The organism is Nocardioides ferulae (genome assembly GCF_003660455.1).
GTDB lineage: Bacteria > Actinomycetota > Actinomycetes > Propionibacteriales > Nocardioidaceae > Nocardioides > Nocardioides ferulae.
On sequence record NZ_QZVR01000004.1, the window covers coordinates 227,868 to 340,045 of the forward strand.

The 112,178-nt window shown below is 72.7% G+C and carries 108 protein-coding genes and 2 tRNA genes (1 of these 110 only partly in view); 62 read left to right on the forward strand and 48 right to left on the reverse strand.

The annotated features are described in order from the left end of the window. Positions 1-288: 288 nt before the first annotated feature. The 5 genes from D6B71_RS07360 to D6B71_RS07380 form a co-directional block, all read right to left on the reverse strand. The gene (locus tag D6B71_RS07360; RefSeq protein WP_121253540.1) at positions 289-618 is read right to left on the reverse strand and encodes a hypothetical protein; all 330 of its coding nucleotides are present in this window, start codon (positions 616-618) and stop codon (positions 289-291) included. Continuing rightward, positions 615-998, reverse strand: a complete 384-nt coding sequence (gene fliS, locus D6B71_RS07365; protein WP_121253542.1) for a flagellar export chaperone FliS — start codon at positions 996-998, stop codon at positions 615-617. Before fliS ends, D6B71_RS07360 begins: the two co-directional genes overlap by 4 nt. A gap of 32 nt (positions 999-1,030) precedes the next feature. Continuing rightward, complete coding sequence (gene fliD / locus D6B71_RS07370; protein ID WP_121253544.1) at positions 1,031-2,386, reverse strand: flagellar filament capping protein FliD; 1,356 nt, start codon at positions 2,384-2,386, stop codon at positions 1,031-1,033. 124 nt (positions 2,387-2,510) lie between these two features. Then, on the reverse strand, positions 2,511-3,824 hold the full coding sequence (locus D6B71_RS23755) for a flagellin N-terminal helical domain-containing protein (RefSeq protein ID WP_276310989.1): 1,314 nt from the start codon (positions 3,822-3,824) through the stop codon (positions 2,511-2,513). A gap of 72 nt (positions 3,825-3,896) precedes the next feature. Continuing rightward, a complete protein-coding gene (locus tag D6B71_RS07380) occupies positions 3,897-4,733 on the reverse strand; it encodes a sigma-70 family RNA polymerase sigma factor (RefSeq protein ID WP_240641196.1) in 837 nt (278 codons plus the stop codon). A 539-nt stretch (positions 4,734-5,272) separates the two neighbouring features. On the opposite strand from D6B71_RS07380, the gene D6B71_RS07385 reads away from it, so the two are divergent. The 7 genes from D6B71_RS07385 (at position 5,273) to D6B71_RS07415 (ending at position 11,594) form a co-directional block, all read left to right on the forward strand. Continuing rightward, a complete protein-coding gene (locus tag D6B71_RS07385; protein WP_121253550.1) occupies positions 5,273-5,764 on the forward strand; it encodes a flagellar protein FlgN in 492 nt (163 codons plus the stop codon). Continuing rightward, on the forward strand, positions 5,765-7,156 hold the full coding sequence (gene flgK, locus D6B71_RS07390) for a flagellar hook-associated protein FlgK (protein ID WP_121253552.1): 1,392 nt from the start codon (positions 5,765-5,767) through the stop codon (positions 7,154-7,156). Further along, positions 7,156-8,052 carry a flagellin N-terminal helical domain-containing protein gene (locus D6B71_RS07395; RefSeq protein WP_121253554.1) on the forward strand — a complete coding sequence of 299 codons (897 nt, stop codon included), beginning with the start codon at positions 7,156-7,158 and terminating at the stop codon, positions 8,050-8,052. The genes flgK and D6B71_RS07395 overlap by 1 nt, the downstream gene beginning before the upstream one ends. A gap of 68 nt (positions 8,053-8,120) precedes the next feature. Continuing rightward, a complete protein-coding gene (gene fliW / locus D6B71_RS07400) occupies positions 8,121-8,537 on the forward strand; it encodes a flagellar assembly protein FliW (protein WP_240641197.1) in 417 nt (138 codons plus the stop codon). A gap of 192 nt (positions 8,538-8,729) precedes the next feature. Next, a complete protein-coding gene (gene csrA / locus D6B71_RS07405; RefSeq protein WP_121253558.1) occupies positions 8,730-8,966 on the forward strand; it encodes a carbon storage regulator CsrA in 237 nt (78 codons plus the stop codon). Between the two features lie 568 nt (positions 8,967-9,534). Next, on the forward strand, positions 9,535-11,121 hold the full coding sequence (locus D6B71_RS07410) for an MDR family MFS transporter (protein ID WP_240641198.1): 1,587 nt from the start codon (positions 9,535-9,537) through the stop codon (positions 11,119-11,121). Beyond that, positions 11,118-11,594 carry a MarR family winged helix-turn-helix transcriptional regulator gene (locus D6B71_RS07415; RefSeq protein WP_121253560.1) on the forward strand — a complete coding sequence of 159 codons (477 nt, stop codon included), beginning with the start codon at positions 11,118-11,120 and terminating at the stop codon, positions 11,592-11,594. The genes D6B71_RS07410 and D6B71_RS07415 overlap by 4 nt, the downstream gene beginning before the upstream one ends. A 264-nt stretch (positions 11,595-11,858) precedes the next feature. Here the strand turns inward: D6B71_RS07415 and D6B71_RS07420 are convergent, their stop codons facing one another. From D6B71_RS07420 to D6B71_RS07430, 3 genes are read right to left on the reverse strand one after another with little or no spacing between them, the layout of a single operon-like run. Continuing rightward, the gene (locus tag D6B71_RS07420) at positions 11,859-13,544 is read right to left on the reverse strand and encodes a glycoside hydrolase family 13 protein (RefSeq protein WP_121253562.1); all 1,686 of its coding nucleotides are present in this window, start codon (positions 13,542-13,544) and stop codon (positions 11,859-11,861) included. Positions 13,545-13,592: 48 nt separating this feature from the next. Beyond that, positions 13,593-14,378 (reverse strand): hypothetical protein, encoded by a 786-nt coding sequence (locus tag D6B71_RS07425; protein WP_240641199.1) that lies wholly within the window; start codon positions 14,376-14,378, stop codon positions 13,593-13,595. Beyond that, positions 14,375-15,763, reverse strand: a complete 1,389-nt coding sequence (locus tag D6B71_RS07430; protein WP_240641200.1) for a cryptochrome/photolyase family protein — start codon at positions 15,761-15,763, stop codon at positions 14,375-14,377. Before D6B71_RS07430 ends, D6B71_RS07425 begins: the two co-directional genes overlap by 4 nt. Before the next feature lie 128 nt (positions 15,764-15,891). On the opposite strand from D6B71_RS07430, the gene D6B71_RS07435 reads away from it, so the two are divergent. Next, entirely contained in the window at positions 15,892-16,578 is a 687-nt protein-coding gene (locus tag D6B71_RS07435) for an iron-dependent transcriptional repressor DtxR (protein WP_121253910.1), read from the forward strand. Positions 16,579-16,803: 225 nt separating this feature from the next. Further along, positions 16,804-17,232, forward strand: coding sequence for a hypothetical protein (locus tag D6B71_RS07440; protein ID WP_121253564.1), 429 nt, complete (start codon positions 16,804-16,806; stop codon positions 17,230-17,232). A gap of 30 nt (positions 17,233-17,262) precedes the next feature. Here D6B71_RS07440 and D6B71_RS07445 read toward each other — a convergent pair whose 3' ends face one another. Together D6B71_RS07445 and D6B71_RS07450 are read right to left on the reverse strand one after the other, a co-directional pair. Next, positions 17,263-18,135 carry an NAD-dependent protein deacetylase gene (locus tag D6B71_RS07445; RefSeq protein WP_240641201.1) on the reverse strand — a complete coding sequence of 291 codons (873 nt, stop codon included), beginning with the start codon at positions 18,133-18,135 and terminating at the stop codon, positions 17,263-17,265. A 33-nt stretch (positions 18,136-18,168) separates the two neighbouring features. Beyond that, positions 18,169-18,438, reverse strand: coding sequence for a DUF2277 domain-containing protein (locus D6B71_RS07450; protein WP_121253566.1), 270 nt, complete (start codon positions 18,436-18,438; stop codon positions 18,169-18,171). A 105-nt stretch (positions 18,439-18,543) separates the two neighbouring features. Here D6B71_RS07450 and D6B71_RS07455 point away from each other — a divergent pair, with 105 nt between their 5' ends. The 4 genes from D6B71_RS07455 to D6B71_RS07470 all read left to right on the forward strand — a co-directional run bounded on the left by D6B71_RS07455 (position 18,544) and on the right by D6B71_RS07470 (position 22,426). Beyond that, entirely contained in the window at positions 18,544-19,728 is a 1,185-nt protein-coding gene (locus D6B71_RS07455) for a saccharopine dehydrogenase family protein (protein WP_121253914.1), read from the forward strand. 224 nt (positions 19,729-19,952) lie between these two features. Continuing rightward, positions 19,953-20,297: a hypothetical protein gene (locus D6B71_RS07460; protein ID WP_121253568.1), complete on the forward strand. Its 345-nt coding sequence runs from the start codon at positions 19,953-19,955 to the stop codon at positions 20,295-20,297. 411 nt (positions 20,298-20,708) lie between these two features. Continuing rightward, entirely contained in the window at positions 20,709-21,980 is a 1,272-nt protein-coding gene (locus D6B71_RS07465; protein WP_121253570.1) for an HNH endonuclease signature motif containing protein, read from the forward strand. A 113-nt stretch (positions 21,981-22,093) separates the two neighbouring features. Further along, positions 22,094-22,426: a hypothetical protein gene (locus D6B71_RS07470; RefSeq protein WP_121253572.1), complete on the forward strand. Its 333-nt coding sequence runs from the start codon at positions 22,094-22,096 to the stop codon at positions 22,424-22,426. Positions 22,427-22,449: 23 nt separating this feature from the next. On the opposite strand, the gene D6B71_RS07475 is transcribed toward D6B71_RS07470, so the two are convergent. The 3 genes from D6B71_RS07475 to arfA all read right to left on the reverse strand — a co-directional run bounded on the left by D6B71_RS07475 (position 22,450) and on the right by arfA (position 25,495). Beyond that, positions 22,450-22,525: transfer RNA gene (locus D6B71_RS07475), tRNA-Arg, on the reverse strand. 57 nt (positions 22,526-22,582) lie between these two features. Then, the gene (locus D6B71_RS07480) at positions 22,583-23,956 is read right to left on the reverse strand and encodes a hypothetical protein (RefSeq protein ID WP_126688201.1); all 1,374 of its coding nucleotides are present in this window, start codon (positions 23,954-23,956) and stop codon (positions 22,583-22,585) included. Positions 23,957-23,977: 21 nt separating this feature from the next. Beyond that, positions 23,978-25,495 carry an arabinosylfuranosidase ArfA gene (arfA, locus tag D6B71_RS07485; RefSeq protein WP_121253576.1) on the reverse strand — a complete coding sequence of 506 codons (1,518 nt, stop codon included), beginning with the start codon at positions 25,493-25,495 and terminating at the stop codon, positions 23,978-23,980. Positions 25,496-25,738: 243 nt separating this feature from the next. Here arfA and D6B71_RS07490 point away from each other — a divergent pair, with 243 nt between their 5' ends. Together D6B71_RS07490 and D6B71_RS07495 are read left to right on the forward strand one after the other, a co-directional pair. Beyond that, positions 25,739-26,860 carry an LCP family protein gene (locus D6B71_RS07490; RefSeq protein ID WP_240641202.1) on the forward strand — a complete coding sequence of 374 codons (1,122 nt, stop codon included), beginning with the start codon at positions 25,739-25,741 and terminating at the stop codon, positions 26,858-26,860. After that, on the forward strand, positions 26,857-27,063 hold the full coding sequence (locus D6B71_RS07495) for a hypothetical protein (protein ID WP_121253580.1): 207 nt from the start codon (positions 26,857-26,859) through the stop codon (positions 27,061-27,063). The genes D6B71_RS07490 and D6B71_RS07495 overlap by 4 nt, the downstream gene beginning before the upstream one ends. A gap of 41 nt (positions 27,064-27,104) precedes the next feature. Here the strand turns inward: D6B71_RS07495 and D6B71_RS07500 are convergent, their stop codons facing one another. The 3 genes from D6B71_RS07500 to D6B71_RS07510 form a co-directional block, all read right to left on the reverse strand. Beyond that, on the reverse strand, positions 27,105-27,518 hold the full coding sequence (locus D6B71_RS07500) for an MscL family protein (protein WP_121253583.1): 414 nt from the start codon (positions 27,516-27,518) through the stop codon (positions 27,105-27,107). 46 nt (positions 27,519-27,564) lie between these two features. Beyond that, the gene (locus tag D6B71_RS07505; protein ID WP_240641203.1) at positions 27,565-28,149 is read right to left on the reverse strand and encodes an SAF domain-containing protein; all 585 of its coding nucleotides are present in this window, start codon (positions 28,147-28,149) and stop codon (positions 27,565-27,567) included. Positions 28,150-28,349: 200 nt separating this feature from the next. Further along, positions 28,350-28,643: an FmdB family zinc ribbon protein gene (locus D6B71_RS07510; RefSeq protein WP_121253587.1), complete on the reverse strand. Its 294-nt coding sequence runs from the start codon at positions 28,641-28,643 to the stop codon at positions 28,350-28,352. 97 nt (positions 28,644-28,740) lie between these two features. Between D6B71_RS07510 and D6B71_RS07515 the strand changes: the two genes are divergently transcribed. After that, a complete protein-coding gene (locus D6B71_RS07515) occupies positions 28,741-31,428 on the forward strand; it encodes a penicillin acylase family protein (protein WP_121253589.1) in 2,688 nt (895 codons plus the stop codon). A gap of 24 nt (positions 31,429-31,452) precedes the next feature. Here the strand turns inward: D6B71_RS07515 and D6B71_RS07520 are convergent, their stop codons facing one another. Further along, positions 31,453-32,052, reverse strand: a complete 600-nt coding sequence (locus tag D6B71_RS07520; protein WP_121253591.1) for a 5-formyltetrahydrofolate cyclo-ligase — start codon at positions 32,050-32,052, stop codon at positions 31,453-31,455. Between the two features lie 101 nt (positions 32,053-32,153). Between D6B71_RS07520 and D6B71_RS07525 the strand changes: the two genes are divergently transcribed. The 10 genes from D6B71_RS07525 to D6B71_RS07570 all read left to right on the forward strand — a co-directional run bounded on the left by D6B71_RS07525 (position 32,154) and on the right by D6B71_RS07570 (position 40,466). Further along, entirely contained in the window at positions 32,154-33,551 is a 1,398-nt protein-coding gene (locus D6B71_RS07525) for a UTP--glucose-1-phosphate uridylyltransferase (RefSeq protein ID WP_121253593.1), read from the forward strand. Next, complete coding sequence (glp, locus tag D6B71_RS07530; RefSeq protein WP_121253595.1) at positions 33,544-34,785, forward strand: molybdotransferase-like divisome protein Glp; 1,242 nt, start codon at positions 33,544-33,546, stop codon at positions 34,783-34,785. The genes D6B71_RS07525 and glp overlap by 8 nt, the downstream gene beginning before the upstream one ends. Positions 34,786-34,798: 13 nt before the next feature. Continuing rightward, positions 34,799-35,296, forward strand: a complete 498-nt coding sequence (gene moaC / locus D6B71_RS07535; protein ID WP_121253597.1) for a cyclic pyranopterin monophosphate synthase MoaC — start codon at positions 34,799-34,801, stop codon at positions 35,294-35,296. Continuing rightward, positions 35,293-35,787, forward strand: coding sequence for a MogA/MoaB family molybdenum cofactor biosynthesis protein (locus D6B71_RS07540; RefSeq protein ID WP_121253599.1), 495 nt, complete (start codon positions 35,293-35,295; stop codon positions 35,785-35,787). Before moaC ends, D6B71_RS07540 begins: the two co-directional genes overlap by 4 nt. After that, on the forward strand, positions 35,784-36,425 hold the full coding sequence (locus tag D6B71_RS07545; RefSeq protein WP_240641204.1) for a GNAT family N-acetyltransferase: 642 nt from the start codon (positions 35,784-35,786) through the stop codon (positions 36,423-36,425). The genes D6B71_RS07540 and D6B71_RS07545 overlap by 4 nt, the downstream gene beginning before the upstream one ends. Before the next feature lie 105 nt (positions 36,426-36,530). After that, positions 36,531-37,394 (forward strand): divisome protein SepX/GlpR, encoded by an 864-nt coding sequence (gene sepX / locus D6B71_RS07550; RefSeq protein ID WP_121253601.1) that lies wholly within the window; start codon positions 36,531-36,533, stop codon positions 37,392-37,394. Positions 37,395-37,524: 130 nt separating this feature from the next. Beyond that, positions 37,525-37,600 (forward strand) — tRNA-Ala (locus D6B71_RS07555). A 156-nt stretch (positions 37,601-37,756) separates the two neighbouring features. Continuing rightward, positions 37,757-38,938 (forward strand): WD40 repeat domain-containing protein, encoded by a 1,182-nt coding sequence (locus D6B71_RS07560; RefSeq protein ID WP_121253603.1) that lies wholly within the window; start codon positions 37,757-37,759, stop codon positions 38,936-38,938. A 68-nt stretch (positions 38,939-39,006) separates the two neighbouring features. Then, the gene (locus D6B71_RS07565; protein WP_121253604.1) at positions 39,007-39,675 is read left to right on the forward strand and encodes a PIG-L deacetylase family protein; all 669 of its coding nucleotides are present in this window, start codon (positions 39,007-39,009) and stop codon (positions 39,673-39,675) included. A 143-nt stretch (positions 39,676-39,818) separates the two neighbouring features. Then, complete coding sequence (locus tag D6B71_RS07570) at positions 39,819-40,466, forward strand: hypothetical protein (protein ID WP_121253606.1); 648 nt, start codon at positions 39,819-39,821, stop codon at positions 40,464-40,466. A gap of 27 nt (positions 40,467-40,493) precedes the next feature. Here the strand turns inward: D6B71_RS07570 and D6B71_RS07575 are convergent, their stop codons facing one another. The 4 genes from D6B71_RS07575 to D6B71_RS07590 all read right to left on the reverse strand — a co-directional run bounded on the left by D6B71_RS07575 (position 40,494) and on the right by D6B71_RS07590 (position 46,789). Then, positions 40,494-42,737 (reverse strand): glycoside hydrolase family 3 C-terminal domain-containing protein, encoded by a 2,244-nt coding sequence (locus tag D6B71_RS07575; RefSeq protein WP_206051607.1) that lies wholly within the window; start codon positions 42,735-42,737, stop codon positions 40,494-40,496. Between the two features lie 173 nt (positions 42,738-42,910). After that, a complete protein-coding gene (locus D6B71_RS07580) occupies positions 42,911-43,318 on the reverse strand; it encodes a pyridoxamine 5'-phosphate oxidase family protein (RefSeq protein ID WP_121253919.1) in 408 nt (135 codons plus the stop codon). 19 nt (positions 43,319-43,337) lie between these two features. Then, the gene (locus tag D6B71_RS07585; protein ID WP_164519570.1) at positions 43,338-45,014 is read right to left on the reverse strand and encodes a dolichyl-phosphate-mannose--protein mannosyltransferase; all 1,677 of its coding nucleotides are present in this window, start codon (positions 45,012-45,014) and stop codon (positions 43,338-43,340) included. A gap of 35 nt (positions 45,015-45,049) precedes the next feature. Continuing rightward, complete coding sequence (locus D6B71_RS07590) at positions 45,050-46,789, reverse strand: SulP family inorganic anion transporter (protein WP_240641205.1); 1,740 nt, start codon at positions 46,787-46,789, stop codon at positions 45,050-45,052. A gap of 151 nt (positions 46,790-46,940) precedes the next feature. Between D6B71_RS07590 and rsmI the strand changes: the two genes are divergently transcribed. From rsmI to D6B71_RS07625, 7 genes are all read left to right on the forward strand, one after another. Next, positions 46,941-47,825, forward strand: a complete 885-nt coding sequence (gene rsmI, locus D6B71_RS07595; protein ID WP_121253925.1) for a 16S rRNA (cytidine(1402)-2'-O)-methyltransferase — start codon at positions 46,941-46,943, stop codon at positions 47,823-47,825. Further along, positions 47,822-48,688: an alpha/beta fold hydrolase gene (locus tag D6B71_RS07600; RefSeq protein ID WP_121253608.1), complete on the forward strand. Its 867-nt coding sequence runs from the start codon at positions 47,822-47,824 to the stop codon at positions 48,686-48,688. Before rsmI ends, D6B71_RS07600 begins: the two co-directional genes overlap by 4 nt. Beyond that, positions 48,685-49,545 carry a TatD family hydrolase gene (locus tag D6B71_RS07605; protein ID WP_121253610.1) on the forward strand — a complete coding sequence of 287 codons (861 nt, stop codon included), beginning with the start codon at positions 48,685-48,687 and terminating at the stop codon, positions 49,543-49,545. The genes D6B71_RS07600 and D6B71_RS07605 overlap by 4 nt, the downstream gene beginning before the upstream one ends. Positions 49,546-49,821: 276 nt before the next feature. Then, positions 49,822-50,994: a resuscitation-promoting factor gene (locus D6B71_RS23760; RefSeq protein WP_121253612.1), complete on the forward strand. Its 1,173-nt coding sequence runs from the start codon at positions 49,822-49,824 to the stop codon at positions 50,992-50,994. A gap of 201 nt (positions 50,995-51,195) precedes the next feature. After that, positions 51,196-52,086, forward strand: coding sequence for a 16S rRNA (adenine(1518)-N(6)/adenine(1519)-N(6))-dimethyltransferase RsmA (rsmA, locus tag D6B71_RS07615; RefSeq protein ID WP_121253614.1), 891 nt, complete (start codon positions 51,196-51,198; stop codon positions 52,084-52,086). Beyond that, on the forward strand, positions 52,083-52,988 hold the full coding sequence (locus D6B71_RS07620) for a 4-(cytidine 5'-diphospho)-2-C-methyl-D-erythritol kinase (RefSeq protein WP_121253616.1): 906 nt from the start codon (positions 52,083-52,085) through the stop codon (positions 52,986-52,988). Before rsmA ends, D6B71_RS07620 begins: the two co-directional genes overlap by 4 nt. A gap of 25 nt (positions 52,989-53,013) precedes the next feature. Then, positions 53,014-54,849 (forward strand): ABC-F family ATP-binding cassette domain-containing protein, encoded by a 1,836-nt coding sequence (locus tag D6B71_RS07625; RefSeq protein ID WP_121253618.1) that lies wholly within the window; start codon positions 53,014-53,016, stop codon positions 54,847-54,849. A gap of 66 nt (positions 54,850-54,915) precedes the next feature. Here D6B71_RS07625 and D6B71_RS07630 read toward each other — a convergent pair whose 3' ends face one another. After that, positions 54,916-55,401, reverse strand: a complete 486-nt coding sequence (locus D6B71_RS07630) for a MarR family winged helix-turn-helix transcriptional regulator (RefSeq protein WP_121253620.1) — start codon at positions 55,399-55,401, stop codon at positions 54,916-54,918. 107 nt (positions 55,402-55,508) lie between these two features. On the opposite strand from D6B71_RS07630, the gene D6B71_RS07635 reads away from it, so the two are divergent. Both D6B71_RS07635 and D6B71_RS07640 read left to right on the forward strand, forming a co-directional pair. Beyond that, positions 55,509-56,279, forward strand: a complete 771-nt coding sequence (locus tag D6B71_RS07635; RefSeq protein ID WP_121253622.1) for a trans-aconitate 2-methyltransferase — start codon at positions 55,509-55,511, stop codon at positions 56,277-56,279. Continuing rightward, entirely contained in the window at positions 56,276-56,662 is a 387-nt protein-coding gene (locus D6B71_RS07640) for a VOC family protein (RefSeq protein ID WP_121253624.1), read from the forward strand. Before D6B71_RS07635 ends, D6B71_RS07640 begins: the two co-directional genes overlap by 4 nt. A gap of 229 nt (positions 56,663-56,891) precedes the next feature. On the opposite strand, the gene D6B71_RS07645 is transcribed toward D6B71_RS07640, so the two are convergent. From D6B71_RS07645 to D6B71_RS07660, 4 genes are all read right to left on the reverse strand, one after another. After that, a complete protein-coding gene (locus D6B71_RS07645) occupies positions 56,892-57,767 on the reverse strand; it encodes an amino acid ABC transporter permease (protein ID WP_121253626.1) in 876 nt (291 codons plus the stop codon). Between the two features lies 1 nt (position 57,768). Next, entirely contained in the window at positions 57,769-58,455 is a 687-nt protein-coding gene (locus tag D6B71_RS07650; RefSeq protein WP_121253628.1) for an amino acid ABC transporter permease, read from the reverse strand. A gap of 99 nt (positions 58,456-58,554) precedes the next feature. Next, entirely contained in the window at positions 58,555-59,451 is an 897-nt protein-coding gene (locus D6B71_RS07655; RefSeq protein WP_121253630.1) for a glutamate ABC transporter substrate-binding protein, read from the reverse strand. A gap of 76 nt (positions 59,452-59,527) precedes the next feature. Next, positions 59,528-60,304, reverse strand: a complete 777-nt coding sequence (locus D6B71_RS07660; protein WP_121253632.1) for an amino acid ABC transporter ATP-binding protein — start codon at positions 60,302-60,304, stop codon at positions 59,528-59,530. A gap of 130 nt (positions 60,305-60,434) precedes the next feature. Between D6B71_RS07660 and miaB the strand changes: the two genes are divergently transcribed. Together miaB and D6B71_RS07670 are read left to right on the forward strand one after the other, a co-directional pair. Further along, complete coding sequence (gene miaB / locus D6B71_RS07665; protein WP_121253634.1) at positions 60,435-61,982, forward strand: tRNA (N6-isopentenyl adenosine(37)-C2)-methylthiotransferase MiaB; 1,548 nt, start codon at positions 60,435-60,437, stop codon at positions 61,980-61,982. 136 nt (positions 61,983-62,118) lie between these two features. After that, a complete protein-coding gene (locus D6B71_RS07670; RefSeq protein WP_121253636.1) occupies positions 62,119-63,084 on the forward strand; it encodes a hypothetical protein in 966 nt (321 codons plus the stop codon). Positions 63,085-63,134: 50 nt separating this feature from the next. Here the strand turns inward: D6B71_RS07670 and D6B71_RS07675 are convergent, their stop codons facing one another. From D6B71_RS07675 to D6B71_RS07695, 5 genes are all read right to left on the reverse strand, one after another. Next, positions 63,135-63,557 carry a hypothetical protein gene (locus tag D6B71_RS07675; protein ID WP_121253638.1) on the reverse strand — a complete coding sequence of 141 codons (423 nt, stop codon included), beginning with the start codon at positions 63,555-63,557 and terminating at the stop codon, positions 63,135-63,137. Further along, positions 63,554-63,853, reverse strand: a complete 300-nt coding sequence (locus tag D6B71_RS07680) for a hypothetical protein (protein WP_126688202.1) — start codon at positions 63,851-63,853, stop codon at positions 63,554-63,556. Before D6B71_RS07680 ends, D6B71_RS07675 begins: the two co-directional genes overlap by 4 nt. Before the next feature lie 41 nt (positions 63,854-63,894). Continuing rightward, on the reverse strand, positions 63,895-64,398 hold the full coding sequence (locus tag D6B71_RS07685; protein WP_240641206.1) for an NUDIX domain-containing protein: 504 nt from the start codon (positions 64,396-64,398) through the stop codon (positions 63,895-63,897). Next, entirely contained in the window at positions 64,395-64,598 is a 204-nt protein-coding gene (locus D6B71_RS07690) for a hypothetical protein (RefSeq protein WP_121253642.1), read from the reverse strand. Before D6B71_RS07690 ends, D6B71_RS07685 begins: the two co-directional genes overlap by 4 nt. Positions 64,599-64,676: 78 nt before the next feature. After that, on the reverse strand, positions 64,677-64,973 hold the full coding sequence (locus D6B71_RS07695; protein ID WP_121253644.1) for a hypothetical protein: 297 nt from the start codon (positions 64,971-64,973) through the stop codon (positions 64,677-64,679). A 70-nt stretch (positions 64,974-65,043) separates the two neighbouring features. Here D6B71_RS07695 and miaA point away from each other — a divergent pair, with 70 nt between their 5' ends. From miaA to dapF, 5 genes are all read left to right on the forward strand, one after another. Further along, positions 65,044-65,979, forward strand: a complete 936-nt coding sequence (gene miaA, locus D6B71_RS07700; protein WP_121253646.1) for a tRNA (adenosine(37)-N6)-dimethylallyltransferase MiaA — start codon at positions 65,044-65,046, stop codon at positions 65,977-65,979. Continuing rightward, the gene (locus D6B71_RS07705) at positions 65,976-66,995 is read left to right on the forward strand and encodes a serine hydrolase domain-containing protein (protein ID WP_121253648.1); all 1,020 of its coding nucleotides are present in this window, start codon (positions 65,976-65,978) and stop codon (positions 66,993-66,995) included. The genes miaA and D6B71_RS07705 overlap by 4 nt, the downstream gene beginning before the upstream one ends. 151 nt (positions 66,996-67,146) lie before the next feature. Then, positions 67,147-67,701 (forward strand): dihydrofolate reductase family protein, encoded by a 555-nt coding sequence (locus tag D6B71_RS07710; protein WP_121253650.1) that lies wholly within the window; start codon positions 67,147-67,149, stop codon positions 67,699-67,701. 72 nt (positions 67,702-67,773) lie between these two features. After that, entirely contained in the window at positions 67,774-68,442 is a 669-nt protein-coding gene (locus D6B71_RS07715; protein ID WP_338036786.1) for an MSMEG_1061 family FMN-dependent PPOX-type flavoprotein, read from the forward strand. Further along, the gene (gene dapF / locus D6B71_RS07720) at positions 68,435-69,322 is read left to right on the forward strand and encodes a diaminopimelate epimerase (RefSeq protein ID WP_121253652.1); all 888 of its coding nucleotides are present in this window, start codon (positions 68,435-68,437) and stop codon (positions 69,320-69,322) included. The genes D6B71_RS07715 and dapF overlap by 8 nt, the downstream gene beginning before the upstream one ends. On the opposite strand, the gene D6B71_RS07725 is transcribed toward dapF, so the two are convergent. Continuing rightward, positions 69,291-69,800: a hypothetical protein gene (locus tag D6B71_RS07725; RefSeq protein WP_121253654.1), complete on the reverse strand. Its 510-nt coding sequence runs from the start codon at positions 69,798-69,800 to the stop codon at positions 69,291-69,293. The two genes, dapF and D6B71_RS07725, sit on opposite strands and share 32 nt — an antisense overlap. Before the next feature lie 132 nt (positions 69,801-69,932). Here D6B71_RS07725 and D6B71_RS07730 point away from each other — a divergent pair, with 132 nt between their 5' ends. Beyond that, a complete protein-coding gene (locus D6B71_RS07730) occupies positions 69,933-70,709 on the forward strand; it encodes an SDR family NAD(P)-dependent oxidoreductase (RefSeq protein ID WP_121253931.1) in 777 nt (258 codons plus the stop codon). Positions 70,710-70,718: 9 nt separating this feature from the next. Here D6B71_RS07730 and D6B71_RS07735 read toward each other — a convergent pair whose 3' ends face one another. Further along, complete coding sequence (locus D6B71_RS07735; RefSeq protein WP_121253656.1) at positions 70,719-71,285, reverse strand: maleylpyruvate isomerase family mycothiol-dependent enzyme; 567 nt, start codon at positions 71,283-71,285, stop codon at positions 70,719-70,721. Positions 71,286-71,337: 52 nt separating this feature from the next. Between D6B71_RS07735 and D6B71_RS07740 the strand changes: the two genes are divergently transcribed. Then, on the forward strand, positions 71,338-72,180 hold the full coding sequence (locus D6B71_RS07740) for an AraC family transcriptional regulator (RefSeq protein ID WP_121253657.1): 843 nt from the start codon (positions 71,338-71,340) through the stop codon (positions 72,178-72,180). Between the two features lie 44 nt (positions 72,181-72,224). Next, a complete protein-coding gene (locus D6B71_RS07745) occupies positions 72,225-72,680 on the forward strand; it encodes a hypothetical protein (protein ID WP_121253659.1) in 456 nt (151 codons plus the stop codon). On the opposite strand, the gene D6B71_RS07750 is transcribed toward D6B71_RS07745, so the two are convergent. Continuing rightward, a complete protein-coding gene (locus D6B71_RS07750) occupies positions 72,634-73,338 on the reverse strand; it encodes a nucleoside/nucleotide kinase family protein (protein ID WP_121253661.1) in 705 nt (234 codons plus the stop codon). The two genes, D6B71_RS07745 and D6B71_RS07750, sit on opposite strands and share 47 nt — an antisense overlap. 172 nt (positions 73,339-73,510) lie before the next feature. Here D6B71_RS07750 and hflX point away from each other — a divergent pair, with 172 nt between their 5' ends. From hflX to D6B71_RS07765, 3 genes are all read left to right on the forward strand, one after another. After that, complete coding sequence (hflX, locus tag D6B71_RS07755; protein ID WP_121253663.1) at positions 73,511-75,079, forward strand: GTPase HflX; 1,569 nt, start codon at positions 73,511-73,513, stop codon at positions 75,077-75,079. Between the two features lie 244 nt (positions 75,080-75,323). Next, positions 75,324-76,052: an SGNH/GDSL hydrolase family protein gene (locus D6B71_RS07760; protein ID WP_121253665.1), complete on the forward strand. Its 729-nt coding sequence runs from the start codon at positions 75,324-75,326 to the stop codon at positions 76,050-76,052. 56 nt (positions 76,053-76,108) lie between these two features. Further along, positions 76,109-78,160 carry an ATP-dependent DNA helicase gene (locus D6B71_RS07765; protein ID WP_121253667.1) on the forward strand — a complete coding sequence of 684 codons (2,052 nt, stop codon included), beginning with the start codon at positions 76,109-76,111 and terminating at the stop codon, positions 78,158-78,160. A gap of 9 nt (positions 78,161-78,169) precedes the next feature. Here D6B71_RS07765 and D6B71_RS07770 read toward each other — a convergent pair whose 3' ends face one another. The 7 genes from D6B71_RS07770 to lexA all read right to left on the reverse strand — a co-directional run bounded on the left by D6B71_RS07770 (position 78,170) and on the right by lexA (position 86,942). Further along, complete coding sequence (locus tag D6B71_RS07770; RefSeq protein ID WP_240641207.1) at positions 78,170-78,652, reverse strand: CoA-binding protein; 483 nt, start codon at positions 78,650-78,652, stop codon at positions 78,170-78,172. 97 nt (positions 78,653-78,749) lie between these two features. Then, a complete protein-coding gene (locus D6B71_RS07775) occupies positions 78,750-80,051 on the reverse strand; it encodes an alkaline phosphatase family protein (protein WP_121253669.1) in 1,302 nt (433 codons plus the stop codon). Next, on the reverse strand, positions 80,051-81,784 hold the full coding sequence (locus D6B71_RS07780) for an alkaline phosphatase D family protein (RefSeq protein WP_240641208.1): 1,734 nt from the start codon (positions 81,782-81,784) through the stop codon (positions 80,051-80,053). The genes D6B71_RS07775 and D6B71_RS07780 overlap by 1 nt, the downstream gene beginning before the upstream one ends. A 146-nt stretch (positions 81,785-81,930) precedes the next feature. After that, a complete protein-coding gene (locus D6B71_RS07785; protein WP_121253671.1) occupies positions 81,931-83,538 on the reverse strand; it encodes an MXAN_6640 family putative metalloprotease in 1,608 nt (535 codons plus the stop codon). 82 nt (positions 83,539-83,620) lie between these two features. Beyond that, the gene (locus D6B71_RS07790; protein WP_121253673.1) at positions 83,621-85,249 is read right to left on the reverse strand and encodes an MXAN_6640 family putative metalloprotease; all 1,629 of its coding nucleotides are present in this window, start codon (positions 85,247-85,249) and stop codon (positions 83,621-83,623) included. 32 nt (positions 85,250-85,281) lie between these two features. After that, positions 85,282-86,070, reverse strand: a complete 789-nt coding sequence (locus D6B71_RS07795; protein ID WP_121253675.1) for a phosphatase PAP2 family protein — start codon at positions 86,068-86,070, stop codon at positions 85,282-85,284. 137 nt (positions 86,071-86,207) lie between these two features. Continuing rightward, a complete protein-coding gene (gene lexA, locus D6B71_RS07800) occupies positions 86,208-86,942 on the reverse strand; it encodes a transcriptional repressor LexA (protein WP_121253676.1) in 735 nt (244 codons plus the stop codon). Positions 86,943-87,159: 217 nt separating this feature from the next. Here lexA and D6B71_RS07805 point away from each other — a divergent pair, with 217 nt between their 5' ends. Both D6B71_RS07805 and D6B71_RS22660 read left to right on the forward strand, forming a co-directional pair. Beyond that, positions 87,160-88,008: an SDR family NAD(P)-dependent oxidoreductase gene (locus tag D6B71_RS07805; RefSeq protein ID WP_164519571.1), complete on the forward strand. Its 849-nt coding sequence runs from the start codon at positions 87,160-87,162 to the stop codon at positions 88,006-88,008. 288 nt (positions 88,009-88,296) lie between these two features. Continuing rightward, a complete protein-coding gene (locus tag D6B71_RS22660; protein ID WP_164519572.1) occupies positions 88,297-88,680 on the forward strand; it encodes a LysM peptidoglycan-binding domain-containing protein in 384 nt (127 codons plus the stop codon). A gap of 116 nt (positions 88,681-88,796) precedes the next feature. Here the strand turns inward: D6B71_RS22660 and D6B71_RS07815 are convergent, their stop codons facing one another. Then, positions 88,797-89,162, reverse strand: a complete 366-nt coding sequence (locus tag D6B71_RS07815; protein ID WP_121253682.1) for a hypothetical protein — start codon at positions 89,160-89,162, stop codon at positions 88,797-88,799. 92 nt (positions 89,163-89,254) lie between these two features. Between D6B71_RS07815 and D6B71_RS07820 the strand changes: the two genes are divergently transcribed. Continuing rightward, positions 89,255-90,244 (forward strand): ATP-binding protein, encoded by a 990-nt coding sequence (locus tag D6B71_RS07820; RefSeq protein ID WP_121253684.1) that lies wholly within the window; start codon positions 89,255-89,257, stop codon positions 90,242-90,244. Between the two features lie 34 nt (positions 90,245-90,278). Here the strand turns inward: D6B71_RS07820 and D6B71_RS07825 are convergent, their stop codons facing one another. Further along, complete coding sequence (locus D6B71_RS07825) at positions 90,279-90,809, reverse strand: hypothetical protein (RefSeq protein ID WP_121253686.1); 531 nt, start codon at positions 90,807-90,809, stop codon at positions 90,279-90,281. Positions 90,810-91,256: 447 nt separating this feature from the next. Here D6B71_RS07825 and nrdR point away from each other — a divergent pair, with 447 nt between their 5' ends. Both nrdR and D6B71_RS07835 read left to right on the forward strand, forming a co-directional pair. Beyond that, positions 91,257-91,793, forward strand: coding sequence for a transcriptional regulator NrdR (gene nrdR / locus D6B71_RS07830; protein WP_121253688.1), 537 nt, complete (start codon positions 91,257-91,259; stop codon positions 91,791-91,793). 161 nt (positions 91,794-91,954) lie between these two features. Next, the gene (locus D6B71_RS07835) at positions 91,955-94,825 is read left to right on the forward strand and encodes a vitamin B12-dependent ribonucleotide reductase (RefSeq protein WP_121253690.1); all 2,871 of its coding nucleotides are present in this window, start codon (positions 91,955-91,957) and stop codon (positions 94,823-94,825) included. A gap of 383 nt (positions 94,826-95,208) precedes the next feature. On the opposite strand, the gene D6B71_RS07840 is transcribed toward D6B71_RS07835, so the two are convergent. Both D6B71_RS07840 and D6B71_RS07845 read right to left on the reverse strand, forming a co-directional pair. Then, positions 95,209-95,547: a hypothetical protein gene (locus tag D6B71_RS07840; RefSeq protein WP_121253692.1), complete on the reverse strand. Its 339-nt coding sequence runs from the start codon at positions 95,545-95,547 to the stop codon at positions 95,209-95,211. A 59-nt stretch (positions 95,548-95,606) separates the two neighbouring features. After that, positions 95,607-96,188 carry a nucleotidyltransferase domain-containing protein gene (locus D6B71_RS07845; RefSeq protein ID WP_240641215.1) on the reverse strand — a complete coding sequence of 194 codons (582 nt, stop codon included), beginning with the start codon at positions 96,186-96,188 and terminating at the stop codon, positions 95,607-95,609. A 320-nt stretch (positions 96,189-96,508) separates the two neighbouring features. Here D6B71_RS07845 and D6B71_RS23920 point away from each other — a divergent pair, with 320 nt between their 5' ends. The 3 genes from D6B71_RS23920 to D6B71_RS07865 all read left to right on the forward strand — a co-directional run bounded on the left by D6B71_RS23920 (position 96,509) and on the right by D6B71_RS07865 (position 99,627). Next, complete coding sequence (locus D6B71_RS23920) at positions 96,509-97,444, forward strand: ERCC4 domain-containing protein (RefSeq protein ID WP_420846316.1); 936 nt, start codon at positions 96,509-96,511, stop codon at positions 97,442-97,444. A gap of 567 nt (positions 97,445-98,011) precedes the next feature. Next, positions 98,012-98,728 (forward strand): hypothetical protein, encoded by a 717-nt coding sequence (locus D6B71_RS07860; protein WP_126688203.1) that lies wholly within the window; start codon positions 98,012-98,014, stop codon positions 98,726-98,728. Between the two features lie 476 nt (positions 98,729-99,204). Beyond that, on the forward strand, positions 99,205-99,627 hold the full coding sequence (locus D6B71_RS07865; RefSeq protein WP_126688204.1) for a hypothetical protein: 423 nt from the start codon (positions 99,205-99,207) through the stop codon (positions 99,625-99,627). Positions 99,628-99,696: 69 nt separating this feature from the next. Here D6B71_RS07865 and D6B71_RS07870 read toward each other — a convergent pair whose 3' ends face one another. Beyond that, positions 99,697-102,792 (reverse strand): DEAD/DEAH box helicase, encoded by a 3,096-nt coding sequence (locus tag D6B71_RS07870; RefSeq protein ID WP_121253704.1) that lies wholly within the window; start codon positions 102,790-102,792, stop codon positions 99,697-99,699. An 81-nt stretch (positions 102,793-102,873) separates the two neighbouring features. Then, positions 102,874-103,977, reverse strand: a complete 1,104-nt coding sequence (locus D6B71_RS07875; protein WP_121253706.1) for an NAD(P)/FAD-dependent oxidoreductase — start codon at positions 103,975-103,977, stop codon at positions 102,874-102,876. Between the two features lie 82 nt (positions 103,978-104,059). Here D6B71_RS07875 and D6B71_RS07880 point away from each other — a divergent pair, with 82 nt between their 5' ends. The 6 genes from D6B71_RS07880 to D6B71_RS07905 all read left to right on the forward strand — a co-directional run bounded on the left by D6B71_RS07880 (position 104,060) and on the right by D6B71_RS07905 (position 111,698). Further along, positions 104,060-107,386: a DEAD/DEAH box helicase gene (locus D6B71_RS07880; RefSeq protein WP_164519574.1), complete on the forward strand. Its 3,327-nt coding sequence runs from the start codon at positions 104,060-104,062 to the stop codon at positions 107,384-107,386. A gap of 77 nt (positions 107,387-107,463) precedes the next feature. Then, positions 107,464-107,847 (forward strand): hypothetical protein, encoded by a 384-nt coding sequence (locus D6B71_RS07885; protein WP_121253711.1) that lies wholly within the window; start codon positions 107,464-107,466, stop codon positions 107,845-107,847. A gap of 255 nt (positions 107,848-108,102) precedes the next feature. Then, entirely contained in the window at positions 108,103-109,659 is a 1,557-nt protein-coding gene (locus tag D6B71_RS07890) for a M1 family metallopeptidase (RefSeq protein ID WP_121253713.1), read from the forward strand. 127 nt (positions 109,660-109,786) lie between these two features. Further along, positions 109,787-110,986, forward strand: a complete 1,200-nt coding sequence (locus tag D6B71_RS07895) for a hypothetical protein (protein WP_121253715.1) — start codon at positions 109,787-109,789, stop codon at positions 110,984-110,986. A gap of 51 nt (positions 110,987-111,037) precedes the next feature. Next, on the forward strand, positions 111,038-111,256 hold the full coding sequence (locus D6B71_RS07900) for a type II toxin-antitoxin system CcdA family antitoxin (RefSeq protein WP_121253717.1): 219 nt from the start codon (positions 111,038-111,040) through the stop codon (positions 111,254-111,256). After that, the gene (locus D6B71_RS07905) at positions 111,249-111,698 is read left to right on the forward strand and encodes a type II toxin-antitoxin system VapC family toxin (RefSeq protein ID WP_206051608.1); all 450 of its coding nucleotides are present in this window, start codon (positions 111,249-111,251) and stop codon (positions 111,696-111,698) included. Before D6B71_RS07900 ends, D6B71_RS07905 begins: the two co-directional genes overlap by 8 nt. On the opposite strand, the gene D6B71_RS07910 is transcribed toward D6B71_RS07905, so the two are convergent. Continuing rightward, positions 111,595-112,178, reverse strand: the 3' portion of a protein-coding gene (locus D6B71_RS07910; protein WP_121253719.1) for a glycoside hydrolase family 6 protein. The gene runs 1,108 nt beyond the window's last position; only the last 584 of its 1,692 coding nucleotides appear in the window; the start codon falls outside the window, past its right edge; it ends in the stop codon at positions 111,595-111,597. The genes D6B71_RS07905 and D6B71_RS07910 overlap by 104 nt on opposite strands.

Below are 112,178 nucleotides of genomic sequence, written 5' to 3' on the forward strand. Positions count from 1 at the left end.
GGCGGAAGGGGCACATCGGTGGTCGAGCCTGCCGAGACCCGCCCCGGTGGTCGAGCCATTCCGTCGGTCGAGCTGTCCGCTGGTCGAGCCGCGAGGAGTGCTAGCGACGATGCGAGTCGAGACCCGGTGAGCGACGCAGGGCGGTGACCGCCCCTCCCGGTGGTCGAGCTTGCCGAGGCCCCGCAAGACGCAGCAGGGCGGTGACCACGATGGTCACCGCCCTGCCTCAGCTTCTGGGGTCTCGACTCGGCTCGCTGGCGCTCGCCGGCTCGACCAACGGGCTACCGCCTACGCGCTCACGTCGACGAACCGCGGCACCGCCATCGGCCGCCCCGCAGCCCGCTCGACCTTGAGCGTGAACTGCTGCTGCCCGCGCAGCCCCTCGAGCCGGGTCTCCAGCTGCTCGCGCAGGTGGTCCTGGCGCTCGAGCAGCGCCCGGGCCCGGGGGAGCAGGGAGGACGGCATCGGCTCGCCGGGCTCGTCAGGGGTCCAGGCATCGACCTCGGGCGCTCCGTGCCCGTCGAGCATCGCCTCGGTGCGCACGACGTCCAGCTCCAGCCGGTCCAGGAGACACTCCCAGTTGAGCAGGGAGCGCTCCTCCGGCGTCAGCGCGGTCATGCGCTCGCGGCGGCGTTGGAGAGCGCCGCCTCCCGCCAGCTGTCGCGCAGCTGGTTGACGGTGACCAGGCAGAACTCGACGGCCTCGGCGTCCTTCTCGACGTTGGCGCGCACGAGCCGCTCGTAGAGATAGTCGTAGAGCGAGGCCAGGGCGGGCCCGCCCTCCCACACGTCGACCCGCAGGGTGTGCCGAAGCTCGAGGACGATGTCCTGGGCGTGCGTGAGCTGACCGTGGGCGGCCGCGGCGTCTCCGTCCTGGATGGCCGCGAGGCCGCGCTGCAGGTCGAGGCTGAGCCGCTCGTAGAGCATGATCAGCAGAGCAGCGGGGCTGGCGGTGCTCACCGAGTTGGCCAGGTAGGCCCGCTGGGCGTTGGGGTTCATCGGCGCTGTCCTTCCCTGGTCCGGTCGATGAGTCAGTTGTTGTAGTTCGGCAGGCTGGAGATCTGTCCGGCCAGCCAGTTGCCCTGGCTGTTGAGCCTGGAGAGAGCGGTCTCGAGGGCGGTGTAGGTGCGCTGGAGGGTCTCGCGGCGCAGCTCCAGTCGACGGTCCCAGGCCTCGATGTCCCCGCCGAGCCGCTTGATCGTTGTCTCCCGGCCGGAGATCGCTGTGGTGACGCTGCCGGTGTCGCGGTCGTGCGCAGCCTTGGTCACGCCCTCGACTCGGGCAGCCCAACCAGCCTGTGCTCCCTCGGTGGCCGAGGTGGTGAAGCGGGCAGCGACGCCGGCGGGGTCTTTGGCGTAGGCGTCCTTGAACTTCGCCTCGTCGAAGACCAGCTTGCCCGAGCGATCGGTCTGGATGCCGACCTCGGCCATGGAGGTGTTGTCACCACTGAAGACCGAGCTCGCCAAGGCGCTGCGCAGGCCGCGACTGGCTGCCTCGCCTGCCAGGATCCCCTTGGTGCCGGTGGCGCCGGGGTTGGTCTGGGTGTCCAGGTGCGAGAGCAGGTCGTTGACCTGGGAGACCAGATCCTTGACCTTGCTGGTGATGCCGGAGGAGTCCTGGGCCACGGTGAGTGTGGCCTTGGTGGACTTGCTGGGGTCGAGCGCGTCGGCGACGACCCCGTCGGCGAGGGTGACGGTGACGCCGGGCACCAGGTCGGTGAAGACGTTGGTGGCCGACTCGGCGACGATGCCGCCGACGTCGATCTGGGCGCCGACGCCGGTGCGCGTGGTCGCGGCACCGAGCACGGTCTCGTCGAGGTTGGTGAGCGTGAAGGCCTTCTCGCTGCCGACGGTGTCGGCGGTGATCTGCAGCCGGTAGGCGCCGTCGGCGGTGCGCACCGGGGCGGCGGTGACGCCGGCCTTGGCCTCGTTGATGGCCTTGACCACGCCGGCCAGGCTGCCGTCGGAGCTGAGGCTCTTGGTCTCGCCCCCGACGGTGAGTTCGAAGGCGCCGTCAGCGGAGGTGAGCACCTGGGCATCCATGGCCACGGCGGTGGCGAACGTCTGCTGGTGGGCGACCGCCGGGCGGAGCACGGTGAGGTCGAGCCTGGTGGCGATCGCGCTTCCCGTGGTGGTGACGCTGACCAGGCTGTTGCTGCTGGTGCCCTTGACGGTCTGCCACGTCTCCGGCTTGGCCAGGGTGGCGGCGGCGCTGCCGAGCGTCGAAGCGCGGGTGTTCACCTGACGCAGCGCGGTGAGCACCGAGTTCTGAGTGTTCTGCTGGGTCTTCAGCCGGTTCTGTGACATCGCCTCCAGCTGCATGAGCTGGTCGATGATCGTCGCGGAGTCGAGACCGCTGGCCAGGCCGCTGATGCTGCTGGTCGCCATGGTCACTCCTCACGGGTCTTCGGGCGGGGCAGGTGAAGCTGCACGTCCGGTGGGCCGCGGGTGCGGCCCACCGGACGTGGTGGTCAGCGTGCCGGCGGATGAGCCGGCTCACCGACCGGAGACATCAGCGCAGCAGGGACAGGACGCCCTGCGGGGCCTGGTTGGCCTGCGCCAGCATCGCGGTGCCGGCCTGCGACAGGATCTGGCTGCGAGTGAAGTTCATCATCTCGGAGGCCATGTCGGTGTCGCGGATCCGGCTCTCGGAGGCGGAGAGGTTCTCGACCGCCACGTTGAGGTTGTTCACCGTGTGCTCGAAGCGGTTCTGCAGCGCACCAAGGTCTGCACGGGTGGTGGAGACCGTGGCGATGGCGGCGTCGATCTTGGTGATCGCAGCCTCGGCGCCAGTGGCGGCGTCGAACTTCACCGACGCAGCGGCAACCTGCTCCGCGGTAGCGGCGGCATCGGGAGCGTTGCCGGTGACCACGAGGTTGCCACCGGTGACCGCAGCGGAAGCGATGTCGTCGCCGAACGCGTTGGTGATCGCGGTGGTCAGCTTGGTCGTGCGGGTGGCGACGTCGTCGGCCGCGTCGTACTTCACGGAGGCAAGGTCGAGCGACTTGCTGCCAACGGTGATAACGCCGTCCAGCGACTCGAAGCCCGCGGCGGTGGCGAGGTCCGCACCTGACGTGGTGACGGTTCCCGCCGTGCCCGCGACGGCGTTGACGACGGTGGCGTCCGTCTCTCCGCCGTTGACAACGTCAACGCTGGAGACACCGAGGCCGTTCGCGCTCATCGAGGTGCCGACCGTGACGGTGATGGACTCCCCGTCGTTGGCACCCACCTGGAACTTGCCGCTGTAGCTGCTGTCCAGCAGCTTCTGGCCGCTGAACTTGGTGGTGTCGGCGATCCGGGTCAGCTCGGACTTGAGCTGGCCCATCTCGGACTGGATGTTCTTCTTGGCGTTGTCGTCCAGCCCACCGGTGTTGGAGCCCTGCACGGCGAGGTCACGCATCCGCTGGAGGATCTTGTGGGTCTCGGTGAGCGCACCTTCAGCCGTCTGCACGACGCTGATGCCGTCCTGGGTGTTGCGGACGGCGACCTTGAGTCCGCCGACCTGCGAGCGCAGGCCCTCGGAGATGGCCAGACCAGCAGCGTCATCGGCGGCGCGGTTGATCCGGTAGCCGCTGGACAGCTTCTCCAGCGACTTCGACATCTGGCCCTGGGTGACCGACAGGTTGCGGTAGCTGTTGAGAGCGTCGATGTTCTGGTTGATGCGGAGACTCATGATGGATCCCTCCTGGATGACGTGAGTCGGGGTTTGAGGCCCATCCGTGGGCCCCTTCGCGGTGATGATCGGCGGCGGCTTGGGGCCACCTAAGAGAAAAGCCCCGAAGAATTTCTTCTCGGGGCGAAGGGGGCCAGATCGGCGTGGTGGCATCAATGGCCTCGACCGGCTCGACGGGGTGCGAGCCGGCCGCGGGGCTGTCGTAGGGCGTGGCGGACCACCACCTCAGGCGGTCTCGTCGAGCGAGAGCGGCATCGAACGACGCAGGCCTGCCGCGTGCCGGGCCAGCACCGAGTCGACGTACGCCTCGCGGCGGCGCGCGGCGCAGCCCTCGGGGCGGGGGTGCGGGGCGACGAGCTCGGGCTCGAGCGCGCGATGCATGGCCTCGCGCAGCAGCACGAGTGCCTCGGCGCGGATCTGCGAGATGCGCGACTCCGAGACGCCCAGCTGGGCGGCGGTCTCGGCCATCGGCCGTTCTGCGAGGAAGTACTGCTCGACGACGATGCGCATCCGCTCGGGCAGCTCGGCGATCGCCTCCATCAGATAGGTGAGCTGCTCGCCGTGCAGCGCCATCGCGGCCGGGTCAGGGGTCTTGCTGACCAGGTGGTCGGCGAGGGCGTCCTCGGAGGCCTGCAGCGAGAGCACCTGGGCGCGGGCGACGTCGTCGTCGTTGGCCGCGATCTCGTCGAGGGTCATCCCGGCGGTGCGGGCGACCTCCTCGTCGGTGGGCTTGCGGCCCAGGCTGGTGGCCAGCTGGGAGCGGGTGGCGTCGAGGTCGCGGGCGCGGCGGCGCACGGAGCGGGAGGCCCAGTCGATGCTGCGCAGCTCGTCGAGGACGGCGCCGCGGATGCGGGTGGACGCATAGCGGGGGAACGGCACACCGCGCTCCTCGTCGTAGGCCTGTGCCGCCTGGAAGAGGGCGAACAGGCCGGCCGAGGTGAGGTCGTCACGGTTCACGTACGACGGGACGCGGCCCATCGTCTCCCGGACGATGTGGCCGACGAGGGGGAGGTGCTGGTGGACCAGCGCCTCGACGTCCGTCCGCACTGCTTCTGTGTTCACGAGAGGGATCCTGTCCGATAAACGAGACCGCGGAAGCCCCTCCGGGCCTAATCCGACACGGTTGGTCCGAAGTCCCCCCGGTTCGGCCATGCGAAGCACCCTCCGAGGTGGTCTGGAGTGGCCATTCCAGATAGTCCGGGGGACTAGTCCTCGATGGCCGATCGGCCATTTGTCTGGACCAGTGAACTTGTGCGAGGTCCGGATTATCCTCAGTTCGGTAACAACCGACCCGTCGTGAGCGCTCACGTCGACCACGAGATCCAGCAGGCATGCGGCGTTCTGCGGCCAGTAGCTACTGGGCGCCCACAGAACATCCACAAATCGGTAACAATCGCCGGGAGTCGAAAGGTGCCCGCGTGTCGCCTGGACAACGCCGAGACAACCGCTCGAGACCCGCTCCCTCCCCCTCTCTATGCACTCGCTCCCGCGCGCCATCGCCTGGATCCCTCAGGAACTCCGGGGGGCGACCGATCGGTCCCTCGTAGGTGCCGGGAGGACTCGGCCCCCCCATGCCCCACGAAACGAAACGAGGAGTCGTGATGTCAGAGCACGTCATCGAGCGGCTGTCGCTCGTGCTCTGGAGGGAGCGCGAGCTGCTCGAGTCGCTGCGCTACAAGCTGGAGGTCGAGCAGCTGGTGATGGCCGGCGGACGCAGCCAGTGGCTGGGCCGCGCCGCCACCGAGGTCGAGCAAGTGCTCCAGGTGATCCGGGAGACCGAGGCGCTGCGGGCCACCGCCGCCGACGAGGTTGCCGTCGCGATCGGCCTGCCGGCCAACCCCAGCCTCACCATGCTAGTCGACTCCGTCGACGAGCCCTGGCACACCATGCTGCGCGACCACCGGGACGCCTTCGCCGCGATCACCGACGACATCGTGCGGCTCGCCGACGCCAACCGCGGCCTGATCGCCGCGGGCTTCCGCTCCGCGCGCGAGACCCTGCTCAGCATCGACGCCGGCCTCTCGACCTACACCCCCAGCGGCTCCGCGGTCACCGAGCGGGTCGCCGCCGCACGTCTCGACAGGAGCCTGTGAGTGAGCAGCTTCGGGTCGCTCAACACCGCGCTGACCGCGCTGCGGTTCCAGCAGACGTCGATGGACGTCGCCAGCACCAACGTCGCCAACGTCGCCACCGAGGGCTACGTGCGCCGCCGCGTCGTCGGCCAGACGCTCGGCGCCGCGGCGCAGCCGGCGCTCTGGGCGCACAACACCGACGTCGGGGCGGGCGTCACCTCCAAGGGCGTGCAGCGGATGACCGATGCGCTGCTCGACGCCCGTCAGCGCCGTGAGCACGCCGCCCAGAGCTACCTCGACCTCACTGCCGAGGTGCTGGCCCGGGTCGAGACCGGACTCGGGGAGCCCGGTGAGAACGGCGTCGCCGCCGCGATCGACGGGTTCCGCAGCTCGCTGCACGACCTGGAGAACAACCCCGGCTCCGCCGCCACCCGCAGCCAGGTGCTCTCGGCCGCCGGCACACTCGCCAACGCCATCGGGCTGCAGGCTCGCCACTTCCAGGGTGAAGCCGCCGACCAGGGCGTCCGCCTCCAGGTCGGCCTCAGCGAGGTCAACCGGCTCGCCGGCGACCTGGCCAAGACCAACACCACCATCGCCGCCGGCAAGGGCACCGACACCAGCTCGCTGCTCGACACCCGCGACCGGCTGGCGCTTCGCATCGCCGAGCTCACCGGCGCCGCCGCCACGATCCAGGACGACGGCCAGATGACCGTCACCCTCCAGGGGCAGACCCTGGTCAGCGGCGACCAGGCCCACGAGCTCGTGGTCACCGGAGGGTTCGACGTCGACGGTCAGCTCGACGGCGAGCAGGTCACCTTCGCCATCGACGACGGCTCCGGACCGGTCGACCTGGACGCCACGATCGGCGGCGAGCTCGGCGCCGTGGGCAACCTGATCAACACGGTCCTGCCCGACTACCTCACCCAGCTGAACACGCTAGCGACGCAGCTCGCCGACTCGGTCAACGCCCAGCACGGGTTGGGCTTCGACCAGGCCGGCGACGCGGGCGTTGACCTCTTCGACTACGACCCCGACAACGCGGCCAGCAGCCTCAAGATCCACGACGACATCGCGGGCCGCCCCGAGCTCGTGGCCGCCTCTCTCGTGAGCGGCGGCCCCAACCGGGACGGGTCGAACGGCGCGGAGCTCGCCGGGAAGATCGCGATCGAGGACGGCTACCTGCGCCTGGTCAACGACTTCGGCACCAAGGTCGCCTCCGCGTCCCGCCTGGCCGCCAACCAGGCAACCCTCACCGGTCAGATCGACACCGCCCGCGACCAGCAGGCCGGAGTCAGCCTCGACGAGGAGACCGTGAACCTCCTCATGGCCCAGCGGGGCTATGAGGCAGCCGCCCGGGTGATGAGCACGCTCGACGAGGTGCTCGACACCCTCATCAACAGGATGGCGATCTGATGACTCGGGTCACGCACAACATGCTCGGTCAGCGCTCGCTCGCCGGCCTGCAGGGCAGCCTCACCCGGCTCGCCCAGATCCAGGAGCACCTCTCCACCGGACGGGTCATCAACCGGCCCTCCGATGACCCGGCCGGCGCCACCTCCGCGATGCAGGTGCGCTCCTCGCTCACCCAGGAGCGCCAGCACGTCCGCAACGCCGACGACGGCCTCGGTTGGTTGGCCCAGATCGACAACGCCCTCGACGCCATCGGCGACCAGGTCGGCCGAGCACGCGATCTGGCCCTGCAGGGCGCCAACAGCGGCAGCATGGGTGACGCCTCTCGCAACGCGCTCGCGGCCGAGGTCGAGCAACTGCGCCAGGGGGTCATCGCCGGCGCCAACGCGACGTACCTGGACCGCCCGGTCTTCGGCGGGCTCACCGCAGGCCCTGTCGCCTACGACGCCGACGGGACCTACGTTGGCACTCCCGATGCGGACGGCGGGGTCAAGCGCACCGTGGCCGACGGCGTGGTCGTGCGCGTCGACGTGACCGGCCCCGCCGTGCTCGACGACGCAGACGGCGACTCGGTGATGACCCACATGGACAATCTGGTCACCGGGCTCCGGACGGGCGACCAGACCATGATCGAGACCGCGATCGGCAAGCTCACCGACGCCAGCAACCGCATCGACACGATGCGCGCCGACGTCGGCACCCGGGTCCAGCGCATCGAGTGGGCCAAGGCCCAGGCCGATGACAAGGAGATCTCGCTGACCAACTCGCTGTCCGAGATCGAGAACGCCGACCTGGCCAAGACCGTCGTGGAGCTGCAGTTGCAGGAGGTGGCCTACCAGGCCGCCCTCTCCGCCACCGGCCGCGTGATCCAACCGAGCCTCCTGGAGTTCCTCCGATGACCGTCTTGACCATTGACGTTTGCGAAGATGTGGCGACCCGCTCGTCCCGCCCGATCGCAGGAGTGCACGTGACCGACCCGCAGGCCGACCCGGCCGCGACCCAGGACCTGCCCCTGATCGAGATGGTGCGGCCGATGGTCGGCTTCCCCGAGCACAAGATGTTCGCGCTCGTCCGCCTCGGCGACGACGGGGTGCTCACCAGCCTCACCTCGGTCGAGGACGAGAGCCTGCGGTTCCTCGTCATGCCGCCCGGGCAGTTCTTCCCCGACTATGCGCTCGACCTCTCCGACGACGTCGTCGCCGAGCTCGAGATCGCCGACGCCGCCGACGTGCTGGTGCTCGTGGTGCTCACCGCCGGGGCCACGCTGGTCGACACCACCGCGAACCTGATCGCGCCCGTGGTCGTCAATGTGCGCTCGCGCAAGGCCGCCCAGGTCGTGCTCGACGACTCGAACCTGCCGGTCGCGGCCACGCTGGTCGGCTGAGGGTCTCGGCAGGCTCGACCACCGGGGGCGCTCGACCACCGGGGTCTCGGCAGGCTCGACCGCCGATAAGGCTCGGCAAGCTCGACCACCGAGGACGCTCGACCACCGAGGCGCGCTCGACCGCCGACTCGACTACCGCGGCGTGTCGCGGGACCTGGCCCGATGGCCAGGCGCGGCAGGTAGCCTCGTCCCATGCTGGTCCTGAGCCGCCGCGTGGGCGAGTCCATCGTCCTGGGCACCGACATCACCGTCACGGTGCTCGACGTGCGCGGCGACCTGGTGCGCATCGGCATCGCCGCGCCCCGCTCGGTCGAGGTGCACCGCGCCGAGCTGCTCGAGGCGCTCGAGGAGACCAACCGCAAGGCCGCCTCGCCCACCGAGGACGCCGTCGCGAGCCTCTCCGAGGCGCTGCGCAAGCGCGCCGACTGAACCCCTCCCGCCGGCGCCCGCGCCCGGCGTACAAACCCGTTGAACCCCGCCGGGGGCCGACCTACGGTGTACGCACACGGGAAAGGAGGTGGTCCGAGAGTGATTTCTTCAAGGACGCGTGAGGTGGTCGCGCGCTAGCAGCGCCGCCCGAGTAAGGGACGCGTGCTGCCGGCAATCCACCGCAGCCACCCGACCCGCAGGCGATCCGGTCCGTCCGCCGGAGGGGCTCCATCCGGAGCCACGCCTGCGGGTCGTCCCATTTCCGACTCCTCTTGTTCGCCCCCGCCGCCCCGGGACGTCATACGACCTGGCGGCTGGGGCGACCACCCCGTATGACGTCCCGCGGGAGGTCATACGAAGTGGTTGTCAGAGCGACCGGAGCGTATGACGTCCCCGGGCGGGCGACCGAAGGCTGCGATGGGTGACGCACGCCACCCAGAGATCGTTGTACTAGGCAACCAAGTGGAATAAAGTTGCGCAAGTCAACGATCTACCCCCTGTGAAGCGAGCGTCAGTGACCCGCCCCAGCCCCACTCCGTCCGGACCGTCGGCGGCCGCCGGAAGCCCCGTGACGCCGGCGGCCCCGGCCGAGACCACCGGCCAGATGACGCACCGCGAGATCCTCGAGGCGCTCAGCGGGCTGCTGATGGCGATGTTCGTCGCGATGCTCTCGAGCACGATCGTCAGCAACGCGCTGCCGGTGATCGTCACCGACCTCGAGGGCAGCCAGACCGGCTACACCTGGGTGGTCGTCGCCACCATGCTGACGATGACCGCGAGCACCCCCATCTGGGGCAAGTTCGCCGACCTGTTCTCCAAGAAGCTGCTGGTGCAGATCTCGCTCGGCATCTTCATCGTCGGGTCGCTGATCGCGGCGTTCGCGCCCAGCATGGAGGTGCTCATCGGCGCCCGGGCCTTCCAGGGCCTCGGCGTCGGCGGCCTGACCGCGCTGGTGCAGGTGATCATCGCGAGCATGGTCACCCCGCGCGAGCGCGGCCGCTACTCCGGCTACATCGGCGCCACCTTCGCCCTCGCCACCGTGAGCGGCCCGCTGATCGGCGGTCTCATCGTCGACAGCCCGCTCGGCTGGCGCGGCACCTTCTTCGTCGGCATCCCCGTCGCCGTCCTCGCCTTCGTGCTGCTGCAGAAGACGCTCCACCTGCCGGTGGTCAAGCGCGAGGTGAAGATCGACTACGCCGGCGCCACGCTGCTGGTCGGCGGCGTCTCGGTGCTGCTGGTCTGGGTCTCTCTCGCGGGCGACCAGTTCGCCTGGGCATCGGGCACCACCGCGGTGCTGGTCGCCGCCGGAGTCGCGCTGCTCGCCGCCGCCGTCTACGTCGAGGCGCGGGTCGCCAGCGAGCCCGTCGTGCCGCTGCGGCTCTTCCTTGACCGCACCACCACGCTCGCCACCGTCGCCTCGGTGCTGATCGGCGTCGCGATGTTCGGGTCGACGGTCTATCTGAGCCAGTACTTCCAGATGGCCCGCGGCATGAGCCCCACCGAGGCCGGCCTGATGTCGATCTTCATGGTCGGCGGCCTGTTCGTCTCCAGCATCGTCTCCGGCCGCGTCATCACCGCGACCGGCGTGTGGAAGCGCTGGCTGGTCGGCGGCATGGTGCTCGTCGTCGCCGGGCTCGGCATGCTCGCCACCATCGACGGCAGCACCAACCTGCTCACGATCGGCGGGTTCATGCTGGTGCTCGGCGTCGGGCTCGGGGCCACCATGCAGAACCTCGTCCTCGCGGTGCAGAACAACACCGCCCAGGCCGACATGGGCGCGGCCAGCTCCGTCGTCGCGTTCTTCCGCACCATGGGCGGCACCATCGGCATCTCGGTGCTCGGCGCGATCCTCGGCCACCGCACCGCCGACGCGGTCAGCGCCGGCCTCGCCGAGCGCGGCATCGACGCCACGCACGGAACCGGCGAGATCCCCGACCTCAGCACCGCCCCCGCCTGGTTCGTCGACCTCTACCAGTCGGCGTTCGGCGAGGCGACCGGCCACATCTTCCTCATCGGCGTGCCGTTCGCCGTAGTGGCGCTGGTCTGCATCTGGTTCATCAAGGAGGTGCCGCTGCGCACCACGATCCTGCGCGAGGACGAGCTGGCCGCCGAGGTGGCCGCCGAGCTCCGCGCCGGGGAGGCGAGCCGGTCGTGAACGCCAGCACCAGCACGAGCAGCACCAGCACCCGCACCGACCAGCTGCAGCGCCTCGAGGACGAGTTCGGGCTGCTGGTCCGCCGGGTCCGGCGGGTGCTGTGGGAGCGGGCCCGCACCATCCACCCCGACCTGCAGCCCGCGACGTACCTGCTGATGGCGCACCTCGCCGCCCACGGGCCGCTGCGCGCCACCGCCATCGTCGAGGCGATGGACATCGACAAGGGCGCGATCAGCCGCCAGCTGCACCACCTCGAGGAGCTCGGGCTGGTGCGGCGCGAGCCCGACCCGACCGACGGGCGCGCGACGCTCGTCGAGGTCACCGACGAGGCGGTACGCCGCCTGGGCGCGGTGCGCGAGAACGCTCGCGGCCGGCTCGAGCGGGTGCTCGCCGACTGGGACGACGCCGACCTGGCGTTGTTCGTCGACGGGCTGGCCCGCTACAACCGCGCCACCAGCGGGTCGCCGGACTGAACCGCTCGCCCGACCCCGGCTGGCGTGGCGGGGTCGTGTGCCCCACGAAGGGCTATGGCGCGTTCTCAGGCACACGAGTGTCTCGCGCACGCTGAACCGTCGCCCGACCCCGGCCGGCGTGGCGGGGTCGTGTGCCCCACGACGCGCTATGGCGCGTTCTCAGGCACACGACCTCGGGCCGGGCGTTGAACCGGCCGCCGACCCGTCAAGCGTTCCTCGACACGCCGCGCAAACGCGGGAATCAGTGACGGGTCGGCGGGGGACTCAGAGCTCGAGCCACACCGCGGTGTCGGGGGGCAGCTCGCCCTTGACCGGACCGCTGGCGATCACGATCTCACCGTCGGGCAGCGGCACCGGGGTGTCGCCGCAGTTGAGCAGCACCGTGAGGTGGTCGCGGCGGAAGGCCAGCACGTGCTCGCCGGCGTCGGGCAGCAGGTCGATCTCGCCGGCGTGCTCGCCCTCGTGGGGCACCAGCGCCCGCCGTGCCGCCAGCGCCCGGCGGTAGAAGTCCAGCGTCGAGTCGGGGTCCTGGGCCTGCACCTGGGCGGTCACCGCGGCCCACTCCAGCGGCTGCGGCAACCACGGCTGGCCCTGGCAGAGGCTGAACCCGAACGGCGGCTCGGTGCCGCCCCACGGCAGCGGCACCCGGCAGCCGTCGCGGCCGACCTCGCCGGTGCGCAGCCAGGCGGGGTCCTGCCGCGACTCCGGCGGCACGTCGACCTCCTCGAGGCCGAGCTCCTCGCCCTGGTAGATGTAGGCCGAGCCCGGCAGCGCCAGCATGGTCAGCGTCGCGGCCCGCGCCCGGGCCAGGCCCTGCGCCCCGCCGCCGTAGCGCGTCACGTGGCGCACCACGTCGTGGTTGCTCAGCACCCAGGTGGGGGAGGCCCCGACCGGCTCGACCGCGGCGATCGTGCTGCGGATGACCTCGGCGAACGACTCCGCCGACCACGGCGCCAGCAGCCAGGAGAAGTTGAACGCCTGGTGCATCTCGTCGGGCCGCACGAACCGGGCCATCGACTCCTCGGTCTGGGTCCAGGCCTCGGCGACCAGCATCTTGTCGCCGTCGTACTCCTCGAGCACCCGGCGCCAGCGGCGGTAGACCTCGTGCACGCCGGGCTGGTCCCACATCGGCTCGTCGCGCATCCGGCGCTCGACCATGCTCTGCGCGGTGAGCAGCTGGGCGTGCTCGCCCTCGGCGGTGTGCACGTGGTGGTGCTCGGCGTGGGGGTCGGCCGGCGCGGCGGGGCCGCTGCCGGGCATGTGGTCGGCGCCGATCTCCTGGTCGCGCAGGCTCTCCTCCTTCACCAGGCCGTGGGCGACGTCGATGCGGAACCCGTCGACGCCCCGGTCGAGCCAGAACCGCAGCACCGACTCGAACATGTCGCCGACCTCGGGGTTGCGCCAGTCGAAGTCGGGCTGGGAGGAGTCGAAGAGGTGGAGGTACCACTGGCCGTCCTCGACGCGGGTCCACGCCGGGCCGCCGAAGACCGAGTGCCAGTTGTTCGGCGGCTCCGAGCCGTCGGGGCCGCGGCCGTCGCGGAAGAGGTAGCGCGCCCGCTCGGGGCTGCCCGGCCCGGCGGCCAGCGCCGCCTGGAACCACTCGTGCTCGTTCGAGCTGTGGTTGGGAACCAGGTCGACGATCACCCGCAACCCGAGCTCGTGGGCGCGGGCGACCAGCCGGTCGGCGTCGTCGAGCGAGCCGAAGCGCGGGTCGACGTCGCGGTAGTCGGCCACGTCGTAGCCGTGGTCGTGCTGTGGCGAGGGGTAGAACGGCGTGATCCACAGCGCGTCGACACCCAGGCGCTGCAGGTAGGGCAGTCGCGCGGTGATGCCCTGCAGGTCGCCGACGCCGTCACCGTTGCTGTCGGCGAAGCTGCGCACGTAGACCTGGTAGGTGACCGCGTCGCGCCACCAAGGCCGGGAGGACGTCGTTGGATCGTTCAAGACCATGGGTCCCACCATACGGAACCGACCACCGTCACCGGCGGGGAGTCGGGGTCAGCGGAAGGCGTCGGGGTCGACGGCGACCCACACGTGCTCGGCGGTGGCCAGCAGCCGCCCGGAGGCGTCGTACAGGCTCGACGCGGTGGAGGTACGCCGCCCCTCGTCGCCGCGGTGCTCGCCGACCACCACGTGCCCGGCGCCGACCTCGGGCAGGGCGTCGAGGCGGGCCGTCATCTGGCCGAGCACCATCGGCCGGCCGGTGAGGTCGCAGGCCCAGGCGCTGACGCAGTCCAGGGCCGCCCAGGTGACCGGCGCGGTGACCGGCGCGGTGGCCTGCCGGGTGGCCCGGTCTCCCTCGCCGGCGACGCCCGGCTGCGGAGTCCACGTCGCGGCGACCCGCGACCGGCCCTCGACCGCGGCCACGGGGCCGGGGAAGATCCGCAGCCCGTCGCCCGGCTCGCGGTCGACGCCGCAGGAGAAGCAGGTCGGGAAGGGGTGCTCGCGGTGGCCGGCGTAGCCCGGCTCGGCCGCGCGCGCCTGCGCGAACGCCACGCCCGGCACGGGGGTGAGGTCGGCGTCGCCGGCCCGGGCTCGGGCCACCGGCGCCCCGTCGCGGAGCGCGACCGTCCAGCCGTCGTCGGCCTGCAGCGCCATCGCGGTGCCGAGCGGCGGTGGCTGCTGCAGTCGCACGGTGACCGTCGGCCCGACCGACGAGGCGATCAGTGCCGCCAGCGCACCCGCGGTCCAGCCGCCGTTGCCGGAGGCGGGCGGGCCGTTGAACCGGGCAGGCACCAGCAGCGCCCGGGCAGGGGCGGGAATGGCGTCGGTGGAGAGCGTCACCGGCGCATCCTCTCCCACCGGTCCAGGGTCTCGCGGCGCTCGGCGGCGTGGTCGACCAGCGGCGGCGGATAGCCCGTCGCCTCCCGGTCGGCCGGCGACGGGTCGTGGACGTCGGAACCGGCCGGCAGGTCGCGCAGCTCCGGCACCCAGCGGCGTACGTAGCTCCCGTCGGGGTCGAAGCGGCGGCCCTGCCCGGTCGGGTTGAAGACCCGGAAGAACGGAGCCGCGTCGGTGCCGCTGCCGGCGACCCACTGCCAGCCGTGGGAGTTCGACGCCAGGTCGCCGTCGACCAGCCAGCGCTGGAAGTGTCGGGCGCCGTGCTGCCACTCCACGTGCAGGTCCTTGACCAGGAAGCTCGCGACGATCATCCGCACCCGGTTGTGCATCCACCCGCTCGCGCGGAGCTGCCGCATGCCGGCGTCGACGATCGGGAAGCCGGTGCGCCCCTCCCGCCAGGCGTCCAGGGCGGGGCCGGGCGGGTCGTAGTCCAGGCGGGCGAACTCGGGGCGCCAGTAGTCGCGCGCGGAGTCGGGACGGTGGTGCAGCACGTCGGCGTAGAAGTCGCGCCAGGCCAGCTCGCGGCGCAGCGCGGCCGGACCGTCACCAGGGCCGGACAGGTCCGCGAGCAGGCTCCGTGGATGCACCTCGCCCCACTTCAGGTGCACCGACATCCGAGACGTGCCGTCGAGGTCGGGGCGGTTGCGGCGCTCCGCGTAGCCGGCGGCGCCGTGCTCCCCCGGCTCCTCAGCGTCGACGAACGCGCGCCACCGCCGCCAGGCCGCGCCCTCGCCCGCCTCGGGGAGGGCCATCCCGGCCGGCGGCTCCGTCGGAGGCAGCTCGGCGGTCGTGATTCGGTCGAGGGCGCTGCCGTCGACCCATCCGTGCTCGGGCGCCGTGAACGCCGGCGCCGGGGCCGGCCACCCGTGCTCGGCCCACCGGCGCAGGAAGGCGGTGTAGACCCGGAACGGTCCGCCGCTGCCGGTGTGCAGGGTGCCGGGTGGCACGGCGTACGCCGAGTCGGTGCGCACGAGCGTGCGGCCCTCGGCGGTCAGCGCGGCCTCGACCGCGGTGTCCCGGGTGGAGCCGAGCGGCCCGAAGTCGGCCGTGACGTGCACCCGCTGGGCGCCGACGGCACGGGCCGCGGCGGGCACCTCGCGCTCGGCCTCGCCGGTGAGCACGACCAGCCGACCGCCGGTCTCGCGCAGGCCGGCGTCGAGCGCGCGCAGCGAGCGAGCCAGATAGGCGCGGCGGGCCGGCCCCGCCGGGCCCCACAGGCGCGGGTCGAGCACGAACACGGACAGCAGCTCACCGTCCGCGGCGGCCGCGAGCAGCGCGGGGTGGTCGCGCAGCCGCAGGTCGCGGCGGAACCACATCACCGAGGGCACCTGCCCAACCTGCCAGGCGGGCCCAACGCCCCGGCGTCACGGCGGGTGTCGGCGTCGCGTCACCTCGCGGCCGCCGGCGCCGGACCGGACTCGGCGGCTGTCGGTGCCGATGGGTAACAATGGCCCGCGTGAGCGATCTGATCGACACCACCGAGATGTACCTCCGGACCGTCTACGAGTTGGTCGAGGAGGGGATCGTCCCGCTGCGTGCGCGGATCGCCGAGCGGCTGCACCAGAGCGGGCCCACCGTGTCGCAGACCGTGGCCAGGATGGAGCGCGACGGCCTGCTCACCGTCGAGGGCGACCGCCACATCGAGTTCACCGAGGAGGGCCGGCGGCTGGCCACCCGGGTGATGCGCAAGCACCGGCTCGCGGAGCGGCTGCTCACCGACGTGATCGGCCTCGAGTGGGAGCTCGTCCACGAGGAGGCCTGCCGCTGGGAGCACGTGATCTCCGAGACCGTCGAGCGGCGCCTGGTCGAGCTGCTCGACCACCCCACCGAGTCGCCGTACGGCAACCCGATCCCGGGGCTCGACGAGCTCGGCGAGCACGGCGCGAGCGAGGCGTTCATGGCCGGCGTCGAGCCGCTCTCCTCCGCGGCCGGGGCCGAGGAGGGGCGGGTGCTGGTGCGGCGGATCTCCGAGGAGATGCAGAAGGACGAGCTCCTGATGAGCGCGTTGCGCCGAGTGGGCGCGCTCCCCGACAAGACGATCACGGTCGTCTCCACCCCGGAGGGGGTGCTGGTGGGGGCGGGCGGCGAGTCGGCGGAGGTGACCCCCGAGGCCGCGGCGCACATCTTCGTCCGGCGCCTCTGACGCTCGACCGGGGGCCCGATCCCGGCGCTCCAGAAAGTGGACTAGACCGGCGCATGGTCGCATGCCTGGCGGAATCCTCCTGTTACCGATCTGTGGATCTTCGCGTGGCATCGTGCGGATCGGATGTTCGTCTCCGGGGGTTACGGTGGAGATCGATAACCATCCTCGGGATCTGTCGTTGAAAACGCCGTGGTGCCGAGGGTGCGCTACAGGGGGAGAAGAGTGATGGAGATCGTCGAGGTTCCGACCAAGGTCGGAGCGAGCAGCCGCGTGCTGGATGTCGCGCACACCACGCTGGGCCTGAGCCGCGGGCTCGAGCCCGGTGAGGAGCTGGTCATCCGCGACCGCGCCGGTGAGTTCCACGCCGCCACCGTCGCCGACATCTCCTTCAGCCTCGAGGACACCCACTACGTCCTCACCGTCGGCGCTCGGCTCACCGCCGAGATGGCCGAGCAGCGCCGCCTCGGTCTCGAGGCCGGCTCCGAGGACGCCGAGATGCACGAGGTCGTCGACCTCCTCGGCGAGCTGCGCCGCATCCGCGCCGAGCGGGCCGCGAAGGCCTACACCGACAACGAGGTCGCCCGCCCCACCGCGGGCCTGCCCCACGAGCGCCACGCCCGCCAGCGCACGCGCCGGGTCAGCGCCCTGGGCTGACCGGGGCCGACCCGCTCACCTCGAGTGGCCTCAGGCCACCCGGTCGGCCAGCGAGCCCAGGAACTCGCTGCAGCCCGCCTCCACGCGGTACGCCGCGAGCGCGTCGCCGCGGGTGGCCCCCCGGTTGACGACGACCACGGGCGTGCCCTGCCTGGCCGCCCGGCGGACGAAGCGCAGCCCGCTCATCACGGTGAGGCTCGAGCCCGCTACCAGGAGCGCACCCCTCGTCTCGGCGAGTCCGTCGAGCTCGGCGTAGCAGCGCTCGACGCGCGCTCGGGGCACGTTCTCGCCGAAGAACACCACGTGCGGCTTCAGCACGCCCCCGCAGACCGGGCAGCCGGGCACGACGAAGCCGGCCACCGCCTCGGCGTCGTCGAGCTCAAAGTCGCCGTCGGGCCGGTGCGCCGCGGCGGCGTACCGCTCGAGGAAGCCGGGGTTGAGCGCGGCGAGGGTCGCCTGCAGGGCGTCGCGGCCGCCGGTGCGCCGGCAGTCGAGGCAGACCACCTCGGAGATCCGTCCGTGCAGGGCCACGGTGCGCGGCGTACCGGCGGCCTCGTGCAGCCCGTCGACGTTCTGGGTGATCAGCAGCCGGGCGCCGAGGCGGGCCAGGGCGCGGTGGCCCGCGTTGGGCTCCGCGCGGTGCATGCGGGCCCAGCCCAGGTGGCTGCGCGCCCAGTAGCGCCGCCGTGCGGCCGGGGTGGCGACGAACTCCTGGTAGGTCATCGGCGCCCGGGCCGGTGATCCGGGTCCGCGGTAGTCGGGGATCCCGGAGTCGGTGGAGAGCCCGGCCCCGGTGAGCACCACCAGCGGCCGGCCGACGAGCAGGTCGAGCGCGGCCTCGGGGTCGTCGGAGCGTTCCCGCGGGGCGGACGGCCCGATCGCGGCGTGGGGCAGCGCCGTCACGGCAGCATCGCCACCGTCATCGCCACCGGTCGGTCACCGGGCGTACCGCACCGCTGCCCGGGCGCGGGCCTTCTGCGCCTCGACCTCGCGGTCCTTGGGCGGGGCGGTGGTGACCAGTTCGGCGAGCAGGTGGCGGGTGGCGTGGGCGACCTCGGCCACGGCCCGGTCGAAGGCCGCCTGGTTGGCCTGGGAGGGGCGGGTGCTGCCGCTGACCTTGCGGACGTACTGCAGCGCGGCCGCAGCGACCTCGTCGTCGGTGGCCGGCGGCTCGAAGTTGTGGAGCTGGCGGATGTTGCGGCACATGCCGACGAGGGTACGTCGAGCCGGCCCGGGGCGGGAGCGTCCGCAGGGCAGGACGAACGGCGGCCGATCCGCCCTCGCTTGCCGGTGCCTGCCAGCATGGCGGTCATGTCCGACGCGCGAGAGCTCGACCTGGTCGTCTTCGGTGCCACCGGCTTCACCGGCCGGCTGACCGCGGAGTACCTCGCCCGCCACGCCCCCACCGGGCTGCGGTGGGCGCTGGCCGGCCGCAACCCCGACAAGCTCGACGCGGTGCGCCAGCACCTGCGCGGCATCGACCCGGCCCACGGCGACCTGGCGCTGGTGCACGCCGACGTCGACGACCCCGCCTCGCTGCGTGCCGTCGCGGAGCGCACCCGGGTGGTGATCACCACGGTCGGGCCCTACCTGACCCATGGCGAGCCGCTGGTCGCGGCGTGCGCCGAGGCCGGCACCGACTACGTCGACCTCACCGGCGAGCCGGAGTTCGTCGACCGGATGTGGCTCGCGCACCACGCGACCGCCGAGGCCAGCGGTGCCCGGATCGTGCACGCCTGCGGCTTCGACTCGGTGCCGCACGACCTGGGGGTGCTCTACACCGTCCAGCAGCTGCGGGCCGAGGGGCCGGTGACGGTGCGGGGTGTGGTCCGGGCCAGCGGCATGTTCTCGGGCGGCACGTTCCACTCGGCGATGACGGCGATGTCGCGCGCGAAGCAGATGCGCGAGGCGAGCGGTGCGCGGCGCCGGGCCGAGCCGCGTCCCGAGGGTCGCAGGGCGCGGGCGGTCACCGGCAAGCCGCACCGCGACGGGCGGCTGGGGTTCTGGCTGCTGCCGCTGCCCACGATCGACCCGCTGGTGGTGGCGCGCAGCGCGGCCGCCCGCGACGACTACGGGCCCGACTTCCGCTACTCCCACTACGCCGGCACCAAGTCGCTGCCGTACGCCGTGGGCGGGGCGGTCGGCGTGTCGGCGCTGGCCGCGAGCGCCCAGGTCGGGCCGGTGCGCCGGCTGCTGCTGAGCCGGGTCAAGCAGGGTCAGGGCCCCGACGAGCGGCGCCGCGAGCGGTCCTGGTTCACCGTCGACCTGGTCGGTGAGGGCGACGGGCGCTCGATCCACACCCGGGTCAGCGGCGGCGACCCGGGCTACGGCGAGACCGCGAAGATGCTCGCGGAGAGCGCGCTGTGCCTGCTCTTCGACGACAACCCGGCGACGTCCGGTCAGGTGACCACGGCGCAGGCGATGGGGGAGAACCTCACCGCTCGGCTGCAGGCGGCCGGAATCAGGTTCGAGGTGGTCGGCCAGGGCGGCGAGTGACCGCCTGACGCCCGCTGCCGAGCGCCCGGCCGGCGGCACCGGTCGCGGGGGCGACCGGCCACGGGGGCAGGGCCGCCCCACCCGGGTGGCGGGCCGGCATGGCCCATCCGGGCGGTGACCGGGTGACGTGAGCACTATCTCGGGGCGTTCTCGCCGGAACTCCTGCTGGATCGTCCGGAGTGGTCGATCGGTTGGGTGTTCGACCCTGGCCGAGAGGTGAGCGCATGACCGTGCTGCCGCATGACTACCCGGGGCTCGCCGAGGGCTCACCGACCACTCGGCCGGGCTCGGTGCTGGCGCTGCTCCTGACCCTGCTGCGGGCAGCGGGCGCCGTGGTGCTGCCTCCGGTCGCCTGGCTGGGATCGGTGATCCTGTGCCTGGCCGCCCTGGTCCTGGCCGACGCCTCGACCGCGCTGCGCGCCGCACTCGTGGTGGCCGCGGCCGTCCCGGCGGTCGGCTCGATCCTGGTGTCGCGGGCCCTGATGGGGGTGCCCGCGTTCAGCTTCTGGGTCGGCCTCGGCGTGCTGCCGAGCATCGCCGGCGGCTGGCTGCTCTTCGCGATCCTGTAGCGCGCCGCAAGGCTCCCCGGCGGTCGAGCCGGCCGAGACCCCCCGGAGGTTGAGGAGGCGCGCCAGCGCCGTCTCGAAACCCCGGCCCCGGTAGTCGACTCGCCCCCGGAGGTTGAGGAGGCGCGCCAGCGCCGTCTCGAAACCCCCGCCCCGAGGGTCGAGCTTGCCCCGGAGGTTGAGGAGGCGCGCCAGCGCCGTCTCGAAACCCCGGTCCCGCATGGTCGAGCCAGCTCCGGTGGTCGAGCTTGTCGAGACCCGCGGCCCCGGTGGTCGGGCGCACCCCGGTGGTCGAGCCTGCCGAGACCCCTGCCCCGCGCCCTCGTTGTCCACAACCGACGACCACGCAACCTCATCCACAGATCGAACACCTGCACGAACGCGACTGTCGGTGGTCGCCTCTAACGTAGTGCCATGACGACGACCAGCACCCGGACGCATCCGCTCCAGGCCTGCGCCACGGCGATCACCCAGGCGCTGGCCGACGTCGTCGACCTCGACCCCACCTGGCTGCCCGTCGACACCAAAGCCGACCTGCTCCTCGACCTCCACCGCGCCCACGAACAACTCGCCTCACTGAAAGCCCGCGTGGTCGCCGCCTCCGGCGACCTCGCCGAGGACCGCGGCGCCCGCTCCGTGGCCTCCTGGCTCGCGGTCGAGACCCGCGACGAAGCCGCCTCCTGCGCGGCCGAGGAGAAGCTCGCCAAGACCCTCGACCGCAAGTACCCCACCCTGGCCGCCGCCTGGGCCACCGGTGGCGTGAACCGCAACCAGGTCACCGTCATCGCCCGAGCCCTCGACGAACTACCCCGCCGCCTGGGCGCCGAGGTCATCGCCGCGGCCGAGGCAGAGCTGGTCCGCCTCGCCGGCTTCCACAACCCCCGCGACCTGCGCATCCTGGGCCGCCGGATCCTCGACGTCGTCGCCCCCGACATCGCCGACGACGAAGAACGCAAACGCCTCGAAGACGAAGAACGCCACGCCCGCGCCAAGACCCGGCTGGTGTTCAAGCCGCTCGGTGACGGCCGCACCCGCATCGTCGCCGACATCCCCGACGCCGTCGCCGCGATCTTCAAGACCGCCCTCCACGCCCACACCAGCCCCCGACTCGACCACCACCGAGAAGTCGCCGACGGGCTCCCCCGGCTCGACCCCGACACCGGGGAGCGGATTCCCCACGACCAGTTGCTGGGGCTCGCCTTCTGCGCCCTCGTGGAGCACATCCCCACCGACAAGCTCCCCACCCAAGGCCGGACCCCGGTCAAGATCGTCGCCACCATCGACCACGACAAGCTCCGTGACGACCTGGGCGCCGCCGGCCTGTCGACCGGCGACCAGATCTCCATCAGCCAGCTCCGCCGCCTGGCCTGCGAACACAGCCTCCTGCCCGCAGTCCTCGACGGTGACGGGCAGGTCCTCGACCTCGGCCGCAGCCAACGACTCTTCACCGGCCCCCAACGCATCGCGATGGGCCTGGCCCACCACCAATGCCAAGCACGCGGCTGCACCGTCCCCGCCGCCTGGTGCGAAGCCCGCCACAAGAACCCATGGGTCAAGGGCGGCACCACCGACCTCGCCGACGGCGCCCTCCTCTGCCCCTGGCACCACCACCGCGCCCACGATGACCGCTACCAACAGACCTGGGCACCCGACGGCACCGTCACCTTCACCCGCCTCCGCCAATAGGCCAGTGGACTCATCACACCTCTGACTCGCCGCCGGATGCGTTCGGCCCACGGCGAGGGGATAGGCGCGCGCGGATGGCGTGATCGCCGCCCGGGCCGGGCAGGATGGTCGACATGTACGGGCCACCCCAGCAACCGAGCTCGAGCGACTCCAGCGGTGACCTCCTACGCGGCGGCAACCGGTTCCGGTCGTGGGCGACCGTCACCGCCCTGGTCTCCCTCGGCGTGTGGACGCTCGCCGAGGCGATCCCCCACAGTGATCCGGCGGGGATCGGGGGTGGCCTCGCGTTGGTCGCGGCGGCCCCGTTCGTCGCCCTCGGTGATCGGGCGGCCACCGGTGAGTCGCTGCCGAGCTATCTGCCGGCACCGCTCCGCTCGGCTCTCGCCCTGCGCGTCGTCGCCGGTGCCCTCGCCCTGGCCGGGCTCCTGTTGGGCTTCGCCGGCTGACCGAGCGGCTCGATCCGGTGAGGTGGCGCCCCAGGCAGGAGTCGAACCTGCGACCTTTCGCTTAGGAGGCGGCTGCTCTATCCGCTGAGCTACTGGGGCCTGTGGCGCCCGGCCGCACGGGCCGCGGGCGCCGGGAGACATCTTGGCACGCGCGGTTCACGCCGAGTGCATGACCACCACGTCACCGTGCCCCCCGTAGCGCATCACCCGCGGCGCGAACCCGGTGCCGTCGAAGGTGAGCAGCCACCAGCCGCCGGCCGGGTCGGGGAGCAGCTGCGGGTGCGGGATGTTCGTCGGGTACGGCGCGTCCAGCCGCCCGGCGCGGCGTCCGGCCAGGTCGAAGACGGGGAACGCGGCGGCGTCGCGGTCGCTGGCCAGCAGCCAGGTCGTGCCGCCGGCGGTGACCAGGACCGGCCCCTCGCACTGCCGCAGGTCGGCGGCGGCGAACACCGGCGTCAGCCCGTCGGTCCAGCGGTCGCGGTCGGTGCTGGCGAGCGCGGGGTGGAAGTCGAACGGGTCCTGTGAGGGGCTCTCGACATAGGCCACCTGCCAGCGGCCGTCGACCCGCGTGAGGGCGGGGTCCCAGGAGCCGTGCGCTGTCGGCAGCGGCGTCCGCTCGGTCTCGAGCAGATGCACGCCGCTGAGCAGGTCGGCGTCGGTCTCGGTGTGCCGCACGTGGATGCGCCCGGGCGCGAAGTCGCCCCACGAGCTTGTCGCCACCAGCCACCGGTCGCCGACGCGCACCAGCTGGCCCGCGTGGTCGCCCAGCACCAGCCCGTCGCGGCGGGTGAACAGCTGCGACTCCAGCCGCAGGTCGGTCGGGTCGGCCGGGTCCAGCGACCACACCGACCAGTGGGCCTGCTGGAAGAACCCCAAACCGGCACAGGTCCAGGTCAGGAACACCCGGCCGTCGCGCTGGTACGCCGTGCCGTCGGCGTGCTGCACCAGGTGCGGGTCGCGGAGCCCGGCCATCCCGAACAGCCCCGCGGTGGCCGAGCCCGGTGCCGCGGCGTCGACCGACCAGGCGTAGCGGAGGCCGGCCAGTGTGTCCTCGCGTCGCAGGTCGAGCTCCGCCGCGACCCTCTTGCGCTCGGTGAGCACCGGCCGCCAGCCCGAGCCGCGGTCCACCAGCGCGGTCGCCTGGTTCTCGCAGAGCGCGAAGCCCAGCGTGAAGCCGCCGTCGGTCGAGACCCGCCGCCGTCGCAGCACCCGGGTGCGCCCGGCCAGCCGCAGCTCGAGCGTCACCCGCGAGCTGCCGGCCTCCCACCGGACCACCAGGTGGTCACCGTCGGCGGTGGCGAGGCCGGCCGCCGCCGTCCTGGCCCCGGCCGGCACGGCCACCTCCACCGCCGCGAACGGCGCCGGCGGACCGGCCTCGGCGAGATGCAGTCCACCGCCGGTGACGGGGGCGTCGGCCACGGCGGCGAACCCCGGCGCGACCAGCGCGAACGGCCGGAACCGCGCCACGACCTCGTATCCGGCCCCCAGCGCAGCGGGGGAGGGGGCGCCCAGCTCCGCCACCTCAGGCATCTCGGCCGCCGCCGGACCCGGTCACCCGCCCTGCTCGGACGCCGGCACGAGTCGGACCACGTTCCACGACACCGGCGGCAGCACCACCGTGACTCGCCCGTCGGCCACCGTCACCTGCGGGTTGTCCCGAGGCACGACCCGGTCCTCGGTGTCGGCGGTGTTCGTCGCGCCGGGGTCCGGCGAGGCGAGCGTGGTGGCGGTGGCGACCCGGTGGCCCGGGAACGCCCGCAGCTCGGCGGTGAGCTCGAGCGGCTCGTCGGTGCTCCGGTTGACCGCGAGCAGGGTCAGCGCGCCGGACTCCTCGTCGTACGTCGCGGTGGCGTCGAGGAGAGGAGTGTCGCCGAAGCGCGTGTCGTAGTGCGGCGACCGCGGCTCGACCCGCAGCACCTCGCCGCGGGCGAGCGCGGCGGTCTGCGCGAACGGGTGGAAGGTGGTCTGCCGCCACGCCCGGCCGCCGGGCTCGGTGCGGATCGGGGCGATCACGTTGACCAGCTGGGCCAGGCAGGCCATCCGCACCCGGTCGGCGTGGCGCAGCAGCGTGATCAGCAGGCTGCCGACCACGACCGCGTCGGCGGCTGTGTAGTCGTCCTCGCTCAGCGACTTGGTCTCGGCCCAGTCGAGGGACTCCTCGCCGGCGAACTTGGAGTAGTACCAGACGTTCCACTCGTCGACGGCGACACCGAGACGGCGCCGGGACTTCAGCCGGGCGCCGACGTGGTCGGCGGTGGCCACGATGTCGCCGATCGCGCGGTCCAGCTCGACGCCGGCGGCCAGGTGCTCGCCCAGGCTCAGGCCGGCTGGGTCGGCGTAGTGGTGCAGCGCCACGTGGTCGACCTGGTCGTAGCACTCGGCGAGCACGGTCGCCTCCCAGGAGGCGAAGGTCGGGATCGAGGTGCCCGAGCTGCCGCAGGCGACCAGCTCGACCCGGGGGTCGACGCGTCGCATGGCGTGGCCGGTCACGGCGGCCAGCCGGCCGTACTCGGCGGCGGTCTTGTGGCCGATCTGCCACGGCCCGTCCATCTCGTTGCCCAGGCACCAGACCCTGACGTCGTGCGGGTCGGGGGAGCCGTTCGCCCGGCGTAGGTCCGACCACGCCGTGCCACCCGGGTGGTTGCAGTACTCGAGCAGCTCGACGGCCTCCTTGGTGCCGCGGGTGCCGAGGTTGACCGCCATCATCGGCTCGACGTCGGCCGAGCGGCACCAGGCCATGAACTCGTCGACCCCGACGGTGTTGGGCTCGATCGCCCGCCACGCCAGGTCGAGGCGGCGCGGCCGCTGATCGACCGGGCCGATGCCGTCCTCCCAGCGATAGCCGGAGACGAAGTTGCCGCCGGGGTAGCGCACCATGGTCGCGCCCAGCTCACGGACCAGCTCCAGCACGTCGCCGCGGAAGCCGCGCTCGTCGGCGCTCGGATGGTCGTGCTCGTGCAGGCCGGTGTAGACGCAACGGCCCATGTGCTCCACGAACGAGCCGAAGACACGGGGGTCGACCGGGGCGACCCGGAACGCCGGGTCGAGGACGAGCGTGGCGGTGTTCACGACTCGGTTCTACAGGCAGCCGCCGGGCCGCGTCGTCCCGGGGTTTGGTCCTTCCGGAATCGCGGGTGATCATTTGGGGTTGACACGTAGGGTTCGTCCTGCGTAACCCCCCGACGCCCGAAAGAGATCCCCATGTCCGACGTCGAGCAGGACGATGCTCGCCCGGACCCGGCCGCCCCGTCTCGGGCACGGCGCCCGGGTCGCCGCCGCGCGCGGCCACCCCGTCGCCACACCGTCGCCAAGGTGCTGCTGTCCAGCCTGCTCGTGCTGGGCATGGTCACCGGCCTGTCGGTGGTCTTCATCTATCGCCACCTCAACGGCAACCTCACGGTCGTCGACCTCGCCGACCAGCTCCACGACCGTCCGGAGAAGCAGGGGCGCGAGCTGCCCCAGGAGCCGCTCAACATCCTGGTGATGGGCTCCGACACCCGCGACTGCGAGGGCTGCGACATCGACCAGGAGGGCACCGGCTCGGGGTTCTCCGACACCACGATCCTGATGCACCTCTCCGCCGATCGGGAGCGGGCCTACGGCATCTCGATCCCGCGCGACTCGCTGGTCGACCGGCCCGAGTGCGAGGCCGAGGACGGATCGACCATCCCTGCCGAGTCCGGCGCCATGTGGAACGCCGCCTACCAGCTCGGCGGGCCGGCCTGCACGATCCAGCAGTTCGAGCAGCTCACCGACGTCTTCGTCGACCACTACATCGTGGTCAACTTCCAGGGCTTCCAGGACATGGTCGACGCCATCGACGGTGTCGAGGTGTGCATCCCCGAGGACATCGAGGACCCGGCCCACGGCATCAACATCCCGGCCGGCACCCGTGAGATCGAGGGCAAGGAGGCGCTGAACTACGTCCGCGCCCGTTACACCCTCGGCGACGGCTCCGACCTGAGCCGGATCAAGCGGCAGCAGGCTTTCATCGCGGCGATGGCCAAGAAGGTCATCTCCAGCGGCACCGTCGCCCGCCTCGACCGGCTGGTCGGGTTCCTCAACGCGGCGACGAACTCACTGACCGTCGACCCGGGCCTGGAGAACGTCTATCGCATCGGCAAGCTCGGCCTGGGCTTCCAGAACATCGGCCTCGACAACATCCAGTTCCTCACCGTGCCCTGGCAGTACAGCCCCGCCGACCCGAACCGGGTCGAGTGGCTGCCCGAGGCCGACGCGCTGTGGGAGAAGCTGATCGCCGACGAGCCGCTGACCCGCCGGCTCACCTCCGAGGCGATCAGTGCCGGCAACGTGCCCGGCTCCGGCAACCCGTCCAGCGGCTCGGGATCCGAGTCGCCGAGCGGCTCGCCCTCTTCGGGCGCCGAGGACGACGAGCGGGCCCAGGCCCTCGAGCAGGCGGGGCTCTGCGCGTGAGCGAGCCCGGCGAGCCGGTGGCTGCGGAGAGCCGGGACGCCGCCGACTGGCAGCGACGCCGCCGGCTCGCCGAGGTCTTCGGCGACGCGCTCCCCGACACGACCCGCGACGAGCGCGACGACAGCGGCCGGCCGGACGCGCGGCAGGGCTCGGAGAACGAGGCCTGGCTGCGGGCCCAGGTGCCGCCGCACCACGGCGGCTGACCTCCGGCTGGGGGCCAGCCACCCGTGGTGCTCGTGCAGGCTCAGGCGGAGTGTGCACCGCCGGTCGACCCGCCCGCGGGGCCGTTCGGGCCGGTGCCGGTCTGGCTGGCCAGCAGGTCGCGGATCTCCTGGAGCAGTTTGACGTCCTCCGGGGTGCCCGGCTCCGGGCTCGGGAAGTAGCGCTCCTTGGCCTTGGTGTAGGGCAGGACGATGAAGAAGTAGACGACCGCTGCCAGGATCACGAACGAGATGAGCGCGGTCAGCCAGGCGCCCACGCTGACGCCCTTGTAGACGTAGTCGGAGAAGTCCGGGGTGCCTCCGACCTTGCCGATCAGGTCCATCAGGACGTCGACGGTCGCGGTGACCACGGCGGCGAACGCGGTCGCCATGATGAACGCGGTGGCGAGCTCGATTAGGTTGCCGCGCAGGATGAAGTTCTTGAAACCACCGAGCATGGGGATCCCTCCTTGGATAGCGCCGGGTGGTCCCGGCCTCGCCACGCTAGCCCGGAAACGCGACGGTGAGGAAGAGACGCACCGCGGCCTCCGCCACGGCCGGCACCTCCTCCGGCGACAACCCGACCAGGACCAGACGCCCGGACAGGCCGTCCATCGCTGAGCCCGGCTCGGCGTCGGGCACCGCGAGCACCGGCACAGCCGACGCCACGACCGAGGCACCACCGGACCCCTGCGGATCGCTGGCGACCAGGTCGACGCGGTCGCCGGGGTGCAGCAGCGCCGCCACCCCGGCGTCCGGGAGCCGCACGGGCAGGGCGGTGAGGCCCGGATGGCCCTCGGTCAGCGCGGCGCCGACCAGGCGGACGTCGGTGACCGGCTCGCCGCGGGCCACGGGCGCCGCCAGCACCCGGCCGACCGGGTCGAGGTCGCCACGGGCGGGGCCGCTGCCGGCCGGGAACCGCGCGGTCGTCAGGTCGTCGGGGCCCAGCACCACGCCCGCCGGGAGGTCGTGGGCGGCGACGGTCACCGGGACCGTCGCCGGCGGCGGTGCGCTTGCCGCCTGCAGGCCCGCGGCCGTGGCCACCCCCGCGAGCACGGCGGCGATCAGCCGACGGCGAGCCAGGGCCACCCGGCGCACGGCGCGCAGGCGTCGTGACCACCGGACCCGCGGCCCGGGAGACGGGTGGGCGGGACCACCGGTCGCCGGAGCGGGAGTGGGATCAGGTCGCGAGGAGGGCACCCGACGACGCTAGGACGCCGCGCACCAGGGCGCGCTCGGGCTCCACAGGGCAGCCACGAGGCGGCCGCTGTGGAACTCGGCCGCGGAAGTCAGCTGGTCGCGGCGGCCGCTGCGGTCTTGCTGGACTCGCCCGAGGAGCTGCCCGATCCCGAGCCGCTCGAACCGGCCGAGGAGGTCGACGCCGCGGGGGTCGACGAGCTGCCGGAGCCGCGGCTGTCGGTGCGGTAGAAGCCAGAACCCTTGAAGACCACGCCGACGGCGTTGAACAGCTTGCGCAGTCGGCCGGTGCACTCGGGGCACTCGGTCAGAGCGTCGTCGGAGAAGCTCTGGAACTGCTCGAAGGCGTGGCCGCACTCGGTGCAGGCGTACTGATAGGTGGGCACGGTTCTCCTCCACAGGTCCCGGGGCAGTGCATCGAACGCCGATTGGCACTCTGCCCTGACGACTGCCAATGCTACGGCACGGCACAATGGCTCGGCGATGACCGACCGCCCCGCGACACCGCAGCCCACCGCCGCCGCTCCCGCCGGCGCGGTCCGGGAGCGGGTCCGGGCTGCATGGACCGCCTTCCGCACCTGGCCCCGCGCGCTGCGCGGCACGGCGTACGCCGCCGTCGGGCTGGTGCTCGTGCTGATCGCGGCGCTGGCGACCGGCGTGGTGCTGGTGCGCCGGCCGCTGCCGCAGACCACCGGGAGCGCCACGCTGCCCGGCCTGGAGTCCGACGTCGAGGTGGTCCGCGACGCGCACGGCATCCCGCAGCTCTACGGCGACTCGATCGAGGACCTGATGCGCGCGCAGGGCTGGGTGCAGGCCTCCGAGCGGTTCTTCGAGATGGACGTCCGCCGGCACGCGACCGCGGGGCGGCTCGCCGAGCTGGTCGGCGAGGACGCCGTCGACAGCGACCGGCTGGTGCGCACGATGGGCTGGCGGCGGGTCGCCGAGGAGGAGCTCGCCCTGGTGCAGCCGCAGACCCGGGCGGCGCTGGAGGCCTACGCCGACGGGGTCAACGCCTACCTCGACCAGCGCTCCCCCTCCGAGCTCGCCGTCGAGTACACCCTGCTCAACCTCGGCGGCCTGGGCTACCGCCCCGAGCGGTGGACCCCCGTCGACTCGCTGAGCTGGCTCAAGGCCATGGCCTGGGACCTCAGCGGCAACCTGACCGAGGAGGTCGACCGCGCCCTGGCCACCGCGGCCGTCGGCGCCCGCCGCGCCGGGCAACTGGATCCGGCCCACGTGGAGCAGATGCCGGCGGTGGGGCAGGGGGTCGTGGTCGACGGCGTCTTCGAGCCCGAGGCCACCACCGGCGGCACCCGCAACCCGCAGCGTCCCGGCTGGGGCGCGCCGCGCACCGACGTCCTCGCCGGTGTCGGGCGGGCGCTGGACCGGATGCCGGCGTGGCTGGGCCGCGGCGAGGGGGTGGGCAGCAACGCCTGGGTCGTCTCCGGGGAGCACACCGACAGCGGCGCCCCGCTGCTCGCGAACGACCCGCACCTGGGGGTGGGGCTCCCGTCGGCGTGGATGCAGATGGGCCTGCACTGCCGCGAGGTCGACGACGACTGCCCCCTGGACGTCGCCGGCTTCACCTTCGCCGGCGTGCCCGGGGTGCTGATCGGGCGCAACGCCGACATCGCCTGGGGCATGACCAACCTCGGTGCCGACGTGGCCGACCTCTACGTCGAGCAGGTCGCGGGCGAGCAGTGGCTGCGCGACGGTCGGCTGCGGCCGCTGCGGACCCGCACCGAGACCATCCGCGTCGCCGACGGCGACGACGTCACGTTCACCGTCCGCGAGACCGCCCACGGTCCGCTGATCTCCGACGCCGCCGACCGCTACGAAGACGTGGCTCTGGCTGCCGAGGGCTCCGGCCCGGGCCAGCCCGACACCGAGCCTGACCCCGAGCCCGACACGGCGACCGAGGCCGAGCTCGCCGTGGCGCTCGCCTGGACCGCCCTCGAGCCACAGCCGACCGCCGACGCCATCCTCGGCCTCGACCTGGCCACCGACTGGGACTCCTTCCGCGCCGCCGCCGCATCGTTCGCCGTGCCCGGCCAGAACCTCGTCTACGCCGACCGGGAGGGCCACATCGGCTACCAGGCCACCGGGCGGGTGCCGGTGCGCAAGTCCGGCAACGACGGCACGGTGCCGGCCCGGGGATGGCGTCCGGAGGACGACTGGGCCGGCGAGACGGTGCCGTTCGACGGTCTGCCGCAGGTGCTCGACCCCGAGGAGGGGTTCCTGGTCACCGCCAACCAGGCCGCGGTCGGCCCCGACTACCCCTATGCGCTGACCCGCGACTGGGACCGCGGCTACCGGGCCCAGCGGATCCACCGGATCCTCGCCCAGCTGGTCCACGAGGGCAGCACCGTCTCCGTCGAGGAGATGCTCGCGCTCCAGCTCGACGACGAGAACCTCCTCGCGCCGGTGCTCGTCCCGCACCTGCTCGAGGTCGAGCTGCCGGCCGGCTACGACTCCGACGGGCAGGAGCTGCTCGCCGACTGGGACTTCGGCCAGCCCGCCGACAGCGCGGCCGCGGCGTACTTCAACGTCGTGTGGCGCCACCTGCTCGAGCTCACCTTCCACGACGAGCTGCCCGAGGCGGCCTGGCCCGACGGCGGACAGCGGTGGTACGCCGTGGTCACCGACCTGCTGGACCGCCCGCACGACGCCTGGTGGGACGACGTCACCACCGCCGACGTGGAGTCCCGCGACCACGTCTTGGTCGAGGCCCAGCTGCTGGCCCGCGACGAGCTGACCCGCACCCAGGCGCGCCGGGCCGAGGACTGGACCTGGGGACGACTGCACGTGCTGGACCTGCGGTCCTCGGCGCTGGGCGACCCGGGCAGCGCGGTGGAGGAGTGGCTGCTCAACCGCGGCGCCTGGCGGCTCGGCGGGGGCGCCTCCACGGTGCAGGCCACCGGCTGGGACGCGGCCGTCGGCTACCGGGTGACCACCGCGCCGGCGATGCGGATGCTGGTCGACCTCGACGACCTCGACAGCTCCCGGTGGATCAACCTGGGGGGTGTCTCCGGCCACCCGGCCAGCGCCCACTACACCGACCAGACCGACCTGTGGGCCGACGGCGAGACGCTGCCCTGGGCGTTCACCCGGCCGGCGGTCGAGGCGGCCGGCGAGGACGTGCTCACGCTGGAGCCGGCGCCGGAGGAGTGAGTCGCTCCGGCCCCGTCCCTCCGGTCACACTGGGCGGCCGAGACTCGCCTCGCCGAACCGCCGCACCCCACCCGGCGAACACGCCGCGGCGACGGCGCGGTCGTGCGGCTCGGCGGGCACCTCGAGGCCGACCTCGTCGTCGTAGAGCAGCACGCAGGTGAAGGTGCCGACCGGCACCCGGGCCAGGGCCCGGTCGTAGGAGCCGCCGCCGCGGCCCAGCCGCAGGCCGGCGGGGGAGACCGCGAGCCCCGGCACCAGCACCGCGTCGGCGGTCGCGACCGCCTCGACGCCCAGCCGGGGGCCGGGCGGCTCGAGCAGCCCCCGGCGCGCCGGCTGCAGGGAGCCGGAGGGCCCCGGGTGCACCGCCCAGTCGAGGTCGCCGTCGGGCAGCAGCACCGGCAGCAGCACCCGCTTCCCGGCGGCCAGCAGCCGTTCGAGCAGCAGCGTCGTGCCGGGCTCGGTGCCGACCGAGGCGTACGCCGCGACCGTGGCCGCGCGGCGTACCTCGTCGTCGGCGAGCAGCAGGTCGGCGATCGCGCGGCCGGCCTCGCCGACCTCGAGCAGCGGCCGCCGGCGGCGCGCGGTCAGCAGCTGGTCGCGCAGCGCCAACTTGGCCGCGCGCACCGGCCCGGAGCCGCCGGGATCCGGTGTGGGCTCAGGTGTGGGCTCAGGTGTGGATGGACGGGATTGCGACGCGGCCACCGGGGAAGCCTACGATCGTGAACATGGCTTCTGCAGGTTTGAAGATGGCGCGCGAGAAGATGGCCGCCGCCGGTGTCGACGAGGTCGCGATCGAGACCTTCGCCCACTACTACCGGCTCCTCGAGCACGGTGAGACCGGGATGATCCCCGAGTCGAGCATCGAGCCGGTCGACATCGAGTCGCTGGCCGACGTGGAGGTCGACGACGACACCGCCGCGGCGGCGATCCGCGCGACCGCGGTGATCAAGCTCAACGGCGGCCTCGGCACCTCGATGGGCATGGACCGCGCCAAGTCGCTGCTGTGCGTGCGCCGGGGGCTGTCGTTCCTCGACATCATCTCCCGGCAGGTGATGGCGCTGCGCGAGGAGTACGGCGTCGCGATCCCGCTGATCTTCATGAACAGCTTCCGCACCTCCGAGGACACCATGGCGGCACTCGCCCGCTACGAGGAGCTGCCGGTGCCGGGGCTGCCGCTGGAGTTCCTGCAGAACAAGGAGCCCAAGCTCCTCGCCAAGGACCTCACCCCGGTGTCCTGGGCCAAGGACCCCGACCTCGAGTGGTGCCCACCCGGTCACGGCGACCTCTACACCGCGCTGCGCGGCACCGGCCTGCTGCAGCAGCTGCTCGACGGCGGCTACCGCTACGTGTTCGTCTCCAACTCCGACAACCTCGGCGCGGTGCCCGACGCGCGGGTGGCCGGCTGGTTCGCCGCGTCCGGCGCGCCGTTCGCGATCGAGGCGGTGCGCCGCACCCCGTCGGACCGCAAGGGCGGCCACTTCGCCCGCCGCAAGGTCGACGGCCGGCTGGTGCTGCGCGAGACCGCGCAGACCCTCGACGCCGACAAGGACGCGCTCGCCGATCTGTCGCGGCACCGGTTCTGCTCCACCAACAACCTGTGGATCGACCTCGAGGCGCTCAAGCAGGCCCTCGACGTCCGCGACGGCATCCTGGGCCTGCCGCTGATCCGCAACGTCAAGAACGTCGACCCCAGCGACCCCACCAGCCCCGAGGTGGTCCAGATCGAGACCGCGATGGGGGCGGCGATCGAGGTGTTCGAGGGGGCCAAGCTGATCGAGGTCGGGCGCGACCGCTTCGTGCCGGTGAAGACCACCAACGACCTGCTCGTGCTGCGCTCGGACGTCTACGACCTCGACCCCGGCTACGTGCTCGGCCAGACCACCGACCACCTGCCGTTCGTCGATCTCGACGGCGACTTCTACAAGCTCGTCGGCGAGTTCGACAAGCGCTTCCCCGAGGGAGCGCCGTCGATGCGCAAGGCGCAGGCGCTGCGCATCGAGGGCGACTGGACCTTCTGCAAGGGCGTCGAGGTGGTCGGTGAGGTGGAGCTGAGTGCCGACTCCGCCCAGCGTGTGGAGTCCGGGACGGTGCTGTCGGGGGAGCCCGGGGCGGCGGATGCCTGACCCGCACGGGGGGTTGGTCTCGGTCGAGGAGCACCTGGCCCGGATCCTCGACGGGGTGCGGCCGCTGCCCGACTACCAGCAGCCGCTGATGGACGCCCTCGACCTCGCGGTCGCCGAGGACGTCGTCGCCCCGATGGCGCTGCCGTCGTTCGACAACTCCGCGATGGACGGCTACGCGGTGCGCCACGAGGACGTCGCGACCGCCGGCGCCGAGGAGCCGGTGCACCTGCCGGTGGTCGGCGAGATCGGTGCCGGCCAGGCCCGCCTGCTCGCGCTGCCGCCGGGCACCGCCGCCAAGATCATGACCGGCGCGCCGATGCCCGCCGGCGCCGACAGCGTCGTCCCCTACGAGTGGACCGACCGCGGCGTGGCCCAGGTGCGCATCACGCAGGCGCCGACGCCCGGCCAGCACGTACGCCGCGCCGGCGAGGACGTCGCCGAGGGAGACCTGCTCGTCGAGCACGGCACCGTCCTCGGCCCGCGCCACCTGGGCCTGCTGGCCGCGGTCGGCCGAGCCACCGTGCGCTCCCGGCCGCGCCCCCGGGTCGTGGTGATCTCGACCGGCTCCGAGCTGCGCGAGCCCGGTCAGCAGCTGGGCCACGACTCGATCTACGACGGCAACTCGTTCCTGCTCGCGGCCGCGGCCCGGCGCGCCGGCGCGATCGCCTACCGGGTCGGCATCGTGCCCGACGAGCCGCGCACCTTCCTCGACGCGCTCAACGACCAGCTCGTCCGCGCCGACCTCGTGGTCACCTCCGGCGGGGTGTCGGCGGGCGACTTCGACGTGGTCAAGGAGGCGCTGCAGCCCACCGGCAACGTCTGGTTCGGCGGGGTGGCCATGCAGCCCGGCAAGCCGCAGGGGTTCGGCACCGTCGGCGAGGACGCCGTGCCGGTGTTCACGCTGCCCGGCAACCCCGTCTCGGCGTACCTCTCCTTCCAGGTGTTCGTGCTGCCGGCGCTGCGCAAGATGATGGGCAAGACCCCCTTCGAGCGGCCGCAGCAGCGGGCCCGGCTGACCCGCGGGGTGAACTCGCCGACCGGGCGCCGTCAGTTCCTGCGCGGGGAGCGCGGCTCCGACGCCGCCGGCACCCACGTCACCCCGGTCGGCGGCCCCGGCTCGCACCTGCTCGGCGACCTCGCCAACGCCGACTGCCTGATCGTGCTGCCCGAGGAGACCAGCCGGGTCGAGGCCGGCGAGCAGGTGGCGGTGCTGCCGCTCGACGGAGACTTCTGAGAGGGTCGCGACCATGCCACCGACGCCCGAGCAGCCACGGACCCTCACCCACGTCGACGAGTCCGGCGCGGCCCGGATGGTCGACGTCTCCGGCAAGGACGTCACCGCCCGCACCGCCACCGCGACCGGGCGGGTGCTGGTCTCGGCCGAGGTCGTGCGGCTGCTGCGCGGCGAGGGGGTCCCGAAGGGAGACGCGCTCGCGGTCGCCCGGATCGCCGGCATCATGGGCGCCAAGCAGACCCCGGCGCTGATCCCGCTGTGCCATCCGCTCGCGGTCTCCGGGGTGGTGGTCGACCTCGACGTGGTCGACGAGCCCGCCCCGGCGGTGGCGATCTCCGCGACCGTGCGCACCACCGACCGCACCGGTGTCGAGATGGAGGCGCTGACCGCGGTCAGCGTCGCCGCGCTCACCGTGGTCGACATGGTCAAGGCCGTCGACAAGGGCGCGGTGATCACCGACGTGCGGGTCGAGGCCAAGACCGGTGGCAAGTCCGGGGACTGGTCGCGGTGACCGGCGAGGGGGCGGCCGGCCTCCCGGCCGCGGTCGTCGTCGCCTCCAACCGCGCCGCCGCCGGCGTCTACGCCGACACCACAGGTCCGCTGCTGGTGGAGTTCCTGACCGGCTTGGGCTTCGTCGTCGAGGCTCCCGCGGTCGTGCCCGACGGGGAGCCGGTCGGGCAGGCGATCGCGGCGGCGGTCGCCGCGGGGGCCAGGGCGGTGCTCACCACCGGCGGCACCGGGCTGACTCCCACCGACCGCACGCCCGAGGCGACCCGCCCGCTGCTCGACCGCGAGGTGCCGGGGCTGGCCGAGGCGATCCGCGCGCACGGCCTCGCCAAGGGGGTGCCGACGGCGGCGCTCTCGCGCGGGCTGGCCGGGGTCGCCGGGCACTGCCTGGTCGTGAACCTGCCCGGCTCCCGCGGCGGGGTGAAGGACGGCCTGGAGGTGCTCGGCCCGGTGCTGGTGCACGCCGTGGAACAGGTGGTGGGGAGCGACCATTGAGCTCGCGCCCCCGCGCCCGGTCGCGGCGCCGGCACGCCTGGCCCGCACGCCTCGAGCACGTGAGCGACGGCATGCGCATCGTGGTGCGGCCGCTGACCTACTCCGACGGTGCCGCCTGGCGGGCCACCCGGCAGCGCAACGCCGCCTGGCTGGTGCCGTGGGACGCGACGGTGCCGCCGGGCGCCGAGGCGCGGCCGACGTCGTTCCGGGGACTGGTGCGGCAGCTGCACCGGCAGGCGCGCCGCGGCACGACGTACCCCTTCGCGGTCGAGGTCGACGGAGCGTTCGCGGGCCAGGTGACCGTGAACAACATCGTCCGCGGTGCCGCGCAGTTCGCCTCGGTCGGCTACTGGCTGGACCGGGACCAGGCCGGCCGGGGCGTGATGCCGCGGGCGGTGGCGATGGTGGTCGACCACTGCTTCACGGCGGCGGGCCTGCACCGCATCGAGGTGGCGATCCGGCCGGAGAACTCGAACTCGCTGCGGGTGGTCGAGAAGCTCGGGCTGCGCGAGGTCGGCTACGCGCCGCGCTTCCTGCACATCGACGGGGCCTGGCGCGACCACCGGCTCTATGCGGTCACCGTCGAGGAGTGTCCCGAGGGGCTGCTGGCCCGGCTGCTCGCCGCGGACGACCGCTGACGGGCCGCTCCGCGCCGCTCCAGTCACACAAGTCCCAGAAGTCATTTTGCGACACACGGGTAGACATCCGACCCGGGCTGCGGTAGCGAACCTAACCTCTAGCGCGTGGACCCGAGCGCACTCATCTTCGTCGCCCTCGCCGTGGCGTGGGCCGCCTACCTGATCCCGAAGGCGCTCCACCACCACGAGGAGGTGGCGCGCAGCCGCTCCGTCGACCGGTTCTCGCACACCATGCGGGTGCTGGCACGGCGCGAGCCGGTCGACGCCCGCTCGGCCCGCCTCGTGGTCACGCCCGGCCGGCCCGCCACCGCGACCAGTGTGGTCACCAAGCCGCGCAGCTCCGAGGCCGAGACGCCCGCCGAAGCGCCGGTCGAGGCTCCCGCCGAGAAGGCCGTCCCCACTCAGCCCGCGGCCGGCCGCTCGGCCGGTGCCCGGCGCGAGGCAGCCAACCGGGCGGCCCGCCGTCGCCGCCGGGTGCTGCTCGGCGTCCTCGCGCTCAACCTGCTCGTCGTGGCCCTCGCCGCGTTCGCCGTCCTCGCCTGGTGGTGGGTCGCGGCGCCGGCCACCCTCCTGGTCGCCTGGCTGGTGGCCTGCCGCCTGATGGTCAAGCGCGAGCGCCGGGCGCCGGCGTCCAGGATGCCGATCCAGATCCCCGCCGAGGAGCCCGCCGCCCCCGTGGCGCCGGTCGAGGACGCCGAGACCGGGCCGATGCAGCGGGTCGAGGACCAGCCGCCCGTCGTACTCCCGATGACCGACCCCACCCTGTGGGAGCCGGTCCCGGTGACCCTGCCGACCTACGTCTCCAAGCCCGCCGCCAGCCGCACCGTGCGCACCATCGACCTCGACTCCACCGGTGTGTGGACCTCCGGGCGCACCGAGGGCGACGCCCAGATCGCGCGCGACGCGGAGGCCGCCGACCGCGCCGCCCGGGCCGCGCAGGACGACGCGGAGCGTGCGGTCGGCTCCTGAGCCTGGAGCTCGGCTGGGAACTGGAGGATCGTGTGGAACTCCACGCACGGGGTGCCTGCAGATCCACACGATGACGCACCACCCGGGATTCGGCCGCACCGGTCGCAGGTGCTAACGTTTCCCACCGCTTGGGGCTGTGGCGCAGTTGGTAGCGCGTCTCGTTCGCAATGAGAAGGTCAGGGGTTCGAATCCCCTCAGCTCCACCACCACCGTCGGGCACGATCCGTGCCTCGCCGATGCGGCTCCTCGCCGCGGCTTGCCCTTCTCTTCCCCACCGTTCCTGGGCTAGCCTGCCCGGGCATGCCCGTGGGGGGCATGACCGCGCCGCGCCGCGGGCCCGGCTCTCGGCCACCGGGGGAGATATGGACTTCTCGCGCAAGCACGCACGCCTCTCCCGAGCCCTGCTCGGGCTGCTCGTCGCCGGGTCACTGGCGACGACCCAGCTGGCCGTCGCCGCGGACGGCGCGCCGTCCGCCGACGCTGCGGTCGGAACGGGCGCGCTCGCCCCGGCGGGCGCGCGCGGTGGCGAAGACCTGACCCTCAGCGACATCGGTCAGGTGAGGCTGCCCGAGACCACCACCGGGGTGCGCGACCTCGCGGTCTCAGCGGACGGCAAGCGCGCGGTCGCGGTGGGCGGCGACTGGCTGCAGGTGCTGCGGCTCACCAGCGGCGACCCGGTGATCACCGCGCAGTCGACCGCGGTGTTCGGCGGCCGGGTGGTGCTCGCCAAGGACGGGCGCACGGCGTACGTCCTGGAGGACACCGACCAGCTCTTCGTCGTCGACCTGCGCAAGAACCGGGCGAAGAAGGTCGCCACGTTGCGCCGCTACCGTCTCGCCCCCTCCGACGTCTTCGACATCGAGATCTCGCCCAACGGCAGGTTCCTGCTCGCCAAGTACGGCTACGAGATCGGCGGGTTCGGCGACGGCAGCGGCATCCAGGTGTTCTCGCTGGCCAAGCCACGCAAGCCGCGCAAGATCTCCCGGGTGAAGGCGCTCGAGTGGCACGGCCGGGTCGACGTCGCCCCGAACAACAGGCTGGTGGTCACCTCCTCCAGCTCGGTCGACGACTACCTGATGGTCTATCGGCTGAACCGGAAGGGCCGGATGACCAAGCTCAAGCGCATCCCGGTGCAGTTCTCGCCCGAGGCGATCGCCTTCAACCGCGCCAGCACCCGCGCCTTCGTGCAGTCGTTCAGCTCCGAGGACCCGATGCGCATCGCGGAGGTGAACCTCAAGAAGCGGAGGCTGGTGCGGGTCAAGCGGGTCGACGGGTTCGAGGGCGGCACCGACGTCGTGGTCTCACCCGACGGCGACCACCTCTTCGCGACGATGTGGCGCTCCAGCCCCGCCGACAACCCCTCGTTCGTCACGCTCGACGCCACGACCCTCGAGCCGCTGCACGCGTCGCAGGGTGAGGAGCTCTACGGTCCCCAGGCGGTGCAGTCGCCGAGCAGGGGGCCGGCCGCCGGCCGGATCCTGGTGCCCACCTACACCGGCTTCACCGGCGGCCGGCCGCTGGTGATCGTCTACAGCTACGAGTGACCGAGCCTGGCGCTGGGCCGGGTCCGAGGTCCCTGGCCCCGACGACGCCCGCGCGCCACCATGTCCGCATGGATCGGTTGCCTGCGTCAGCGTCGGTGCTCGCGGTGGTCGCCCACCCCGACGACGAGTCGTTCGGGCTCGGGGCGGTGCTGTCGGCCTACGCCGACCGGGGCGTCCGGGTCTCCGTGCTGTGCCTGACCCGTGGTGAGGCCTCGACGCTGCACGGGGTCGAGGGCGACCTGCACGAGCTGCGCGCCGCCGAGCTGACCGCGGCCGCCGCCGAACTGGGCATCGACCGTGTGTCGCTGCGCGACTACCCCGACAGCGCCCTGGCCGACGTCGATCTGCCGACGCTGGTCGGCGAGGTGACCGACCTGGCCGCTGAGGTGGGTGCGGACACGCTCATCGGCTTCGACCGCACCGGCCTGACCGGGCACCCCGACCACATGCGCGCCACGGAGGCGGCGGTCGCCGCCGGCGAGCGCCTCCGGCTGCCGGTGCTCGCCTGGACGCTGCCCGACGACGTCGCGGAGCGGCTCCTCGCGGAGCACGGTGTCCCGTTCGTGGGCCGGGCCGCCGACGACATCGACCTGGTCGTGGAGGTCGACCGGACCCGCCAGCTCGCGGCGGTCGCCTGCCACCCCAGCCAGGCCGTGCCCGGCAGCGTGCTGTGGCGACGCCTCGAGCTCTCCGGCGACCGGGAGCACCTGGCGTGGCTGCGCCGGCCGGCCGGGTGACCCGACCGCCTCGGCCCTCCGTGGCGCACGTCACCGGCCTCTTCCGGTGTTGTGCCGCGAGCAGGCGCCCCGACCAGTAGTTTCTGCCGGGTTGTCCTCCGGCCGCTCGGGCTGCCCCCGCCCTGCCGCTGAAGGAGCCCGCGTTGACCCACGCGTTCGTCGAGACCCCCCACGAGCGCGCCGAGAACCGGCTCGCGCTGTTCGCCGCGATCTTCCTCGGCCTCGCCGCCACGATGACCGCGTTCTCCGCCTACCAGGGCGCACTCAAGGACGGCGAGGCGCTGGCCGGCTACACCCAGTCGACGTCCGCGCTGACCGAGGCCAACCGGCTCAACGCCCAGGCGACCCAGATCCAGACCGGGGACCGGCAGCTGTTCGTGGAGTACGCCACCACCCTGCAGGACGATGCGCCGACCGCGGTCGAGACCGCCGACTACCTGCTCACGCTGATGCGTCCCGAGCTGGTGGAGGCGATCGAGTGGTGGCTCGACACCGACGACGCGATCACCCCGTTCGACGAGATCGACGGCAACCCCTACACGCTGGTCGAGCTGGAGCAGGCCGAGCAGAAGTCGGCGGAGTCGGTCAGGGCCTTCGACGAGGCGGCGGCGGCCGACGACACCGGCGACGACTTCGAGCTGTCGACGGTGCTGCTGGCGATCACGCTGTTCTTCGGCGGTATCGCCACCCTCTTCAGCCGGTACGTCGTGAGCGTCTCGTTGCTGGTCGTCTCCGGGCTGTCGCTGGTCGCCGGTGCCGTGCAGCTGGCGATGGCGGCCGGGGTCGTCTGAGCCCGCCCTGCCGGGGGGTCGTGACGACTACCGCCGCACCGTGCCGGAGAGCGGCAGGTCACGCGAGTGCGGACCGACCAGCACGCCGTAGCGACCCGGGGAGACCACCCACCGGTCGGCGTCGACGTCCCAGTGCGCGAACGCCCGGCGGTCCAACCGCACCGTGACCCGGCGGGAGTCGCCCGGCGCCAGCCGCACCTTCGTGAAGCCCTTGAGCTGGCGGGGCGGCTCGCCGGTGGCGCGCGGCGCCGAGACGTAGACCTGGGGGACCGTCGACCCCGCGCGATCACCGGTGTTGCGCACCGTGAACCGGGCCACCGCGCCCTGCCGGGTGCGCCGCACGTCGAGGCCGGAGTAGTCGAAGGTCGTGTAGCCGAGGCCGAACCCGAACGGGAAGAGCGGCCGCTCGCCCATCGCGTCGTACCACCGGTAGCCCACGAGCAGCCCCTCGGAGTAGGTGGCGGTGTCGTCGACCCCGGGGTAGGCGGCCGGGTCGAAGCTCGCCTGCTCCTCGTCCCGCGGGAAGGTCTGCGGCAGCCGACCGCCCGGCTCGCGCTCGCCGTAGAGGATCTCGGCCAGGGCGGTGCCGTGCTCGAGCCCGCCGTACCACGGCACCAGCACCGCGCCGGCGTCGTCGAGCCAGGGCATCCGCACCGGACCGCCGATGTCGAGCACCACGACGGTGTTCGGGTTGGCGGCGGTAGCTGCCGCGATCATCTCCTCCTGCCGGCTGGGGAGGCTGGTGCAGAACACCGCGACGCAGGCGCTCGGGCGCAGTCCGAGGTCGGGCCGGTCCGAGCCCTCGGTGGCGCCGTCGGTGGCGACGACCACCACGACGTCGGCGGCCGCGGCCGCGAGCTCGGCGTCGACGCCCGCGGAGCCCTCGACGTACACCACCCGGTCACCGCGGTCGCGGGCCTCGGCCAGGATGCCCTGCAGCGGGCTGACCACCCGCGGCGGCAGGCCCGAGCCGTGCGAGGAGCCGCCCCCGGCGGTCGCGTTGGAGGCGCCGATCGGGTTCGCCGCCCAGCCGATCACCGCGATCGTGCGCCCACCGTCGGGCGAGGCGTCGTCCAGGGGGAGCAGGCCGTCGCGGTTCTTCAGCATGACCGTCCCGTCGGCGGCGACCTCGCGGGCCAGCGCCAGCCGCTCGGGGGTGGTCACGTCGCGCAGGAACGGCTCGGCGCCGGGCGCCACCGGGTCCTCGAACAGCCCGAGCCGGAACATCGGCCGCACGATGTTGCGCACCATGTCGTCGATCCGCTGCTGGGTGATCTCGCCCGCCGCCAGCGCGGCCTTCATCGAGTCGGCCCCGAAGAAGCGGCCGCCGGTGCCGGTGACCGACGACTCCGGCAGCGGGATCTCCACCGCGTGCATCTCCAGGTCGAGCCCGGCGTTGGCCGACGGGGCCGTGGAGTGCACCGCGCCCCAGTCGGAGACCACGAACCCGTCGAATCCCCAGTCGTCGCGCAGGACGTCGGTGAGCAGCGTCGGGTTCTCGCACGCGTAGGGCCCGTTGACCCGGTTGTAGGCGCACATGACCGAGCCGACCCTCGCCTCCTTCACCGACGCCTCGAACGCCGGCAGGTAGATCTCGCGCATCGTGCGCTCGTCGACGCGGGCGTCGACGGTCATCCGGTCGGTCTCCTGGTTGTTGACCGCGAAGTGCTTCGCGTCCGCGATCACCGGGTTCTGCTGCAGGCCCTTGATCACCGACACCGCGGTGCGGGAGGCCAGGAAGGGGTCCTCGCCGAAGTACTCGAAGTTGCGGCCCAGGTAGGGGGTCCGGGCGATGTTCATGCCGGGTGCGAGCATCACGTTGATGCCCTTCAGGTGCGCCTCGGCGCCGATCGCGCGGCCCAGCCGCCGCTGCAGGCGGGGGTCCCAGGTGGAGGCCTGGACCACGCCGGAGGGGAAGGTCGTGGTGGCGATCTGGAACCCGGCAACGCCTGAGCCGGCGTCGCTGAGCACCAGGTCGGGGATGCAGAGCTCGGGCTGGCCGCTCACGTGGCCGGCGGTGCCCCAGTAGAAGAACCACGACGGGTTGCTGAACGTCACCATGTGCAACTTCTGGTCCAGATCCATCGCCGCGACCAGGGCGTCGGCCCGCTCGGAGGGGCTGTCGGCGGGGTCCATCCAGGCGGCGCACGGATCCTCCGCGGCGGCCGCTCTGTCGGTGCCGCTCACCCCTCCCGACAGCGCCACCAGCATGCTCGCCGTGATCGTCGAGGCCGCGGCCATCGCCGTGAGGCGTCGACTCCGCTTCTTCATCGCTCTCCTCCGCCGACCTTCTCGTCCGTGGCGCACGGAAGCGGGCGCCACCTTGGTCAACGGCGGAGACCGGGTGCGGTTATCGGACGGCGGGTGTCTCGCCGGTCACGGCCGGTGGTCGAGCTTGCCGAGAGTCGGTGGTCGAGCTTGCCGAGACCCAGCATCGGTGCCGATCAGGCCAGGCCGCGGGAGAACAGGAACCGGTCGACCTCGATGCGCACCGCCACCCGCTCGGGGTTGACGCGCGGCTGCCGGTAGCGGGCGGCGTACCGCTCGACGGCGCGCGCCAACGACGCCTCGTCGTCGAGCACCACCGCGGTGCCCTCCAGCGTCGACCAGCGGCGCCCGTCGACCTGGCAGGCCGCGACCGGCGTGGGCGTCGCGAGCTGCCGGGCCTTCACCGACGCGCCGCCGGTGATCACCCAGGCGCAGCGCTGCTCGAGGTCGAGGGCCACCCCGACCGGCACCACGTGCGGGCGCCCGTCGGCGTACGGCGTGGTGAGCGTGCACAGGTGCCGCTCGGTCCAGAACTCCAGCAACGGCTCGGGGAACGACTCCCAGCCAGGCGCCCACGAGCTCATCGGCACCTCGGATCCGTGCTCAGATCCATCGCGAGAACCAGATCCGGTCGAGCCACTCCGAGTGGGTGAGCAGCTGGTTGGTCCAGATCGGCCAGAACCAGGCGAAGTTCACCAGCGTCAGCACCACGAACGAGCCGGCGACGACCACCCCGACGGTACGCCGGGGGGTGGGGGCACGCGAGGACCCGATCAGGCGGCCCATCGCGAGCACCAGCGCGAGCACGACGAACGGCAGCGTCAGCGCGGCGTAGAACAGGAAGATCGGCCGGTCGTCGTAGGCCAGCCAGGGCAGCCACGTCGAGGCGGTGCCGACCACCACCACGCCCGCCCGCCAGTCGCGAGCCCCCAGCCAGGTCGCGACCGAGAGCAGCAGCGCGAGGATGCCGCCCCACCAGATGGTGGGTGTGCCGATCAGCAGCACCTGGCGCAGGCAGTCGCTGCCCTCCGGGGCGTCGCAGCCGTCGACGCCCGGCTGGATGTCGGTCTCGGCGGCCACCCCCACGGGCCGGTTGAGCAGCAGCCAGCCCGAGGGCATCGACTGGTAGGTGTGGTCGCTGTCGTTGAGGAAGTGTGTGTGGAAGGCGTAGAGATCGCGGTGGTAGAACCACAGCGAGCGCAGCGACTGCACCACCTCGCCCGGGCCGGCGGCGTCCGGCTCGTCGCGGGTGGGCCAGGTCTGCCCGCCGTCGTGGTGGGTGTACTGGGTGGCCGAGAGGTGCTGCTCGTACTCCTCGGCGTGGATCAGCCAGCCGGTCCACGACATCAGGTAGACCGCCAGCGCCACCACCACGAGGTGCACGAACGCCGTGGCCCCGTCGACCACGGCGGAGCGCAGCGTTGCCCACCGCACCCCGAACGACCGGCGCGCGCCCGCGCTCCACAGCCAGACCAGCAGGCCGAACGCGGCCAGCGGGTAGAGCGCGGTCCACTTGGTGCCGACCGCGAGACCGAAGCAGACCCCGGCGCCGAGCAGCCAGGGCCGGAACAGCAGCCCCCGCACCGGGCCCCAGCCGGTCGCGGTCGCGTCGGCCCCGCCGAGCAGCCGCGCCAGCTTGGCGCGGTGCCAGTCGCGGTCGGCGACCACGCAGGCCACCGCGCTGAGCGTGAAGAACATCAAGAAGATGTCGAGCAGCGCGACCCGGGACAGCACGAAGTGCAGGCCGTCGAGGCTGAGCAGCAGCCCCGCGGTGCAGCCGAGCAGCGTCGAGCCGGTCAGCCGCCGAGCGAGCCGGCACATCACCAGCACGCTCAGCGCGCCGACGACCGCGGCAGAGAAGCGCCACCCGAACGGGTCCATCCCGAACAGCTGCTGGCCCAGCGCGATCAGCCACTTGCCGACCTCGGGGTGCACGATCATCGACGGGTCGTCCTGCCACAGGCCGGTGACCGTGCCGTCGAGGATCTGCTCGTTGGCGTCGTCGGCGTACTCGCGGACGTAGCCGAAGTTCAGCAGCGACCAGGCGTCCTTGGCGTAGTAGGTCTCGTCGAACTCGAACTGGTGCGGCTCGCCGAGCCGCCACAGCCGCAGGAACAGCGCCAGCAGCGCCACCCCGATCGCGGCGGCCCACGAGGTGAGCCGGTCGTCGCCGACACGAGGCAGCGCCCGGCGCCCGGCCAGCGGCACCGGGTGACCGTCCGCGGCGCGGGAGAGCCCGACCACGCGGTCGCGCTCGGGCGCGGGAGCGGTGTCGGTCACGCGGGAACTCTAGAGAATGCGGCCATGGTGCGCCCTCAGCCGGGCAGGCCGCCGGGCTCGCGGCCGTGCCGTGCGGCGTACCACGCGGCGTACGCGGCGACGGCGGTGGGCAGGGTGGCGTAGAGGCGGCCCGCGCCGATCCGCTCGGTGAGGCCGGAGCGGTCCAGGTCCTCGCGCAGGTCCTGCTTGACCCTGGCCAGCGCGAGCACGACGCCGCGGTGCTCGAGGTCGGCCCGGAGCTCCTCCAGCGCGTCGAGCGCGGTCAGGTCGACCTCGACGTTGGCCTCCATGTTCAGCAGCAGCCACTCCGCGGCCGGGTCGGCGTCGAGCACCGCCTGCCGGGCCCGCTGCCGGAAGTCGTCGGCGTTGGCGAAGAACAGCGGCGAGTCGTAGCGGTAGACCACCAGGCCGTCGACGGTGCCGGCGGTCGGGTGGTCGTCGACGTCGTGCATGCCGGCCAGGCCGGGCACGAAGCCGAGGATGCCGTCGTGGCCGCGGGCGACCCGGCGGAGCAGGTCGAGGATCGAGAGGCCGACGGCGGCCGCGATGCCGGCCAGCACGCCGAGCAGCAGCACGCTGACGGTGGTCGCGGCGACCAGCACCAGCTCGCTGCGCCGGAACCGGGCGATCCGCCGGATCTCGGCGGTGTCGACCAGCCCGATCGCGGCGTAGGTGACCACCCCGCCCAGCGCCGCCTGCGGGAACGACCCGAGCACCGGACGCAGGGCCAGGATGCCGACGAGCACGGTCGCCAGCGCCACCAGTGAGTGCAGCTGGCTGCGCACCCCCAGCGCGTCACCGATCACGGTGCGGCTGCCGCTGCTGCTCACCGGGAACCCCTGGAACAGGCCGGAGCCGATGTTGATCGCGCCCAGGGCCAGCAGCTCCTGGTCGGGGTCGACGTGGTCGCGGTGCCGGGCCGCGAACGCGCGGGCGTCGAGCATGTTGTCGGTGTAGCCGACCACGGCGACGCCGACGGCCGGCAGCGCCAGCTCCGCCACGACCTCCCAGGACACGTCGGGCAGCCCGGGCACCGGCAGCCCCGCCGGGATCGCTCCGACGGTGCCCACCCCGTCGGCCTCCAGGCCGAGCAGCTGCACCGCGGCGGCGGCCAGCAGCATGCCGAGCAGGGGGTTGGGCCAGTGTGGTCGCCACCGCTGGGCGAGCAGCAGGCCGGCGGTGACCGCGCCGGCGACGACGACCGTGGGCAGGTGTGCCTCGCCGAGGTGGCCCAGCGCGTACGCCGTCTCCTCCAGCGGGCCGTCGCCCTCGACCTCGATGCCGGTCAGCCGTCCCAGCTGTCCGACGATCATCAGCGCCGCGATGCCGGCCAGGTAGCCGATCAGCACCGGCCGCGAGAGCAGGTCCGCGACGAAGCCGATCCGCAGCACCCGCCCGGCGAGACAGACCGCGCCGACCACGATCGCCAGCGCCGCGGCCGCCTCGGCGTACCGCTCCGGGTCGCCCAGCGTCATCGCCCCGACGGCGGCCGCGGTCATCAGCGCGGTGGTCGACTCCGGGCCGACCGAGAGCTGGCGGGATGAGCCGAGCAGCGCGTAGACGGCCAGCGGAGCCAGCGCCGCCCACAGCCCGGTGACGGCCGGCAGCCCGGCCACCGCGGCGTACGCCATGACCTGGGGCACGAGGTACGCCGCGACGGTGACGCCGCCGACCAGGTCGCCGCGCAGCCAGGAGCGGTCGTAGTGGCGCAGGGTGTGCCACCCCGGCAGCAGCGGTCCGCGGACGGCGCTGGTGCGGGTCAGTTGATGCGGCACGAGGCCAGTGTCCCGCTCCGAGGCGGCCTGTAACGCGGTGTCCCGGTATCTTCCGCGGTGTCCGGACACCGCACCAGATACCGGGACACCGCGTTACATGCGAACGCCGCCCCGAGAACCGGCGCAGCACCGGGCTGCGATGATCGAGGGCATGGCAGCCAGTGACCCGAGCGACCGCGACCGGGACGACGAGCCGGGGGTGCTGGTGCTCGCCGCGACGCCGATCGGCCGGGTCGCCGACGCGCCGCCGCGGCTCGCCGAGGAGCTGGCCGGAGCCGACGTGGTCGCCGCCGAGGACACTCGCCGGCTCAGGCGGCTCACCGGCGACCTCGGGGTCACCCTGGGCGGGCGCGTCGTGTCGTACTTCGAGGGCAACGAGTCCGCGCGCACCCCGGTGCTGCTCGACGCGCTGCTCGCCGGCGAGCGGGTGCTGCTGGTCACCGACGCCGGGATGCCGAGCGTGTCCGACCCCGGCTACCGGCTGGTGGTCGCGGCCGTCGACGCCGGCGTCCGGGTGACCGCCGTGCCCGGGCCGTCGGCGGTGCTCACCGCGCTCGCGGTGTCCGGGCTGCCGGTCGACCGCTTCTGCTTCGAGGGGTTCCTGCCGCGCAAGGCCGGGGAGCGTTCCCGGCGGCTGGCCGGGCTGGCCGCGGAGGAGCGCACCATGGTGTTCTTCGAGGCGCCGCACCGCACCGAGGCCGCGCTGGCGGCGATGGCCGAGGCCTTCGGCGGCGACCGGCCTGGCGCGGTGTGCCGCGAGCTGACCAAGACGCATGAGGAGGTCCGGCGCGGGCCACTGGAGGAGCTGGCCGCCTGGGCCGCCGACGGCGTACGCGGCGAGGTCACCGTGGTCGTCGCCGGCGCCGCGCCGGTGGCCGGCGTCGCCGCCGACGACGACAGCCTGCGGGCGGCGGTGGCCGAGCGTGAGGAGCAGGGGATGAGCCGCAAGGAGGCGATCGTGGAGGTGGCCAGGCTGGCCGGGGTGCCCAAACGCGAGGTCTACAACCTCGTCCACGGTGCAGGAGGAGCGTCGTGAGCGTGCCGAAGCAGCGGATCGACTCGTTCGCCCGCGACGGGCTGACCTTCGACGTCCGCGACGAGGGCCCGCTCGACGGGCCCGTGGTGGTGCTGCTGCACGGCTTCCCGGAGCGCTCCACCAGCTGGCGCGAGGTCGCGCCGCTGCTGCACGCCAGAGGCCTGCGCACGGTCGCTCCCGACCAGCGCGGCTACTCGCCCGGCGCCCGGCCGCCGCGCCGCCGCGACTACCGCATCCAGCACCTGGTCGCCGACGTGGCCGAGCTGATCGGCGAGGTGCAGCGCACCGCACCGGGGCCGGTCCACCTCGTCGGCCACGACTGGGGTGCCGTGGTCGGCTGGATGGTCGCCGCGCAGCACCCCGCGCTGCTGCGCACCTGGACCGCCGTGTCGGTGCCGCACCCGCGCGCCTACGGCGAGGCGATGCTCGGCCCCCAGGCGCTGCGCTCCACCTACATCGGGTTCTTCCAGCTGCCGTTCCTCCCCGAGCTCAGCGCCCGCCCCGGCGGGCCGTTCGAGCGGTCGCTGCGCCGCTTCGGCATGACCGAGGACGAGGTCGAGAGGTTCCGTGCCGAGATGGTCGCCGACGGCGCGCTGGGCCCGGCGCTCAACTGGTACCGCGCGATCCCGTTCTCCGCCGACCGCAGCATGCTCGACCCGACGATCACCGTGCCGACCACCTTCGTGTGGAGCGACCGCGACCCGGCGATCGACCGCAAGGGCGCCGAGCGCACCGGCCGCTACGTCGAGGCGGACTACACCTTCGTCGAGCTCGACGGCGTGACCCACTGGATCCCCACCCAGGCTCCCGACGAGCTCGCTGCGGCGGTGCTGGACCGCATCGGCGAAGCGGGGCCGGCGTGAGCGCCGCGCGTCCTCCGGCGCCGGAGCCGCTGCCGCACCCGGTCGTCGACAACCACTGCCATCTCGACATCGCCGCCACCGGCGGTGGCCGGGGCGAAGGGCTCGCGGTCGACGACGCCCTCGCGGCCGCCGCCGCCGTGGGCGTCACCCGGATCGTGCAGATCGGCTGCGACCTGCCCGGCGCCCGGTGGGCGGTCGAGGCCGCGGCGTCGTACGACGCGCTGGTCGCCGGGGTCGCGCTGCACCCCAACGAGGCGCCCCGGCTGGCCGCCGAAGGGCGGCTGGAGGAGGCGCTCGCGGAGATCGAGCGGCTCGCCGGCGCGCACCCCAAGGTGCGGGCCGTCGGCGAGACCGGCCTGGACCACTTCCGCACCGGCGAGGACGGTCGCGCCGGGCAGGTCGAGTCGTTCCGCCGCCACATCGACCTCGCCAAGCGCCTCGACAAGACCCTGGTCATCCACGACCGCGACGCGCACGAGGAGGTGCTGGCCGTGATCGACGAGGAGGGCGCCCCGCCCCGGTGGGTGATGCACTGCTTCTCCGGCGACGCCGACGTCGCACGCCGCTGCCTCGACCGCGGCGCGCACCTCTCGTTCGCCGGCACGGTGACGTTCAAGAACGCCCAGCCCCAGCGCGACGCGCTCGCGCTGGCCCCTCGCGACCGGGTGCTGGTCGAGACCGACGCGCCCTACCTCACGCCCACGCCGTACCGCGGCCGGCCGAACGCGTCGTACCTCGTGCCGCTGACCGTGCGGGCGATGGCGCAGGTGCGCGGCGAGGACCTCGCCGACCTCTGCGTGGCGATCGAGGCGAACACCTTCGCGGCGTTCGGCGGGGCGTGGGGCAGCCCGTCGTGACCGCTCCGTGACCCCGTCGTGACCGTCTCTTAACCGTCGAGAGCCTGCTCACGTTTGTCCACAAAACGACTCGCGGGTTTGCGTTCGCTGCCGATCCTTGGTGGTGTTGACGGCCAGATGGCCGGGATCGGGAGCGATTGCGACCAGCACAGGCGGTGACCGCACTCCTCGGAGGATGTCTCGGAGTCACCGGCCGACCCGCACCACGTCCGCCCGCCGCGGGCTGCCGTGCGGTGTGCTGGCCCGAGGCCCGGGAGGAACGACGTTCGGAGAATCGTGCGCAGCAAGATCGCACAGTGGCAGGCCAACCGTGCGACCCCGTCGGGTGAGGGGTCGCGGCGCAGCCGGGTCATCCTGGTCGCGCTGACCGCCGTGGTGGTGCTGGCGGTCGCCGGCACCACGCTGGGCTACACCGCGCTGAGCAAGTCGGTGACGCTCTCCCTCGACGGTGAGGCCAAGCAGGTCACCTCGATGGGCAGCACGGTCGGCGAGGTCCTCGACGACGAGGGCATCGAGCTGGGCGAGCACGACATCGTGCTGCCCGGCGTCGACGAGCAGGTCGAGGACGGCACCCGCATCAGCGTCCGGTTCGGCCGCGAGCTGACCCTCGAGGTCGACGGCCGGGAGCAGACCTACTGGGTGACCTCCACCGACGTCGCCTCCGCGCTGGGCGAGATCGGGCGCGGCTTCGGCGCCGCCGACCTGTCGGTGAGCCGTGGCGCGAGCATCGGCCGCGACGGCATGGCCCTGCAGGTCGTCACGCCGAAGACCATCACCGTGCAGATCGCCGGCCGCAAGCCGGTACGCCGCGTGGTCACCGCGCTGACCGTCGAGGACGCGCTCGCCGAGCTCGGGGTGAACGTCGGCCGACGCGACCGCACCCAGCCGCGGCTGGGCCACGAGCTGCGCGACGGCGACAAGTTGGTCTTCACCGACATCCGGGTGGTCGACGAGCGGGTCAAGGCCGAGGCGATCGACTTCGACACCGTCGAGCGGGCCGACGACTCGATCTTCGAGGGCGAGACCCAGACCGTGCGCTCCGGCGCCGCCGGTGTGCGCGACGTGACCTACCGGGTGACCTACCGCAACGGCGAGGTCGTGGACCGCGAGGTCAAGCGCGCCGAGGTGGTGCGCCAGCCGGTCGACGCGATCGTGCGGGTCGGCACCAAGGAGCGGCCGGTGGTCGCCGCCAACTACGCCGGCGGCAGCACCGTGTGGGACCGCCTCGCCCAGTGCGAGTCCGGCGGCAACTGGGCCATCAACACCGGCAACGGCTACTACGGCGGCCTGCAGTTCAGCCTCAGCACGTGGCGCGCCTACGGCGGCCCCGGCTACCCGCACCAGCAGAGCCGCGAGACCCAGATCGCGATCGCGACCAAGCTGCGTGACGCCAGCGGCGGCTACGGCGCCTGGCCGCACTGCTCCGCGCAGCTCGGCCTCCCTCGCTGACGAGGACGGCGGAGCCGGCCTCGTGATGATGGTCGAGCCCTTCGAGACGCCTCGTGATGGTGGTCGAGCCCTTCGAGACGCCTCGTGCCTCGGCTCCTCAGGAACCACGAGCGGCACGGCTGAGCTTGCGAAGCCGTGACCCGCGTGTCGAGACCCACGGCGGAGTCGGCCGCGTTCACCGCGCCCGATAGCCTGGGCCCCATGTCAGACAGCTCCGCCGGTCCGAGGCTGCTCGGGCCGGCGGAGGTGCGTCAGCTCGCCGCCGAGCTGGGCCTGCGCCCCACCAAGCAGCGGGGCCAGAACTTCGTGATCGACCCCAACACCGTGCGCCGGATCGTCCGCGAGGCCGGGGTCGGCCCCGACGACGTCGTGGTCGAGATCGGTCCCGGGCTGGGGTCGTTGACGCTGGCGCTGCTGGAGACCGCCGGGCGGGTGATCGCGATCGAGATCGACGAGCTGCTCGCGGAGCGGCTGCCGGCCACCGTCGCGGAGTTCGCTCCCGAGCGGGCCGACCGGTTCGAGGTGGTCCTGGCCGACGCGCTGCGGATCACCTCGGTGCCCGGGCCGCCGCCCACGGCGCTGGTCGCCAACCTGCCTTACAACGTCTCGGTGCCGGTGCTGCTGCACATGCTGGCGCTGCTGCCGTCGTTGGAGCGCGGCCTGGTGATGGTGCAGGCGGAGGTCGCCGACCGGCTGGCCGCCGCCCCGGGGTCGCGCGTGTACGGCGTGCCGTCGGTGAAGGCAGCCTGGTTCGCCGACGTACGCCGGGCCGGCGCCGTCGGGCGCAAGGTCTTCTGGCCCGCTCCCAACGTCGACTCCGGACTCGTCGCCTGGACCCGCCGCGAGCCCCCGCAGACCACGGCCGGCCGGGCCCAGGTGTTCGCGGTGGTCGACGCGGCGTTCGCCCAGCGGCGCAAGGTGCTGCGCGGGGCGCTGTCCGGCCTGGCCGGGTCGCCCGCGGCGGCGGAGGCGGCGCTCGAGGCGGCGGGGGTCGACCCGACGGCCCGCGGCGAGTCGCTGGTGATCGAGGACTTCGTGCGGATCGCCGAGAACCTCGTGCGCGACGACACCGCAGCGGAGCCGCGCTCGTGACCGTGACCGTGCGCGCACCGGCCAAGATCAACCTGCACCTCGGGGTGGGGGCTCCGCGTCCCGACGGCTTCCACCCGTTGGTGACGGCCTACCACGCGGTGGGTCTGTGCGACGACGTCACCGTGGCCGACGCCGACACGTGGAGCGTGCACACGAAGCTGCCCGACTGGATCGACCCGGGGCTGCTGCCGGCCGACGGGGAGAACATCGTCGACCGGGCCGCCGAGCTGCTCGCCGGCTTCCACGGCGTCCCGCGCCGCGGCCTGGTGTCGGTGGTCAAGGCGATCCCGGTGGCCGGCGGGCTGGCGGGCGGCTCGGCCGACGCGGCCGCGGCCCTGGTGGCGCTGGACCGGCTCTGGGACCTGCACACCTCCGACACCGACCTGCTGCGGCTGGCCGCCCAGCTCGGCAGCGACGTGCCGTTCTCGCTGGTCGGGGGCACCGCCCTCGGCACCGGCCGTGGCGAGCTGGTCACCCCGCTGACCGACCGGGGCACCTGGTGGTGGGTGGTGGTGCCGTCGCCGGAGGGACTCTCCACGCCGCGGGTCTACCGCCACTTCGACGAGCTGGTGCCCGACGCCCCCGAGCGGCCGCCGTCGGCCGACGAGGTGGTGGCGGCGCTGGCCAGCGGCGACCCCTACCTGCTCGCGGCCGCGCTGCACAACGACCTGGAGCTGGCCGCGGTCGACCTGCGCCCCGACCTGGGGCGGCTGCTCGAGCGTGGCGAGGAGGTCGGTGCGCTGCGCGGGCTGGTGTCGGGCTCCGGCCCCACCTGCGTGTTCCTCTGCGAGGGCGCCGACCATGCCCGCGAGGTGGCCGGTGCGCTCACCGGGCCGGAGCACCCCGTCGTCCTCACGACCATGGGACCGGTGGCCGGCGCCCACCTGGTCGAGTACGCCTGATGCGGGCCCTGATCCAGGAGGACCCATGGCCAACCTGATCAACCTCGAGCGGGTGTCGAAGGCGTACGGCGTGCGCCCGCTGCTCGACGACGTCTCGCTGGGCATCGGCGAGGGCGAGCGGATCGGCATCGTCGGCCGCAACGGCGACGGCAAGACCACGCTGCTGGAGGTGATGACCGGCCTCGAGGAGCCCGACTCGGGCCGGGTCTCGCGCTCCCGCGGCCTGCTGATCGGCTACCTGCACCAGGGCGACGCGCTGGTCGACACCCACACGGTGCGCGAGGCGGTGCTCGGTGGCCGCGACGACCACGAGTGGGCCGCCGACCCCCGCACCCGCGAGGTCGTGGAGGTGCTGCTGGCCGGCGTCGAGCTGGACCGGGCGGTGCTCGGGCTCTCCGGCGGGGAGCGGCGGCGCTGCTCGCTGGCCGCGCTGCTGCTGGGCGAGCACGACCTCGTCGTGCTCGACGAGCCCACCAACCACCTCGACGTCGAGGCGGTGGCCTGGCTGGCCGACCACCTCGCGAAGCGCTCCTCCGCCCTGGTCGTGGTGACCCACGACCGGTGGTTCCTCGACGCGGTCTGCCAGTGGACCTGGGAGGTCCACGACGGGGTGGTCGACGTCTACGAGGGCGGCTACGCCGCGCACGTGCTGGCCAAGGCGGAGCGGCAGCGCCAGGCGTCGGCGGCGGAGGTCCGGCGGCAGAACCTGGTGCGCAAGGAGCTGGCCTGGCTGCGCCGCGGCCCCCCGGCCCGCACCTCGAAGCCGAAGTTCCGCATCGACGCGGCGAACTCGCTGATCGAGGACGTCCCGCCGCCGCGGGACCGGCTCGAGCTGCAGCGCTTCGCCACCCAGCGGCTGGGCAAGGACGTCATCGACATCGAGGACGCCGACCTGGTCCGCGGCGAGCGCACCCTGCTCTCGCACGCCACCTGGCGACTGGGGCCGGGCGACCGGGTCGGTCTGGTCGGGGTCAACGGCGCCGGCAAGACCTCGGTGCTCTCGCTGCTCTCCGGAGAGCTGTCACCGACGGTCGGTCGGGTCAAGCACGGGCGCACCGTCGTGCTGCAGCACCTCACCCAGGCGCTCGACGACCTCGACCCGGACGGCCGGGTGCTGCCGACCGTGGAGTCGATCCGCCGGGTGTCGAAGACCGTCGAGGGCCAGGAGCTCACGGCGTCGGCGCTGCTGGAGCGGTTCGGCTTCACCGGCGACCGGCTCACCGCGCGCATCGGCGACCTGTCCGGCGGCGAGCGGCGCCGGTTCCAGCTGCTGCGGATCCTGCTCACCGAGCCCAACGTGCTGCTGCTCGACGAGCCGACCAACGACCTCGACATCGACACCCTCAACGTGCTCGAGGACTTCCTCGACAGCTGGCCGGGCACCCTGGTGGTGGTCTCCCACGACCGCTACTTCCTGGAGCGGGTCACCGACTCGGTGTGGGCGCTGCTGGGTGACGGCCAGATCTCGATGCTGCCCCGCGGCGTCGACGAGTACCTCGAGCGGCGTGCCGCAGACCTGAGGCTCGCCGAGCAGGCGGCCGCGGACGCGGCGGCCGACCGTCGGGAGGAGCGAGCGGCAGCCTCGGCACCTTCGCCGGGGAGCTCGGCGGCAGGTGCGCCCTCCGCCCCGAAGGCGCGAGCCGGCAGCGCCGAGGAGCGCGCCGCCCGCAAGGTGATCGCCCGCATCGACAAGCGTCTGGAGCGGATCGCCGAGCAGGAGGGCGCGCTCAACGCCGAGGTCGCCGAGCACGCCCACGACTACGAGCGCCTCGCTTCCCTCTCGGAGCAGCTGCGTGAGCTCGCGGCCGAGAAGGAGGAGCTCGAGCTGGAGTGGCTCGAGGCCGCCGAGGTCATCGAATAGGCGAGGTCCGGTGGTCGAGCCTGCCTGCGGTGGTCGAGCTTGCCGAGACCGCGCCCTGGCTCCGGCTCAGCTGAACGGCCGCAGCAGCGTGCGGAGCAGCACGGCGAGGTCGTTCTGCTCCTCGGGCGAGAGCTCGTCGAGGAACTGGCGCTCGGCCTCCAGCAGCGCGGTGAACGCACCGTCGACGGCGGCCTTGCCCTCCACGGTGAGCCGGACGATGACCCCGCGCCGGTCGTCGGGGTCGGGGTAGCGCTCGACCAGTCCGCGGCCGGCCAGCCGGTCGACCCGGTTGGTCATCGTGCCGCTGGTCACCAGCGTCTCGCGCAGCAGCCGCCCGGGGGAGAGCTCGTAGGGGGCGCCCGCGCGCCGCAGCGCGGCGAGCACGTCGAACTCCCAGCCGGCCAGGCCGTGCGCGGTGAACGCCTCGCGCCGGGCCAGGTCGAGGTGGCGGGCGAGCCGCGAGATCCGGCTGAAGACGGCGACCGGGCCGAGATCGAGGTCGGCGCGCTCGCGCGCCCACGCCTCGACCAGCTCGTCGACCTCGTCCCGCATGGCAGCAGCGTACTCCTGGATCGAGAATCTTGACATCAAGACGATCTGGGCGCAGGCTGGGAGATATCTCGACATCAAGACATCTTCCGTCCGACACTGGAGTCGCGATGAGCCACCTCTGGGATCCCGCCCGCTACCTGACCTACGCCGACGAGCGCGCCCGGCCCTTCGTCGACCTGCTCGCCCGGGTCGGCGCCGACAGCCCGGCCACCGTGGTCGACCTCGGCTGCGGGCCGGGCACGCTCACCGCGTTGCTCCGGGAACGCTGGCCCGGCGCCGACGTGCTCGGTGTCGACGCGAGCCCCGAGATGGTCGAGGCCGCCCGCGCCGCCGTCGACGGCGTCCGGTTCGAGCTCGTCGACCTGCGCGACTGGTCGCCCGCCGCACCGGTCGACGTGCTCGTCTCCAACGCCACGCTGCAGTGGGTGCCCGGCCACCTCGACCTGCTGCCCCGCCTGCTCGACGCCGTGCGGCCCGGCGGCTGGCTGGCGTTCCAGGTGCCCGGCAACGCCGACCAGCCCAGCCACGCGCTGCGCCGCGAGCTCGCCGCCGAGGAGCCGTACGCCGCGCACACCCGCGGCGCCGCCGAGCCGGCCGCCCACGACGCCGTCACCTACCTCGAACGGCTGGCTGCGCTCGGCTGCGAGGTCGACGCCTGGGAGACCACCTACCTCCACGTGCTCACCGGAACCGACCCGGTCTTCACCTGGATCTCCGGCACTGGCGCCCGGCCCACCCTGCAGGCGCTGCCCGACGACCTGCGCCCGGACTTCGAGGACGAGCTGCGTCGCCGTCTCGCCGCGGCGTACCCGCCCGGGCCGGGTGGTGTCGTGCTGCCGTTCCGACGGGTGTTCGTGGTGGCGAGGAGGAGCCGATGAGACTGCACCACGTGCAGGTCGCCTGCCCGCGCGGCGGGGAGGAGGTCGCGCGGCGGTTCTACGCCGACGGGCTCGGCCTGGTCGAGGTGGCCAAGCCCGAAGCGCTGGCCGGCCGGGGCGGAGCGTGGTTCCGTGCGTACGACGACGGTGGCGCCGTCACCGCGGAGGTGCACGTCGGCGTCGAGGAGCCGTTCGCCCCCGCCCGCAAGGCGCACCCGGCGCTGCTGCTCGACGACGTGACCGCCCTCGACGCGATCGCCGACCGGCTGCGCCGGCTGGGCTTCGAGGTCGACGGCCGCGAGCGGGAGACGTTCCCCGGGCACCTGCGCTGGCACGCCTTCGACGGGCACGGCAACCGGGTCGAGCTGCTTGCCCGCCGGTGAGGGGGACGGGGCTGCGTCATCGGCTGTGAAATCGCGACGGCCGGTCCAGGGCGACCCCTCGAGCGAAGCGGGGGGAGCTCCTCCCGAGGGGCCGTCCTGGACCGGCCTGAAGCGCGGCGGCGCCCTCCGCAGCGGTGGGCGCGAGCGCAACCATAGCAGTTCCTATGCTCACCGGAAGGGGTGCTGCCCGGTGTTCCTGGTCACCCTCCCGGGGGGATGGGGTGGGCCGTCAGGACCGGCCCGCGTCTTCGCCGGTCGTGAGCGGGACCACGCCCCCCTGGCCGGGGTCGAACGCCACCGGGCGCTTCTCTCCGACGTAGCGCCGCTGCACCCAGGTGGCGAGTGCGGTCAGCAGCAGGTTGACCGTCACGTACATCGCGGTGATCACCAGAGCGGCCGCGACGTGGTTGCGGAACTCGCCGGTGATCTTGTCGAAGACGTAGGTCAGGCCGGGCGCCACGATGATCGTGCCCAGGCTGGTGTCCTTCAGCGCCACCACGCACTGGCTGATCAGCGCCGGCAGCATCGTCTTGACCGCCTGGGGCAGCTGGATCTGCGCCATCACCTGGCTCTTGCGCATGCCCAGGGCGTACGCCGCCTCGACCTGCCCGCGGGGAACCGCGTTGATACCGGCACGGAAGACCTCGGCCAGCACGGCGCCGTTGTAGAGCAGCAGCGCGATCACGACGCACCAGAACCGGCTGAGCGGGCCGTCGCCGTAGGAGAAGGCGCTGGCCAGGAAGATCATCAAGATGATGACCGGCACGGCGCGGAAGAACTCGACGACCAGCCAGCTCGGCCACCGCAGCCACCGGTGCTCCGACAGCTTGCCGACGCCGAACGCCAGCCCGAACGCCACCGCGAGCACGATCGCGGCCGCCGCCATCTGCAGGGTGTCCAGCAGCCCGGTCAGCAGCACCTCGACGTAGGCGGGGGTCACGAAGACCTCCCAGTAGCGCTCGTAGTCGAGCTGGCCACGGTCGTGCATCCGCCAGACGAAGAGCGCGACCAACCCGGCCAGGCCGAGATAGGTGAGCAGGGCGTAGAGTCGGTGCCGGGCGACGGTCTTGGGCCCCGGGGCGTCGAAGAGCACGCTGCCAGCCATCTCACGCCACCTTCCAGCGACGCTCGAGCGCGTAGGAGGAGAGCGTCACGAGCTCGACCAGCACGACGTAGCCGATCGCGATCATCAAGAAGATCTCCGGTCGCTGGTCGGCGTGGTTGTTCAGCGAGGTGCGCATGTAATAGGCGGCCTCGGCCATCCCGAAGGCCGCCGCGACCGAGGTGTTCTTCAACAGTGCGACCTGGACGCTGGTCAGCGGCGGGATCACGGCACGTCCCGCCTGGGGGAGCACGACTAGCCGCATGCTCTGGCCGAAGGTCAGCCCGATGGATCGCGCGGCCTCCGCCTGACCGAGCGGCACCGCGTTGATGCCGGAACGGAAAGCCTCGCACACGAACGCGGAGGTGTAGAGCGTGAGTGCCAGGCTGGCGCGGGTGAAGAACGCCGAGGGGTTCCAGTCGCCGATGCGGACCTCCTCGACGAAGAGGAACGTCACCCCGAGTCGGGGCATCGCGAACATCATGAACACGAAGATCATCAGCAGCGGTGTGTTGCGGAACATGATCACGTAGAGCGCCGCCGCGCGCCGCATGATCGAGACCGGGCCGACCCGCAGTGCGGCGAGGAACAGCCCCAGCACCAGGGACGCCGCCCCGGAGACCACGAACAGCAGCAGGGTCAGGCCGAACGCCTTGAGGTACTCGTCGAAGTCAGAGAACACCGCTTCCACGCGGCGTACCTCCTTGCTGCTGAGGACCGGCGGGCGACCCGGTGCGGGACGCCCGCCGGTCGGCGGTCAACGGTGGTTCGGCCTCGGCTCAGTCCTGACTCAGCCCTGGCAGGGGTCGAGCTCCGGGGTCTCCGGGGTCTCGACGTCGGAGAGGCCCAGAGTCGCCTCGAAGGCCTCCTCCCAGGAGCCGTCCTCGAAGGCCTCAGTGAGCTGCTCGTTGATCCATTCGCACATCTCGGGCGCGTCGGGGGAGTAGCCCACGCCGTAGCGCTCGGTGGAGAACGGGTCGCCCACGACCTTCAGCTCGTCGGGGTTCTCCGCGGCGTAGCCGAGCAGGATCGCGCCGTCGGTGGTCATCGCGTCGACCGTGCCGTCGAGCACCTGGTCGACGCACTCGGAGTAGGTGTCGAAGCCGCGGGGCTTGGCGCCCTCGGCCTTGACGTTGTCGAGCGAGGTCGAGCCGGTGACCGAGCAGACCTCCATGCCCTTGATGTCCTCGACACCCTCGATCTCGTCGTTGTCGGCGTGCACGAGCAGCTGCTGCCCGGTCTCGTAGTAGGGGCCGGCCTGGCCCACGACCGCGCGCCGCTCGTCGGTGATCGAGTACGACGCGATCACCAGGTCGACCTCGCCGGACTCCAGGAACGGCTCGCGGTTGTCGGAGATCGTCTCGGTCCAGGTGATGTCGTCGGGGGCGATGCCGAGGTCGGCGGCGAGGATCTTGCCGATCTCGGGGTCGAAGCCCTGCGGGATGTCGTCGGTGGCGCCCTTGAAGCCGATGCCGGGCTGGTCGAACTTGACCCCGATGTTGATCGAGCCGGCCTCGGCCAGCTCGCGCATCCGGGTGCCCTCGTCGAACTCGTCGGCGGCGTTCTCCTCGACCTCGACCTCGGGGGTGTCGGCGGCCTCCCCGTCGTCGCCGGCGTCGCCGCAGGCGGCCATCGTGAGCGCGAGTGCCGCGGTGGCGAGTGCGGCCTTGGTCCTGATCAGTCGCATCGTTCTCTCCTTCTCCCGAGCCGGAGTTCCGACCCTGTCGTCTCGGGCACCCGACGGCCGCCGGGCGCCGGGGATCTCAGTGCTTGAGGATCTTGCCGAGGAAGTCCTGCGCTCGCTCCGAGCGCGGGTTGGTGAAGAACTCCTCGGGGGTGTTCTCCTCGACGATCGCGCCGTCGGACATGAACACCACCCGGTCGGCGGCGGTGCGCGCGAAGCCCATCTCGTGGGTGACCACCACCATGGTCATGCCCTGGCGGGCCAGGTCGACCATGACGTCGAGGACCTCCTTGATCATCTCCGGGTCGAGCGCGGAGGTCGGCTCGTCGAAGAGCATGACCTTGGGGTCCATCGCCAGCGCCCGGGCGATCGCGACCCGCTGCTGCTGGCCGCCGGAGAGCTGCGCTGGGTACTTCTGCGCCTGGTGCTCGATGCCGACCCGCGCGAGCAGCTCCATCGCCCGCTGCTCGGCGGCCGCCTTGTCCTGCTTGCGCACCTTGACCGGGCCGAGCATGACGTTCTCGAGGATCGTCTTGTGGGCGAAGAGGTTGAAGCTCTGGAAGACCATGCCGACCTCGGCCCGCAGCGCCGCCAGCGCCTTGCCCTCCTGGGGGAGCGGCTCGCCGTCGAGGCTGATCGTGCCCTTGTCGATGGTCTCCAACCGGTTGATCGCCCGGCACAGCGTCGACTTGCCCGACCCCGACGGGCCGATCACCACGACCACCTCGCCGCGGTGGATGGTCAGGTCGATGTCGCGGAGCACGTGCAGCTCGCCGAACCACTTGTCGACGTGGTCCAGCACCACCAGGGCCTCGCCCTGGACGGTCGAACGAGGCTCCGCCCCCTGCGCAGTCATGCGGGGCAACCTAGTCCCAGATAGTCCGTTCGGGCTATCCCGAGCCCCCGGTGGTGCGGATCCGTGGCCCGATCGTGACCCTGACTGCGATTCCGGCGGACGCCGCGCCGCGCCGTACCCTGGACCGGTCATGACTGCTCAGCCCGAGGCCCCCGCCGCGCCCACGAACTCCGCGCGCCCCACGCACCCGCGCACCTACGAGGTGCGCACCTACGGGTGCCAGATGAACGTGCACGACTCCGAGCGGCTCACCGGCCTGCTCGAGGACGCGGGCTACGTCGCCGCGCCCGCCGGCGACCAGGCCGGCCCCCCTGACGTCGTCGTGTTCAACACCTGCGCGGTGCGCGAGAACGCCGACAACAAGCTCTACGGCAACCTCGGCCACCTCGCCCCCGCGAAGGCGAAGAACCCCCAGATGCAGATCGCGGTCGGCGGCTGCCTGGCGCAGAAGGACCGCGACACGATCGTGAAGAAGGCCCCCTGGGTCGACGTCGTGTTCGGCACCCACAACATCGGCTCGCTGCCGGTGCTGCTCGAGCGGGCCCGGGTGCAGCAGGAGGCGCAGGTCGAGATCCTCGAGTCGCTCGACGTCTTCCCCTCCACGCTGCCCACCAAGCGCGAGTCGGCGTACGCCGCGTGGGTCTCGATCTCGGTCGGGTGCAACAACACCTGCACGTTCTGCATCGTCCCGGCGCTGCGCGGCAAGGAGAAGGACCGCCGCCCCGGCGACATCCTCGCCGAGGTGCGCGCGCTGGTCGCCGAGGGCGTCACCGAGGTGACCCTGCTCGGCCAGAACGTCAACGCCTACGGCGTCGAGTTCGGCGACCGCCAGGCGTTCTCCAAGCTGCTGCGCGCCTGCGGCGAGATCGAGGGCCTGGAGCGGGTCCGGTTCACCTCGCCCCACCCCGCGGAGTTCACCGACGACGTGATCGAGGCGATGGCGCAGACCCCCAACGTGATGCCGTCGCTGCACATGCCCCTGCAGTCCGGCTCCGATGCGGTGCTGCGCGCGATGCGCCGCTCCTACCGGTCCTCGAAGTTCCTCGGCATCATCGACCGGGTGCGTGCCGCGATCCCCGACGCGGCGATCACGACCGACATCATCGTCGGCTTCCCGGGTGAGACCGAGGAGGACTTCCAGGCCACCCTCGACGTGGTCCGGGCCGCCCGGTTCTCCGGCGCCTTCACCTTCCAGTACTCCAAGCGCCCCGGCACCCCGGCCGCGGTGCTCGACGACCAGGTGCCGCCGGAGGTGGTGGGTCACCGCTACGAGCGCCTCGCCGCGCTGGTCAACGAGATCGCCTGGGAGGAGAACAAGCGCCAGGTCGGCCGCCGTCTCGAGCTGATGGTCGCCGAGGGCGAGGGCCGCAAGGACGCCGCCACCCACCGGCTCTCGGGCCGGGCGCCCGACAACCGGCTCGTGCACTTCTCGCCCGAGCTCGCGCCGGGGATCGAGCCTGCCGAGATCCGGCCGGGCGACATGGTCACCGTCGAGGTCACCTACGCCGCCCCGCACCACCTGGTCGCCGACGGGCCGGTCCTGGCCGTGCGGCGTACCCGCTCCGGTGACGCGTGGGAGGCCCGCCAGGGTCGCGCGCCCGAGCCGGCCGGCGTCTCGCTCGGCATGCCCGCACTCGGCGTCCCCGCGCCACTGCCACCCGCTCCCGCCTGCGGCTGACGGCGGCGCAGGCTTGATGTGTCACTTGCTGCCGGATGCTGGCAGCAAGTTCCACAGTTGAGCCCCGGCGCCGGTCGTCCACAGGTTGCGGGGACTGGGCTCGTCCCGCCCGGCGACGCTCGCGCAGCCTGACCGCGTGACCAACGACGAGTGGCGCCGGCTCGCTGCCATCCAGGACGGCGTGATCGCACGCGCGCAGCTGCTCGAGAGCGGTCTCGCCGAGCACGGCGTACGCCGTCTCGTGCGGCGCCGCGAGCTCACGGTGCTCCACCCGGGCGTCTACGTCGTGCACACCGGCCAGCCGACCTGGTCGCAGCGCGCCTGGGCAGCGGTGCTGCATGCGGCGCCGGCCGCCCTCGCCGGCTGGTCGGCGCTGCGGGCGGCCGAGGGACCCGGCCGGCCCGGGCCGGAGCGGACGATCGTGGTCGCGGTGGCCCATGGCCGGAAGGTCCGGCCGCCGCCCGGCGTGCGGGTGGTGCGCCAGGCGGGGTTGTCCGCGCGAGTCCTGTGGAACGCCTCCCCGCCGCGGCTGCGCTACGAGGAGGCGGTGCTCGACGTCGTCGCGGAATGTCACCCTGACCTCTACGGGGTGGGTGTGTTGGCGCGGGCCGTGCAGGAGCGCCGGACCACCCCCGAACGGCTGCTCGCCACGCTTGCCGATCGCGCGCGCATCGCGCGGAGGGGCTGGCTGGTCGCGGTGCTGGCGGACCTGCGCGACGGTACGACGTCGGTGCTCGAGCACGGCTACCTGACGCTGGTGGAGCGCCCCCACGGGCTCCCGCGCGCACGCCGCCAGGCGGTCGAGGTCGACGGGCGCGGGCGGGTGGTCTACCGCGACGCCGACTACGGCGTGCTGCTGGTCGAGCTGGACGGCGCGCTGTTCCACTCCGGAGCGGCGGCGCGCGATGCCGACCTCGAACGTGACCTGGACGCCGCCCTCACCGGCCGCGACACGGTCCGGCTCGGCTGGGGGCAGGTCTTCGACCGATCCTGTCAGACCGCAGCGAAGGTGGGAGACCTGCTGCAGGCACGGGGCTGGAGGGGAGCCGTCCGCCCGTGTGGGCCCCGATGCGCCGTGGCGGCCGTGGGAGTCGCGGTCTGATGTGTCATTCGCTGCCGGATGCTGGCAGCAAATGACACATCAGGCGCGGATCAGGAGCCGCGGGTCTGGAACGGCTTGTCGTCCGACCGCGGGTCGCTGGCCGCGTAGCCCGCCTTCGGGTCGAGCCCGACCGGGTTCTCCTCGGGACCCCCGGTCGACTGCTCCGGCGGCGCCCCCTCACGGGCCGGCGGGGCGGGCGAGGTGTCGTTGAAGCCGTCGGTGGAAGTCTGGCCGGGTCCGCTGTGGCCGACCCGCTCGCTGCTCACCCCCATGCCACCCGAGGCGCCCTGCGGCCCGGCGGAGCCCGGAGTGGACTCGCGGAAGTCCTCCAGGTCGCGGGGCAGGTCGGTGTCGGGCCGGGTGCTGCGGTCGGCAGCCGCGACCGGCGACGCCTGGTCGATCGCCGACTCCTCGGCGGTCGGCAGCCGGTCGGGGGTGGGGCGGTCGTCGGGGCCGGACGGTGTCGAGGTCATACCGGGGACTCCTTCTCGGGCTCGTCGGGCTCCTGGGCCTCGTCGCTGCGGCCTGCGGTCGCCTCGGTGCTGGTGTCCTCGCCCTCGCGCAGCGGGTCGGGCACCGAGTCGCCCTTGGTCTCGGGGTTCAGGTCGGGAGACAGGTCGGGGACCAGCGGCGCGTCGAAGGCCCCCTCGGTGACCGCGTCGGCGCCTCCCGGAGGCGGCTCGCCGGGGTCGATCCGTGGCGTGGGCATCGGCCCGAGATCGCCGCTGACGGTGGGTTGCCGCACGTGCCCGCCGGTCCGTTCTGTCATGGGTGTCCCTCCCTGGGTCCGCGCCCGGCCGGCCGGAGCTGTCAGTCGAAGCCGAACGTGATGTACCCCTCAGCCGTACCCGATCGCAGCGCCTCCAACACGGCCCGCTCGTGCGGCACCACCGGGCCCGGCAGACCGTCGAGCCCGTCGAGCGGCACCCACCGCAGCTCGGCGCACTTCTCCGGCTCCACGATCCGGGGCTCGCCCGACCAGGAGCGGGCGGCGAAGAAGAAGTCGACCCGCTCGTCGATCGGCTCGCCCCCGCGGGTGCGCTGCATCGTGGTCAGGAACTCAAGGGCGAGGTCGTCGACCGCGACCTCCTCGCGGGCCTCGCGCCGTGCCGCGTCGTACGCCGTCTCGCCGCGCTCGACGTGCCCGGCAGCGGCGGCGGCCCAGTGGCCGTCCATGAACCCGGTGTTCTGGCGCAGCTGGAGCAGCACCTCGGTGCCGGTGGCACCCTCGCGCAGCAGGAACACGTAGGCGGCGGGGACGACGACGAACCGCCCGTGCCCGGGGTCGGGCACGGGACGGTCGGCGCCGCTCACTCCTGGGCTTCCTCGTCAGCGTCCTCGGTGAGGTCGTGCGGTGTGGCCTCGGCCTCGCCCTGGCTGTCGTAGACCGTGCCGGTGTCCGTGGACTCGGTCTCGGCCTCGCTGGGGAGGTACTCCTCGGCGTCGGGCTCGGTGCTGGGCGGGACCTCCTCGGCGACGTTCTCCAGCGGCGTCTCGGGGGATACTCCGGTCATCTGCTGCTCCTTCCCGGGTGGCTCTCGGGGCGAGGGCCAACCCCGTGCTCCGCGTGGCGGCGCCGCGCGCTCGGTGCGTCAGGCGGACGGCTGGTCCGCCGACGTCTCAGCATTCTGCTCCTGCCGGGCCCGGGCCGCGTCGCCCTGGTGCTCGTCGGCGCCGGTGACCGGCGGCGGGTCGGGGGTGTCGTCGCGGGTCACCCGCTGCACCTGCGGTCCGGGGTCCTTGGCGCCGGGGATCGGGTCCATGACCTGCTCGGGGGTGTCGGTGCGCACGGGGGTGCGAGGCGCCGGCTGCGCGTCGGGCCCGCCGGGGCGGTCGGGGTCCTCGGGGCCCTGCCGGAACTCGTCAGGCGTTGCGGGCTGGTCGCTCATCGGTGCGGGCCTGCCTCTCGTGGTCGTCACTGTCGCCGACCACGTACCCACCGTTTGCGACACTAAGCCGGTGCCCGACCCGACCTGCCCCCCGCTGGTCGCGGTGGTGGGCGCGACCGCGGCCGGCAAGACCGGCATCTCCCTCGACCTCGCCGAGCGGCTCGGCGGCGAGATCGTCAACACCGACGCCATGCAGGTCTACCGCGGCATGGACATCGGCACCGCGAAGCTGCCTGAGGCCGAGCGGCGCGACATCCGGCACCACCTGCTCGACACGCTGAGCGTGCGTGATCCGGCCACCGTCGCGGAGTTCCAGGGCTGGGCCCGGGAGGTGATCGGCCGGCTGCGGGCGGCCGGCACCGTGCCGGTCCTGGTCGGCGGATCGGCCCTCTACACCCGCGCGATCCTGGACCACTTCGAGTTTCCCGGCACCGACGAGGCGGTACGCCGGCGGCTCGAGGAGGAGCTCGAGCGACACGGCTCGGCCGCCCTGCACGACCGGCTGCGCGAGGTCGACCCCGAGGCCGCCGACCGGATCCTGGTCGAGAACGGGCGCCGCGTCGTGCGTGCGCTCGAGGTCGTCGAGATCACCGGCCGCCCGTTCACCGCGTCGCTGCCGCGCCTGGAGTACGCCGACCCGGCGACCGTGCAGATCGGCGTCGACATCGACCGCCCCACCCTCGACGCGCGCATCGAGCAGCGGGTCGACGCGATGTTCGCCGCCGGACTCGTCGACGAGGTGGCCCGGCTGCTCGACGAGGGGCTGGCGGAGGGGCGCACCGCGTCGCGGGCGATCGGCTACCGCGAGGTCGCGGCGCACCTCGCGGGTGAGCTGAGCCTCGACGAGGCTCGCGAGCGCACGGTGGTGGCCACCCGCCGGTTCGCCCGGCGGCAGGACGCCTGGTTCCGCAAGGACCCCCGCATCCACTGGGTGCGCTGGGACGACGACGACCGGGTCGAGCGGGCGCTGTCGGCGATCGCGGCCGTGGCAGGCTCGGCGGCATGACCGAGTCGCCGATCGGGCCGCCCGCCGACCTCGCCGCGCTGCTGCCGCGACGTTCCGGCCCGGGTGGGATGGTGGTCGCGGTGCGCCGCGGCGGCGCCGTGCACACCTGGGGCCGGGGCGACCTGCCCGACGGGCCCTCGTCGCTGTTCGAGATCGGGTCGGTCACCAAGACCGTCACCGCGACCCTGCTCGCGCTGCTTGCCGCCGAGGGGGTGGTGGGGCTCGACGACCCCGTGGCCGCGCACCTGCCGGTCGCGCCCCCGGTGGTGGTCCGGCCGGTCACGTTGAGCGACCTGGCCAGCCACCACTCCGGGTTCCCGCGGCTGCCGGCGGGCTCCCTGTGGCGCGGCATGACCAGTGAGCGGCACGACCCCTACGCGTCCTTCGACGAGCAGCGGCTGCTGCGGGCGGTCGCCGAGACGAAGCCGGAGCGGCCGCCGGGCGAGAAGTTCGGCTACTCCAACTACGGCGCCGGACTGCTCGGCTTCGCCCTGGCACGCGCTGCCGGCACGTCGTACGCCGCGCTGGTCGCCGACCGCGTGACCGGCCCGCTCGGCCTGGCCGACACCGTGCTGGAGCCGTCGGCCGAGCAGGCGGCGCGGACGGCGCCGGGGCACGGCTGGCTCGGCCGCCCGGCGGGCGCGTGGGACCTCGCCGAGCTCGCCGGGGCCGGCGGGCTGCGCTCGACCGCCGCCGACCTGTTGCGCCTGCTCGCCCTGCACGGGCCGGACCCGGCCGGTCCACCCGACCTGGTGGCGGCAGCCGCCGAGACGGCTCGCCAGCGGCACCAGGTGGGCCGGATCGGTGTCGGTCTGGGCTGGATGATCGTGCCCGCCGGCGGCCCGGCGCGAACGCGGCTGGCCCACGACGCGCTGTTCCACGACGGCGGCACGGGTGGCTACCGCTCGTTCGCGGCGGTGGTGCCCGCGACGGGCGACGCCGTGGTGGTGCTGCGCAGTCGCGCCCGCGGCGTGACCGGCACCGGCCTGCGGCTGCTCCGGGCTCTGGCCGCCTGACGCCGACCCGTCACGGGTCATCCCCGGTGGTCGAGCTGGCAGAGACCCGGTGTATCGCGGAACGAGTGACGCCTCGGCACGGCGATCTGGGAATGGCTGTCGGTGGCCGGGTGCAGGGTGTGGCCCTGCGCATCCGACGGAGAGGACGACCGTGACCGGCAAGACGATCTACCACACCGCGACCACGCTCGACGGGTTCATCGCCGACCCGTCCGACAGCCTCGACTGGCTGTTCACCCAGCAGATGGACGACGACAACCCGCTGCTGAACTTCGACCGGTTCCTCCCCGGGGTCGGGGCGATGGTCACCGGCGCGACGTCCTACTGCTGGATCCGCGACCACCTGGCGAAGACCGGCGAGCCGTGGCCCTACACCGCCCCGCTCTGGGTGATGACCCACCGCACCGACCTCGAGCCGCTCGCCGACAACGTGACCTTCGTCAGCGGTGACGTGCGGCCGGTGCACGAGGCGATGGTGGCCGCGGCCGGTGACCGCGACCGCTGGGTGATCGGCGGCGGCGACCTGGCCGGCCAGTTCGCCGACGCGGGGCTGCTCGACGAGATCGTGGTGTCGATCGCCGCGACCACCCTCGGCGCCGGCCGGCCGCTGCTGCCGCGGCGGCTCACCCTCGAGCTGCTCGAGGCCGGGCGCAACGGCGACTTCTGCGTGGCGCGCTATGCCGTGAAGGGCCCGCTCAACGGCTGAGTGACCGGCGGGCACCTGCCGCGCCGCGAAACCGCCGCGCGGCCGGATCGGCGTACGCCGTAGTTTGGAGCCGTGACCGCGACGACCGACAGCCCCACTCCCGCCGACGACCGCGCCGGATGGGTGAGCGTCGACGACGTGGAGACGCTGGTGGGCCTGGTGGGCGAGCCGATCCCGCGGGTGCGCGACAAGACCCGGCCGGCGTTGACCGAGGTCGACCGCGACTGGCTGCGCGCCTCCCCGTTCTGCGTGCTGGCCACCACCTCCGCCGACGGACGCTGCGACGCCTCGCCGAAGGGCGACCCGGCCGGCCGGCTCGTGCACGTGATCGACGACCGCACCATCGCGATCGCGGAGCGGCCGGGCAACCGCCGCGTCGACGGCTACCGCAACATCGTCGAGAACCCGTTCGTCGGGCTGGTCTTCGTGATCCCCGGCCGCGGCGACACGCTGCGGGTCAACGGCCGGGCCCGGCTGGTCAGCGACGCCCCGTTCTTCGACGAGATGACCGTGAAGGGGCATCGCCCGATCCTCGCGGTCGTCGTCGACGTCGAGGAGGTGTTCTTCCACTGCTCGAAGGCGTTCCTGCGCTCGCAGCTGTGGAAGCCCGAGACCTGGCAGCCCGACGCGCTGGTGCCGCGCCGAGCCGTGTTGGCGCACCGTCACGAGCCGACCGGCATGACGCTGGAGCAGCTCGACGACTACTACGGTCCCGCCTACGAGGAGAAGCTCTATGGCTGAGCCGGCCGGTCCCTATCCGTTCCTGAAGGGGCACGGCACCGAGAACGACTTCGTGCTGCTGCCCGACCACGACGCCGCGGTGCACGGCGACCTCGACCCGGTCCGGGTGGCGGCGTTGTGCGACCGCCGCGCCGGCATCGGCGGCGACGGCGTGCTGCGCGTGGTCCGCACCGCGGCGTACGCCGACGCGCAGGCGTTCGTCGCGCCCGCCGAGGCGGAGTGGTTCATGGACTACCGCAACAGCGACGGGTCGCTGTCGGAGATGTGCGGCAACGGCATCCGCGTCTTCGCCCGGCATCTGGTCGAGGAGGGCCTGGTCGACGGCTCGGCCCCGATCCCGATCGGCACCCGCGCCGGTCTGAAGGTGGTGCGGGTCGAGGGCGAGCAGATCACCGCCGACATGGGCCCGGCCCGCCTGCTCGGCGACACCAGCGTCTGGGTCGGCGACCGGATGTGGCCGGCCGTCCACGTCGACATGGGCAACCCGCACGCGGTCGCGTTCGTCGGCGACCTCGCCGACGCGGGTGCTCTCACCGAGCCGCCCGGGCACGACGTCGACGTCTATCCGGCCGGGGTCAACGTCGAGTTCGTGGTGCGCCACCCCGACTCCGGCTCCCCCTCCGAGAAGGAGCAGGGGCACGTGTCGATGCGGGTGCACGAGCGGGGCTCCGGGGAGACCCGCTCCTGCGGCACCGGGGCCTGCGCGGTGGCGGTCGCCACCGGCCTGGCGGCAGGCGTGCGAGTCCGCGACGGCGACACCTGGATTTGTCGGGTCGACGTGCCCGGCGGCACCGTGCACGTCACCCTGCTCGGGGACGGCAACCCGGTGCTGCTCAGCGGCCCCGCGGTCATCGTCGCGCGGGGGACGACCGCCCTCTGAGCCGACCCCTGAGCCCGCCGCCGAGCAGCTGCGCGGCGCCGCGGACGAGTGCGGTGAGCAGCGCCAGCTCCAGGGGCCAGCTCATCGGCATCAGCAGGGTCTGCCCGACGGCCTCGCCCGGAGACGTGGCCCCCCACCTGGCGGCGGGTGCGTCCGGGCCCTGGGCCCAGCCGGTCACGGCGAGCAGCACCTGGACGCCGATCCCGCCGAGCGCCACGGAGCGGGAGAACCAGGTGGTCAGGCGTGGCCACAGCAGCAGCGTCGCCACCAGGAGGAGCAGTGCCCCCGTGACCGCCGCGGCGGTGGCCGCCCGGTAGTCCTCCCGGCTCGCGTAGGTTCCCGCGAGCTGGAAGCTGATCTCGAAGAACCAGATCGCCGGGGCGCTGGCAGCGGCCAGCAGGAGGGCGAACCCCAGCAACAGCTCGGTCACGACCTGGCGGCCGTCGCGCAGTGTGGACCCGTCGCGCAGTGTGGACATGACCCCACCTTGCCCCGCGACCGCCCGGCGCACCTGAGCACGCGTACTCGCGGGCGGTGGTCCGGCCGGCCCGTTCCCACCAGGCCGAAGCCCCCACCGGGCCGCGGTCGGGTGGCCCCTATGCTCCCGCGCATGGACATCAACGGATCCAGTGCTCTCGTCACCGGCGGCGCCTCCGGCATCGGCGCCGCCGCCGCCCGCCAGCTCGCCGCGAAGGGGGCGACCGTCGTGGTCGCCGACCTGCAGGCCGACAAGGGCGAGGCGCTCGCCCAGGAGATCGGCGGGGTCTTCGCCCGCGTCGACGTCACCGACACCGACCAGATCACCGCGGCCGTCAACGCCGCCGCCGAGATCGCCCCGCTGCGCGCGGTCGTGAACTCCGCGGGCATCGGCTGGGCGCAGCGCACGATCGGCCGCGATGGCCAGATCGACTCCGCCCACGACCTGGCCGCGTTCACCAAGGTGATCGCGATCAACCTGATCGGCACCTTCGACGTGGTCCGGCAGGCCGCGTCGGTGATGAGCCGCAACGAGCCGGACGCCGACGGCTGCCGCGGTGCGATCGTCAACCTGGCCAGCGTCGCCGCGTTCGACGGCCAGATCGGCCAGGCGGCGTACTCCTCCTCCAAGGGCGGCGTGGTCGGCATGACGCTGCCGGTCGCGCGGGACCTCTCGGCCGCCGGCATCCGGCTCAACACCGTCGCCCCCGGTCTGATCGACACCCCGATCTACGGCGAGGGCGAGAGCGCAGAGGCGTTCAAGGCCAAGCTCGGCGAGTCGGTGCTGTTCCCGAAGCGGCTCGGGGTGCCCGACGAGCTGGCGAGCATGGTCGTGGAGTGCCTGACCAACTCCTACATGAACGGCGAGGTCGTCCGGGTCGACGGCGGCATCCGGATGCCGCCCAAGTGATCCGCTGACCTACGCCCGGCGCCCCATCCGGGCCAGCAGCGCGGTCTGCCGGTCGGCGCCGTCGGGCACCGGGAGCGCGGGCTTGCTGATGCCCTCGGCGTAGAAGTGCTCGCCGAACCCGTCGACCGCCCGGTCGAGGGCGTCCATCTCCGCCTCGGTCCAGCGGTCGTCGTGGCCGAGCGCCCGGGCCAGGTCCCAGCGGTGGGCGACCAGGTCGAAGCCGTAGAACGTGGCCATCGTGGCCGCGATCGTGGTGCGGCCGAAGTACCCGTCGTACTCGCGGCCGGCGATGCCGCGGTCGCCGAGCACGCGGCGTACGGCGTTCAGGTGCGCCGCCCACCGCTCGGCCGGTTCGCCGGTCGGGGCCGGGCCCAGGTCGACCCCCTGCTGGGCGAGGAAGTCGCGCTGGGTGTCGATGACGTGGTCGAGCACGTCGGTGGCGGTCCAGCCCTCGCAGGGGCTGGCGCCGTCCCAGTCGCCGCCGGCCTGCACCACGGTGGTGAGGCGGGCGGCACGGTCGAAGTAGCCCTCGACGAGGGCATCGATGTCTGTCGTGGTGTGAGTCGTGGTGGTCATGGCCGCGATTCTGGGCGGCGCGACGTCGGCGGCTCTTGCAAGAATCCGACACATGCCCCCGGAGCTGCCGCCGCGACGGATCGACCCCGTCGAACGCGCCCATCTGCGCGACGCCGCCGGCTTCTCGCCCCCGATCCACCGCTACGCCCCGTCGCCGGGGCTGAGCGACTTGGTCCGGCGCTACTGGATGCCGGTCTGGTCGCTGGAGCCGGGAGTCGTCACCCACCAGCGGGTGCTGCAGTACCCCGTCTGCCTGATCGTCGTCGCCGACTCCTACGCCAGGCTCGTCGGTCCCCAACGCGGGCTGTCGGTGCAGGAGCTGCGCGGCCGCGGATGGGCGATGGGCGCCATGCTCCAACCGGCCGCCGGCGAGCGGCTGGCGGGGGGACCGGTGCAGACCCTCACCGACCGGTTCGTGCCGCTCGACGCGGCCGCGGCCCTCGACGGCCCGGCGCTCGAGCACGACGTGCGGGCCGCGGTCGGCGACGAGCCCGACGACCGCGACCGCCAGGCCGCGGTGGTCGGCGTCTTCGAGGAGCACCTCTCACGACTGCTGCCGGTCGACGACGAGGGCCTGCTGGTCAACGCGGTCGTCGAGCACGTCGAGGGCGACCCCGAGGTGCAGCGGGTGAGCCAGCTGTGCGAGAAGTTCGCGCTCGGCGAGCGCACCCTGCAGCGGCTCACCGCCCGCCGCATCGGCCTCTCACCCAAGTGGCTGATCCAGCGCCGCCGCCTGCACGAGGCCGCCGAGCGGCTGCGATCGCCCGAGCCGCCCGATCTATCCCGGGTCGCGGTCGACCTGGGCTACAGCGACCAGTCCCACTTCGCCCGCGACTTCCGCACCGCCACCGGCCTCACCCCCGGGCAGTACGCCGCGGAGCCGAGGCCGCGATGACGCCGCCGCGGGAACGTCTCGCCCCTGCCCGGCGTCCCACCGCCATGTCTGCGCGCTCGTTCGGCATCGCCGTCATGCTCGCCGCGGCGGTGGCCCCCTTCCCGCAGCAGCCGGCGGCCGCGTCCTGTGCCGCCCCCTCGCTCGAGGTGCCCGGCGCGGCCCGGACACCGGTGGTGCTGCACGCAGGGGAGCGGGTCACCGTGACCGGCCGGGGGTTCGTCGAGGGCTGCGACGACACCGGCGGCGGATCGGTCCTCGGCTGCTCGGGCGGCGATGAGGGCGAGACCGAGGAGCCGATGAGCGACGTCGAGCTGGTGCTGCTCCACGGTCGCCCGACGCCGACGCAGGTGTCGCTGGCCGTCGCCGACGCCGGCACCGCCGACGACGGTCGCCTCGGTCAGGTCACCTGGACCTTCACGGTCCCCGCCGACCAGCCGCTCGGGCCGGCGGTGCTCAAGACCGAGGGGTCCGAGCCGCTGCGGGTCCGGATCGTCGGCTGACCCCAGCCGTGGCCCCGCCGGCCCACGCACCCAGGTCGAGCACCAGGTCGGCCCGGTGCACGGTCGCCTCGACCAGCCGGGCGTTGGGCTCGTCGACGCGCTCCACCCACGTCCGCGCCGCGGCCGGCGACTTGCCGAACGCCACGTGTCGCGCGACCAGGCGTTCGCGCCGCACCCCGTCGTCGGTGACCACGTGCCAGACCGCGTCGAGCTCGGCCCGCACCCGGGGCCACGGCTCGTCCCCGAGCAGCAGGTAGTTGCCCTCGGTCACCACCAGCGCCGCGTCCGGCGGCACCGGGATGGCCCCGGCCAGCGGCTGCTCCAAGTCGCGCTCGAAGGCCGGGGCCATCACCACCTCGGTGGCGTCCGCCGGCCGGCGCATCCGGCCCAGCAGCGCGGCGTACCCCCATGCGTCGAAGGTCTCCGGCGCGCCCTTGCGGTCGAGCAGGCCGCGGCGGGCCAGCTCGACGTCGGCGAGGTGGAACCCGTCCATCGGCACCACGCATGCGCCGTACGCCGCGGTGAGCGCGGCGGCCAGCGTCGACTTGCCGGCACCGGGAGCTCCGGTGATGCCGAGCAGGACCCTCCCTCCACCGCTCGCCGGAAGCAGCCCGGCCAGCTCGTGGCCGTCGGGGGAGAGGGCGACGGTCTCGGGCACGGCCCGAGCCTGCCACGTCGGCGCGCCGGGTCGGATGCTTCTCGGTCGGGTTGCTCGTCTCCGCGGAATCCTCGGCTGGGTCCGGGTGTTGCACCAGGTGGCCGGCTGACCGGCCGTGGCGACTGCTAATCGGCTCGCACGGGTACCGGTCGCCACCTACGCTGGAAGGCACATGACGAACGCACACCGCCCCGCAGCCGAGTCCGACCTGGACTTCTCCCTCGACGCCGAGCTCGCGCAGACCCGCGCCTGGGACGCCGGAGACTACGACGAGCCCGTCGAGCCCGACGCCGACCTCGACGAGTCCGAGGACGCCGACGACGGGTTCGTCTCCGGCTACGCCGACGAGCCCGACCCCGAGGAAGACCCCACGGTCGGCGCGATGGAGCTCGCCGAGCGCCACGCGCTGCGCCGCGTCGCCGGGCTGCGCACCGACCTCGAGGACATCACCGAGGTCGAGTACCGCCAGCTGCGCTTGGAGCGGGTCGTCCTGGTCGGTGTCTGGACCGACGGCAGCGTCGCCGACGCCGAGAACTCCATGGCCGAGCTCGCCCTGCTCGCCGAGACCGCCGGCTCCGAGGTGCTCGAGGCGATCTTCCAGCGCCGCCAGCGCCCCGACCCCGCCACCTACATCGGCCGCGGCAAGGTCGACGGGCTCCGCGAGATCGTGCAGTCCACCGGCGCCGACACCGTCATCTGCGACGGCGAGCTCGCGCCCAGCCAGCTGCGCAACCTCGAGGACCGGCTCAAGGTCAAGGTCGTCGACCGCACCGCGCTGATCCTCGACATCTTCGCCCAGCACGCGAAGTCCAAGGAGGGCCAGGCGCAGGTCGAGCTCGCCCAGCTCAACTACATGAAGCAGCGCCTTCGCGGCTGGGGCGGCAACCTGTCGCGCCAGGCCGGTGGCCGGGTCGCCGCGGGCGCCGGCATCGGTGGCCGCGGCCCCGGTGAGACCAAGATCGAGACCGACCGGCGGCGCATCAACACCAAGATCGCCAAGCTGCGCCGCGAGCTGAAGGAGATGAAGGGCACCCGCGACACCAAACGGGCCTCCCGCCGTCGCCACCAGATCCCCAGCGTCGCGATCGCCGGCTACACCAACGCCGGCAAGTCCAGCCTGCTCAACCGGCTCACCGACGCCGGAGTGCTGGTCGAGGACGCCCTGTTCGCCACCCTCGACCCGACCACCCGGCGCACCACCACCGCCGACGGCCGCGTCTACACGATGAGCGACACCGTCGGCTTCGTCCGCCACCTGCCGCACCAGTTGGTCGAGGCGTTCCGCTCGACGCTGGAGGAGGTCGCCGACTCCGACCTGATCCTGCACGTCGTCGACGGCTCCCACCCCGACCCCGAGGGCCAGCTGGCCGCGGTGCGCGAGGTGCTCGCCGAGATCGGCGCCGACAAGGTGCCCGAGCTGGTCGTCATCAACAAGGCCGACGCCGCCGACCCGATGGTGCTCGCCCGGCTGCGCCAGCGCGAGCCGCACTCGGTCGTGGTCTCGGCCAAGACCGGTGAGGGCATCGCCGAGGCGCGGCAGGTGGTCGAGAGCGAGCTGCCGCGGCCCGACGTCGAGTTCAGCGCGCTGCTGCCCTACGAGCGTGGCGACCTGATCAACCGTCTGCACCAGCACGGCGAGATCGCCTCGATGGAGCACACCGCCGACGGCACCCTCGTGCAGGGCCGCGCCAACGAGGATCTCGCCGGCGAGCTGGCGGCGTACGCCGTCACCTCGTCCTGAGCGGCGCGACCCGCCGCTTCTCCCCGCGCCGGCCCTGCCGATCCGGGCTGAACCCGTGAGGTTTGCGCGGTCCGCAGACGGGGAAGGAGTCGCCGGTCGCCGGCGTCCACCGCCGGCGTCCTGGGGGATGCGGTCGCGTCCAGCAAGGCGGCTTGGGGCTTTGCTGGCGCCCCCACGCTCGTGCCCGCGGCCGAACTTCGCCGTTTAGGGAACAAACACCCCCCTCGCCAGCGATCATCGGTGCGTGACTCTTCGGGGGGTCGCGGGCCTGAACCCGCTGCACTCACCGCGGACCCGGGCCCGCCTCGTGCCCGTGGTCTGCGCGGCGCTGCTCGTCGCCGTCCTCACCCTCTATCTGGGCGACCGCGCGATCGGCGACCGGCCCGGACGCTGTGAGCGCTTCACGGCCGATGCGGCAGCCCGCGCCGCGGCGGTGACCGGGTCGGGCCGCGACGTGCTGGTGATCGGTGACTCCTACTCCGCCGGCCTCGGGTTGGTGGACGCGTCGTCCTCGTGGCCGGTCGAGCTGCCCGGTCGGGTGCACGTGGCCGGATTCTCCGGCTCCGGGTTCAGCGCGCGCGCCAGCGGGTGCGGTCCGGTCTCGTTCGCCGACCGTGCCCCCGACGCCCTGGCCGGGGTCCCCGGCAGCGCCGACCTGGTGGTCGTCGAGGGCGGGCTGAACGACTACGACCAGTCCGACGCCGAGATCCGGGCCGGGTTCGCGCGCCTCGCCGGCGCCCTCGCGGGCCGCAGCGTCGTCGTGGTCGGCCCGGTGCCCGCCCCCGCCCGCGCCGCGGCCGTGCCGCGCGTCGACGCGCTGCTGGCGGGGCTGGCCGCGCGGCACCGGCTCGCCTACGTGTCTGCGGCCGGCCTCGAGCTCACCTACCTCGACGACCGGCTGCACCTGACCCCCGAGGGGCACCGCGCATTCGGGGCGTACGTCGCCGCGCAGGTCGCCGAGCTCGGCCTCTGACCGTGGCCGACCGCGCCGACCCGGGGCCTGTCGGAGGCCGCGGCTAGGGTGCTGCGGTGACCGCCGCACCCGCCGCCGAACCAGGCACCGACCCCAGCACCGGGTCTGCCGCCGACACCCCCGAGGTGACGGTGCGCGAGGTGCTGACGGCGGCCGTGGCCGCGCTCGGCGGCCAGGAGCGCACCGGCCAGGTGCAGATGGCCGAGGCGGTGGCCGACGCGATGGACGCCGAGCGCCACCTGCTGGTGCAGGCCGGCACCGGCACCGGCAAGTCGCTGGCCTACCTGGTGCCGAGCCTGCTCCACCGCGAGCGGGTGGTGGTCGCCACCGCGACCCTGGCCCTGCAGCACCAGCTGGTCGAGCGTGACATCCCGCGGCTGGTCGACGCGCTGCAGACCACCCACCCCGAGGTCGACACCTCCTACGCGGTGCTCAAGGGTCGCTCGAACTACGCCTGCCTGCACCGCATCCGCGAGGGCGTGCCCGACGACCAGGGCACCCTCGTCGACGTGCCCGAGGGCTCGATGGGCAAGAAGGTCCTCGAGCTCCGCACGTGGGCCGAGCGCGAGTCCGAGCAGGGCGGCACCGGTGAGCGCGACGCCGCGCCGCGCCACACCGAGCGCGAGTGGCGCCAGGTCAGCGTCGGCCACCGCGACTGCCTCGGCGCCACCAAGTGCCCCTTCGGGCAGGAGTGCTTCGCCGAGCGCGCCCGCGAGAAGGCGCACCGCTCACACCTCGTCGTCACCAACCATTCGCTGCTCGCGATCGACGCGATCGAGGGGGTGCCGATGATCCCCGACTACGACGTGGTGGTCATCGACGAGGCCCACGAGCTGACCGCCCGGGTCACCCAGGCGGCCACCGACGAGCTCACCGTCGCCGACGTCGAGCGCGCCGCCCGCCGCTCGCAGCGCCACGTCGAGGGCAGCGAGGCCGACGACCTCGCCGACGCCGCCGACACGCTGTCCGACGCGATCACCCAGACCGATGCGGGCCGCATCGACACGATGCCCCAGCACCTCGCCGACGCGCTCGTGCTGGTCCGCGACGCCGCGCGGTCGTGCCTGTCGGCCTACCCCAAGGAGTCCTCCGACGGCGACGCCGACCCCGGCCGCACCCAGGCGAAGGGGTCGGTGCAGGAGGTCTTCGTCACCACCGAGCGGATGGCCGCCGACCTCGACTCCGACGTGCTGTGGCTGGCGGAGGGCGGCCAGGCCGGCCAGTCCCGCATCCCGCCACGGCTGTGCGTGGCGCCGCTGCAGGTGTGGGGGCCGATGCGCGACAAGCTGCTCACCGAGAAGACCGTCGTGTTCACCTCGGCCACGCTGATGCTCGGCGGCGACTTCAGCTCGGTCGCCACCAGCGTCGGCCTCAAGCCGTCCGAGCGGGTCGCCGGCGACGGCGCCCAGGTGGCGGCGTCCCCGGGCCCGAGCGCCCTGCCGTGGCGCGGCCTCGACGTCGGCTCGCCCTTCGACTACGGCCGCCAGGCCATCTTGTACGTCGCCCGCCACCTGCCGCCGCCCGGGCGCGACGGGCTGGGCGCCAGGCAGCTCGACGAGATCGCCGAGCTGGTCGACGCCGCCGAGGGCCGCACCCTGGGGCTGTTCTCCTCCCGCCGCGCGGCCGAGACCGCGGCCGAGGCGATCCGCGAGCGCCTGCCCCACCTGACCACCCTCGCCCAGGGCGACGCCCAGCTGCCCGAGCTGGCCAAGCAGTTCGTCGAGGATCCCCACACCTGCCTGTTCGGCACGCTCTCGCTGTGGCAGGGGCTCGACGTGCCCGGCGAGACCTGCCAGCTGGTGCTGATCGACCGCATCCCGTTCCCGCGGCCCGACGACCCCTTGATGAGCGCGCGCCAGCGCGCCGCCGACCAGGCCGGCGGCAACGGGTTCATGCAGGTGGCGGCCACCCATGCCGCGCTGCTGATGGCCCAGGGCGCGGGGCGGCTGATCCGCACCACGTCCGACCGGGGAGTCGTGGCGGTGCTCGACCCGCGGCTGGCCACCGCCCGCTACGGCGGGTTCCTCAAGGCCAGCCTGCCCCCCATGTGGACCACCACCGACCCGGCGGTGGTCCGACAGGCGCTGACCAGGTTGGCGAAAGGCTGACCCGGCCGCTCAGACCTTCTTCGGCACGTGGTGGTTCCAGGTGCACACGTGCTTGATCATCTGGTGCGCGCGGTCCGAGGTGGGCTCGAACATCAGCGGGCAGCCGCCGTCGATGACGGTGACGCCGTGCGAGCGGCCGTAGTCGGTGGCGTCGTCGGACACGCTGCCCTTGCCGAACGAACGGTGCATCCACACGTCGTGGATGCCGAGCTCCACGCACTCGTGCATGGTCTGCTCGGCGGTCTCGGGCCGGGTGCCGATCACCACGGCCTCGACGCCCTCGGGGATCTCCGCGACGGAGTGGTAGCAGGGGTCGCCCTCCACCTCGTCGGCGTTCGGGTTCACCGCGAACACCTGGTAGCCGCGCTCCTTGAGCCGCTGGTAGACGATGTTGCCGCCGTGGCTGGCGGGGGTGCGAGACACCCCGGTCACCGCGATCCGCTGATGAGACAGGAACTCGGTGGCCGCGTCCTGGATGGTCATGGTCGTCATGGCCTCACCTCCGCGTCGAGCGTGGGCAGCGGCCCCTTCGGCCGGGTAGGGCCGCGGGTCCCGGATCGGCGACCGGTCGCGCGGCTGCGCCCGACGGCTACAGCAGCGCCCGCCCGTCGTACCCGCCCCGGGGGGCACCGACCCCGAGGAACGAGGCCACCGTGGGGGCGACGTCGACGGTCGCCACCCGCCTCGAGGAGGCCACCCCTTTCGGGACCGCCGGATGACCGCCCGCGAGGAAGAACGGGATGCGCTCGGTAGCGGGGTGCCCGTGGTTGCCCGGGATCGGGTTGGCGAACACATCGGGGTCGCTGAACCGCCACCCGGCCTTGCAGTAGACGACGACGTCGCCGGCCTCGGGGCCGAGTCGCAGCCGGGGCTTGGTGCGAGGGTGCGCGGCGAGCACCCCGTCGACCGCCGAGGCCAGCTCGCGGATCCGGGCGACCGCGGCGGAGCGCTGCGCCTCCGGGCCGGTCCAGTAGACGAGGTCGGCGCCGCCGTTGTCGGCGATGACGGTGTTGCCGGCGAGCAGCGGGTCGGCCTCGAGCACCGGTGTCAGCGTGATCAGCCGGTCCGGGCGGGACCAGTCCATCGAGTGGTCGGCCAGCACCACGACCAGGGAGCGCTCCCAGCGCCCGGTGTCGCGCAGCATCGTCACGAACCGCTGCACCTGCAGGTCGGTGGAGATCAGCGCGGCCCGCCGGGCCAGCTGCAGCGACTGGCCGGTGAGGTCCATGTGGCCGAGCCGGTCGATGTCGCCGAGGTTGACGAAGACCAGGTGCGGGTCGAACTCCTCGACCATCGCCAGCGCCGCCTCGGTGGTGAACACGTCGGGGGCATGGCCGGAGATCGGCACGATCGGCGCCGGCTCCCAGCGGTGGGTGGCCCGCTCGCCGAACACGCCGTAGAGGTACTCCTTGCTGAGCACCGTGCCGGTGCGGTAGCCGGCCCGGTTCAACCGCTCGATCACCGTGCCGACGCGCACGTCGCTCTCCTGGTCGAGGTAGCGCACCTCGCCGAGCTCGGCGTCGTAGACCGAGTTCGCCGGCACCCCCGAGCGGTCCGGCCGCACCCCGGTCATCATCATCACGTGGTTGGGGATGGTCTCCATCACCGGCAGCGAGCGCGCCCGCGGGAAGTGCAGGCCGCCGTCGCGCAGCTCCTTCAGGGTCGGGGTCAGCCCGCTGTCGATCTCGTCGGGCCGGCAGCCGTCGACGACCAGCACGTAGACGCGCCGCCGGCCGCGGGGCGCCGCGATGGCCGGGGCGGCGGCGACCGCCGCGGAGAAGACCAGCCCGCCGGCGCCGGCGCGCAGGAGGGTACGCCGTCCGGTGCGGACGGCGTCGAGCCCGCCGACCCGCGGGTCCCCGGCGACGGTCGCGTCGTGGTGGCGCCCCATCACGCACCCACCGGGTCCTGCACGCGCGTCAGTTTGCCGGTGCCGGTGGCGGTGGCCCACGAGGCAGTGTGGGAGACGGTGAGGTCGGGGCTCTTCCGGTCGCCGATCACGAACCAGTCCATCTGGGCGCGCTGCGCGGTGAGGTCGAGCACCGAGAAGCCGTGGTCGTCGAAGTTGAGGTAGCGCACATGCCGGTTGTTGGCCTGGATGATCGCCTCGACGGCCAGGCTGGCGGTGCGCGGCGGCGCGGAGAGGATGTCCTTGAGGTTGTTGGAGGTCACCGAGGTGCAGACCAGCTCCACCCCGGCGGAGTCGCCGATCGGATAGGTGGCGTTGTCGTAGGGCAGCTCGCACGCCCATCCGGAGTGGATGTCGCCGGTGAGGAACACCGCGTCCTGCACGCCGCGGTCGCGGATGTGCTCGAACAGCTCGCGACGGTCGTCGGTGTAGCCGTCCCACTGGTCGACGTTGTAGGGCAGTCCGTCGGCGGGCAGCAGCCCCACGGTGTCGTTGACCGGCCGGATCAGGTCCTTGGGCAGCGCCGCGAACGTGACGGGGGCGATCATCACCGGGTTGCCGACCAGCTTCCACTGCGCGCGGCGGTTGTCGAGGGAGTCCTTGAGCCACTTCATCTGCCGGCGGCCGGTGATGGTGCGGTCGGGGTCGCTGACGGCGGGGTCGAGCAGCGGCACCGCGACCTGCTGGTCGCGGTAGGTACGCAGGTCGAGCAGGCTGAGCTCGGCGAGCTGGCCGAATCGCAGCCGGCGGAACAGGGCGGTGCCGTCGCCGAGCTTGGCGGTGCCGGAGAGGCGCACCGGCATCCACTCGTCGTAGGCCCGGTGGGCGACGTTGCGGCGCGCCGCCCACTCGCCCTCGGCCTCGGGCTGGTGGTTCTCGGCCCCGTCGCGCCAGGCGTCGTTGGTGGACTCGTGGTCGTCCCAGACGACGATGAAGGGGTACTTCGCGTGCAGCGCCTGGAGGTCGGGGTCGGACTTGTACTGCGCGTGCCGCTGGCGGTAGTCGGCGAGGGTGACGATCTCGTGCTCGGGCTCGTGCGGCCGGATCACCTGGTCGGCCGACCCGTAGCCGTAGCCGCCGGAGGGGTACTCGTAGAGGTAGTCGCCCAGGTGCAGCACCGCGTGCAGGTCGTCGCGCTGCGCCAGCCCGCGGTACGCCGTGAACCAGCCGGCCTGCAGGTTGGCGCAGGAGGTGACGCCGAAGCGGAGGTTCTCGGGGAGCGCGTTGGGCGCGGGTGCGGTGCGGGTGCGGCCGACCGGGCTGAGCGCGCGGCCGTGGCGGAACCGGTAGTAGTACCAGGTCTCGGGGTCCAGGCCGGTGGCGTCGACCTTGACGGTGTGGTCGCGCCAGGGTCCGGTGCTGACCTTGCCGCGGCGCACCACGCGGCGGAACCGGCGGTCGGTGGCGACCTCCCAGGTCACCTCGGCCTTGGGGCCGCGTCCGGAGCCGGGGCGGCTGGCCGGGGTCGGGGTGACCCGGGTCCAGAGCACGACGGCGCCGGGGAGCGGGTCGCCGGAGGCCACGCCATGCCGGAAGACCCGGTTGCCGGGCTTGGCGGCGGCGTCTCCGGTGCCGGCCGGGCCGGCCGCTGCGGCAGGTCCGGCGAGGGCGAGCGCGGCCCCACCGGCACCGGTGGCGAGGCCCCCGGCGAGGACGGAGCGTCGGGGCAGCGGGGAGGTGCGGGGCTGCTCTGGGGAGGTCTGGTCGCAGGTCACGGTTCATCCAACGACGCTGCCCGCCTCGGGTGACAGGGCCAGCTCGTGTGAGAACCGCCTGTTCATCCGCCGGCCACCGCCCGGTAGAGGCAGCGCCGCCCCGCCGTCGGGTGGACGGCGGGGCGGCGGTCCGCGGAGCGGGGCGGTCAGCGAAGCGAGACGGCGCGCACCTTGGCGACCAGGCGGTCATCGCGCGAGCCCCCGCCACAGGTGTACGGCGAGTCACCGCCGCAGGTGTCCAGGGCGACCCTCGTACTGGCGTTGACCAGGGTGACGTCGACGAGGGAGATGCTCTTGTTGAACGGGACGGTCTTGGAGCCGTCGCCGTCCCGGTTCAGGTCGATCATCCACCAGCGGGGCTCGCCGCCCGACTTGTCGTAGGCGGAGACCATCGCCCAGGAGCCGCGGCTGGTCGGTGCCAGGTCGACGATCACCTTGAGCCTCTTGCTGCCCTTCTGGGGCTCCCAGTAGTCGCTGGCGGAGGTGAGGTGGTTCAGCTTGGTGGTGTACCACTTGCCGCTCTTGCGGAACCTGCCGTCCGGTGCCGCCGGGTAGTCGTTGACGGCCCCCTCCTCGTAGGTCAACCACGGGCGGCGGTTGGCGTCGGCGAACCTCAGGAACGTCGAGCCGAAGGACGGGCCGCGTGCCTCCAGAGCGTTCTGCACCGCCTGCAATGAGTACTCGTCGCCGTGGGCGGCGGCGGCGGAGCCGTCGGCCCGCTCCCAGATGTCGCGGACCAGCACCGGCAGGCCGCCCGACTCGGTGGTGATCACGTTCTCGGTGAGGTAGCGGAAGAAGATCCAGTCGCCGTACTGGTGGCCTTCGCCGACGTAGTCGAGGGGAACGTCCGGGCGGCCGAGGGGTCCGGCGTCGAGGTACTGCACGCTGTCGTCGACGTCGTCGTAGACCTCGTCCTCGGCCCAGGTGGCGGTGGCTTCCATCAGCCACCGGTCCTCGTAGTAGTCGTAGGCGAACTGCACGGCGTGGAAGTACTCGTGCGCGGCGGTCACCTGGATGTTCTCCAGCGGGGTGTTGCCGAAGTCCTCGTAGTCGTTGTCTAGCGCACAGTAGGCCCACACGTCGTAGGTGCCCGGAGGGTCGAACTCCTCCTGGTCGGAGGTGCAGTAACCGTAGGCACCCATCGGGTAGAGGTCTGCCAGGTAGACGTCGGGCCGGTCGTCGCCGCCGAGGCCCTCGTCACCGCGCACCGGGTGGTAGCCGGCGGCGAGGTAGACGCCGGCGACGTGCTCCACGGACTCCAGCACCTGCGCGACGTACGCCGGGGTGCTGCCCACGTTGCCGTCGACGTCGTCGCCGCCGACTCGGTGCGGTCCGGTCTCGACCCAGTGGACGCACACGTTCGGACCACAGACCCTGCCGACCGGAGCGGAGCCGTACTGGGGGTTCTCGGGATCGCTGCCCGCACCGTCGGTGGGTCGGGAGAAGTACCGGCGTGCGCTGGACCGTTCCGCCGGCGAGAGGGCCGGCAACGCGCGCCACAGATCCCGGAGAGCCAGGGTGACCTCTCCGTCGGCACCGCGGCCCGAGAAGGCGCGCTCGACCTGACGCAGGGCACGCTCGGCGGCGACCCGGTCGGGGGTTGGGGCGGCGACCTTGGCGGGGTCGGCGGAGGGGCCCGAGGGGGCAGCGGCGCCGCTGGTGGCGCCGAGCATGGTCGTGGCCAGGGCCACGGCGGCGAGGACGGCCAGCGGTCGCCGCAGGCGGCGCGTGGCGAAGGGGGGCCTGGTGTGCATCCGCCCAGACAACCGCAACCCGAGCGCGGCTGCCGGAGCTTTGGCAGATCTTTGGAGTCGGGGCCGAAATCGGCCCCGGCGGTCAGCTGATCGTGGCCTTGAACCGGGCGGGCACCCGGTCGTCGCTCGGCGTGCCGCCGCAGGAGAAGTCGCCGCGGGTGCGGCAGCGCATCCGGGTGCTGCCGTTGACCAGGGTGACGTCGACCCGGGAGACCTCGGCCTTCGAGAACGGCAGGGTCAGCGTGGCGTCACCTTCGGCGTCGAGCACGACCGGCTGGGTCTCGGCGCTGCCGTCGGCCGGGCTGGGGTAGACACTGACCACGGCGAAGGCGCCCTGACCGGGAGCCACCAGGTCGAAGACCAGCTTCAGCTGTGTGCTGGAGCGGGTCGGCTTGACCGACTTGCTGGCCGAGGTGAGGTGCTGCAGCTTGGTGGTGAACCAGCGGCGCTGCGTGTCGAACCGGCCGGCCTTCGCCGACGGGTAGCTGTTCTCGACCGCCTCGGAGTAGGAGTCCTTCGGGTGCCGGTTGGCGTCGGCGAACGCGCCGAATGCCTCGTCGAAGTCGACGCCGCGCTCGGCGAGCGTGGCACGGATCGCCTCGAGGGAGTACTGCCCGCGGGCGTTCTCGGCGGTGCCGGCCGCCTTGGCCCACATGTCGCGCACCAGCGTCGGCATCCCGCCCTCGGCCTCCGTGAGCCGTTCGGTGAGGAAGCGGAAGAAGATCCACTCGCCGTACTGGAACGTGCCGGCGAACGTGTCGAGCGGCACCGCGGGTTCGCGCAACGGGCTGCTCGGCAGGTAGTTGAGGTTGTCGTTGACGTCGTCGTAGAGCTCGTCCTCGGCCCAGGTGGCGGTGGCCTCCATGAACCAGCCGTCCTCGCGGATGTCGTGGGCGAACTGGACGGCGTGGAAGTACTCGTGAGCGGCGGTGACCTTCATGTTGCCCAGCGGCGTGTTCGTGCGGAACTCGCGGCGGGAGAAGTCGTTGTCGAGCACGCAGTAGGCCCAGACCGCGGCGGGGCCGTCGCGGGGGATCTCCTGGTCGGTGGTGCAGTAGCCGTACATGCCGGCGACGCCGACGTTGGCCAGGTAGATGTCGGCGCGGCCGTCGCCGCCCTTGGCACCATCGGGCAGCACGGGGCGGTAGCCAGCGGCGACGTAGGTGGAGTGGACGTATTCGAGCTCGGTCAGGTTGCGTCGCACCCAGGCAGGCGTCGTCTTCACCCTGCCGTCGTGCTTCACCTTGTGCTGGCCGGTCTCGACCCAATGCACGCAGACGTTCTCGCCGCACAGTCGTCCAACCGGACGAGGCTTGCCATTGCGGAGCTTGCCGTAGTGCGGATTGCCGTAGCTGTCGGGCCCGCTCGAGGTCGGCCGGGCCAGGAGGTCACGAGCTCGCCGCTGGTCGGCGGGCGGCAGGGCCGCGGCGTCGACGGCGAGGTCGCGCAGCAGCAGCGTCAGCTCCGTCGCAGCCCCGCCAGCCGCCCGGGCCGTGCCCTTCTCGTCGAGCGCCGCCTCGACCGCGGCCAGAGCCTGCTCGGCCCGCTCGCCTCGGTCCGGCGAGACAGCCTGCGCCGGACGGAGCGCCGTCGGTGCCGGTTGGGCAGAAGACATCGAGCCGAGCCCCGGCGCCAGGAGCGCGGCGACGAGCGCCGCGGGCAGGAGGGCGAGAAGCGGCCGACGCGAGCGGCGGCCGTGGGCGAACAGCATGCGGACTCCTGGGGAGGGGCGGAGACCGCAGGCTAACCGACCGGGGCGCCGTGCTCAGACTCTTCGCGAGACCCCACCTCGGCCCGTGCTCGGTCGCGGGCGCCCCACAGCTCGGCGGTGGCGAAACCGGCGAGGACCACCAGCCAGCCCACCACCGCGTCGACGACCCAGTGGTTGCCGGTGCCGATGATCACCACGGTGGTGATGCCGGCGTGCGCCCAGCCGAACACCCGCCAGGCGTGGGAGCGCGAGTGACGCTGCACCACGAGGGCCACCCACAGTGACCACCCGGCGTGCAGCGACGGGAACGCGGCCAGCTGGTTGGTCAGCCCGCCGAGACCCCGCGGGGCGGAGGCGTCGGACCCCCACCAGCCGTCGGCCGCGTGCAGGCTGAGCACGTCGACGTACCCCTCGACGAACCGCGGGGGCGCCGTCGGCATCATGAGGTACATCACCAGGCCGAGGACGGTGGCGATGACCAGCGCCCGGCGGCCGGGCAGGTAGCGCTCGGTGCCGAGCCGGTAGAGCCACACCAGCGCCACCAGCGTGACGACGTAGTGGGCGGTGGCGTACCAGTAGCTGGCCAGCAGCCCGAGGGTGTCGATCTCGACGAACACCTGGTTGAGGGTGGCCTCCCAGTGCAGGCCGAGCAGGGTCTCGAGGTGCAGCAGTTGCTGCGCCCGCTCGAGCGCGGGCGCCAGGGCGTCGTCGGCGAAGAGCCGCGAGGCGCTGTAGCCGACGTAGAGCGTCGCGATCAACACGAGCTCGAGCAGCCCACGGCGCAGCCGGGGGAAGCGGGGGAGCGCGACCGGAGACCTCACGACTCAGATCTTGCCGTCCGGCCAGGGATCACGCATCCGTCTTATCCCCTATCCGCCCCCGACGAAAGTATCGGGGCCACCCCCGAGGTGCCTCTACCCTATGGCTGACTTCCTACCATACTCGGTATGTGTGGCGCTCAGACCCGGCGCAGCACCGCGGTCACCTTGCCGAGGATCGTGGCGTGGGTGCCGTCGATGGGCTCGTAGGCCTCGTTGTGCGGCAGCAGCCACACCCGGCCGTCCTTGCGCTGGAAGGTCTTGACCGTCGCCTCGCCCTCGATCATCGCCGCGACGATCTCGCCGTTCTCGGCGTTCGGCTGCTGGCGGATCACGACGTAGTCGCCGTTGCAGATGGCGGCGTCGATCATCGAGTCGCCGGAGACCTCCAGCAGGAAGAGCTGCCCCTCGCCGACCAGCTGCTTGGGCAGCGGGAAGACGTCTTCGACCCGCTCCTCGGCGAGGATCGGGCCACCGGCGGCGATGCGCCCGACGACGGGGACGTACTGGGCGGCGGGGATGGTGTTGCCGATGTCGGTCTCGTCGACGGAGAACTCCTCGGCCGCGGAGATGGCCTTGCGCGCGGCCATCACCTCGGGGAGGAAGACCTCGAGGGCCCGCGGGCGGTGCGGGTCGCGCTTGAGGAAGCCCTTCTCCTCCAGCACCTTCAGCTGGTGGGCCACGCTCGAGGAGCTGGTCAGGCCGACCGCCTCGCCGATCTCGCGCATGCTCGGCGGGTAGCCGCGCTTCTCGATGCAGTCCTTGATGTGGGTCAGCACCCGCTGCTGGCGAGGGGTGAGGCCGGTGACGTCCGGGGGGCCGTCGGGCAGCTCGGCGACACCCCGGGCGGGGGTGCCGGTCTTCTTGGTCGCCATGGGGTGTGCTGCCTTCCGCGTCGTGGCACCGAGAGGGTGCGGTGGAGCGGCCCGTCGCGCCGGGCCCGTCGAGGTCACGCTAGCCCGCGACGGGGTCGGCTTCAAACATCTGTTCGAACGGCGTGTCGCGAGGGTCGGCGCCTGGTCGGGGTTTCTGCCTCGACCACAGCGTGGACCGCGGTGGCCGGCCTGTCGCAGCCTGGTTGACTCCCGCCCCATGACGCCTCTGCTCCTCGGGCGGGCCGCCCGGACCTCGCCCGAGCACCCCACCAGCTGCGTGGTGACGGGCGCCGCGCGCGGCATCGGCCGGGGCATCGCCGAGCGGATGGTCGCCCGCGGCCACCGGGTGGTGATCACCGACGTCGACGGGGTGGCCGTGGCCGCCACCGCGGCGCAGATCGGTGCGGTGGCGGGGATCGCGCAGGACGTGCGTGACCCCGACTCGCACCGGCGGGTCGCCGACGAGGCGCGCCGGCACGGCGCCCTGGTGGCCTGGTTCAACAACGCCGGCGTCGGTGACGCCGGTCAGCTGGCCGAGCTGGACGACGAGCAGGTGCGGCGTCTGGTCGAGGTGAACCTGCTCGGCGCCCTGTGGGGCTCGCGCGCGGCGCTGGACGCGTTCGCCGCACCCGGCGGCGGGCGTCTGCGACGCGACCTCGTCCTGACCGCGTCGCTCTCCGGTCTGGGCCCGGTGCCCGGGCTGTCGGTGTACGCCGCGACGAAAGCCGCGCTGGTGTCGCTGGCCACGTCGCTGCGCGCGGAGGTGCCCCGGGGGGTCGGTGTGCACGCGCTGTGCCCCGACGGCGTGGCGACCGATCTGGTGCGGGACATGGCGGAGGGGCGGGGCAAGCGGCTGGTGCACTCCGGCGGGCGGATGCTCACCGTCGACGAGGTCGCCGACGCCGCCGTCGGCCTGCTCGGTTCGCGCCGCGTGGTGCGCACCCTGCCGGGGTGGCGCGGCGGGCTGATCCGCGGGGGAGCGCTGCTCCCCTCGGTGACCCCCGGGCTGCTGCGCGTCTTCGAGCTGCAGGGTCGGTGGCAGGAGCGCCGCTCGCCCGTGGAGTGACCCCGTGGAGTGACCCCGTGGAGTCACTCCGTGGAGTGATCCCGTGGCGTGATGCGGGCCGATCCGACGCGAGGGTCGGCGAGCGCGACACGCCGTCGAACGCCTGTTCGGCCAGGTGCTTGTCTCGTTCGAACATGTGCTCTACTGTCGTACACATGTTCGATCGAACGTCTGCTCGACCGGGTCCCCGGGAGGCCGGCGGCCCGCGCGGCGCCGGCACTGTCGGTGCTCGGCGATAGACATCTGCTCGAGCAGGCCGAACGGCACCTTCCTTCCCCAGGAGCCCCGATGAGCACCATCACGCTGAGCCACCACCCCGTCCGCACCGACACCCGAGCCACCCGAGCCCCCAGAGCCCCCCGGGGCCCGGTCGGCGGGTCGGTCCGACTGACCCGCCGCGGCCGCCTCGTCGTGCTGGTGGTCGGCCTCGCGGCGGCTCTGCTGATCGGCTTCTTCGTCACCTCAGGTTCGGTGGCCACCGAGCGCCCCGGCCAGCCCGAGCCGACCCGCGTGGTGATGGTCGGCAGCGGCGACACCCTCTGGGGCATCGCCTCCGAGGCCTCCGCGGGCGGCGACGTGCGCGACATGCTCGAGCGCATCAAGGACCTCAACCACCTCGACTCCGGCATGGTCACGCTCGGCCAGCGGCTGCACGTGCCGACGACCGACTGATCCAAGCCGAGGGAGCCGCGACGTCACCAGCCGCTTCGACCCCGGCTGGTGCACACGGGGAAACGAGGGGCGAGGCCGAACGGCCTCGCCCCTCTCTCGATTTTGGCGTCTCGTTCTCAGCGCGTGGCGCGGTGGCCGCCGGCGGTGGGAGCGGAGCGAGGAGGCCGATCTGTTGGCGTCACCCGCCCGGTCTCCGGTTCCGGAGGTCGGGTGATCCCCAACTCGCGCAGCAGCCGTGCGACCAGCATCAGCCCGACGAACAGGCAGGCGACGGCGCCGAGCGAGGCCAGCGCGAGGAACCACCAGGCGTCACGGTCCCCGCCGCGGGCGGCCGCACCGAAGTCGATGGCGGCGTAGACCAGGTAGCCCCAGGCGACCACCGACACGGTGACGGCCAACGCCAGACCGAGCAGACGCGGCTGGAGGGCGGGGCGGCGACGTGTGCCGCGCCGGGCTCCCGCGCGCTTGCCTCCGGTGCTCACCGGCCCATTGTGGCCGATGGGTGAGCGCGGCGGCCCGGCGCCGGGCCGGGTGCCGCGCGATCCGTCGGCGGTTCTGTCCTAGTCTTGTTGGTGTGCGGGACGGACTGGGCGCGGCGCGGACGCTGGACGACGCGCTGACGGGCGCCCGTGACGTCGACGACATCGCCGTGCGCGCCATGCAGCACCTGCGCTCCGACGGCGGCGTCCTCCGCGTGGGGGTGGCTCTCACCGAGGGCGGCGGACGGCGCCTGCGGTTCCTCGAGAGCGACCGGGTCGACCGCGGCGAGCGCGAGTGGTCGCTGATCGACGCCTACGAGGACGTGCCGCTGACCTTCGTCGCCCGCACGGGTGAGGCGGTGCTGGCCAACCTCGACGACCTTCCCGACTTCGGCGACCGGTTCTCGCAGCTGCTCGCACAGCGGCGCGCCGAGGGGGCTGCCGCCCTGGCGGTGATGCCGCTGCCCGGCACCGGGTCGCCGCTGGGTGGGCTGGTGGTCTACTTCGCCGGCCCGCAGGGGTTCCCCGCCGACCAGGTGCGTCTGCTCGAGCAGTTCGCCGCGTCGATCAGCCGCGCCGTACGCCGGCTGCGGCTGACCGTGGGCCGGCACGGCGCCGACGCGGTGCCGGTCGAGCCGGCCATCCCCGACGGTGCGCTCACCGATGCTCTGCTGCTCGAGAGCGACCCCCGGGCCTCCGGCGCCGCCCGCCGGTTCCTGCGATCGCTGGGGGCGCAGTGGGGTGTCGACGAGGACGTCGTCGACACGGCCCAGCTGTGCCTGTCCGAGCTGGTGACCAACGCCGTCGTTCACGCGGGCACGGCCTCGGAGCTGCGGGTGATCCTGGAGGACCGACTGCTCACCGTCATCGTCCGCGACCTGGGCGGGCTCGGTGGTGCCAAGGGCGAGGAGCCTCACCCATCGGAGGATCCCGACCCCCTGAGAGTGTTCGGGCGCGGGCTGATGCTGGTCGACGCGCTCTCCGATCGCTGGGGGTCCGAACGAGACGTCACGGGCACGACCGTGTGGTTCGTGGTGTCGATGCCCGATCCTCAGGCAGCTGTCGACGCCGCCGACGCCGGCTGAGCCCACGCTGGCGAAGCGAAGGCAGGACGGGGCGTCAGTTGGCCGTCTGCTCCACGACGTACTGCACGACCGAGTCGCTGCCGGCCTCGCCGCCGTAGACGGCCAGTACCACGTGCAGGGAGTCGCGGGTGAGGTCCTGGCTGGCCATGCCCTCGATCTGCACCGACTGCGAGCCGGTGGCGAAGCCGGCGTCGGTGAGCAGGCCGACGGCCTCGTCGAGCGCCTCGGTCGGGTCCTGGATGTCGGTCTGCACCATGACCACGTGACCGGTCTCGCCGGCCTCGCCGCCGGACATCGCCGAGACGATGTCTCCCTCGATGATCGGGAGGTCGTCGGGGAAGGAGTCGGGCAGGTCGCCGCCGGAGGTGTAGGTGCCGGTGCTGTCGGAGACCACGACGTCGCCGGTGTCGGGGTCGACGTCGACCTCCACGTCGCCACCGGCGCCCTGCTCGATGGCCTCCTCAGCGGCCTTCTCGGCTGCGTCCTCGCCGCTGCAGGCGGCCAGGCCGAAGGGGGCGGTCAGGGCGAACAGCATGGTGACGGTGCGCAGGGCGGTGCGAGACATGGCGGTCCTTCCTCGGGGGTGCTCCGAACGTGCCACAGGTGGCGCGCCCGCGGCACCCTTTCGGTGGGCGGACCAGTCGACCTGCCTGCCGCGGATCGAAGCCGGTTCCGCCGCCGCGCGGAGGTCGTCGCGGTGCGCGACACGCCCGGGTCAGACCAGCCGGAAGGCCTCTGACCTGGGGTTTCCGGCCCGTCGCGAAACCGACTGTGGGTATGTCCGCGACCGGCTTGCATCGTGTCCGGACCCGGCGTACGGTTCCACTACATCTAGTAGTTACAGCGGTGTAGTTATCCACATCTAGTGCACAGGTAGACGCGGAAGCCTCACAGGCATCCGGCTGTTCTACACAGTGGGACCGCAGATATCCACAGTTTCGTCCACACCCTGTGACGGGTGTCTTCGTCGACCCCGACGACCCGCTTCGACCCGCCCGGGAGGAGGACCGCCATGCACTGCCCCTACTGCCGTCACACCGACACCAAGGTGCTCGACTCCCGGGTCGCCGAGGACGGCGGTTCGATCCGCCGCCGCCGTCAGTGCGGGGCGTGCGCCAAGCGGTTCACGACCGTGGAGCTGATCCAGCTCGCGGTGCTCAAGCGCTCCGGCGCCACGGAGCCGTTCGACCGCGCGAAGGCGATCTCGGGAGTCCGCAAAGCCTGCAAGGGCCGCCCGGTCTCCGAGGACGATCTGGCCTGCCTGGGGCAGGCGGTCGAGGACGCCCTGCGGGGCAGCGGCCAGGCCGAGATTCCCGCCAACGAGGTGGGGCTGGCGATCCTGTCCCCGCTGCGCGCGCTCGACGAGGTCGCCTACCTGCGCTTCGCCAGCGTCTACAAGTCCTTCGAGTCCGCCGAGGACTTCGAGTCCGAGATCGCCGGTCTCCGCACCGAGCGGGCGGCCCAGCTCGCCGAGCTCGTCGACGGCACGCCCGGTGCCGACGACACCACCACTGTCGGTGGTCGGCGAGACCCTCAGCCCACGGGCTGACCCCGAGCCGCCCGGGGGCGTCGTGGGGAAGCGGCGCCCCCGGGCATCAACCCGGCCGAGCCTCCTCGTGGGCGGCATCGGCACCCAGCAGCACCGGCACGAGCACCAGCACGACCCAGCAGCACTGACAGCGAAGTCATCCGAGGGACCAGAGGAGAACCATGACCGAGACGGTGAGCGGCCCGGCAGCGAAGACCAAGACGGGCGCGGGCCTGAAGATCGACCGGGTCTTCAGCACCGCGGGTGTGCACCCGTACGACGAGATCACCTGGGAGCGTCGCGACGTCGTGCAGACGAACTGGAAGACGGGCGAGACCGTCTTCGAGCAGCGCGGCGTCGAGTTCCCCGACTTCTGGTCGGTGAACGCCTCGACCATCGTCACCACGAAGTACTTCCGCGGCGCGGTCGGCTCCGACGCCCGCGAGACCAGCCTCAAGCAGCTGGTCGACCGCGTGGTGAAGACCTACGTCAAGGCCGGCCGTGAGAACGGCTACTTTGCGAGCGAGGCCGACGCGGAGGTCTTCGAGCACGAGATCACCTGGCTCCTGGTCCACCAGCACTTCTCGTTCAACTCCCCGGTCTGGTTCAACGTCGGCACGCCCTCGCCGCAGCAGGTCTCGGCCTGCTTCATCCTCTCCGTCGACGACTCGATGGACTCGATCCTCAACTGGTACAAGGAGGAGGGCTTCATCTTCAAGGGCGGCTCTGGTGCCGGCCTGAACCTCTCCCGCATCCGCTCCTCCAAGGAGCTCCTCTCCTCCGGCGGCACCGCCTCTGGTCCGGTGTCGTTCATGCGCGGCGCCGACGCCTCGGCCGGCACCATCAAGTCCGGTGGCGCCACGCGCCGGGCCGCGAAGATGGTCGTCCTCGACGTCGACCACCCCGACATCGTCGAGTTCGTCGAGACCAAGGCGCGCGAGGAAGACAAGATCCGCGCGCTGCGCGACGCCGGGTTCGACATGGACCTCGGCGGCAAGGACATCACCTCGGTGCAGTACCAGAACGCCAACAACTCGGTGCGAGTGAGCGACGAGTTCATGCGTGCGGTCGAGGACGGCACCGACTTCGCGCTGCGCGGCCGGATGAGCGGTGAGGTGATCGAGCGGGTCGACGCTCGCGACCTGTTCCGCAAGATCTCCACCGCCGCGTGGGAGTGCGCCGACCCAGGCCTGCAGTACGACGACACCATCAACGACTGGCACACCAACCCCGAGACCGGTCGGATCACCGCGTCCAACCCGTGCTCGGAGTACATGTCGCTCGACAACTCCTCGTGCAACCTGGCGTCGCTGAACCTGATGAAGTTCCTGCGCGACGACGACACCTTCGACGCGCAGCGGTTCGCCAAGGCCGTCGAGCTGATCATCACCGCGATGGACATCTCGATCTGCTTCGCCGACTTCCCGACCGAGTCGATCGGCCAGACCACCCGTGACTACCGCCAGCTCGGCATCGGCTACGCCAACCTCGGCGCGCTGCTGATGGCGATGGGCCTGGGCTACGACTCCGACGGCGGCCGCACCATGGCCGCCACGATCACCTCGCTGATGACCGGCGTCTCCTACAAGCGGTCGGCCGAGCTGGCTGCGATCGTCGGGCCCTACAACGGCTACGCCCGCAACGCCGAGGCGCACAACCGGGTGATGCGCAAGCACCAGGCGGCCAACGACACCGTGCGCCCGCTGCACATCGCCGACTCCGACGTGCACAAGCTGGCCACCCACGCCTGGGCCGAGGTGGTCAAGCTCGGCGAGACCAACGGCTTCCGCAATGCGCAGGCCTCGGTGCTCGCACCCACCGGCACCATCGGCTTCATGATGGACTGCGACACCACCGGCATCGAGCCCGACTTCTCGCTGGTGAAGTTCAAGAAGCTGGTCGGCGGCGGCTCGATGCAGATCGTCAACCAGACCGTGCCGCGCGCGCTGAAGAAGATGGGCTACCAGCCCGAGCAGATCGAGGCGATCGTCGCCTACATCGCCGAGCACGGCCACGTGGTCGACGCGCCGGGGCTCAAGCCCGAGCACTACGAGGTCTTCGACTGCGCGATGGGTGAGCGGGCGCTCAAGCCCATGGGCCACGTGCGGATGATGGCCGCCTGCCAGCCGTTCCTCTCCGGGGCGATCTCCAAGACCGTCAACCTGCCCGAGTCGGCGACGGTCGCCGACGTGGAGGACATCTACCTCCAGTCGTGGAAGCTCGGCCTGAAGGCGACCGCGATCTACCGCGACAACGCCAAGGTCGGCCAGCCGCTGTCCGACGGCAAGGGCGAGAACAAGGGCAAGGGCGCCGAGGCCGCGGTCGAGACCAAGGTCGTCGAGAAGGTCGTCTACGCCCCGACCCGCAAGCGGCTGCCGAAGTCGCGGGTCTCGCGCACCACCTCGTTCACCGTCGGTGGCGCCGAGGGCTACATGACCTCCGGTGCCCACGACGACGGCGAGCTGGGCGAGATCTTCCTCAAGCTCGGCAAGCAGGGCTCGACCCTGGCCGGCGTGATGGACGCGTTCTCGATCGCGGTCAGCATCGGCCTGCAGTACGGCGTCCCGCTGGAGACCTACGTCTCGAAGTTCACCAACCTGCGCTTCGAGCCGGCCGGCCTCACCGACGACCCCGACGTGCGGATGAGCCAGTCGATCATGGACTACATCTTCCGCCGCCTGGCGCTGGACTACCTGCCGTTCGAGTCGCGCTCCGCGCTCGGCATCTACTCCGCCGAGGAGCGTCAGCGCCACCTCGAGACCGGCTCCTACGAGCCGGTCGAGGAGACCGGATCCGCTGCCGAGCTGGTCGAGTCCCCGGTGGTCGAGACCGTCGACGCCGAGCTGGTCGAGACCAAGGACACCCGCGGCGCCGAGCAGCGCGAGGTGCCCGCTTCCCCGGCCAAGGAGGCCCACACCTCCGCCGAGCTGCTGGAGAAGATCACCGGCCACGCCATCGACAGCCCGCTCTGCTTCACCTGCGGCACCAAGATGCGCCCCGCCGGCTCGTGCTACGTGTGCGAGGGCTGTGGCAGCACCAGCGGCTGCAGCTGATGTGAACGGACAGGAAATGACCCAGATCAAGCAGCCGACGATGTCCTGCACTCGGACAGCAATGGCCCGCGATCGGTCAACGGGACATTTCCCGTGGGGATGCGCCGGAGCGTCACTGCCAGTTGCACGCCGCATGGCAGCGGGAGAACCACGCTGACCATGACGGTACGAATTGATCGGCCCAGGCCCCCTTCGCGGGGGGCCTGGGCCGGTTTGATTGACGGGAGGCTCCGGCGGGTGTCGGGGCCTCCTGATGTGATGCCTCCGGGCACCCCGGTGCCCAAGAAACACGAAACCCCGGCCTTGCCGGGCCGGGCCTTCGTGGCGAGACTCTGTCTCGCCGCCGCCGCCGCCGCCGCCGCCGGTGTGAGAGGTGAGGCGTGTCAGCTCAGTCGGCTGGCCGCGCCCTCAACCAGCGCACCGGCGTCCCGCAGGGCGGTGGTTTGGTCCTTGGCGCTCAGCAGCCTGTCGCCGTAGTGGCTGCCGGGCTTGAGTGCGACAAGTCGGCGCAGCCGGCCGCCCATCTCGGAGTCCACCTGCTCGAGCACTGCAGCTGCAGCGGCGTGGTCTTGACCGGAGTACCGCGAGCCGGTGGCAGCGATGCAGATCGCGTCTCCGGCGGCGATGCCGGACAGCACGGCGATGCCGACGCACACGTTGGCTGCGTACGGGTCGGAGTCCAGCGCGATGAGCTCGGCTGCTTCTAGGTACTTGCGCGCCACGCGGAGGCGGGCCTTTCCCGCGCTGCGGTCAGCAGTCCGGGTCGGATGCTTCCTCGGGCTCACCGCTCGTCACCGGCGCCAGCTCGCAGCGCGTGGATGAGCGTCGGCAGCGACACGCCGGCGAGCGTCACTGCGTCCTCCTGCCAGGACTTCACGATCGGCTCGCCGGAGCGGACCGCCTCCCGCAGATGTTCCCGGTCCAAGGTCAGGCATTCGAGACGGTTGCCGGTCCAGGCGAGCACTTGGTCCTCGAGGTGGCGCACCTGCCCCTCCCAGGCGTCGCTGCGAATGCTGTCGTCGTCGATGACGATGAGCACGTCGATGTCACTCTCGACACCGGACTCTCGTCTGGCTGTCGACCCGAACAGCGCTGCGGTGGTGACGCTCGGCGACAGGGCCTCGCACGCCCGCGTGAGCCGCTTGTAGAACTCGGCTCGAGCGCTCACAGCGGACAGCACCGCCGGGGCAAGCACGTGGTCACGATTGAGTCGGTACACGAAGCCGAGATTGGTGCCCTCCGCGGCCACCAGGCCGTGCTCGGTGAGGCGGTCTAGGACGCGGTGGACGCCGGAGCGAGCGCCGCGGCGGGCGAGGCGGTGGATCTGGCTGACCCCGAGCGCGGACTCGGTTCCGGCCAGCACCTCCAAGACTGCGGCGTCCAGTGTCGGGATGAGGCTGCTGATCGGTGAGCTGAGGTCCACGCTCCCTACTGTCCCACAAAGACTACAACCTGCCACTTTTTAGGACATGTTGCCAGTGTGTAGGACGCCCTCTGCCCGCATGTAGCGCGGCGGCCCCCGTCAAGAAGTCGTGGGGCTCCCTGTGCGGGGGCCGCGACGCAACCACCTCGAACTGGGGCGCTTGGCGGGCGATGCCACTGCCCGACATCTCGACGCAACTCCACAGGCACCCAACCCGTGGACGCGGCGGGTAGCGTCATGACGTGGTGGAGACAGGACCGGTGCTGGTCGACCATCGCGAACGCGGCAGCGGCATCCCTGACGCCCTGGCCGCGGCGGGTCTCGATGTGCAGATGGCGGACCTCCCGGTCGGTGACTACGTGCTCGGGGCGCAGCTGGCTGTCGAACGCAAAGGGCCCGGGGACCTGGGTGCGTCTATCCGTGATGGCCGCCTCTTCGACCAGGCGACCCGGCTGCAGTCCGCGTTTCCGCAGGCGGTGCTGCTCGTCGAGGGTGAGCCCCGATTCATCGCCGAGGACGCTTGGCGTGGCGCAGTGTGCCGCCTCGTCGAGGACGGGTTCACGGCACCCGAGGAGCTTCGGCGCCACCCCGGCATCGGCCCGGTGCTCGCCGCCCGCCTCACGGACGCACTCCGCAGCCCCTACGCCGCACACACCGACCGCGACCCAGAACCCCCACGCCAGGCCCGCGGGACACGGCCGTCGCGGCGTTGGGTCCTCACCGCCGCAGCCGGCACCGTCGACCTGGAGTCCTACGAGCGGCGGGCTATCGCCCTGCGCGCCCTCCGCGGAGCCCCCGCAGGCACCCAGCTCATCGACGGACTCACCGGGGAGGTGCCAGGTTTGGCATCCGTCAGGTGCGGACGCCTTTTCGTCGCGGGTGGTGCCTGGCTGATGGGTGTCGGACGCGCAGGTGTTTGCCGGCGCTGCTCGTGTTCCACCCTGGCGGGGTCGGCTGGCAGCGTCGATGCGGTGAGCCAATGCGGCGGGTCGTCGGTCGACATCGAGTACCAGCCATGTTCACGGCCCCAGGCCCAGAGGCGGGCTTCGTCGCGTTCCCGTCGTGTCTGGGCGAGGTCTCTCGACAGCTGTTCGAGGTCTTTGTCGACCTCGCGAGGCGGGCCTTCGGGTGAGTCGGTGGCCGGAGGTGGGACTGGGTCGTCGTACGGGTCGCGGTCTACGGCGACGGGCTGGTGAACGAACGCGGCCTCCGACCGTGGCTGCCTCACTGCCCCGTCGGGGTCCTCACCACCCGAGCGCCGGCGACGGCGCTCACTGCGGCGGCGGGTCGACGGCGGCCACGGCGGCTGCTCCGCGAGCTCGGACCACAGCAGCCACGGCCACTCCCAGGCCCCGTCCTCGACGATCTGCCGCTGCGCCTCTTCCGGCAGGAGCGTGAGAGGAAGCGGGCGCAGTCTCGAGCGTCCCGGGTCAGCCACTGCTGGGCCGCGAGCTCCTCATCTGGGGTGGGCACGCCACCCATCGTCGCGACGACCACCGAGATCGGCCGGCCGACCCCTGTCGTGGACCATGGGCCCTTGTATCCCGTGCGAGACAAGTCCGGCCGTCGCGCGGCAGCCGTGTGCCCGCAGTCGTTGATCCGACCACACGTGGCCTCAGCTCTGGCTACCGTCGCAGCATGGGCTGGCTGGTCTTGTTGCTGATCGTCGCGACGGCCGCCATCCTGTACGCCCGCGTCTCACCAACCACTACGGATAGTTCGGGGATCTCATGCGTGCGGGCCGCCATCTCACCGCTACAGCCGTGGCTTCGTCTCTCCTCGTTCTCGCCGTCACCGGATGTGGTGAGCAGGACCGCAGCGACCCGGCGGACCGCCAGGCCCGTGCCCAGGAGGCAGTCGACCACTCCGAGCGTCCCGACCCCGCCTTGCCGGCCTCGGTGAGCGCCGACGCCGGCGCACGGGTCTGGTCCCAGATCGCCTTCGGGCAGGGCGCCCTGTGGAACGAGACGTTCAATGCGCTCACGCCGATGGTCAGGTCCGCCGACGTCACCGTGCTCGGCACGGTCACCGAGGCCGGGCCGGGTCGCGAGCTCGTCTCCGAAGAGGACGGGGAGAAGCTGGTCGATGTTGAGGTCTTCATGCAGGTGAAGGCAGACGAAGTCTTGGCGGGCAACATCGCCGACGGGACAGGCCATGTGACGGTGGTCTTCGGCCCCTACGACGAGGCGACCATGGCCGCCACCCCCTGGGCGGACTACGTCGGCGAGCAGGCGGTCTTCGTGCTGCGTCGATCTGGGACGGCGGTCCGTGGCCCTGGAGGGGTGCAGCCGGCCAACCCCGACCTGCTGGCCTTGAACGTCTACACGGTGGTGTACGCGCCCGGCATCCTCGACGCCGACAGCCGGGGCCACACACGGGCGCCCTGGTGGGCAGAGGACGGCGGCTGGCCCCAGGCGCTGGAAGGGCGCCCGTTCGGTGACCTCATCGCGGACATCCGGTCGGCCGGGAAGCGTGCCTGAAAGGGGCCTCTCGCGTCTCTTGCGCAGACGGTGCTCCGCGCCGCACGCCCATCGCGGTGAGGCTCGCGAGCCTGACGACGATGGCGGACACGAGCAGCAACACGACGATGCCAGCTCCTGTCACGCCACAGATCAGATGTCACCTTTCCGTGCAGCAGTCCTCTTCGCCTACCTTGGGGACTGACCCACCGGCCCCTCAGCCGGGGGCCGTCGTCCGTGAGGACACTCACCATCTCGTGAGATTCGGAGTGACATTCGGATGAGATTCGACAGCTGACGAGGTGACGCACCCAGAAGACGTGCGTTGATCGACGAGTGGACGCCACCGGCCCGGTTCCCCTCGGGGAGCCGGGCCGATGGCATCATGCGCGGACGAGGGAGGGGCTGACCGGATGGGGATCGCTGGGTGGGTTCTGCAGCGGCTACGTCGGCTCCTCGGACGCGAGCTGCTCTGGGGTCTGGCCGCGGGGTGGCTGGTGACGGGCATGCTGGTGGGGTTCCTGCCCGAGATCAGGCACCACATGTTCGGCGGCACCGACCTTCGCACGACGACGGTCGTGAGCGCCGAGGAAGGCACGCGGTCCGACAGCGACGATCGTCCTGTCGCCTACTACCGCGTCTCGTGGCGCGATGACGCGGGCAGGCAACACTTCTCGACCTTCAAGCGTTCCGGTCCCGTGCGCCACCACCCCGGTGACTCATGGCCGTTGTGGGTCAGCGCGGAGCGAGCCGGCGCGACGAACGACGAGAGTCCGCTCGTGGTGTGGTTCTGGCTGGCCGGAGTGCTGCCGCTGGCCTCGGCAGGGTTGGGACTGTTGTGGCAGTGGCGGCAGCGGGTGTTCGCGCGAGGTTTGCTGCGCGGGGTTGAGCGTCGGGAGCGGCGACGCGCTCGCGGATAGCAGCTCAGCTCTGGCGGCGGTGCTACCACGGACGTTCCCGGCACGTGGTCTGCCCGTTGGCGGTGTGCCCTAACCGGCCGCTACCGACGCCGCGTGGAAGAAGTCGATCGGCATCGGGTGTGCCAGCCGCCAGGTGATCGCGATCGGCCGCTCACCGCGGTGCGAGACGTGGGACGCCGGTCCCAGCAGGGTGTAGGGCGCGGTGTCGAACTCGCCCTTCTGCTCCAAGCGGCAGAACAGCAGCACGGTGCTGCTCCCGTCGAGGTAGCGCCGGCCGGTGGGTGAGGCCACGCTGGTCGTGCTCTGCGACTCCCAATGGAAGAGCGTCGGGCTGAGCGGATAGTCCCGATACATGGTGGTGGGGGAGAAGTCGGTCTCCGACTTCTTCAGGGTGACGAAGAGGACGTCGACGTTGAGTGCCTCCGAGAACACGACGCCCTGCATCACGCTCGTGGGCCGCCGAGCGAGTGACGCGTAGTCGATCGCGGCCAGGATCTCCTCGCGTTGATATTCGGAGTACACCCGCAGGGGAGTCTCGGCGAGCTCCCCGTCCAACTCGATGGCGCCGCGACGTGACTCCTCGAACGCGAAGTCGACGACGTTGCGCAACTCGTCGCTGACGGCGCCCTCGGCGCGCAGGGCGTCGAGCCCCTCGTCGTACGAGGCGAAGCCGCCGCCGTTCGGCCAAGCGGAGAAGAAGAGCATCCGGGCCAGGCGTCGGTCGTTGGGTGACAGGGTGTCGTACCTCTGAGCGGAGTCCAGCAGCGCCCGGTAGCCGGTTGCGCGCACCTGGTCGGCAACGTGGGCGAACGCCCTCATCCGGCGTAGCAGCGTCGCCTCGTGTGCCGACCCGCTACGCGTCGGCAGGCCGGCATCGCGACGAAGCTGCGTCCAGGATCTCGTGCCGCGACGCAAGACGTCGGAGAGCTCGATCCCGGACTCCTGCACGAAGGTGCCGAGATCGACGTCCCCGCAGGACCTCAACTCGGCAACGAGATCCCGCCAGCGATTGGCAACCTGACTGCGAAGGTTCTCCAGCACCAACTCCTGGGCCTGGCGATCCATCACGATCTGGCAGCCGGGAGGCAGGAACGGGAATCCACGCTCGATATCGCGCTCCAGCCCGCGACGGGTCGTGCCCGTGATCGCTCTCAACAGCTTGTCGAAGCGGAACTCGCGCCGGTGGTGTCCCACGAAGTCGAGCACCGTGAGAACTGCTTTGTCGCGGGTACGCCGCAGACCCCTGCCGAGCTGCTGAAGAAAGAGGGTGGCGCTCTCCGTTGGCCTGAGGAAGAGCACGGTGTCGACCTCGGGCAGGTCCAGGCCCTCGTTGAACAGGTCGGCGGCGAACAGGATGTTCACACGGTGATCGCGCAGATCCGCCAGCGCACGCTCACGGTCGATCGACGACGTCGTGCCACTGACGGCCCGGGCGGGAATGCCGGCGTCGTTGAAGACCGTGGCCATGAACTCCGCGTGCGCGACGCTCACGCAGAAGCCGAGCGCGCGCATGCTCAGCGGGTCCAGCACCTTGTCGCGGAGCTGCCGCAGCACGATCGCCGCGCGTGCCCTGTTCCCCGTGTAGACGTTCGCCAGCTCGTTCTCGTCGTAGCGGCCCGCTCTCCAGCCGATTCGGCGAAGGTCGGTGCCGTCCGCGACAGCGAAGTAGTGGAACGGGCACAGCAGGTCCTCCCCGAGCGCATCCCACAGCCGCAACTCGGCCGCAGTGCGGTTGGCGAAGAAGCTGCGCACGTCGACGCCGTCGGCGCGCTCAGGTGTCGCGGTGAGCCCGAGCAGTTCCGTCGGAACGAGGTGGTCGAGCAGGGCGCGATAGGTGCGTGCCTGAGCGTGGTGGAACTCGTCGATGACGACGACGTCGTAGGCATCGGCGGGGATGTTCCCCACGCCGTACGACGTCAGCGACTGCACGCTCGCGAACACGTGGTCCCACCGCTCAGGGCGGGCGCCCGCCACGTAGAGCTCACCGAAGGTGGCGTCGGACAGCACCTCGCGATAGGTGCGCAGGGACTGCTCGAGGATCTCTTTGCGGTGGGCGACGAACAGCAGTCTCGGTCGACCGGCGCTTCCCGGGCCGCACAGCCGGCGATAGTCCAGGGCCGCGACGACGGTCTTGCCGGTCCCGGTCGCGGACACGACGAGGTTCCGGTGACGACCGTGCACGTCGCGCTCCACCTCCAGCGCATCGAGCATTCGCTGTTGGTAGGGGAAGGGCCGAACCTCCAGGCCCGCGAGGCTGATCGTGACGCGGTCGTGTTGTCGCCGTCCGGAGGCCTCGGCGAGCGCGTCGTCGAGGCGGTCCCGGTCGGCTTGCGGGTCGTAGCTCTCGAAGCTGGGATCGTTCCAGTAGGTCTCGAACGTCGCGGTGAACTTCTCCAGGAGCGATGGTGTGGCGATGCGCGACAACCGCACGTTCCACTCGACCCCGTCCAGCAGCGCGGCGCGGGAGAGGTTCGACGACCCGACGTAGGCGGTGTCGAAGCGGGTCTCGCGTCGGAACATCCATGCTTTCGCGTGCAGGCGCGTCCTCGCCGCGTCGTACTGAATCCGCACCTCGGCGTCGAACTCGCGGACCAGCCGGTCGAGAGCGGCGCGCTCGGTCGCCCCCAGGTAGGTCGTGGTGATGACTCGCAGTGGTGCGCCGCGCCGCCGCAGCCGTTGCAGCTCGGTCTCGAGGAGGCGGAGCCCGTGCCACTTCACGAACGCGCACAACAGGTCCACCTCGTCGGCGGTGTCGATCTCGGCGCGCAGTTCGGTGCCCAGCGCCGGCTCACCTGTCGCATTGGTCAGCAACGCGGCCTCAGCGAGGGGTGTGCTCGGCCGCGCATTCTCCTTTGCCGGTGCTCCGGGCGCGGCCGGGTTGGCAATGCGCAGCAGCTGGAGCGTGGGTGTGCTCACGTCCTCGCGATCGGTGCGCGCCACCTCCAACATCGCGTTGGCCAGCTGGACGCGCTGTTCCGCAGTCGTTGCCTGTGACAGAGCACGCTGGGTGACCTCGTAGACGTGCCGAGCCAGCACGTGCGGAAGCTCCGCGTCGTCGACCGCCGCCGTGTCGACCAGCCGGTCTGCCTCCGCGTCCAGGCGCAACCGCAGCCCCTCGGTGACGAGGGCCTCGTAGAGCCCGTCGGGGAGCGGCCGGTCAGACACGGGCCCAGCTTCCGGCACCGGGTGGGGTCGGCGCAGCGGTTTCGGCGGGATCTCTTTACCTTTCCCGTTCGTCGGCTGCGCTCAGACGCCGGGCGCCCCCAGCCGAGCCTCCGGCCGCAGCGCGTCCGGCAACGGCTCGCCGCAGGCCGCGGCGGCCAGCTTGCGGCCGAGGCCAGGGGCCTGCTTGAACAGGTTGTGGCCGACGGGGAAGAGCAACCCGTCTCGCTCCCAGACGGCCAGTCCGTCCTCGCTCCACGGCAGCCGGGTCACCCAGCAGTGCCGGACGTCGATCGGGTCGGGGTCGAGCCCGGGCAGCGCGCGGCGCACGTAGTCCGCCACCCGCGCCACGTGGTCGGCCAGGTCGCCCGCGGCGAGCAGGCTGCCGTCCGCGCGGCCGCCGGTCGCGTCGCTCAGCCCGACGGCGTACGCGGTGTTGCCCGGTGTCGCGGCGGCGTAGATGCCAACCTCGCCGAACTCGCCGGAGGAGTCCTGCAACGTGGCGAGCGAAGCGGGGGCCTCTCCGCGCAGGGCGAAGGTCAGTCGCACGTGGGCCCCGTGGTCGACCGGCAGCGACAGACCGACGGAGCGGGCGAATCGGTCGGTGTCGCGGCCCGCACACACCACGACGCTGCGATAGCGGTGCGCGCTCCCTCCGCTGCGCACCTCCACCTCCCCGCCGACCGGACGCACGGAGATCACCTCGTCGGTCACCAGCCGCGGGCCCAGGGCCGCGGTCAGTGCCGCGACCATCGCGGTGGTCCGGATCGAGCCGCCGCGCTCGTCGAGCATCGCCGGGCCTTCGTACGCCGCGAGCAGCGGCAGCCGCTCGGCGAGCTCGCGCCCGTCGATCCTGCGAGCCTTCACCCCGGCCTCCGCGAGAAGCGGCAGCTTGGCGTCGACGGCCGACCCGATCGCCACGGCGCCGTCGTCCGAGATCAGCTGCACGCCCAGCTGCTCGCTCCACGCGTCGTACACCGCTCGGCTGTCGACGGTGTCCCGGACCAGCCGCGGGTCGTCGTGGGCGTGCCGGAAGATCCGTGACGCGCCGCCGGACTGCGCGTGGCCCGGGGCACCCTGCTCGTAGACGCGCACCGGGACGCCGCGCTCGAGCAGGGCGTACGCCGTGCTGAGACCGACGATCCCGGCGCCGACGACGGCCACCTCTGCGTCCTGGTGCTGATCCATGCGGCACCCGTACCCACGCGGTCGGTGGGGAACCCCCGGCCCCCGTGGGCAGTCCGGACTCCCGGCCCGCCAGACTGGGCCGGTGGCCGTCGTCCTCGCTTCCGACCTCGCGGCAGCGCTCACCCGCGCGTCGCTGCGCGCCTGGTTCGACGGAGCGACGCTCGGTCGCGCCGCGCCCTACGCCGACGGGGCGGTCAGTCTGCTCGAGATCGACGTGGAGCAGGACGAGGACGAGGCGGGCGGGCCCATCGCCCCCGGCTCCGGTGTCGCCCTCCAGGTCACCGCCGACGTGGCGGGCACGGCTCCGCTGCCCTATGAGGTCGATCTGGGCCTCGAGCTCGTGCCCGGCCCGCGCGGCTACGAGCTCGTGGCCCTCGACACCACGTGCACCTGCCCGGTCGGCTGGCAGTGCAAGCATGCGGCCGCCGTCCTGATCCGGCTGAGCCGCTCCTCCCACCTGCCACCCCGCCCGCTCGGTCCGGGTCGGCAGCAGTCACCGACCCCGGTGGCCGTCCTGGAGGAGGCCCTCCACGCCCTCGAGGGCTCCCGCTCCCACGACCCCGGCGAGGCGGCGCTCGGCCTGCTCTTCGGCCTGCACGACCCGCCGTACTCCCCGCCCGGCCACGCCGCCCAGCCGGTCGTCCGGCTGCGCCCGGTGCGACGCGGCAAGCGCGGCCAGTGGGTGCGCTCGGGCGTCGGTTGGCGGGACATCACCCCCTACGCGGTTCACCACGGCCACGACCGGCACCACATCTCCTGCCTGGTGAAGCTGCGCGCAGCGCTGTCGTCCGGCACCACCTCCTCCTACTACTGGCAGCCACCGGACCTGCCCACGCTCGACGACTTCGGCTCCGAGCTGTGGCCGCTGCTTCGGCGGGCGGACGGGCTGGGCATGCCCTTCGTGGCGGGCGACAACCTCGACGCCGTGGTGTTGGCCGACGACGGTGTCCAGCCAGCCGTCGACGTGGTCCGCGACGACAGCGGCTGCCAGCTGCGCATCGGGGTCCGGTACGCCGAGCGCTGGTGGCAGAGCGGAGACCTGCTGCTCGCCGGCGACGAACCGAGCGGCGTCGGTCTGTGGGACCAAGGCGCCGGTCGCCTCGTGCTCGCGCCGCTGCGCCAACCCCTGGACCCGCCGCTGGTTCGCCTGCTGCAGCACGGGGAACTCCACGTGTCCGAGGCGGAGACGGCCGGGTTCGTCGGCAACCAACTGGTTCGCCTCTCCCGCCACGTGACGGTCGGTTCGAGCGACGGCTCGGTCGTCGTCCCGGAGCCGGTCGCCCCGCGACTCGCGCTGGTCGTGGCCTGGGACCGGACGCCGTCGGCGGAGCTCACCTGGGAGTGGCGCTACCAGCTCGGCGAGACCACCTTCGCCTGCCGAGTCGGATCGGGCGACAGCGCCGGCGGCCTTCGCGATCGGGCGGCCGAGCGCGCCGAGCTCGACCGGATCATCGTCGCGGGCGTGCTCGACGCCTCGCCCGCGTCGCGGACGGTCCCGGCCGGTGAGCTGCTGGACCTCACCATCGAGCTCGCGCGGCTCGAGGAGGCCGGCATCGAGGTCGAGCAGACCGACCGCCCCGACTTCCGGCCCGCGGTCGGCCGGCCGCAGGTGTCGTTCTCCGCCGACGACACCGCCGACACCGACGGCAGCGACCGTGGGCGGGACTGGCTGGACCTGGCAATCTCGGTCTCCGTCGACGGCGAGCAGGTGCCGCTGGCCACGGTGCTCTCAGCGCTCACGCGCGGACACGAACGGATCCTGCTGCCCAGCGGACTGCACGTCTCCACCGATGCCCCGGAGCTGCACGAGCTGCGCGACCTCGTCTCCGCCGCGTCCCAGTTGCGGGAGGACGACGACGGCGAGCGGATCAGGCTCGGTCGGCACGACCTCGGCCTCTGGGCGTCGGTCGGTGACCTTGCCGACGTCGACGTCCTCCCCGAGCACGCCCGCGACTGGGTACGCCGCGCCCGGGCGCTGCGCGACCTCACCGACCTGCCCGACCCGGAGCCCCATGGTCTGGCCAGCGAGCTGCGCCACTACCAGCGCGACGGGTTCCGGTGGCTGGCGTTCCTGCGCGAGCACGGGCTGGGCGGCGTGCTCGCCGACGACATGGGGCTCGGCAAGACCCTGCAGGCGCTGGCGCTGATCGCCCGGGCCCGCGCCGACGGGGCGGGCCCCTTCCTTGTCGTCGCCCCCACCAGCGTGGTCGCGAACTGGGCGGCCGAGGCGGCCCAGCACACCCCGGGGCTGACGGTGCGGACGGTCGGCGCCTCCGCCGCGCGGCGGACGGAGACCCTCGAGGCGCTGCACGGCGAGGCGGACGTCGTCGTCACGACGTACACGCTGGTGCGGCTCGAGGCGGACGACTACGCCGCGCTCGCCTGGGGCGGCCTGGTGCTCGACGAGGCCCAGCACGTGAAGAACCACCTGGCGAAGACCCACCAGGCCGTGCGGCGCATCGAGGCGCCGTTCCGGCTGGCCGTCACCGGCACCCCGTTCGAGAACCGGCTGCTGGAGCTGTGGGCGCTGCTCGCGGTCGTCGCTCCCGGGCTGTACCCATCGGTCCAGGACTTCCAGCGCAACGTCGTCCGCCCGGTCGAGCGGGAGGGCGATTCGGCCGCGCTCCAACGGTTCCGTCAGCGGGTGCGGCCGTTCGTGCTGCGCCGCACCAAGGAGCTGGTGGCCGCCGACCTGCCTCCGAAGCAGGAGCAGCTCCTCGAGGTGGAGCTGGGGGCGAGGCACCGCAAGATCTACGACACCCACCTGGCGCGGGAGCGGCAGAAGATCCTCGGTCTCATCGACGACTTCGACCGCAACCGGGTGGCGATCTTCAGCGCGCTCACCCGGCTTCGGCAGCTGAGCCTCGACCCGGCGCTGGTGGACCCCGCCCACGACCGGGTCGGGTCGGCGAAGGCCGACGTGCTGGTGGAGCACCTGGTGGAGCTGGTCTCCGAGGGCCACCGAGCGCTGGTGTTCAGCCAGTTCACCGGCTTCCTGCGGCGGGTGCGCGACCGGCTCGACGAGGAGGGCGTGGGCTACAGCTATCTCGACGGACGCACCCGCAAACGCGTCGAGGCGATCGACGCGTTCCGCTCCGGCGGGGTTCCGGTATTCCTGATCAGCCTCAAGGCGGGCGGGGTCGGCCTCACCCTGACCGAGGCCGACTACGTCTTCGTCCTCGACCCGTGGTGGAACCCGGCCGTCGAAGCACAGGCCGTCGACCGGGCCCACCGGATCGGGCAGACCAAGCCGGTGCTGGTCTATCGGCTGGTCTCGCGCGGCACGATCGAGGAGAAGGTCGTCGCGCTGAAGGAGCGAAAGGCGGAGCTGTTCGCGAAGGTCCTCGACGGCGATGGAGAGCTCGGCTCGGTGGTCGGCGCCGACGATGTGCGGGCGCTGTTCGCGTAGCCGACCACCCGCTCGCCGCCCCGCCTGCACGGGTGGTTGGGTCCGGCCGGACCACGCACCCTGCCAGACTGCGCATCATGGCGGATGAGGACGCGACCCCGGGGCTCGACGAGCCCCGCAGGCAGGTCCAGGCACTGGCCGCGCAGGCACTCGCCTCCCTCGAAGCCCGTGGCTGGCCGGGAGCGACACTGATCCGCACCCAGGGCGGGTTCTTCCGCAAGAGCCGCGGGGGCTGGCTGTTGGCCCGGTGGAGCGTGGTCGAGGACGGGCGCCCGCGCACCATTGAGTGCTACCTGCTCCAGAACGGCAAGCTCTCGGTGGGCGTCGCGCCCGACGGTGGGCCCGTGAGGACCGAACGTCCCCACGATGCGGGCGAGATCTCGATCGACAGCAGCCGGGCCGATGCCGTGCTCACCCGGGCGGGCGATCTGATGGCCGGCCTGCGAGGGCTCATCGACTGACCGGCGCGCGCACCGGCCCCTCCGCCCGCGGTGCCCGCCCGCTCTCGCGGCGGGCCACACGATGAACCGTCGGCGAGAGCCTGCCGTCACGCCTGGCCGGGCCCAACGTCCCGCCGCCTTGGCAGACCTTGGCCGAGGGCACGACGATGACGCGGTGCGGCTCGGCGCCGCGACCACAGTCGACCGGCCGGACCGCACACGTCCACGGTCGGCTCGCCGGGAGCTGCTCCACCCACTCGCAGAACGAGGTACCACATGGACACGATGGTCCACCGCCGCGGACGAGGACGACGCCTGAGCGCGCACATGCTCACGCTCGCCCTCGCCTCGGGCGCCATCACCGCTCTCGCCGTCCCCGCCGACGCGGATGCCCTCACCCCCCTGGTGGTCGGCCCGCAGACGACCGGGGACGCGATGTTCCCGAACGTCGGCAACGGCGGCTACGACGCTCGGCACTACGACGTCGCGATCAGCTGGGACGCCGACGGTGTCGTCGACGGGGTCATGGCCGGCAGCTTCGCCTCGGCCACCACCCGGATGAAGGCGGTCGCCACCAAGCGGACCGCGCTGAAGCGGTTCTCGCTCGACTTCGAGGGCCTCGAGGTCGACTCCGTGCGGGTCAACGGCAAGCCGGCGGACTATCGCCGGGTGCAGTCGCCCGAGGAGATCAAGTACAAGCTGATCGTCACCCCCCGCAAGCCGGTCAAGGGCGCGTTCACCACCGTCGTGAAGTACCACGGCGTGCCCACCGCCCACGTCGACGCCGACGGCTCGCTGGAGGGCTGGAACGCGACCGCCGACGGCGCCACGTTCCTCGGGCAGCCGATCGGTGCGATGACGGCCTACCCGCACAACAACACCCCGCGCGACAAGGCCACCTACACCTTCCGTGTCGACGTGCCGTCGGAGCTGACCACCGCCGACGGCACCGGCCCCAGCGCCGTGGCCGGCAACGGCGAGCTGATCGCGCAGCGGAACCGTGGCGACCGCACCACCTGGGTGTGGAAGCAGCGCGAGCAGATGGCCAGCGAGCTGGCGATCATCTCCATCGGCCGCTACGACGTGCTCGAGTCCGACGTCGTCCTGGCCGACGGGCGGGTGCTGCCGGAGTGGTCGTTCGTCGACGTGGCCTACTCCGAGGAGGACAAGGCCGCCATCGACGCCCGCCGGGCCGAGCTCGGGGCGATCATCGACCGGTTCGAGACGATCTACGGCCGCTACCCGGGCAACAGCGTCGGCGTCGTCGTCGACATCGTGCCCGACGGCATCAGCTATGCGCTCGAGACCCAGGACCGCTCGTTCTTCCCGCGGGTCCGCTCGGTCACCGGCAACACGCTGCTCCACGAGATCGTGCACCAGTGGTACGGCGACGCGGTCTCCCCGAAGGTGTGGACCGACATCTTCATCAACGAGGGCATGGCGAGCTGGGGTCCGATCTGGCACAACCTCGTGCTGGCGGCGGAGACCCCTGACGCGGACGCGGTGACGGAGTACTTCCGGGCCGCCTACGACGAGGTCCCCGCCGAAGACCCGGCCTGGTCGATCGCTCCCGGCGCGCAGACCGACCCGGCGATGATCTACGACTTCCAGACCTACGACCGGGGCGCGATGTTCTACGAGGCGCTGCGCCTGACCGTCGGGGACGAGGCGTTCTTCGGCATCGTGAAGCGGTGGCAGCGGCTCTACAGCGGTGAGAGCCAGGGTCGGGCCGCGTTCAAGCGCCTCGCCGAGAAGGTCTCCGGGCAGGACCTGGACGTCTTCTGGCAGGACTGGATCCTCGACACCGACAAGCCGGAGTGGCCGACTCCGTAGTCGGGCACCCAGCTGGAGCGAGCCTCGGCCCGTCACCTCGTCCACAGACGGGGTGACGGGCCGAGTTGTCCACAGGTGGTGTCGGAGCCGTTGTGGCGGACCGTCCGGATGTCGTTGCCTGGAGGGCATGACAGCGCAGACGCCACCCCCCTCCGAGAGCCCGGCCCCCGGCTTCCGGCGCGGCCGGCGCGTCGCCGACGAGATGACGCCCGACTACCTGGCGTTCGTCGAGAGCGCCAACGCCGCCGAGCGCGCCGGCGACGCGGAGACCGCGCTGGCCTACCACCGCGGTGTCCCGATGTTCCACCGCAGTGCCCATTCGGTGGTGCTGCGCCAGCTGGCCGGCCTTGCCGACGAGATGACGCCGTGGGTGTGGGCGCGCTGGGCCGCCTACCAGTGCACCCGGACGGAGGACCCCGGCACCGAGGCCGCCGAGATCGTCCGCGCAGCGCTGGGCTGCGCGGTCGAGTTGTTCCACCAGGACGACCTCACCGCCGCCTACGACGCCGGTGGCGACCCGGTGCGCGTGATCGCGCGGGCCGCCGGCGAGGACTGGGCGTTCCACCAGCTGTGCACCTACGAGTTCGGCGGCCTCGCCGAGTTCCTCGACTCGTTCGCGACCGCGCGCCTCGAGCACGAGTGCGGCCTCGCGCAGGAGTGGGTCGGCGCGCGGATGGGCGGCTACCGGCTCGAGTCGTCGGGACCGGCGGGGCTGGTGGTGCGCGACCTCGCCGACGACCGGATGGTGTCGTTGCTCGACCTGGGTGCGCACGTGCATGCCGGTCTCGACGGCTGGCTGATCGGGCGGTTGGTGCCCAGTGGCACGGAGCCGACCCTGATGTTCGACACCCGCCCGTTGCCGGTCAACGAGCAGACCGCGAGACGGTGCGCGGACGACGGCGCGCCCGCTGCCTGGGTCGCCGCGCTCGACGACGCGTTCAACGAGGGGCGGCTGGACCGGTCCATCCTCTTCTCGGAGGACCGTGAGCTGGTCACCGACGTGCCCTGCCTGGGGCTGGTCGAGCGAGGCACTCCACGACCGGCGCTGGCTCAGACGATGCACCAGCTCGCCCAGGGTCGCGACGAGGTCGGCCGGGCGTCTCTGCGCATCCTGCGGGCGGCCGGCGAGGGCAGCCTGGGTGAGCTCGACGCGGCGTACGTCGCGGCCGCGGTCGTCAACCCGCACGCCTGGGGCGAGGCGGAGCGCCTGGCCATGCCCGGCCGCGCGGTCACGTGGCGGCGATGGGCCGAGCTGGTGCCCGACCCCGCGCGCGGGCGGCTCCTCCGGCTCGCCCGGCGCGCGGAGCGTGAGGGCGAGGCCGCGTGACGGAGGCGTGGTGCGCAGCCCTCCCCAGGGAGTGTGTGTACCTTTGTGTGTATGGCCCGCCTCAACGTCTACGTCCCCGACGAATTGGCCGACGCGGCGCGGGCTGCGGGGCTCAACGTGTCGGCGCTGACGCAGCGGGCGCTGGCCGGTGCCCTGGCGTTGGCCGCGACCGAGTCGTGGCTGGCCCGATTCGACGGGCAGGCGCCCCGTGTTCGCCACGACCAGGTGACCGCAGCCCTCGACGAGGCGCGAGACGAGCTCGGTGGCTGAGGGCGACCCCAGGGGAGTGGTCGTCGACGCCGCGGCGCTGGTCGACCTACTCGCCGGCACCGAGCTCTCTTCCGCGGTCCGGCAACGCCTCACCGGCGAGGCGCTGCATGCGCCGGCGATCATCGACGCGGAGTGCCTCTCGGCGCTGGGGCGTCTGCACCGCGCCGGCTCGTTGGACGCGGCTGCGGTGGAGACGACGCTCGCCGACCTCACCGCGGCCCCGATCACCCGCCACCCGCTACCGGACCTCCTGGCGGGAGCCTGGTCCTGCCGCGGCCAGCTCCGGCTGACCGATGCGCTCTACGTCGAGCTCGCCGCCCGGCTGGGGTCGACGCTGGTCACGCGGCGTTGCGGGCCAGCTCGAGGGCGTACGCCGACCACCAGCTGCCGGCGGACGGCTCACCGGGGCGGCACGAGCCGTCCGACTCGCCCGGGGGCTTGACCCACAGCCACGCGTCGACCAGCGGGCGGCCGGTCTGCGTGGTGGGTGGGTCGCCGAGGGCGCGCCCGGCGGGGTTGCACCACGTGGGCCCGGTCGGGTCGGAGGCGAGCGGCCCGCGGCCGTTGCGTGAGGTGTCGATGACGAAGTGCGTGCCGCCCAGCCGGTAGGAGAGACGCTCCCCGAAGGCCGTGGTCGCGTCGGTGGTGTGGAAGTTCGAGACGTTGAGGCTGAACCCGTCGGCGTCGGCGATGCCGGAGTCCTCCAGCGGTCCGACCAGCCGGCTCGGGTCGTGCCAGGCGGGGTGGCCGGCGTCGAGGTAGACGCGGGTCTGGGGGAGTGTCGCCAGGGTGCGGACCGCCTCGCGCAGCAGCGCATAGCGCGCGCCGGCGTCGGGGAGGCCGGCGCAGCCGCCGACGGCGAGCGCGACGGCGTCCGGCTCGACGACCACGACGGCCTGGCGATCACCGATGGTGCGGGCCA

What these genes read in the sequence shown, in the direction of transcription:
- D6B71_RS07360 (WP_121253540.1), bottom strand. Translation starts at nt 618, where the DNA reads ATGACCGCGCTGACGCCGGAGGAGCGCTCCCTGCTCAACTGGGAGTGT.
- fliS (WP_121253542.1), bottom strand. Translation starts at nt 998, where the DNA reads ATGAACCCCAACGCCCAGCGGGCCTACCTGGCCAACTCGGTGAGCACC.
- fliD (WP_121253544.1), bottom strand. Translation starts at nt 2,386, where the DNA reads ATGGCGACCAGCAGCATCAGCGGCCTGGCCAGCGGTCTCGACTCCGCG.
- D6B71_RS23755 (WP_276310989.1), bottom strand. Translation starts at nt 3,824, where the DNA reads ATGCCACCACGCCGATCTGGCCCCCTTCGCCCCGAGAAGAAATTCTTC.
- D6B71_RS07385 (WP_121253550.1), top strand. Translation starts at nt 5,273, where the DNA reads ATGTCAGAGCACGTCATCGAGCGGCTGTCGCTCGTGCTCTGGAGGGAG.
- D6B71_RS07395 (WP_121253554.1), top strand. Translation starts at nt 7,156, where the DNA reads ATGACTCGGGTCACGCACAACATGCTCGGTCAGCGCTCGCTCGCCGGC.
- csrA (WP_121253558.1), top strand. Translation starts at nt 8,730, where the DNA reads ATGCTGGTCCTGAGCCGCCGCGTGGGCGAGTCCATCGTCCTGGGCACC.
- D6B71_RS07420 (WP_121253562.1), bottom strand. Translation starts at nt 13,544, where the DNA reads ATGGTCTTGAACGATCCAACGACGTCCTCCCGGCCTTGGTGGCGCGAC.
- D6B71_RS07440 (WP_121253564.1), top strand. Translation starts at nt 16,804, where the DNA reads ATGGAGATCGTCGAGGTTCCGACCAAGGTCGGAGCGAGCAGCCGCGTG.
- D6B71_RS07450 (WP_121253566.1), bottom strand. Translation starts at nt 18,438, where the DNA reads ATGTGCCGCAACATCCGCCAGCTCCACAACTTCGAGCCGCCGGCCACC.
- D6B71_RS07455 (WP_121253914.1), top strand. Translation starts at nt 18,544, where the DNA reads ATGTCCGACGCGCGAGAGCTCGACCTGGTCGTCTTCGGTGCCACCGGC.
- D6B71_RS07460 (WP_121253568.1), top strand. Translation starts at nt 19,953, where the DNA reads ATGACCGTGCTGCCGCATGACTACCCGGGGCTCGCCGAGGGCTCACCG.
- D6B71_RS07465 (WP_121253570.1), top strand. Translation starts at nt 20,709, where the DNA reads ATGACGACGACCAGCACCCGGACGCATCCGCTCCAGGCCTGCGCCACG.
- D6B71_RS07470 (WP_121253572.1), top strand. Translation starts at nt 22,094, where the DNA reads ATGTACGGGCCACCCCAGCAACCGAGCTCGAGCGACTCCAGCGGTGAC.
- D6B71_RS07480 (WP_126688201.1), bottom strand. Translation starts at nt 23,956, where the DNA reads ATGCCTGAGGTGGCGGAGCTGGGCGCCCCCTCCCCCGCTGCGCTGGGG.
- D6B71_RS07500 (WP_121253583.1), bottom strand. Translation starts at nt 27,518, where the DNA reads ATGCTCGGTGGTTTCAAGAACTTCATCCTGCGCGGCAACCTAATCGAG.
- D6B71_RS07515 (WP_121253589.1), top strand. Translation starts at nt 28,741, where the DNA reads ATGACCGACCGCCCCGCGACACCGCAGCCCACCGCCGCCGCTCCCGCC.
- D6B71_RS07525 (WP_121253593.1), top strand. Translation starts at nt 32,154, where the DNA reads ATGGCTTCTGCAGGTTTGAAGATGGCGCGCGAGAAGATGGCCGCCGCC.
- glp (WP_121253595.1), top strand. Translation starts at nt 33,544, where the DNA reads ATGCCTGACCCGCACGGGGGGTTGGTCTCGGTCGAGGAGCACCTGGCC.
- moaC (WP_121253597.1), top strand. Translation starts at nt 34,799, where the DNA reads ATGCCACCGACGCCCGAGCAGCCACGGACCCTCACCCACGTCGACGAG.
- D6B71_RS07560 (WP_121253603.1), top strand. Translation starts at nt 37,757, where the DNA reads ATGGACTTCTCGCGCAAGCACGCACGCCTCTCCCGAGCCCTGCTCGGG.
- D6B71_RS07565 (WP_121253604.1), top strand. Translation starts at nt 39,007, where the DNA reads ATGGATCGGTTGCCTGCGTCAGCGTCGGTGCTCGCGGTGGTCGCCCAC.
- D6B71_RS07575 (WP_206051607.1), bottom strand. Translation starts at nt 42,737, where the DNA reads ATGAAGAAGCGGAGTCGACGCCTCACGGCGATGGCCGCGGCCTCGACG.
- D6B71_RS07580 (WP_121253919.1), bottom strand. Translation starts at nt 43,318, where the DNA reads ATGAGCTCGTGGGCGCCTGGCTGGGAGTCGTTCCCCGAGCCGTTGCTG.
- rsmI (WP_121253925.1), top strand. Translation starts at nt 46,941, where the DNA reads ATGGCAGCCAGTGACCCGAGCGACCGCGACCGGGACGACGAGCCGGGG.
- rsmA (WP_121253614.1), top strand. Translation starts at nt 51,196, where the DNA reads ATGTCAGACAGCTCCGCCGGTCCGAGGCTGCTCGGGCCGGCGGAGGTG.
- D6B71_RS07625 (WP_121253618.1), top strand. Translation starts at nt 53,014, where the DNA reads ATGGCCAACCTGATCAACCTCGAGCGGGTGTCGAAGGCGTACGGCGTG.
- D6B71_RS07630 (WP_121253620.1), bottom strand. Translation starts at nt 55,401, where the DNA reads ATGCGGGACGAGGTCGACGAGCTGGTCGAGGCGTGGGCGCGCGAGCGC.
- D6B71_RS07635 (WP_121253622.1), top strand. Translation starts at nt 55,509, where the DNA reads ATGAGCCACCTCTGGGATCCCGCCCGCTACCTGACCTACGCCGACGAG.
- D6B71_RS07640 (WP_121253624.1), top strand. Translation starts at nt 56,276, where the DNA reads ATGAGACTGCACCACGTGCAGGTCGCCTGCCCGCGCGGCGGGGAGGAG.
- D6B71_RS07645 (WP_121253626.1), bottom strand. Translation starts at nt 57,767, where the DNA reads ATGGCTGGCAGCGTGCTCTTCGACGCCCCGGGGCCCAAGACCGTCGCC.
- D6B71_RS07655 (WP_121253630.1), bottom strand. Translation starts at nt 59,451, where the DNA reads ATGCGACTGATCAGGACCAAGGCCGCACTCGCCACCGCGGCACTCGCG.
- D6B71_RS07660 (WP_121253632.1), bottom strand. Translation starts at nt 60,304, where the DNA reads ATGACTGCGCAGGGGGCGGAGCCTCGTTCGACCGTCCAGGGCGAGGCC.
- miaB (WP_121253634.1), top strand. Translation starts at nt 60,435, where the DNA reads ATGACTGCTCAGCCCGAGGCCCCCGCCGCGCCCACGAACTCCGCGCGC.
- D6B71_RS07675 (WP_121253638.1), bottom strand. Translation starts at nt 63,557, where the DNA reads ATGACCTCGACACCGTCCGGCCCCGACGACCGCCCCACCCCCGACCGG.
- D6B71_RS07680 (WP_126688202.1), bottom strand. Translation starts at nt 63,853, where the DNA reads ATGACAGAACGGACCGGCGGGCACGTGCGGCAACCCACCGTCAGCGGC.
- D6B71_RS07690 (WP_121253642.1), bottom strand. Translation starts at nt 64,598, where the DNA reads ATGACCGGAGTATCCCCCGAGACGCCGCTGGAGAACGTCGCCGAGGAG.
- D6B71_RS07695 (WP_121253644.1), bottom strand. Translation starts at nt 64,973, where the DNA reads ATGAGCGACCAGCCCGCAACGCCTGACGAGTTCCGGCAGGGCCCCGAG.
- D6B71_RS07705 (WP_121253648.1), top strand. Translation starts at nt 65,976, where the DNA reads ATGACCGAGTCGCCGATCGGGCCGCCCGCCGACCTCGCCGCGCTGCTG.
- dapF (WP_121253652.1), top strand. Translation starts at nt 68,435, where the DNA reads ATGGCTGAGCCGGCCGGTCCCTATCCGTTCCTGAAGGGGCACGGCACC.
- D6B71_RS07725 (WP_121253654.1), bottom strand. Translation starts at nt 69,800, where the DNA reads ATGTCCACACTGCGCGACGGGTCCACACTGCGCGACGGCCGCCAGGTC.
- D6B71_RS07730 (WP_121253931.1), top strand. Translation starts at nt 69,933, where the DNA reads ATGGACATCAACGGATCCAGTGCTCTCGTCACCGGCGGCGCCTCCGGC.
- D6B71_RS07735 (WP_121253656.1), bottom strand. Translation starts at nt 71,285, where the DNA reads ATGACCACCACGACTCACACCACGACAGACATCGATGCCCTCGTCGAG.
- D6B71_RS07740 (WP_121253657.1), top strand. Translation starts at nt 71,338, where the DNA reads ATGCCCCCGGAGCTGCCGCCGCGACGGATCGACCCCGTCGAACGCGCC.
- D6B71_RS07745 (WP_121253659.1), top strand. Translation starts at nt 72,225, where the DNA reads ATGTCTGCGCGCTCGTTCGGCATCGCCGTCATGCTCGCCGCGGCGGTG.
- hflX (WP_121253663.1), top strand. Translation starts at nt 73,511, where the DNA reads ATGACGAACGCACACCGCCCCGCAGCCGAGTCCGACCTGGACTTCTCC.
- D6B71_RS07770 (WP_240641207.1), bottom strand. Translation starts at nt 78,652, where the DNA reads ATGACGACCATGACCATCCAGGACGCGGCCACCGAGTTCCTGTCTCAT.
- D6B71_RS07775 (WP_121253669.1), bottom strand. Translation starts at nt 80,051, where the DNA reads ATGGGGCGCCACCACGACGCGACCGTCGCCGGGGACCCGCGGGTCGGC.
- D6B71_RS07785 (WP_121253671.1), bottom strand. Translation starts at nt 83,538, where the DNA reads ATGCACACCAGGCCCCCCTTCGCCACGCGCCGCCTGCGGCGACCGCTG.
- D6B71_RS07790 (WP_121253673.1), bottom strand. Translation starts at nt 85,249, where the DNA reads ATGCTGTTCGCCCACGGCCGCCGCTCGCGTCGGCCGCTTCTCGCCCTC.
- lexA (WP_121253676.1), bottom strand. Translation starts at nt 86,942, where the DNA reads ATGGCGACCAAGAAGACCGGCACCCCCGCCCGGGGTGTCGCCGAGCTG.
- D6B71_RS07805 (WP_164519571.1), top strand. Translation starts at nt 87,160, where the DNA reads ATGACGCCTCTGCTCCTCGGGCGGGCCGCCCGGACCTCGCCCGAGCAC.
- D6B71_RS22660 (WP_164519572.1), top strand. Translation starts at nt 88,297, where the DNA reads ATGAGCACCATCACGCTGAGCCACCACCCCGTCCGCACCGACACCCGA.
- D6B71_RS07825 (WP_121253686.1), bottom strand. Translation starts at nt 90,809, where the DNA reads ATGTCTCGCACCGCCCTGCGCACCGTCACCATGCTGTTCGCCCTGACC.
- nrdR (WP_121253688.1), top strand. Translation starts at nt 91,257, where the DNA reads ATGCACTGCCCCTACTGCCGTCACACCGACACCAAGGTGCTCGACTCC.
- D6B71_RS07835 (WP_121253690.1), top strand. Translation starts at nt 91,955, where the DNA reads ATGACCGAGACGGTGAGCGGCCCGGCAGCGAAGACCAAGACGGGCGCG.
- D6B71_RS07875 (WP_121253706.1), bottom strand. Translation starts at nt 103,977, where the DNA reads ATGGATCAGCACCAGGACGCAGAGGTGGCCGTCGTCGGCGCCGGGATC.
- D6B71_RS07885 (WP_121253711.1), top strand. Translation starts at nt 107,464, where the DNA reads ATGGCGGATGAGGACGCGACCCCGGGGCTCGACGAGCCCCGCAGGCAG.
- D6B71_RS07890 (WP_121253713.1), top strand. Translation starts at nt 108,103, where the DNA reads ATGGACACGATGGTCCACCGCCGCGGACGAGGACGACGCCTGAGCGCG.
- D6B71_RS07895 (WP_121253715.1), top strand. Translation starts at nt 109,787, where the DNA reads ATGACAGCGCAGACGCCACCCCCCTCCGAGAGCCCGGCCCCCGGCTTC.
- D6B71_RS07900 (WP_121253717.1), top strand. Translation starts at nt 111,038, where the DNA reads ATGGCCCGCCTCAACGTCTACGTCCCCGACGAATTGGCCGACGCGGCG.